At 64.1% G+C, this 83,792-nt stretch carries 81 protein-coding genes and 2 tRNA genes; 33 read left to right on the top strand and 50 right to left on the bottom strand.

Annotated elements, in window-relative coordinates:
* Positions 1-255 precede the first annotated feature (255 nt).
* Positions 256-1,632 carry a sigma-54-dependent transcriptional regulator gene (locus HV770_RS20910; protein ID WP_175162599.1) on the top strand — a complete coding sequence of 459 codons (1,377 nt, stop codon included), beginning with the start codon at positions 256-258 and terminating at the stop codon, positions 1,630-1,632.
* Between the two features lie 113 nt (positions 1,633-1,745).
* On the opposite strand, the gene nagZ is transcribed toward HV770_RS20910, so the two are convergent.
* The 22 genes from nagZ to HV770_RS21020 all read right to left on the bottom strand — a co-directional run bounded on the left by nagZ (position 1,746) and on the right by HV770_RS21020 (position 21,828).
* Positions 1,746-2,774 (bottom strand): beta-N-acetylhexosaminidase, encoded by a 1,029-nt coding sequence (nagZ, locus tag HV770_RS20915; RefSeq protein ID WP_175162601.1) that lies wholly within the window; start codon positions 2,772-2,774, stop codon positions 1,746-1,748.
* Positions 2,775-2,843: 69 nt separating this feature from the next.
* Positions 2,844-3,284, bottom strand: a complete 441-nt coding sequence (gene acpS, locus HV770_RS20920) for a holo-ACP synthase (RefSeq protein ID WP_175162603.1) — start codon at positions 3,282-3,284, stop codon at positions 2,844-2,846.
* Positions 3,285-3,307: 23 nt separating this feature from the next.
* Positions 3,308-4,072 carry a pyridoxine 5'-phosphate synthase gene (gene pdxJ, locus HV770_RS20925; RefSeq protein ID WP_175162605.1) on the bottom strand — a complete coding sequence of 255 codons (765 nt, stop codon included), beginning with the start codon at positions 4,070-4,072 and terminating at the stop codon, positions 3,308-3,310.
* Positions 4,069-4,974 carry a DNA repair protein RecO gene (gene recO / locus HV770_RS20930; protein ID WP_175162607.1) on the bottom strand — a complete coding sequence of 302 codons (906 nt, stop codon included), beginning with the start codon at positions 4,972-4,974 and terminating at the stop codon, positions 4,069-4,071. Before recO ends, pdxJ begins: the two co-directional genes overlap by 4 nt.
* Positions 4,961-5,860, bottom strand: a complete 900-nt coding sequence (gene era / locus HV770_RS20935; protein WP_175162608.1) for a GTPase Era — start codon at positions 5,858-5,860, stop codon at positions 4,961-4,963. The genes recO and era overlap by 14 nt, the downstream gene beginning before the upstream one ends.
* 54 nt (positions 5,861-5,914) lie before the next feature.
* Positions 5,915-7,117 carry a ribonuclease III gene (gene rnc, locus HV770_RS20940; RefSeq protein WP_175162610.1) on the bottom strand — a complete coding sequence of 401 codons (1,203 nt, stop codon included), beginning with the start codon at positions 7,115-7,117 and terminating at the stop codon, positions 5,915-5,917.
* Positions 7,118-7,292: 175 nt separating this feature from the next.
* Positions 7,293-8,186: a signal peptidase I gene (gene lepB / locus HV770_RS20945; protein ID WP_175162612.1), complete on the bottom strand. Its 894-nt coding sequence runs from the start codon at positions 8,184-8,186 to the stop codon at positions 7,293-7,295.
* An 18-nt stretch (positions 8,187-8,204) separates the two neighbouring features.
* Positions 8,205-9,998, bottom strand: a complete 1,794-nt coding sequence (lepA, locus tag HV770_RS20950) for a translation elongation factor 4 (RefSeq protein ID WP_175162614.1) — start codon at positions 9,996-9,998, stop codon at positions 8,205-8,207.
* Between the two features lie 204 nt (positions 9,999-10,202).
* Positions 10,203-10,466: a glutaredoxin family protein gene (locus HV770_RS20955; RefSeq protein ID WP_175162719.1), complete on the bottom strand. Its 264-nt coding sequence runs from the start codon at positions 10,464-10,466 to the stop codon at positions 10,203-10,205.
* Positions 10,466-11,977 carry a DegQ family serine endoprotease gene (locus HV770_RS20960; RefSeq protein WP_175162616.1) on the bottom strand — a complete coding sequence of 504 codons (1,512 nt, stop codon included), beginning with the start codon at positions 11,975-11,977 and terminating at the stop codon, positions 10,466-10,468. The genes HV770_RS20955 and HV770_RS20960 overlap by 1 nt, the downstream gene beginning before the upstream one ends.
* Before the next feature lie 35 nt (positions 11,978-12,012).
* Positions 12,013-13,056 (bottom strand): MucB/RseB C-terminal domain-containing protein, encoded by a 1,044-nt coding sequence (locus tag HV770_RS20965; protein WP_175162721.1) that lies wholly within the window; start codon positions 13,054-13,056, stop codon positions 12,013-12,015.
* A gap of 4 nt (positions 13,057-13,060) precedes the next feature.
* Positions 13,061-13,672, bottom strand: coding sequence for a sigma-E factor negative regulatory protein (locus tag HV770_RS20970; protein ID WP_175162618.1), 612 nt, complete (start codon positions 13,670-13,672; stop codon positions 13,061-13,063).
* A gap of 82 nt (positions 13,673-13,754) precedes the next feature.
* A complete protein-coding gene (gene rpoE / locus HV770_RS20975; RefSeq protein ID WP_175162620.1) occupies positions 13,755-14,354 on the bottom strand; it encodes an RNA polymerase sigma factor RpoE in 600 nt (199 codons plus the stop codon).
* A 101-nt stretch (positions 14,355-14,455) separates the two neighbouring features.
* Positions 14,456-14,815 carry a hypothetical protein gene (locus tag HV770_RS20980; protein ID WP_246291055.1) on the bottom strand — a complete coding sequence of 120 codons (360 nt, stop codon included), beginning with the start codon at positions 14,813-14,815 and terminating at the stop codon, positions 14,456-14,458.
* Between the two features lie 138 nt (positions 14,816-14,953).
* On the bottom strand, positions 14,954-16,192 hold the full coding sequence (fabF, locus tag HV770_RS20985; RefSeq protein ID WP_175162622.1) for a beta-ketoacyl-ACP synthase II: 1,239 nt from the start codon (positions 16,190-16,192) through the stop codon (positions 14,954-14,956).
* A 219-nt stretch (positions 16,193-16,411) separates the two neighbouring features.
* Positions 16,412-16,651 carry an acyl carrier protein gene (gene acpP / locus HV770_RS20990; RefSeq protein WP_121315318.1) on the bottom strand — a complete coding sequence of 80 codons (240 nt, stop codon included), beginning with the start codon at positions 16,649-16,651 and terminating at the stop codon, positions 16,412-16,414.
* 153 nt (positions 16,652-16,804) lie between these two features.
* A complete protein-coding gene (fabG, locus tag HV770_RS20995; RefSeq protein ID WP_175162624.1) occupies positions 16,805-17,551 on the bottom strand; it encodes a 3-oxoacyl-ACP reductase FabG in 747 nt (248 codons plus the stop codon).
* 97 nt (positions 17,552-17,648) lie between these two features.
* Positions 17,649-18,584: an ACP S-malonyltransferase gene (gene fabD, locus HV770_RS21000; RefSeq protein WP_175162626.1), complete on the bottom strand. Its 936-nt coding sequence runs from the start codon at positions 18,582-18,584 to the stop codon at positions 17,649-17,651.
* A 98-nt stretch (positions 18,585-18,682) separates the two neighbouring features.
* Complete coding sequence (locus HV770_RS21005; protein ID WP_175162628.1) at positions 18,683-19,672, bottom strand: beta-ketoacyl-ACP synthase III; 990 nt, start codon at positions 19,670-19,672, stop codon at positions 18,683-18,685.
* A complete protein-coding gene (gene plsX, locus HV770_RS21010; RefSeq protein WP_175162631.1) occupies positions 19,672-20,778 on the bottom strand; it encodes a phosphate acyltransferase PlsX in 1,107 nt (368 codons plus the stop codon). The genes HV770_RS21005 and plsX overlap by 1 nt, the downstream gene beginning before the upstream one ends.
* Positions 20,779-20,902: 124 nt before the next feature.
* Positions 20,903-21,082 (bottom strand): 50S ribosomal protein L32, encoded by a 180-nt coding sequence (gene rpmF, locus HV770_RS21015; RefSeq protein WP_006051932.1) that lies wholly within the window; start codon positions 21,080-21,082, stop codon positions 20,903-20,905.
* A gap of 101 nt (positions 21,083-21,183) precedes the next feature.
* The gene (locus tag HV770_RS21020; protein WP_175162632.1) at positions 21,184-21,828 is read right to left on the bottom strand and encodes a DUF177 domain-containing protein; all 645 of its coding nucleotides are present in this window, start codon (positions 21,826-21,828) and stop codon (positions 21,184-21,186) included.
* 256 nt (positions 21,829-22,084) lie between these two features.
* Between HV770_RS21020 and HV770_RS21025 the strand changes: the two genes are divergently transcribed.
* Together HV770_RS21025 and HV770_RS21030 are read left to right on the top strand one after the other, a co-directional pair.
* Positions 22,085-22,702 carry a Maf-like protein gene (locus tag HV770_RS21025; RefSeq protein ID WP_175162634.1) on the top strand — a complete coding sequence of 206 codons (618 nt, stop codon included), beginning with the start codon at positions 22,085-22,087 and terminating at the stop codon, positions 22,700-22,702.
* Positions 22,699-23,418, top strand: coding sequence for an SAM-dependent methyltransferase (locus HV770_RS21030; protein WP_175162636.1), 720 nt, complete (start codon positions 22,699-22,701; stop codon positions 23,416-23,418). The genes HV770_RS21025 and HV770_RS21030 overlap by 4 nt, the downstream gene beginning before the upstream one ends.
* Before the next feature lie 96 nt (positions 23,419-23,514).
* Here the strand turns inward: HV770_RS21030 and HV770_RS21035 are convergent, their stop codons facing one another.
* The 4 genes from HV770_RS21035 to HV770_RS21050 are packed head-to-tail and all read right to left on the bottom strand — an operon-like array spanning position 23,515 to position 26,628.
* On the bottom strand, positions 23,515-24,522 hold the full coding sequence (locus tag HV770_RS21035; RefSeq protein ID WP_175162638.1) for a S49 family peptidase: 1,008 nt from the start codon (positions 24,520-24,522) through the stop codon (positions 23,515-23,517).
* Between the two features lie 27 nt (positions 24,523-24,549).
* Positions 24,550-24,954, bottom strand: a complete 405-nt coding sequence (locus tag HV770_RS21040; protein WP_175162640.1) for a Rieske (2Fe-2S) protein — start codon at positions 24,952-24,954, stop codon at positions 24,550-24,552.
* Positions 24,951-25,610: an HAD-IIIA family hydrolase gene (locus HV770_RS21045; RefSeq protein WP_175162641.1), complete on the bottom strand. Its 660-nt coding sequence runs from the start codon at positions 25,608-25,610 to the stop codon at positions 24,951-24,953. Before HV770_RS21045 ends, HV770_RS21040 begins: the two co-directional genes overlap by 4 nt.
* Positions 25,603-26,628, bottom strand: a complete 1,026-nt coding sequence (locus HV770_RS21050; RefSeq protein ID WP_175162642.1) for an RluA family pseudouridine synthase — start codon at positions 26,626-26,628, stop codon at positions 25,603-25,605. The genes HV770_RS21045 and HV770_RS21050 overlap by 8 nt, the downstream gene beginning before the upstream one ends.
* Before the next feature lie 731 nt (positions 26,629-27,359).
* Between HV770_RS21050 and HV770_RS21055 the strand changes: the two genes are divergently transcribed.
* The 5 genes from HV770_RS21055 to HV770_RS21075 all read left to right on the top strand — a co-directional run bounded on the left by HV770_RS21055 (position 27,360) and on the right by HV770_RS21075 (position 34,304).
* Positions 27,360-30,626 (top strand): Rne/Rng family ribonuclease, encoded by a 3,267-nt coding sequence (locus HV770_RS21055; RefSeq protein ID WP_175162643.1) that lies wholly within the window; start codon positions 27,360-27,362, stop codon positions 30,624-30,626.
* A gap of 211 nt (positions 30,627-30,837) precedes the next feature.
* The gene (moaA, locus tag HV770_RS21060; protein ID WP_175162658.1) at positions 30,838-31,947 is read left to right on the top strand and encodes a GTP 3',8-cyclase MoaA; all 1,110 of its coding nucleotides are present in this window, start codon (positions 30,838-30,840) and stop codon (positions 31,945-31,947) included.
* An 11-nt stretch (positions 31,948-31,958) separates the two neighbouring features.
* On the top strand, positions 31,959-32,585 hold the full coding sequence (gene mobA, locus HV770_RS21065; protein ID WP_175162659.1) for a molybdenum cofactor guanylyltransferase MobA: 627 nt from the start codon (positions 31,959-31,961) through the stop codon (positions 32,583-32,585).
* 60 nt (positions 32,586-32,645) lie between these two features.
* Entirely contained in the window at positions 32,646-33,947 is a 1,302-nt protein-coding gene (gene moeA / locus HV770_RS21070; RefSeq protein ID WP_175162660.1) for a molybdopterin molybdotransferase MoeA, read from the top strand.
* An 81-nt stretch (positions 33,948-34,028) separates the two neighbouring features.
* Positions 34,029-34,304, top strand: a complete 276-nt coding sequence (locus HV770_RS21075; RefSeq protein WP_074764961.1) for a hypothetical protein — start codon at positions 34,029-34,031, stop codon at positions 34,302-34,304.
* 155 nt (positions 34,305-34,459) lie between these two features.
* Here HV770_RS21075 and HV770_RS21080 read toward each other — a convergent pair whose 3' ends face one another.
* The 5 genes from HV770_RS21080 to pncB form a co-directional block, all read right to left on the bottom strand.
* The gene (locus HV770_RS21080; RefSeq protein ID WP_175162661.1) at positions 34,460-35,908 is read right to left on the bottom strand and encodes a DNA recombination protein RmuC; all 1,449 of its coding nucleotides are present in this window, start codon (positions 35,906-35,908) and stop codon (positions 34,460-34,462) included.
* The gene (locus tag HV770_RS21085; protein ID WP_175162662.1) at positions 35,905-36,894 is read right to left on the bottom strand and encodes a 2-hydroxyacid dehydrogenase; all 990 of its coding nucleotides are present in this window, start codon (positions 36,892-36,894) and stop codon (positions 35,905-35,907) included. Before HV770_RS21085 ends, HV770_RS21080 begins: the two co-directional genes overlap by 4 nt.
* Before the next feature lie 54 nt (positions 36,895-36,948).
* The gene (locus tag HV770_RS21090) at positions 36,949-38,379 is read right to left on the bottom strand and encodes a sodium:proton antiporter (protein ID WP_175162663.1); all 1,431 of its coding nucleotides are present in this window, start codon (positions 38,377-38,379) and stop codon (positions 36,949-36,951) included.
* Positions 38,380-38,442: 63 nt separating this feature from the next.
* Complete coding sequence (locus HV770_RS21095) at positions 38,443-39,105, bottom strand: LutC/YkgG family protein (RefSeq protein WP_175162664.1); 663 nt, start codon at positions 39,103-39,105, stop codon at positions 38,443-38,445.
* Between the two features lie 163 nt (positions 39,106-39,268).
* Positions 39,269-40,465 carry a nicotinate phosphoribosyltransferase gene (gene pncB, locus HV770_RS21100; RefSeq protein ID WP_175162665.1) on the bottom strand — a complete coding sequence of 399 codons (1,197 nt, stop codon included), beginning with the start codon at positions 40,463-40,465 and terminating at the stop codon, positions 39,269-39,271.
* A 291-nt stretch (positions 40,466-40,756) separates the two neighbouring features.
* On the opposite strand from pncB, the gene fdxA reads away from it, so the two are divergent.
* From fdxA to HV770_RS21140, 8 genes are all read left to right on the top strand, one after another.
* The gene (fdxA, locus tag HV770_RS21105) at positions 40,757-41,080 is read left to right on the top strand and encodes a ferredoxin FdxA (protein WP_168794833.1); all 324 of its coding nucleotides are present in this window, start codon (positions 40,757-40,759) and stop codon (positions 41,078-41,080) included.
* 115 nt (positions 41,081-41,195) lie between these two features.
* A tRNA-Asn gene (locus HV770_RS21110) sits at positions 41,196-41,271 on the top strand.
* 62 nt (positions 41,272-41,333) lie between these two features.
* Positions 41,334-41,409 (top strand) — tRNA-Asn (locus tag HV770_RS21115).
* A gap of 272 nt (positions 41,410-41,681) precedes the next feature.
* On the top strand, positions 41,682-42,158 hold the full coding sequence (locus tag HV770_RS21120) for a CreA family protein (RefSeq protein WP_175162666.1): 477 nt from the start codon (positions 41,682-41,684) through the stop codon (positions 42,156-42,158).
* Between the two features lie 202 nt (positions 42,159-42,360).
* Positions 42,361-43,191 (top strand): helix-turn-helix transcriptional regulator, encoded by an 831-nt coding sequence (locus HV770_RS21125; protein ID WP_175162667.1) that lies wholly within the window; start codon positions 42,361-42,363, stop codon positions 43,189-43,191.
* A 191-nt stretch (positions 43,192-43,382) separates the two neighbouring features.
* Positions 43,383-44,189 carry an AzlC family ABC transporter permease gene (locus HV770_RS21130; protein WP_246291056.1) on the top strand — a complete coding sequence of 269 codons (807 nt, stop codon included), beginning with the start codon at positions 43,383-43,385 and terminating at the stop codon, positions 44,187-44,189.
* Entirely contained in the window at positions 44,186-44,509 is a 324-nt protein-coding gene (locus HV770_RS21135; RefSeq protein ID WP_175162668.1) for an AzlD domain-containing protein, read from the top strand. Before HV770_RS21130 ends, HV770_RS21135 begins: the two co-directional genes overlap by 4 nt.
* Positions 44,510-44,789: 280 nt before the next feature.
* Positions 44,790-45,557: a DUF4088 family protein gene (locus HV770_RS21140; RefSeq protein ID WP_121315341.1), complete on the top strand. Its 768-nt coding sequence runs from the start codon at positions 44,790-44,792 to the stop codon at positions 45,555-45,557.
* Positions 45,558-45,658: 101 nt separating this feature from the next.
* Here the strand turns inward: HV770_RS21140 and HV770_RS21145 are convergent, their stop codons facing one another.
* The 3 genes from HV770_RS21145 to HV770_RS21155 form a co-directional block, all read right to left on the bottom strand.
* The gene (locus tag HV770_RS21145; protein WP_175162727.1) at positions 45,659-47,788 is read right to left on the bottom strand and encodes an ATP-dependent helicase; all 2,130 of its coding nucleotides are present in this window, start codon (positions 47,786-47,788) and stop codon (positions 45,659-45,661) included.
* Between the two features lie 314 nt (positions 47,789-48,102).
* Positions 48,103-48,369, bottom strand: coding sequence for a hypothetical protein (locus HV770_RS21150; protein ID WP_175162669.1), 267 nt, complete (start codon positions 48,367-48,369; stop codon positions 48,103-48,105).
* A 96-nt stretch (positions 48,370-48,465) separates the two neighbouring features.
* A complete protein-coding gene (locus HV770_RS21155) occupies positions 48,466-48,921 on the bottom strand; it encodes a hypothetical protein (RefSeq protein WP_175162670.1) in 456 nt (151 codons plus the stop codon).
* A 276-nt stretch (positions 48,922-49,197) separates the two neighbouring features.
* Here HV770_RS21155 and HV770_RS21160 point away from each other — a divergent pair, with 276 nt between their 5' ends.
* The 5 genes from HV770_RS21160 (at position 49,198) to fumC (ending at position 55,717) form a co-directional block, all read left to right on the top strand.
* Positions 49,198-49,416, top strand: coding sequence for an RNA-binding S4 domain-containing protein (locus tag HV770_RS21160; protein ID WP_011489423.1), 219 nt, complete (start codon positions 49,198-49,200; stop codon positions 49,414-49,416).
* Positions 49,417-49,697: 281 nt separating this feature from the next.
* Entirely contained in the window at positions 49,698-51,110 is a 1,413-nt protein-coding gene (locus tag HV770_RS21165; RefSeq protein ID WP_175162671.1) for an MATE family efflux transporter, read from the top strand.
* A 274-nt stretch (positions 51,111-51,384) separates the two neighbouring features.
* On the top strand, positions 51,385-52,344 hold the full coding sequence (gene panS, locus HV770_RS21170; protein ID WP_175162672.1) for a ketopantoate/pantoate/pantothenate transporter PanS: 960 nt from the start codon (positions 51,385-51,387) through the stop codon (positions 52,342-52,344).
* A gap of 281 nt (positions 52,345-52,625) precedes the next feature.
* Entirely contained in the window at positions 52,626-54,302 is a 1,677-nt protein-coding gene (locus tag HV770_RS21175) for a phospholipase D family protein (RefSeq protein ID WP_175162673.1), read from the top strand.
* A gap of 14 nt (positions 54,303-54,316) precedes the next feature.
* The gene (gene fumC / locus HV770_RS21180; protein ID WP_121315347.1) at positions 54,317-55,717 is read left to right on the top strand and encodes a class II fumarate hydratase; all 1,401 of its coding nucleotides are present in this window, start codon (positions 54,317-54,319) and stop codon (positions 55,715-55,717) included.
* 227 nt (positions 55,718-55,944) lie between these two features.
* Here the strand turns inward: fumC and HV770_RS21185 are convergent, their stop codons facing one another.
* Complete coding sequence (locus HV770_RS21185) at positions 55,945-56,451, bottom strand: acyl-CoA thioesterase (RefSeq protein ID WP_121315348.1); 507 nt, start codon at positions 56,449-56,451, stop codon at positions 55,945-55,947.
* Between the two features lie 192 nt (positions 56,452-56,643).
* Positions 56,644-56,787, bottom strand: coding sequence for a hypothetical protein (locus tag HV770_RS21190; protein ID WP_175162674.1), 144 nt, complete (start codon positions 56,785-56,787; stop codon positions 56,644-56,646).
* Between the two features lie 209 nt (positions 56,788-56,996).
* Here HV770_RS21190 and HV770_RS21195 point away from each other — a divergent pair, with 209 nt between their 5' ends.
* Complete coding sequence (locus HV770_RS21195; protein ID WP_175162675.1) at positions 56,997-57,710, top strand: ArsR/SmtB family transcription factor; 714 nt, start codon at positions 56,997-56,999, stop codon at positions 57,708-57,710.
* A gap of 216 nt (positions 57,711-57,926) precedes the next feature.
* Entirely contained in the window at positions 57,927-60,581 is a 2,655-nt protein-coding gene (locus HV770_RS21200; RefSeq protein WP_175162677.1) for a DUF6600 domain-containing protein, read from the top strand.
* A gap of 127 nt (positions 60,582-60,708) precedes the next feature.
* Here HV770_RS21200 and HV770_RS21205 read toward each other — a convergent pair whose 3' ends face one another.
* Positions 60,709-61,680 carry a thymidylate synthase gene (locus HV770_RS21205; protein ID WP_175162679.1) on the bottom strand — a complete coding sequence of 324 codons (972 nt, stop codon included), beginning with the start codon at positions 61,678-61,680 and terminating at the stop codon, positions 60,709-60,711.
* A gap of 363 nt (positions 61,681-62,043) precedes the next feature.
* On the bottom strand, positions 62,044-63,438 hold the full coding sequence (locus HV770_RS21210; protein WP_175162681.1) for a sigma-54 dependent transcriptional regulator: 1,395 nt from the start codon (positions 63,436-63,438) through the stop codon (positions 62,044-62,046).
* Between the two features lie 533 nt (positions 63,439-63,971).
* Here HV770_RS21210 and HV770_RS21215 point away from each other — a divergent pair.
* Positions 63,972-64,430: a hypothetical protein gene (locus HV770_RS21215; RefSeq protein WP_175162683.1), complete on the top strand. Its 459-nt coding sequence runs from the start codon at positions 63,972-63,974 to the stop codon at positions 64,428-64,430.
* Positions 64,431-64,650: 220 nt separating this feature from the next.
* Positions 64,651-65,151 carry a dihydrofolate reductase gene (locus HV770_RS21220; RefSeq protein WP_175162685.1) on the top strand — a complete coding sequence of 167 codons (501 nt, stop codon included), beginning with the start codon at positions 64,651-64,653 and terminating at the stop codon, positions 65,149-65,151.
* 145 nt (positions 65,152-65,296) lie between these two features.
* Here the strand turns inward: HV770_RS21220 and pmbA are convergent, their stop codons facing one another.
* Positions 65,297-66,667 carry a metalloprotease PmbA gene (pmbA, locus tag HV770_RS21225; RefSeq protein WP_175162687.1) on the bottom strand — a complete coding sequence of 457 codons (1,371 nt, stop codon included), beginning with the start codon at positions 66,665-66,667 and terminating at the stop codon, positions 65,297-65,299.
* 352 nt (positions 66,668-67,019) lie between these two features.
* Between pmbA and yjgA the strand changes: the two genes are divergently transcribed.
* Both yjgA and mog read left to right on the top strand, forming a co-directional pair.
* Positions 67,020-67,631, top strand: a complete 612-nt coding sequence (yjgA, locus tag HV770_RS21230; RefSeq protein ID WP_175162689.1) for a ribosome biogenesis factor YjgA — start codon at positions 67,020-67,022, stop codon at positions 67,629-67,631.
* Positions 67,612-68,265, top strand: coding sequence for a molybdopterin adenylyltransferase (gene mog, locus HV770_RS21235; RefSeq protein ID WP_175162691.1), 654 nt, complete (start codon positions 67,612-67,614; stop codon positions 68,263-68,265). The genes yjgA and mog overlap by 20 nt, the downstream gene beginning before the upstream one ends.
* A gap of 24 nt (positions 68,266-68,289) precedes the next feature.
* Here the strand turns inward: mog and orn are convergent, their stop codons facing one another.
* Complete coding sequence (gene orn, locus HV770_RS21240) at positions 68,290-68,901, bottom strand: oligoribonuclease (RefSeq protein WP_175162693.1); 612 nt, start codon at positions 68,899-68,901, stop codon at positions 68,290-68,292.
* 189 nt (positions 68,902-69,090) lie between these two features.
* Here orn and HV770_RS21245 point away from each other — a divergent pair, with 189 nt between their 5' ends.
* Genes HV770_RS21245 through HV770_RS21255 form a run of 3 tightly spaced genes read left to right on the top strand, consistent with a single transcriptional unit; the run spans position 69,091 to position 71,619 of the window.
* On the top strand, positions 69,091-70,350 hold the full coding sequence (locus tag HV770_RS21245) for a M48 family metallopeptidase (protein ID WP_175162695.1): 1,260 nt from the start codon (positions 69,091-69,093) through the stop codon (positions 70,348-70,350).
* A complete protein-coding gene (gene rsgA / locus HV770_RS21250; RefSeq protein WP_175162697.1) occupies positions 70,347-71,297 on the top strand; it encodes a ribosome small subunit-dependent GTPase A in 951 nt (316 codons plus the stop codon). Before HV770_RS21245 ends, rsgA begins: the two co-directional genes overlap by 4 nt.
* Position 71,298: 1 nt before the next feature.
* Complete coding sequence (locus tag HV770_RS21255; protein WP_175162699.1) at positions 71,299-71,619, top strand: putative signal transducing protein; 321 nt, start codon at positions 71,299-71,301, stop codon at positions 71,617-71,619.
* A 132-nt stretch (positions 71,620-71,751) separates the two neighbouring features.
* On the opposite strand, the gene HV770_RS21260 is transcribed toward HV770_RS21255, so the two are convergent.
* The 6 genes from HV770_RS21260 to rpsP all read right to left on the bottom strand — a co-directional run bounded on the left by HV770_RS21260 (position 71,752) and on the right by rpsP (position 76,089).
* Positions 71,752-72,690, bottom strand: a complete 939-nt coding sequence (locus tag HV770_RS21260; protein ID WP_175162700.1) for a CobD/CbiB family protein — start codon at positions 72,688-72,690, stop codon at positions 71,752-71,754.
* A 151-nt stretch (positions 72,691-72,841) separates the two neighbouring features.
* Complete coding sequence (locus HV770_RS21265) at positions 72,842-73,561, bottom strand: CoA pyrophosphatase (protein WP_175162701.1); 720 nt, start codon at positions 73,559-73,561, stop codon at positions 72,842-72,844.
* Positions 73,562-73,653: 92 nt separating this feature from the next.
* Entirely contained in the window at positions 73,654-74,040 is a 387-nt protein-coding gene (rplS, locus tag HV770_RS21270; protein ID WP_020069334.1) for a 50S ribosomal protein L19, read from the bottom strand.
* 146 nt (positions 74,041-74,186) lie between these two features.
* The gene (trmD, locus tag HV770_RS21275) at positions 74,187-74,954 is read right to left on the bottom strand and encodes a tRNA (guanosine(37)-N1)-methyltransferase TrmD (protein ID WP_175162702.1); all 768 of its coding nucleotides are present in this window, start codon (positions 74,952-74,954) and stop codon (positions 74,187-74,189) included.
* 25 nt (positions 74,955-74,979) lie between these two features.
* Entirely contained in the window at positions 74,980-75,714 is a 735-nt protein-coding gene (gene rimM, locus HV770_RS21280; protein ID WP_175162703.1) for a ribosome maturation factor RimM, read from the bottom strand.
* A 120-nt stretch (positions 75,715-75,834) separates the two neighbouring features.
* Positions 75,835-76,089 (bottom strand): 30S ribosomal protein S16, encoded by a 255-nt coding sequence (gene rpsP / locus HV770_RS21285; RefSeq protein ID WP_013090118.1) that lies wholly within the window; start codon positions 76,087-76,089, stop codon positions 75,835-75,837.
* Between the two features lie 172 nt (positions 76,090-76,261).
* Between rpsP and HV770_RS21290 the strand changes: the two genes are divergently transcribed.
* Complete coding sequence (locus HV770_RS21290; RefSeq protein ID WP_175162704.1) at positions 76,262-77,446, top strand: PQQ-dependent sugar dehydrogenase; 1,185 nt, start codon at positions 76,262-76,264, stop codon at positions 77,444-77,446.
* Positions 77,447-77,698: 252 nt separating this feature from the next.
* Positions 77,699-78,166 (top strand): NINE protein, encoded by a 468-nt coding sequence (locus HV770_RS21295; protein ID WP_121315366.1) that lies wholly within the window; start codon positions 77,699-77,701, stop codon positions 78,164-78,166.
* Between the two features lie 16 nt (positions 78,167-78,182).
* On the opposite strand, the gene HV770_RS21300 is transcribed toward HV770_RS21295, so the two are convergent.
* Positions 78,183-79,337, bottom strand: a complete 1,155-nt coding sequence (locus HV770_RS21300) for a PA0069 family radical SAM protein (protein ID WP_175162705.1) — start codon at positions 79,335-79,337, stop codon at positions 78,183-78,185.
* Between the two features lie 100 nt (positions 79,338-79,437).
* The gene (locus HV770_RS21305) at positions 79,438-79,926 is read right to left on the bottom strand and encodes an Lrp/AsnC ligand binding domain-containing protein (protein ID WP_175162706.1); all 489 of its coding nucleotides are present in this window, start codon (positions 79,924-79,926) and stop codon (positions 79,438-79,440) included.
* Positions 79,927-80,095: 169 nt separating this feature from the next.
* Here HV770_RS21305 and HV770_RS21310 point away from each other — a divergent pair, with 169 nt between their 5' ends.
* Positions 80,096-81,382: a D-amino acid dehydrogenase gene (locus HV770_RS21310; protein ID WP_175162707.1), complete on the top strand. Its 1,287-nt coding sequence runs from the start codon at positions 80,096-80,098 to the stop codon at positions 81,380-81,382.
* A gap of 122 nt (positions 81,383-81,504) precedes the next feature.
* Here HV770_RS21310 and HV770_RS21315 read toward each other — a convergent pair whose 3' ends face one another.
* Entirely contained in the window at positions 81,505-83,295 is a 1,791-nt protein-coding gene (locus HV770_RS21315; RefSeq protein WP_175162708.1) for an acyl-CoA dehydrogenase, read from the bottom strand.
* A gap of 108 nt (positions 83,296-83,403) precedes the next feature.
* Positions 83,404-83,792, bottom strand: a 389-nt coding sequence (locus HV770_RS21320; RefSeq protein WP_217468630.1) for an electron transfer flavoprotein subunit alpha/FixB family protein, incomplete at its 5' end; no start/stop codon positions are given.

Below are 83,792 nucleotides of genomic sequence, written 5' to 3' on the forward strand. Positions count from 1 at the left end.
CAATGCCCCGCACGGCCGGAGCCGCGCTCACACCGCTTATGTACCCGGCAGCCGCCCGACGAGGTTGCTCGCCGGGCTTGGTGCGCGGGCGGCATGAGCGCGACCGACCGGTACTGGCAGCATTTGCCACCCTTGAACGACTTCGGCATCCGACCGCCCTGCGTCCCGGCCAGCCATCGCTCCCCTATCGCGCGCCAATCGAAGCAGCGGCGCAACGCAGCGGGTATTCCATCCATCCAAAAAATTGCGCTCGCTATGCCACACGCCCTGATTGTTGAAGACGATCCCAATAGCCTGTCCGGCCTGTCCGCTATCCTCGCCGCCGACGGCTTCTCCGTCGACACCGCGACAACCATCGCCGAGGCCCGGGCGGCGCTGACGCGCTTCATTCCCGACGTCGTGCTGGTCGACCTGAATCTGCCGGACGGCAGCGGTCTCGACGTGCTGCAGCATCTGCCCGCGCATCCGCCAGGCGGCGCATTGCCCGTGATCGTGATGACCGGCAATGCGACGGTCGAGAGCGCGATCGAGGGACTGCGCCACGGCATTTGGGACTACCTGCTTAAGCCGGTCAATATTCCGCGCTTGCGCAGCCTGCTCGCGCGCATTCCGCGTCCGTACGAACTGACCGAGGAAGTGCAGACCTTGCGTGCATCGTTGCGCCAGCTCGGCCGCTTCGGCTCGATGCTCGGCCGCAGCGGCGAGATTCAGCACGTGTACGACATGATCGAACATATCGCGCCCACCGAAGCGGCCGTGCTGATTTGCGGCGAAACCGGCACCGGCAAGCAGGTCGCGGCGCGCACGCTGCATGACATGAGCCGGCGCCGCAAAGGTCCGTTCGTCACGCTGGACGTGCGCGGTGCGGGCGGCGGCGTGCATCGCTCGCTCGACAGCCTGCTGTTCGGTCACGAACGCGGCACGTTCGGCGCGGCCGAGCAGCGCGAGCCGGGCCTGTTCGAGCAGGCGAGCGGAGGCACGCTGTTCATCGACGAAATCGCGGAACTGCCGCGCGCGCAACAGGAAGCGTTGCTGCGCGCGCTCGACTCGCAGACCTTCATGCGCGTCGGCGGCACCAATCAGGTCGCGACCGACTTTCGCCTCATCGCCTCGACGCGCAAGCCGCCGCGTGCGGCGGTGGCCGACGGTACGCTGCTTCAGGATCTGGCGTTGCGACTCGAAGCCGCCGCGGTGATCCTGCCGCCTCTGCGCGAACGCGGCGCAGATCCGTCGCTGATCGCTCAGGCGGTGGTGGACGAGTTGAATCTCGAAGCGGCCGCACGCGGCACGACCGAGGGTGCCAAGCAGATCGGGCCGAATTTCCTGCGCGAGTGTCTCGCGTACGAATGGCCGGGCAATGTGCGCGAATTGCAGGACCGGGTGCGGCGGGCGTATTACGCGTCAGGTGAAGTACTGGAGTCGTTGCGCGCCGACGAGGGCTTGGCGAACGGCCGCGATCTGAACGGCAGCCGCGTGCAGGTCACCGTCGGCACGCCGCTCGCGGACGTCGAGGAAATGCTGATTCGCGCGACGCTCGACGCGGTCGGCGGGACGCGTCACCGTGCGGCGTCGCTGCTGGGCATCAGTCCAAAGACGCTGTACAACAAGCTGCAGCGCATGCGCTTGAACTGAGTTCGACAACCGCTCGCGGCTGGCCGCAACCGATAAAAAACGGCGCCTTGATTGAAAATCAAAGGCGCCGTTTTTCGTCGATTCGCCGGCAGGATTCGCGCAGCCTCGACGCTTTAGGCGAACGCGCTGCGCAGCAACGCCTGCGCCTCCAGATATTGCGGCTCGGCAACCAGCTTGCTCCACGTCAGCGCCTTGCCGCGCGGCCGCATGCGCTTCAGACGTCGTCGCGATTCCTTCGACGGCGTGAAACGCAACGCATCCAGCACCTTCTCCGCCTCGTCCGGCTGATTGCAGATCAGCACCATGTCGCAACCGGCGTTGAGCGCCGCGCTCGCGCCTTCGGTCAGCGTGCCGCCTTGGCGCGCGGCCTCCATCGACAGGTCGTCGCTGAAAATCGCGCCTTCGAAGCGCAGCTTCTTGCGCAGAACGTCTTGCAGCCAGACGCGGGAAAAACCCGCCGGCTTCGAATCGACCTGCGGATAGACCACATGCGCGGGCAGCACCGATCCCAACGACAAGCCGAGCCAGTCATAGGGCGCCACGTCGTCGCGCAGGATTTCGTCGAGCGGACGATCGTCGACGGGCATCGCGACGTGCGAGTCCGCGTGCGCAAAACCATGCCCCGGAAAGTGCTTGCCGCAATTGCTCATGCCGGCCAGTGCGAGGCCGTGATTCAGACTTTTCGCGAGCAGGGCCACGACGCGCGGATCGCGATGGAACGAACGATCGCCGATCACTTGCGATTGCCCGTAGTTCAGATCGAGCACCGGCGTAAAGCTCATGTCGACGCCGCACGCACGCAATTCCGCCGCGAGGATGTAGCCGACCGCGGTCGTCACTTTGGTGGCGTGCAGCACGTCGCTGTCCCACAGCGCGCCGAGCTTGCCCATCGAGGGCAGCACGGTGAAGCCGTCGGTGCGAAAGCGCTGCACACGGCCGCCTTCGTGATCGACGGCGATCAGCAAGTCCTGGCGGACCGCGCGAATCTCCTCGGTCAGCGCGATCAGTTGCGCGCGGCTTTCATAGTGGCGTGCGAACAGGATCACGCCGCCGGTCATCGGATGGGCAAGGCGGCGCTTGTCGTCGTCGTTCAGCGTTTTGCCGACGACGTCGAGCATCACCGGTCCGGGAGTGGTTTTCATCGAATTCCGCGAGAAGGAAGCGTTGAGCAAGGATAGACGCGGCCGGCGCGGGCCGCGCTCAGCGTATGTTTATCCGGCGGCGAGCGGCGTGGCCGGAGCATCCGCCCGACCTGCCTGCGTCGTTTCCGCGATCACGAACGACACCGCGTAATCACGCTCGTCGCTAATCGTGACGCGCGCCGTGATGCCGCGTGCGTCGAGCCAGTCGGCCAGTTCGCCAGACGCCACCACCATCGGCTCGCCGCTTGGCTTGTTGAGCGTTTGCAAGGCGCGCCAGGTCATCGGCCAGTGCATGCCGAGGCCGATCGCTTTCGAGAACGCTTCTTTCGCCGAAAACCGCGTGGCGAGAAACGCGAGACCGCGCGCCGCCGAGCGAGCATGGCGCGCGTGATAGATGCGCAGCTCGTCCGGGCCGAGCACCTTCTCCGCGAAGCGGCCACCGGTGCGCGTCATCACCGCGGCTATGCGGCTGACCTGAACGATGTCGGTGCCGATGCCATAGATCGCCATGTGCGAGTCCGCCCCGGGCCGCATCAGCCGCGCGCGCCGAGACGCGCGGCAACCATGATCGCCTTCATCTCGCGCACCGCGTTGTCCCAGCCGGCGAAGAGCGCGTGCGCGACGATCGCATGGCCGATGTTCAGTTCGACGATTCCGTCGATCGCCGCGATCTGCTGCACGTTGGTGTAGTGCAAGCCATGGCCCGCGTTGACCTTGATGCCGAGCGTCATGCCGAATTCGACCGCACGCACCACGCGCTCGTATTCGCGCTGCTGTTCGGCGGGGTCGTGCGCTTCCGCGTAACGGCCCGTATGCAGTTCGATCACCGGCGCGCCCGCTTCATGCGCGGCGCGAATCTGCGTTTCGTCGGGATCGATGAAGAGCGATACGCGTGAGTTCGCGTCAGCGAGTTGTTTGCAGGCGGCACGCACCGCTTCGAACTGGCCGGCGACGTCGAGGCCGCCTTCGGTCGTCAGCTCCGCGCGCTTTTCCGGCACGAGACACACGTCATGCGGCTGCACTTCGCAGGCAATGTCGAGCATCTCCTGCGTGACCGCGCACTCGAGATTCATCCGTGTCTTCAGCAGCGGACGCAGCTTGCGCACGTCGGCGTCGACGATATGCCGGCGGTCTTCGCGCAGATGCAGCGTAATCACATCCGCGCCGGCCTCCTCGGCCATCAGCGCCGCGCGGATCGGATCGGGGTAGGACGTGCCGCGCGCATTGCGCAGCGTGGCGACGTGATCGATGTTCACGCCCAGGTCAATGACAGTCGGCGACGTAAGAAAGAAGCTCATAAGTTCTGCAAGTCGATCAGGATCTGGCGCGTCGCGAGCGGCGTGCCGCCAAGGTAAGTGTTGAGCAGGAAGCGCATCAGCGTTTTGCTTTGCGCCACGGTCTGCGCTCGATGGTAATCGTCCTGTTCCATATCGAGCAAGGTCTGTCCGGCGACGACCGGCCATTGCACGGGCCAGTCGTCGGACGCTTCGCGCACGCCGCGCTCCGGATCGAACACATAGCGCCCCTCGGGCAGCACGGCTTTACGCGCGACGGTACGATCGAGCGACATCGCGTAACCGGTCTCGCGCAGCAGCACGCGTTCGAACGAGCGCAGCACCTGCACGGGCGGCTCGTCGTGCGCGAGACGCGTCATCGTGACGACGTAGTGATGGAACAGTTGGGGATGCGGGTCCTCGCGCGCGCAGAATTTGACCAGCAGTTCGTTGACGTAGAAACCGCAGAGCAACGCGTCGCCGGTCAACGGCAGCATGCCGCCAACCCATTCGGCACCGGTCAGCGTGCGCACTTCGGATTTGCCCGACCACGACAGCGCGAGCGGCTGGAAGGTCTGCAACACGCCGCGCAGCGCGGAATGCGGACGCTTTGCGCCCTTCGCGACGAGCGCGAGCCGGCCGTGGTCGCGCGACAGCACGTCGATGATCAGACTGGTCTCGCGATACGGATAACTATGGAGAACGAAAGCGGGCTGCTCCGCGATCCGGTATTGGGAAGCGGAGGTGCGCGGCGCGCGGGTCGGCGCTTTGCCCGGCTCGCCTTCGGCGCCCTCGGCGCTTTTGCTGGAAGATTTTTTGGCGCTACCACGCGCCGGTTTCGACGGCTCGCGCGCCGGCGCGGCCGGTTGCGGCTCGTCCGGCGCTGCGGCCGAATTCAGCGTCATCCACGCGTCATTCGTACCCATACGCACGAAGTCCGGCTTCGTTGTCGGCCCAGCCGCTCTTCACCTTGATGAAGGTTTCCAGATAGACCGGTCCGTCGAACAGCTTTTCCATGTCGAGACGCGCTTCGGTGCTGATCTGCTTCAGCTTGGCGCCCTTCTGGCCGATGATCATCGCCTTGTGCATGTCACGGTCGACCATGATGGTCGCGAAAATACGGCGCAGGCGGCCTTCGGTTTCGAACTTGTCGATCAGCACGGTACTCGTGTACGGCAGTTCGTCGCCGGTCCAGCGGAACACTTTCTCGCGCAGGATTTCCGCGGCGAGGAAACGCTCGCTGCGATCGGTCAGGTCGTCTTCGCCGTAGATCGGCGCGCCTTCCGGCAGGAACGGCTTGACGGTTGCCATCAAGCGCTTGATGTCGTCGGGATGCTTGGCCGACAGCGGTACGATCTCGTTGAACTGGCGCAATGCGCTGACCTGCTGCATGAACGGGTACAGCGTGTCTTTATCCGAGACGCGGTCGAGCTTGTTCGCGATCAGCAGCGTCGGCACCGACGGCGGGATCAGATCGAGCACCTTCTGGTCATCCGCGCCGAAGCGGCCGGCTTCGATCACGAACAGAATTGCGTCGACGGAGGTCAGCGTGGAGGTGACCGCGCGATTGAGCGAGCGGTTCAGCGCGCCGCTGTGCTTGGTCTGAAAACCCGGCGTGTCGACGAAGATGTACTGCGCGTCTTCGAGCGTGTGAATGCCGGTGATGCGATGGCGCGTGGTCTGCGCCTTGCGCGACGTGATACTGACTTTCTGGCCGACCAGCGCGTTCATCAACGTGGACTTGCCGACGTTAGGGCGGCCGACGATCGCGACCATGCCGCAGCGAAAACCAGTGGGAGTGGGAGCGTTCATATTCAGGCTACGGCAAGTTCAGAGCGGCACGCGGAAATGGCGCGCCGAGGGCAATCAATGGCCCGCATCGGCGACGCGCGTTTGCACCGCGTCGGCTACGCCGGGTTCGTGTTCGGTGGGTGCCGGCTGCGCCGCTGGCGCGGATACGGCGGCAGTACCGGGTGTGGCTTCGCGACCGCGTTGCCGGTCTGCGTGGCGAGCGGAGACGGTGTCGGCTTTGCCGTCGGCCGGCTTATCGGCGGTTTTCTCGTTCGGATGCGTGCTCGCCTTGTCCGATTTCTCGGCCTTCTCGGCGCGCTCGACTTTGTCCTGCGCGCTGTATTCGACATGCGCGGCACGAATAACGGCGAGCGGCGCGCCAGTGGCAGTCAGTATGGATCGTTCGGCAGCGGGCTTTTCGACGGCGGACTCCGCAGCGGCAGCCGCGCGCGGCTCGCCCCGCGCTGCGCCGCGTTCGCCCTTACGCTCCGGGCTGCGCAAATCCAGCGCAGCCTGAACACCGGTCACGCCCGGCACAATCTCCGGCTCGGCGTTTTTTGCTGCACGCGCGCCCTTCGAACGCTTGGGCTTGGCGACGACGGCGGGCGCCGCCGCCATCACTTCGTCGAGCGCCTTCTTGGCGGCCGCCTGCTCTGCCGCACGGCGGCTCGCGCCTGAACCGGACACTTTTACGTCCAACTTCGGTACCGTGCATTCGACTTCGAATTGCTGATTGTGCGCCGCACCATGCGTAGCGACGACGGTGTAGGTCGGCAGCGCGATCTTGTGGCCCTGCAGATACTCCTGCAGCAACGTCTTCGCGTCTTTGCCGAGCGTGCGCGGGTCGATGTGATCGAGAATCGGCACGTAGAGGCGCTTGATGACCGTCTGTGCGGCGTCGAAGCCCCCGTCGAGAAACACCGCGCCCAGCACCGCTTCCAGCGTGTCGGCGAGAATCGACGGCCGCCGGAAGCCGCCGCTGCGCAGCTCGCCTTCGCCGAGCCGCAAGCCTTCTGAAATATTGAGCGCCTGGGCGATTTCGTAAAGCGACTGCTGCTTCACCAGATTGGCGCGAACGCGCGACAGATCGCCCTCGTCCAGTTTGCCGAAACGTTGGAACAAAAGCGCAGCCACCGCGCAATTCAGAACGGAGTCGCCGAGAAACTCGAGCCGTTCGTTATGCGTGGAACTATGACTACGGTGCGTTAAAGCCTGGCGCAGCAATTCCGCATTGCGAAATTCGTAGCGCAGTCGGCTTTCCAACGGAGATAGGGGCATGGGCAGAGTATAACGCGGGTGCCTGACCCGGCGAAAACGCGGGGTGGCCAGCGGAAAAAGCGTGGTGAAGTGACGTTACCGCGGGTTCTTAAAGTAGCGTGCTAACACGCCGCGAGTGATGTGACCGATATGCCGGTCATCAGCGCGGCGTGTCGTGCGATCGACGCAAAAGAACTCAGTGGAATGAGCCGATGCGTTTCAAATCGCTGAAGTTCATCCAGATAAAAAATGCGCGGCCAACGATATTGTGGTTCGGCACAAAACCCCAGTAACGGCTGTCCGCACTGTTATCGCGGTTGTCGCCCATCATGAAGTAATTGCCCGGCGGCACTTTGCAAATCACGCCGCGTGCGTTGTACGTGCAGTTGTCGCGATAAGGAAAATCTTCGGCACCCACAATGAACGGCGGCACGGCCGGATTGTTCAGCACCGCGTTCTTGCGGCCGTCGAGATCTTCTTCGAATTGTTTCGCGTAACCGAGGCGCTCTTCGTCGAGATAATCGGGCAGCGGCGTTTCGGGCACCGGCTTGCCGTTGACCGTGAGCTTCTTGTCCTGATACTCGACCACGTCGCCCGGCAGACCGATCACGCGCTTGATGTAGTCGACCGATTCGTCTTTCGGATAACGGAACACCACCACGTCGCCACGCGTGAGCGGACTGCCCTGGGTGACCTGCGTATTGATGATCGGCAGACGGATGCCGTATTCGAATTTATTGACGAGGATGAAGTCGCCCACCAGCAGCGTCGGCACCATCGAGCCAGACGGAATCTTGAATGGCTCGACTACGAACGAGCGCACGACGAACACCACCAGAATCACCGGAAAGAAGCTCGCCGAATACTCGAGCCACCACGGCTGACGCAGCTTGTCATCACGCAGACGCGCACGCGTTTGCGCTGCGTTTTCATCGGCGAAACGCTCGCCGATGCGTGCTTGCTGACTGTCGAACTCAGCGACCGCGGCTTGCGCCGCGCGGCGCCGTTGCGGCAGAAAAACCAGTTTGTCCGCGACCCATGCGACGCCCGTCAAAATGACGAGCACAAAAAGAATCAGCGCAAAATTCATAGCGTTCCGTTATTCAACTTATTTGTCTTCGACACGCAGGATCGCGAGGAAAGCCTCTTGCGGAATCTCGACCGAGCCCACCTGCTTCATTCGCTTCTTGCCTGCCTTCTGCTTTTCGAGCAGCTTCTTCTTACGCGAAATGTCACCGCCGTAGCATTTTGCCAGCACGTTCTTACGCAACGCTTTAATGTTTTCACGCGCGATGATGTTCGAGCCGATCGTCGCCTGGATCGCCACGTCATACATCTGGCGCGGAATCAGCTCGCGCATTTTTGCCGCCACTTCGCGGCCGCGATACTGGCTTTGCGAACGGTGCACGATGACCGACAACGCATCGACCTTGTCGCCGTTGATCAGCATGTCGACCTTCACGACGTCGGACGCGCGGTATTCCTTGAACTCGTAATCCATCGACGCATAGCCGCGCGAGATCGACTTCAGACGATCGAAGAAATCGAGCACGACTTCGCCCATCGGGATTTCGTACGTCAACTGCACCTGGCGGCCGTGATACTGCATGTTGATCTGCGAGCCGCGCTTTTGCGTGCACAGCGTGATCACCGAGCCGACATAGTCTTGCGGCATGTACAGATTCACGGTGACGATCGGCTCGCGCACTTCTTCGATTTTCGACGGCTCCGGCATCTTGGCTGGATTCTCGACCATGATGATCGTGCCGTCGCGTTGCAGCACTTCGTACACCACGGTCGGTGCCGTGGTGATCAGGTCCATGTCGAACTCGCGCTCGAGACGCTCCTGCACGATTTCCATATGCAGCAAGCCCAGGAAGCCGCAGCGGAAACCGAAACCGAGCGCCTGCGACACTTCCGGCTCGTACTGCAGCGACGCGTCGTTGAGCTTCAGCTTTTCGAGCGAGTCGCGCAGCGCGTCGTACTGGTTCGCTTCGACCGGATAGAGGCCGGCGAATACCTGCGGCTTCACTTCCTTGAAGCCGGGCAGTGGTTCGGAAGCCGGACGGTTCACCAGCGTGACCGTGTCGCCCACCTTCGCGGCGGCCAGTTCCTTGATGCCGGCGATGATGAAGCCCACCTGCCCCGCCGACAACGATTCGAGATTCTTCGACTTCGGCGTGAACACGCCGATGTGCTCGACCGGATATTGCGCGCCGGTCGCCATCATGCGGATCTTGTCTTTCGGACGCAGCGTGCCGTTGACGATACGCACCAGCATCACGACGCCGACGTAGTTGTCGAACCACGAGTCGATGATCAGCGCCTGCAGCGGCGCTTCCGGATCGCCCTTCGGCGCCGGGACTTTCGCGACCAGCGCTTCGAGCACGTCTTCGACGCCGAGGCCGGTCTTCGCGCTGCAACGCGTGGCGTCGGTCGCGTCGATGCCGATCACGTCTTCGATTTCAGCGATCGCGTTTTCGGGGTTGGAGGCCGGCAGGTCGATCTTGTTGAGCACCGGAATCACGTCGACGCCGAGTTCAATCGCCGTGTAGCAGTTGGCGACGGTTTGCGCCTCTACCCCCTGGCTCGCGTCGACGACCAGCAGCGCGCCTTCGCATGCGGACAGCGAGCGGCTGACTTCGTACGAGAAGTCGACGTGGCCCGGGGTGTCGATCATGTTCAGGTTGTAGACTTGCCCGTCGCGGGCGCGATACGTCAGCGCGGCGGTTTGTGCCTTGATGGTAATGCCGCGCTCGCGCTCGAGATCCATCGAGTCGAGCACCTGGGATTCCATCTCGCGGTCGGACAGGCCGCCGCAGATCTGGATGATGCGATCGGCGAGCGTCGACTTGCCATGGTCGATGTGCGCAATGATCGAGAAGTTACGAATATGATCCATTCAGTGCCGATCAAGCGAAAAAGGCGCGCTCGGACAATAGCGGAGCACGCCTTGTAAGTAGGTGAAAAACCTATCTATTTTAGCCGAAAAGGCTATCGCCCGGCGCATCTTGCGAAGCGCGGGGGAAAAGACGGCTCGGGAGAGGCGTGAAATGTGATGACAACGATGCGCGTTAGCGTATCGCTTGAGAACTCGGGAGCAACTTCAGCGGGACGTTACGACGCGCATGGCCAGTGCGGCGCGAACCCGCGCTGCATCGAGGTAATAGTGACACAACTCGACGCCGTCGCAGACCAGAACCGGCACCCGTTCGTTGTAACGGGCTTCCAGCACCGGATCGCTACCGACGTCCATCACCTCGACCTGCGCGCCGAATTCGGCCAGCAATGGCTCGAGCGCGGCGCGCATGTCGTCGCAGAGGTGGCACCATGCCCGCCCGTAGAGCGTGAGCGGCGCCGCCTGGCTCATCATTTCTGCGTGCTGCGCGGACGGATGGGCACGAACTGCGTGTTATCGCCACGACGAACCAGCAGCGCGACCATCTTCGTCGGATCGAGATGTGCACTCAGTTCGTCGAACTGCTTCGCGCTCGTAATGTCCGTATCGCCCACCCGCAGAACGATGTCGCCCTTCTGCAGGCCAACACGGGTCGCCGGGCCGTCCACTGCGTCGATCTGCACGCCATTCTGCAGCTTCAGCGCCTTCAGCTGATCAGCTGGGATATCGCTGACGGCCAGACCCAGCGCGTTCGTCGCGCGCTGCTTCGGCGGCTGCGGCCTCTTCTGATCCGCCTTCGCGGTCTTGTCCGGCTGCATCTCGGCAATCGTGACCGGCAAATCGCGCGTTTGACCCTTGCGCCAGACCGTGATCGTTGACCTGGTGCCCGGCTTGGTATCGCCGACCATACGCGGCAAGTCCGTTGCCGTGTCGACCGAATGGCCGTTGAACTTCAGGATGATGTCGCCCGGCTGCACGCCGGCCTTATCCGCCGGGCCGCCCGGCTCGACGCTGCTGACCAGCGCACCCTGCGCCTTGGGCAGACCGAGCGAATCGGCGACGTCTTTGGTGACTTCACCGATGGCCACCGCTATACGGCCGCGCACCACCTTGCCGGAACTCTTCAGCTGATCCGCCACGCGCATCGCCTCGTCGATCGGAATCGCGAACGAGATGCCCATGAACCCGCCGGTGCGGCTATAGATTTGCGAGTTGATGCCGATCACTTCGCCTTGCATGTTGATCAGCGGACCACCCGAGTTGCCGGGATTAACGGCCACGTCGGTCTGGATGAACGGCAGATAGTCGCCCGTGTCGCGCCCCTTCGCGCTGACAATGCCGGCCGTCACTGTATTCTCGAGACCGAACGGTGAGCCGATTGCGACCACCCACTCGCCCACACGCACCTTGTTCGAATCGCCGATCGTAATGGTCGGCAGATTGGCGGCGCTGATCTTCACGACGGCAACGTCGGTACGATCGTCGACACCGATCAGCTTCGCCTTGAATTCGCGTTTGTCCGTCAGCGTGACGTAGATCGTGTCCGCGTCGTCGATGACGTGCGCGTTGGTCATGACATAGCCGTCGGCCGACAGGATGAAGCCCGAGCCGACCCCGCTATTCTGTTCCGGATCATTGCTATCCGGCGTGTCCTGGCTTCCGCCACTGCCACCGCCGTTGTCGCCGCCACGCGGCGAACCGGGCGATTGCGGCGACTGCGGCATCGGAATGCCGAAGAAACGGCGGAAAAATTCCGACATATCACCGTCGTCCATGCCCGGGGGCAGGCCGCTGCGGGGACCGCTGCTCGACACGCGCGTGGTCGTGCGGATGTTGACGACCGCCGGGCCGACCTTGTCGACCAGATCAGTGAAGTCGGGCAGATTGGCGGCCGGAACCGCCGACGCCGTTTGCGGTACGAGCGGCAAACACGCCGCTACTACCGCGGCCGCGAGGAATTTGCGCACCGAGAAAGTCGTCATATCGTAGCAAGCCGAGGGATTCAGGATTCGGAGGGTTACTTCGGAGATTTGTATTCTATGGCAGCGGCGAATTGCTGCAATGTGGTCTGGGGTACTTCACCAAGCAGAGTAATCCAGAACTCACCCCGGCGCTTGACCAGCACGTGCGTGGCGCCGCTGTTGCCGGAGCCTTCCTTGCGCGTGTTGTTCTCGACCGGCTCGATGAACACCGAAATGGCCGCGAGGCCGTCGGAGAATACGGCCTGGTCCACCGGAATGGTTGGCTGACCCGCTTCGCGCGCAGCCATAGGACGGCGCAATTGACGGATCATCCGGAAGCCCGGCACGGTCGGCACGATCTGCCAGCCTTGCGCGGCCATGTCGACTGGTTGGACTGGCGGACGCACCACGGTCCACCCCGCCGTGTTACGAATGCCGTTGACGATGCCGGCCTTGTCGACCGGTACGCCGATGCGAATCTGCGAAAACGACAGTTGCTCGAGCACCTGGCCGTTCGGGTCGAGCGTCTGCGCGCGCAGCAGCAAGCCCGTCTTCTTGTCGGCCCACAGCTTGTAGGCAAAGCGATATGCGTCTTTCGGATCGAGCTCGATCACCTGGCTGTCGACGCCCGCGACGCGGTCGTCTCCGAGCAGCTTCGGCTCATAGACGGACAGAACCTGTTCGCCGCTCACCGCAAGCAATGCCGGGAACGAGTCCTTGTTCTGACGCTTCTCCACCACCAGCAGACGCCGCTCCGGAACAAACGTGTAGAGGTCGTCGTTGTGGCGCAGCATTTTGCGTGGCTTGCCGTCGAGACTTTCGAGTTGCTCGAATTCGCCGTCGGAATGGGTCGAGTAATGGGCGATACGCGACGTCTGCACGAAATTGCCGCGCTGATAGACGAACGCGCCTTCGTAGTTCTGCTGCTGTGCGGCCTGATGGATGCGATCGAGCAGATCGGCGGCCGTGCGACGGACGACGAGCGGATCGGCGGTTTGTGCAAAGACCCGCGGCGTGGCGGACAACAATACGGCTGCGCAGAACAGAAATGCCGGCAGCCGCCCCCAGATAGTCGTTTTATTCAACCGCAGAGTCTGCATCAAACTATTGGCCTTGCGTAGAGACTGAGGCAGCGCGAATCACCGGCATCGAGCCCGTCATGACCGGTTGTTGCGCGAACTGCTGGTGAGCTTCCAGATATTGATCGAGACTTGCGTCACGGATAATGTTCGCGTCCTGCGCGATCGGCTGAGCCGCCGCGGGCACTGGCACCATCGCCACGCGTTGCACCGCATCACCATGAACCGACGCCAGTTGCGAGCCCGGGCCGCCCTGCAGTTGCGGCACGACGATCCACGTCAGCGTAGCGGCTGCGGCCGCCACCGCAAAAGCCGGCACGACACGGCGGCGCAGCGCCAGCAGACGACGTGCGACCGGCATGGCAGCAGGCGCAAGCACGTGCGGCTCGTTGTCGAAGCGCGCGGCGAAGCCGTTCAGGAACGCGCTGCTGGTTGCTGGGCTGACCGCCAGATCGTCGGAACGCAGCGCGTCGCCGATCAGGTGATAGCTCGACCAGGCCGCGCGGTCTTCACCGCCCAGCCCGGAAACAAATTTGTCCAGATTCAGATGCTCTTCGCCGAACAGCTCACCGTCGACAAAAGCGGACAGACGCTCGCCGCGCGAGCTGGCTTGCGATTGCATCGAGACTGACCCCATGATGCTCCCCATCTTACAAATACCCCGTAGTGACACCACTAATCCAGATATTGCAGCCGTGCCCCGATCGGCCGGCTGGGAATTACCAGCGCTTGCCTTCAGGTGTGTCAAGCAACGGACGCAATTTTGCCGCAATGGCTTCGCGAGCGCGGAAAATTCGTGATCTGACGGTGCCGATCGGGCAACCCATCATCTCAGCGATTTCCTCGTAGCTCAAACCCTCAATTTCACGAAGAGTAATGGCGGTGCGCAACTCTTCCGGTAAAACCGCCATCGCAGCATTGACCGTCTCAGCGATCTGCTTGCTCATCAACATCGACTCAGGCGTGTTGATATCCCTTAGTTGGTCGGCGTCCGAGAAAGTTTCAGCTTCTTCAGCATCTGCTTCGGTCGAAGTGGGTGCCCGCCGTCCTTGGGTGGCAAGGTAGTTCTTTGCCGTGTTGACCGCAATCCGGTACAACCACGTATAGAAAGCCGATTCCCCGCGAAACTGCGGCAATGCGCGGTACGCCTTGATGAAGGCGTCCTGCGCGACATCTTCCACTTCGGCGGGGTCTCGCACGAGGCGTGAGATCAGCCTGAGAATCTTGCGGTGGTATTTGGAGACCAGAAGCTCGAACGCGGCCTTGTCGCCCTTCTGGACGCGCTCGACCAGCAGCTGATCAATTTCTTTTTCGCTCACCTGATAAATCCGTTAACTATAGGGCGCATGGCGGGGCACCATTGTAGCGTTCCCATCATGAGGGCACGTTACACCGGTAACAGCGGTTACAGTCGTTACAGTCAGGCGCCAGCGGCGCGTCGGCCCAACACCGACAATTCACGGAAAACGGGCGCCGGAAGCGAGTCGGCCGCAAGCAGCAGGGTGCTCGTACGCCCTTCTTGCGGCTTGAGCGTGAGGACCAGCAAACGGCCACTCCACTGCGAACAGCCAGCGATCCGTCCATGCGCCAGCAGCGTGCCTGAGCGGCCCCAGACCGATAACGCGTCCGGAGCGATCTGCAGCGCGACTGGCTGCGCACGCGCATGCCTGATCGCACAAAGCGTGAGCAACGCCCCGACCGCAAGCGTCAAGGGAACGGCCTGCAGCGCGGCCAGATGCGAGGCGACGCTGGTGTAGACGGCCGACGTTGCAACCAGCACGAAAATTCCCAATGCCAGGCAAATGGACAAGGAGCGACGCAGCGCAATCCGCTGCGTCGCTCCTTCGGGCGTTGCCGATGCAAGGGGGACCGCCGGCCAGGCCGGCGTCGTCGAGTGGCGCGTCACCCGCTCAGACAATCAGGCGCGCTTGAAGACCAGCGTGCCGTTCGTGCCGCCGAACCCGAACGAATTCTTCAGCGCGACGTCGATCTTCATCTCCCGCGCGGTGTTCGCGCAGTAATCGAGATCGCAGGCCGGATCCTGATTGAAGATGTTGATAGTCGGTGGCGACACCTGATGATGCACGGCCAGCACGGTAAACACCGACTCCAGACCGCCCGCGCCACCCAACAGGTGACCCGTCATCGACTTGGTCGAGTTCACGACCATGTCGTTGGCATGGTCGCCGAATGCGCGCTTGATGCCGGTGGTTTCCGCCAGATCGCCGAGCGGCGTAGACGTGCCGTGCGCGTTCAGGTAATTCACCTGATCGGCGTTGATGCCCGCGTTCTTCAACGCGGCCAGCATGCAGCGGCGTGCGCCGTCGCCGTCTTCCAGCGGCGCAGTCATGTGATAGGCGTCGCCGCTCATCCCATAGCCGCTGACTTCGGCATAAATCTTCGCACCACGCGCCTTCGCGTGTTCGTACTCTTCGAGCACCATCACGCCGGCACCCTCGCCCAGCACGAAACCATCGCGGTCTTTGTCCCACGGACGGCTCGCGGTGGCCGGATCGTCGTTGCGTTGAGACAGCGCACGCGCCGCCGCGAAGCCGCCGACACCGAGCGGCGACACGGTCGATTCCGCACCGCCTGCGATCATCACGTCGGCATCGCCGTATTCGATCAGGCGCGAAGCCTCGCCGATGCAATGCAGACCGGTGGTACATGCAGTGACGATAGCGAGATTCGGACCCTTGATGCCGAACTTGATCGACAGATGGCCGGAGATCATGTTGATGATCGACGCCGGCACGAAGAACGGCGAAATACGGCGCGGACCACGATTGAGCAGTTCGGTTTGCGTCACTTCGATCATCGGCAGACCTCCGATGCCCGAGCCGACCACCACACCGATACGCTCCGAATTCTCTTCGGTGACTTCGAGGCCGCTGTCCTGCATCGCCTGGATGCCCGCAGCCACGCCGTAATGGATGAACGTATCCATATGGCGCGCTTCCTTACCGGGAATGTAGTCCTCGATATTGAAGCCCTTCACCTCGCCGGCGAAACGAGTCGAAAAGTTCGACGCATCGAACTTCGTGATATTGGCAATACCCGACTTGCCGGCGACCAGATTGGCCCAGCCGTCGGCAACATTATTGCCAACAGGCGAAATCAGCCCCAGGCCTGTAACAACAACACGACGGCGGCTCACGGTAACCCCTTTTTCATAGATGACAAAAGCAAAAGCCACAGCGGCCACAGGAATGTGCCCTGTGTGCCCTGTGGCTGTTAAGTCGGCAATCGCGCGAAAAAATGCGCTGTCAGCATCGCTGGCTCCTGCACGGCAAATAGCGCCAGCCCCGCTGGCGTCGGCAACCGACACGGCAGGGCGTCATACGCCGCCAACGCAGAAACGCAGGCGCGAATGACTTTAGGCCTTGACGTTCGCGCGAGCGTAGTCGATCGCTTGCTGAACGGTGGTGATCTTCTCGGCTTCTTCATCCGGAATCTCCATGCCGAATTCGTCTTCGAGGGCCATCACGAGCTCAACGGTGTCGAGCGAGTCGGCGCCGAGGTCGTTCACGAACGAAGCGTCGTTCTTGATTTCAGCTTCCGCAACGCCCAGTTGTTCTGCGACGATTTTCTTGACGCGCTGTTCGATATTGTCCATTACCCCTCCAAGGGAAAAGAAGTTCAAAAATACAGGTGCGCGCATTTTATCAGGTTTGACCCGGCAAAAAGCAGCGCATCGGGTTCCTGTCAAGGCATGCGCCTTACGCTTTTGCAAACGCGTCAAGGCGCGGATAGTAACCGAATTTGGCCACTACATGTACAGTCCGCCGTTCACGTGCAGCGTCGTGCCGGTGATATAGCCCGCTTGCGGCGACGCGAGGAATGCGACGGCATGCGCGATATCTTCCGGGCTGCCGAGACGGCCCAGCGGAATCTGCGTTTTCAGCGCGGTCTGCTGCTCTTCCGGCAGACTCTTGGTCATGTCGGTATCGATGAAGCCCGGCGCGACGCAATTCACGGTGATGTTGCGGCTGCCGATCTCGCGTGCGAGCGAACGGGTCATGCCCGCGACGCCCGCTTTAGCGGCGGCGTAGTTGATCTGCCCAGGGTTGCCGGACGAGCCGACCACGGAAGTGATGTTGATGATGCGGCCGCCCTTCGCCTTCATCATCGGACGCAGCACCGCGCGCGACAGACGGAACACCGACTTCAGGTTGGTGTCGATCACCGCGTCCCAGTCGTCGTCTTTCATACGCATGGCGAGCTGATCCTGCGTGATACCGGCATTGTTCACCAGCACGTGCAGCGCGCCGAATTCCTGCACCGTGCCATCGATCAGCGCTTGCGCCGCGGCCGCGTCGTTCACGTCGAGCACAGCGCCGCGACCGTTCACGCCAGCCGCATTAAACGCTTCGGTGATCGCCGTGGCGCCGCTTTCGCTGGTCGCCGTGCCGATCACCGTCGCGCCCTGGCGCGCCAGTTCCATGGCGATCGCACGGCCGATGCCGCGCGAGGCGCCCGTCACGATTGCGATCTGCTTGTCGAGAGTCTTTTCCATCTGTCAGTCCGGATGCCCGTCTAAGGGCTGATTGATTCCTGATGCCGATGCATGTGTCGATACATGATGCGGCGGCGCTTACGACGCGACGTGGCCTTCAGCCTGCCGTCACGAGCTTCAGCGTTTCTTCGAGCGACGCCGGATCGCACACCGACGCGCCGACCAGATTGCCGTCGATACGCCTCGTCAAACCCGCAAGGACCTTGCCCGGACCGCACTCGATCACGTGCGTGACGCCCTGTGCGCCCATTGCCTGAACGCTCTCCACCCAGCGCACTGCGCCGGCTGCCTGACGCACCAGCGCATCCTTGATCGCGGCCGGTTCGTTGACCACCGCGACATCAACGTTGTTGATGACCGGAATGGCCGGCACCTGCACGTCGACGCTCGCCAGATACTCGCGCAACTGGTCCGACGCCGGCTTGAGCAGCGACGAGTGGAACGGCGCCGACACCGCCAGCGGCAATGCGCGCTTTGCGCCCTTCGCCTTAGCCACCTCACAGGCCTTGTCGACCGCAGCCTTATGGCCGGCGATCACCACTTGCGCAGGCGCATTGAAATTCACCGCTTCGACGACACCCGCCACCGACGCTTCCGCGCACACTGCGCGCACCGTGTCGTCGTCGAGGCCGAGAATCGCGGCCATGCCGCCTTCGCCGACCGGCACCGCGGTTTGCATCGCTTGCGCACGAAAACGCACGAGCGGCACGGCATCGCGAAACGCGATCGCGCCAGCAGCAACCAGTGCGGTGTATTCGCCGAGGCTATGGCCTGCGACGATCGCCGGCGTCGGACCGCCTGCCTGCTGCCATGCACGATAGATCGCGTAGGCCGCGGTCAGCATGACCGGCTGGGTGTTGGTGGTGAGATTCAGATCTTCGACGGGGCCTTCGGCGATCAGCTTGCCAAGGTCCTGATTGAGCGCGTCGGACGCTTCCTGAACCGTTTCGCGCACGATCGCGTGATCGGCGAATGCGTTGAGCATGCCGACCGACTGCGAACCCTGCCCAGGAAAAACGAACGCAAATTTCATAACGTCCCCAAAATCGATTGAGTCAGATGTGGGTGGCGCGCGGCGTCGATCTCACGCCGGCACGCGGGCGCCGCATGCAGTGCTCGTCGCGGTCGCTATCAGAAGCGGATAACCGACGCGCCCCAGGTGAAGCCGCCGCCGACGCCTTCGATCAGCACATTCTGGCCGCGCTTGATGCGGCCGTCGCGCACCGCGACGTCAAATGCGAGCGGAATGGACGCAGCCGACGTATTGCCGTGCTCGCCCACCGTGACGACCATGCGTTCCTGCGGCAAGCCGAGCTTGCGGCAAGTGCTTTGCATGATGCGGATATTGGCCTGATGCGGAATCAGCCAGTCGATCTGCCCGGCTGTCAGATTGGCTTTCTCGAGCGCCTCGACCGCGACTTTTTCGAGCACGTTGACGGCGAGCTTGAACACCGCTTGCCCGTCCATGTGCAGGAACGCGCTGCCGGCGATCACGCCACCGTTCACGTTACCCGGCGTGCAGAGAATGTTCGAATGGCTGCCGTCCGCGTGCAATGCGCTCGCGAGCACGCCCGGCTCTTCGGACGCCTGCAGGATCACTGCGCCAGCGCCATCGCCGAACAGCACGCAGGTGGTACGGTCGTTGAAGTCGAGAATCCGCGAGAAGGTTTCCGCACCGATCACGAGCGCCGTGCGATGCTGGCCGCTGCGAATGAAGCTGTCCGCCGTCGCCACCGCGTACGCGAAGCCGGAACAGACGGCCTGCACGTCAAACGCGGCGCCGTGGTTCTTGATGCCGAGCTTGTTCTGCAACAGGCACGCCGTGCTCGGAAACACGAAGTCCGGCGTGGAGGTGGCGACGATGATCAGATCGATGGATTGCGGATCGATGTCGGCCGCTTCGATCGCGCGCTGCGACGCGATCAATGCAAGATCACTGGTCGTGACATCAGGTTCGGCGAAGTGGCGCGCATGGATACCCGTGCGGGCGACGATCCATTCGTCGCTCGTCTCGACGCCCTGGCTGGCGAGACGTTCAGCCAGATCCTGATTGGTGACGCGGTTGGGCGGCAGATAACTGCCGGTACCCAGCACGCGGGAATAGATTGTGGATTGAGCCATTATGCCTTCGAGGATTGCGCAGCGTAGGGCTCGGCAGGCTGGCCGGCGATCGGGCTTGCGTGACCCGCACCGCTTGCGTCGCGCGCCGCCTGTTCGAGAGAACCCGCGTTCTCTTCCATCGCTCGCGCAAGGCGCTCCAGCACGCCGTTTTTGACGGCATCATACCCGCGTTTGATAGCCCACTCAAACCCGTAGGCATCGGCGGAACCGTGGCTTTTGATCACCAGTCCGCGCAGGCCGAGCAACGCCGCGCCGTTGTATTGCCGATGATCGACGCGTTTCTTGAAACGCATCAATACCGGCATCGCGAGCACCGCCATCACCTTGGTCAGCCACGAACGTCCGAACTCTTCCTTGATGATGTTGGTCAGCATCTGCGCGAGACCTTCCGACGTCTTCAGCGCGACGTTGCCGACAAAACCGTCGCAGACGATGACGTCGACCGTGCCTTTGAAGATATCGTTGCCTTCGACGTTACCGTGAAAATTAAGTGTACTCGCGCGCAGCAGTTCGCCGGCACGTTTGATGGTGTCGTTGCCCTTGATGACTTCTTCGCCGATGTTTAGCAGCCCGATGGTGGGCCGCTCCTTACTTTCGAGCGCCGACACCAGCGCGTGCCCCATCTCGGCGAACTGCAGCAGATGCTGCGGCTCGCAGTCGACGTTGGCGCCCAGATCGAGCATCATCGTGTAGCCATTGGGATTGGGCAGTGCGAACGCGATGGCCGGGCGTTCGATGCCCGCCAGCGTCTTCAGCACATAACGCGAGACCGCCATCAGCGCGCCGGTATTGCCGGCGGAAATACAGGCTTGCGCCTCGCCTTCCTTGACGCGGTTCAGCGCCACGCGCATGGACGAATCTTTTTTCTTGCGCAGCGCGACCTCGACCGGATCGTCCATCGCGACGATCTCGGAAGCAGGCACGACGGTCAGCGCCGGAAGGTCCTGAGCCTTCAACTTTTTCAGCTGCGCACGAATCGCACTTTCAATGCCGACGAGCAGCAGCTGCGCGTCGGGATGCGAACGAACGAAGTTGACGGCAGCGGGAACGGTCACGGACGGGCCGTGGTCGCCTCCCATGCAATCTATCGTGAGCTTTACTGTCATGGAGTGCGACGAATTTCAGGCACAAAAAAGCGGCAGTTGAATGCCGCCTTTTTGCCGAACCAGGAAAATGTCAAGCGAGCCGATCGCCACGCGAAACGCCAAAGGGCGCAACGCAGTGAAACGATTAGTCGTTCTTCGTCTTGACGACTTTCTTGCCGCGATAGTAGCCGTTCGGGCTAACGTGGTGACGCAGATGCACTTCGCCCGTGCTCGGTTCCACGGCCAGCGGCGCTGCCGTCAGGAAATCGTGCGAACGGTGCATACCGCGCTTCGACGGCGACTTCTTATTTTGTTGAACTGCCATGACTAACTCCTAAAAATTTTCCGAATTCTAACACAGCCCGATCCGGTGTCCGCCATTGGCCGAATGGCCAATGCGCCCGCATCGCGCTCCCATGCAACTGTTCAGTGCTTCTTGTCGCCCGGCTCACCGCGCTTGAGACTTTCGAGCGCCGCGAACGGATTGGGCCGCTTGGGCTCATCGCCCTCGCCAGCTTCGTCCTGCGCGGCTTCGCCGCCCTCGCCTTCGGCACCGGCCACACCAGAGACCAGGCTCTCGTGCACCTCGGGACAGACCTCGTGCTTTGGCACGAGCGGCAAGGAAAGCAGCAACTCTTCTTCGATCAAGTCGACGAGATCGAACTGGCGCGAGCCCACGATCACTTCGACTTCATCCTCGTCGAGCGGAAACTCTTCGGCTTCCGCCTCAGTGTTGACGATCCGGTAGGTTGCATCGACGTTGAACGACTGCGGATACGGCGTCATGCACCGCTGACATTCGAGCCACGCGGCGCCGTGAACCGCCATCCTCAAATAAGGCTGCGGACCCTCGGTGCCGTCATCCTGCAATTCCGGTTGCGTCGCCCCTTCGGCTTGCCAGGTGAACGCGGTATCGCGGTCTGGCGCTTCTGCCGGGACTTCGTTTAACATGCGCGGCAGTTGCGAGACGCGCAAGACACCCGCGGCCTGACGCCCACTTCGCGCAAATTCGAACAGATCGAGCTCATGCGGGTCGGGTAGACCAGCAGGGTTGCCAGGATGTTGAGTCATGTGCGCTCCTGCGTCGGCAAGGATTTCGCCGGGGTAATCCGGTTTGCGAGACAGCCTGTGAAGCCCGCGGCACCGTGTTCAACTGAATGCCCGCGTGGAGCTTTATCGAACACACCGGGACTCGCCTGACGCAAGCATACCGATGAAAAGCCCGAAATCATATCCGTTTTGTCTTTTCGAGTCAAACACTTAAGCCCGTACGTGCGCGAACTCCGCGCAACCCCGTACGCCCCGCCTCCCTAGCCGTTGGTTGACCATGCCAGATTCCCCCAATCGCCCGCCACGCCTGATTCTGGCGTCGAGTTCGCCGTATCGTCGCGAGTTGCTCGAACGCCTGCGCGTCCCGTTCGACGTCGTCGCGCCGGCGATCGATGAAACGCCGCTTGCTGGCGAAACACCCGAAGTCACCGCGTTGCGGCTCGCCGGGGCCAAGGCCCGTGCGGTTGCCGGCGCACTCGGCGCCGCCGACGCCGCACTCGTGATCGGCTCGGACCAGGTCGCCACCTATGACGGCCTGCAGATCGGCAAACCCGGCTCGCACGACAAAGCGCTCGCGCAATTGCAGGCAATGCGTGGTCGCGAAGTGCTGTTTCATAGTGCGCTGTGCCTGTTCGACAGCCGCGCGGGCACCGCGCAAACCGTCGACGTGATTACCCGCGTGCAGTTTCGCGATCTGCCGGACATCGCGCTCGAAGCCTATCTCCAGGCCGAAACGCCCTATGACGTTGCCGGTAGCGCCAAATCCGAAGGGCTCGGCATCGCGCTGCTCGAAGCCATCCATTCCGACGACCCCACCGCCCTCGTCGGCCTGCCGTTGATCGCACTGACGCGGATGTTGCTGGCAGCGGGCTACCCACTTCTGGAGGCGCAATGAGCGGCACGCTCTATCTGATTCCGAACACGCTCGGCGAAGGCGACACCGACGCGCTCGACGCCGTCCTGCCCGCGCCGGTACGCGCCCGCGCGGCGGCACTCCATTACTACATAGGCGAAAACGCGAAAACCACGCGCGCGTTCCTGAAGAAAGTCGGCACCGAAAAGCCGATCCAGGAAATCGAAATTCGCGAATTGAACGTCAACACACCGCCAGGCGAAATCGACAAACTGCTCGCCCCGCTTCTCGCCGGCACGGACGCGGGCCTCGTCTCCGAAGCGGGCTGTCCGGCCGTCGCGGACCCGGGTGCACTGCTGGTGCGCCGCGCGCATGAACGCGGCGTGAAAGTCGTGCCGTTTGTCGGACCGAGTTCGATCCTGCTGGCCCTGATGGCTTCCGGGCTCAACGGCCAGAGCTTCGCGTTCCACGGCTATCTACCGGTCGACGCCGCTGAGCGTGCCAAGCGCCTGCGCGACCTGGAACAGCAGTCGCGCAAGGGCAAGCAGACGCAGATTTTTATCGAGACGCCGTACCGGAACCGTCAGCTGCTCGACACCTTGCTGGCGACATGCGCACCGTCCACGCTCGTATGCGTGGCAGTCGATCTGACGCTGGACACGGAAACCATCGCGAGCCGCACGGTGGCCGACTGGAAGAAGAAACCGGCGCTCGACCTGCACAAACGGCCGGCCATTTTCCTGATTCTTGCGGTTTGACGCTGCGGCAAACATACGCCGCGGGGGCAAAAAAGCCCCGTGCGATTAGCAGTAATCGCGCGGGCTTTTGCATACGCATAGCTGATGTGTAGCTGATCAACGCAGGTTCAGTTTTTCCCCTAACGCCATTGCCTTGACCGCGCCGCTGCCGACCGCCGCGCCGAATTTTCGTGCAACGCGGTCGGTAATGCTCTCTTTCACCGTGTAATCGACGATATCGGGCGCTTTGAAAAAATCGCGCGCCACATGGTCCGAGTCGCCGAAACCGTCCGCGAGGCCCAATTCGACACTCTTTTGGCCCGTCCAGAACAGGCCGGAAAACATATCCGGCGTTTCATGCAGACGCTTGCCGCGCCCTTGACGCACCGCGTCGATGAACTGCGCGTGGATCTGATCGAGCATCTCCTGCGCATGTGCGTCCATCTTCGGCGTTTCTGGTGAGAACGGATCGAAAAAGCCCTTGTTCTCGCCCGAAGTATGCAGACGGCGTTGAATCCCCAACTTGTCCATCAAGCCGGTGAAGCCGAAGCTGTCCATCAGCACGCCGATCGAACCGACGATGCTCGCCTTGTCCACGTAGATCTTGTCAGCCGCCGCAGCCGCATAATAGCCGCCCGACGCGCACATGTCGCCGACCACGGCGTAGAGCGGAATCGACGGATATTTGGCACGCAGCCGGCGAATCTCGTTATAAATAATCCCTGCCTGCACCGGACTGCCGCCCGGACTGTTACACCGCAAGATGACCCCTGCGGTGCCCGAGTCGTCGAACGCGCTCTGCAACGCAGCGTTGACATCTTCGGCGTTCGCATTGGTATCTGCGGAGATTTCGCCATCAAGTGTGATCATGGCCGTATGACGACCTGTCACGGCGACCCTGTCGCCGGAAAAGCTGAACGCGCCCCAGACCAGCAGCAGCAGCAGGACGACCAGAAAGAGAAACCGGAAAAAAATCTTCCAGCGGCGCGCGGCGCGCTGTTCTGTGATCGCCGCGAGCGCGATACGCTCAAGCGCCGCCCGCTCCCAGCCGGGCTCATCGGCGGGCAAGCGGGAGCGGCCAGTCCGGGACGGGTCCTGCGGCTCGGGAGTCAAATTGTCGGACATGCGGGTCTTGAAAGATCGAAGAGAAAATCAGGGAGTCGCGGGAGTCAGCTCGCCGTCGGGCAGCCAGAACACGCCGCGGCCTTGCGGCGTATCCCGCTCCTCGACCTGAAGCGGACGCAATCTGCCGCCGCGGCACGGACCACCGACGCATTTGCCCGTATCCGGCGCGTAAATCGCGCCATGTGTCGCGCACATCAAGTATAAACCGGACGATTCGAAGAACTGCCCTTCGGCCCAGTCGAGCTCCATCGGCACGTGCGCGCAGCGGTTCAAGTAACCATACGGCCGCCCATTGTAGCGAACGAAAAACACCACGACGTCGCCTCCGCCGAGCCGCGCGGCGAATCTGATGCCCGCGCCGCCGTCGACCAGTTCTTCCGCCGCGCAAACGCGGACCGCTTTCGCTGCCGCTTCGGCCATGTCGGTGTTCATGCGTTCTCTTGCAACCAGCCAGCCAACGCGCTCACGCTCGGCGCGATGAATTTCGGCGACAGCGCGCTCAACGAGCCGGCCGGATGCGCACCATAGGTCACGGCGATACCCGCGACACCCGCGTTGATTGCCATTTGCAGATCATGCGTCGTATCGCCGACCATCACGGTGCGCGCCGGATCCTGTCCCAGTTCGCGCGTCAATTCATGCAGCATGGCGGGATGCGGCTTGGAGAAGGTCTCGTCGGCGCAGCGGGTGCCGTCGAACAGGCTGATCAGGCGCGACTGGTCCAGTGCGCGATTCAGCCCGACACGGCTCTTGCCGGTCGCCACGGCCAGCAAGTAGCCCTGGTCGCGCAATTCCTGCAGCATTTCGCGCACGCCGGCGAACAGTTCGGTGGTCTGATCCTTCACCAGATAATGGAAGCGATAACGCTCGGCCAGACGCGGATATTCAGACGGATCGAGTGTCGGAGCGGCAATTTGCAGCGCTTCGCGCAAGCCGAGGCCGATCACATAACTCGCGGCTTCGTCGGCGGGGACCGGCAGGCCGAGATCGCGGCAAGCCGCCTGGATGCTGCGCGTGATGTGCGCGGTCGAATCCATCAACGTGCCGTCCCAGTCGAAGACGATCAGATCAAATTGCTCTCTAGCCATGCGGTGTCGTCTCCGGGTTTGACCCATTTCGTAATTCGTTGAGCTGTGCGATGAAGCCGCGGCACTCGGCCGGCAACGGCGCCTCGAACTGCAGCGGCGCGCCGGTGGCGGGATGCGCCAGTTTCAGCCGGTAAGCGTGCAGGAACATGCGCTTCAGACCGGGTTTGGCCTTGGCGCGCGCCAACGCCTTGTTCAGCGCGAAGTCGCCGTATTTGGCGTCGCCGACGATTGGCAGTTCCAGGTGCTGCAAATGAACGCGGATCTGATGCGTGCGGCCGGTCTTGAGTTCCGCCTCGAGCAGCGCGTAGTCCGGCCAGCGGTCGATCAGATTGAAAACCGTGTGCGACGCGAGACCGTCCGCCTGGACGCGCACGCGGCGCTCGCCGTCCGCGGTCAGATACTTGTGCAGCGGCTCCTTGACCGCGCGGCGGCGCCCCCAGTCGCTTGCCCACTCTCCGTGGACGCAGGCATAGTAGCGCTTGTCCATCTTGTTCTCGCGAATCTGCTCGTGCAGATTGACGAGCGCGCTGCGCTTTTTGGCGAGCATCAGGATGCCGGAGGTTTCGCGATCCAGCCGATGCACCAGTTCGAGGAATTTCGCCTGCGGCCGCGCTTCGCGCATCTGCTCGATCACGCCGAACGCGACGCCGCTGCCGCCGTGAACCGCGACGCCAGCCGGTTTGTCGATGACGAGCATGTGGTCGTCTTCGAAAATGACCTGGAAGTTGGCATGTGGCACGGGCGCGTGCGCGACGGCTTCGTTCGGCTGCGCGACGCGAATCGGCGGCACGCGCACCAGGTCGCCGAGTTCGAGCCGGTACTGCGCATCTATCCGGCCCTTATTGACCCGCACCTCGCCGCTGCGCAGGATGCGATAAATATGGCTCTTGGGCACGCCTTTACAGACGCGCAAGAGGAAGTTGTCGATGCGCTGTCCGGCCGCGCTGTCGTCGATCTCGATCATCGAGACCTGGTCGCTTGCGACCGATTTCTGGGATATTTTGCCTAACTCTTTCATTCTGAATATAATTTGCCCAGCAGTCTGCGGCGGCCGGCGCAGTGACCGGAATTCGGGCGGATTGCGCAGGTGCAAGCGATAAACCGTTATTTTACTTGCGCCGGGGTCTGGTTGCTCACCCTCAAATGAGATGCAACAAGTTGCACGCACGAAGTCAGTACCCGGCAGGGACGGTGCCCACAGGCGCGTTCGGTCAAGGTCGGCTTCGACGGTAACGGAATTTTGGTAAAAAAGAATTTAACTTTCAGCTTCGGTATCGGGCGGTTGGACGCCCAGCTGTACGAAGCTGCAGGTTGCGAAAATACGGCGTGCGCCCGAGGCGTCTTGTAGAAAGTACAAGACATGGCGACGTCAAAATGAGGCGAGACACCCCCAGCTGGAAAAGACGCGCCGCCTGCGCGAACTTCCCGCTGCGGCACGACCGCAGCCTCCGACCCTCCGGTCACGCGCCCAGTTGGCGCACCGGCGAGAGTGGACGAAAGGCTTATGAAGGTCTGCCGGCAGAACCCGCGGCGTGTCGGGTCGTTATTTGAAGCCGTGTTCGCATGTGCCCTACGGCACCGCGCCCATTTTTTAATGGGGCGGGCCCTCTCAGGCAATTCTCCCGCCATTTTTCCCGCTCCAGCGTGCTTGTGAAAACACAATAAGGCGCGGCATGCCGCTGCCCTCAGGGCTCTCGCGACTGACAACCGCGCAGCCAAGGGCAAGCTAAGCCGCTCTGGAGCCGTTCAATGAAACGAATGTTGTTCAACGCGACGCAGCAGGAAGAACTGCGCGTCGCCATCGTCGATGGGCAAAAACTCATCGATATCGACATCGAAACCGCCGGCCGCGAACAGCGCAAAGGCAATATTTACAAGGGCATCATTACCCGCATCGAGCCGTCGCTCGAAGCGTGTTTTGTCAACTACGGCGAAGACCGCCATGGCTTCCTGCCGTTCAAGGAAGTCGCCCGTCAGTACTTCCGCGACGGCGTCGACATGCGCTCCGCGCGCATTCAGGACGCGCTGAAGGAAGGCCAGGAACTGATCGTCCAGGTCGAAAAGGAAGAGCGCGGCAACAAGGGCGCTGCTCTCACCACCTTCATTTCGCTCGCCGGCCGGTATCTAGTTCTGATGCCGAATAACCCGCGCGGCGGCGGCGTGTCGCGCCGGATCGAAGGCGACGACCGTCAGGAGCTGCGCGAAACCATGGCGCAGCTGCAATTGCCGGAAGGCATGAGCATCATCGCGCGCACGGCCGGCATCGGCCGCAGCGCCGAAGAACTGCAGTGGGATCTGAACTACCTGATGCAGTTGTGGCGCGCGATCGAAGCCGCGTCGCAAAGCGGTTCGAGCGGCCAGCCGATGCTGATCTATCTCGAATCGAGCCTCGTGATCCGCGCGATCCGCGACTATTTCCAACCGGACATAGGCGAAATCCTGATCGACACCACCGAAATCCATGACCAGGCCCGCGCCTTCATGGACATCGTGATGCCGGACAACGTCAGCAAGGTCAAGCGCTACCACGACGACGTGCCGCTCTTCTCGCGCTTTCAGATCGAACACCAGATCGAAACGGCGTACTCCCGCACGGTGCCGCTGCCCTCGGGCGGCGCGATCGTGATCGACCACACCGAAGCGCTGGTCGCAATCGACGTGAACTCGGCGCGCGCCACCAAGGGCGCCGACATCGAGGAAACCGCCGCGCGCACCAACCTCGAAGCCGCCGACGAAGTCGCCCGCCAGTTGCGCCTGCGCGACCTGGGCGGTCTGATCGTCATCGACTTCATCGACATGGAATCGGCCAAGAGCCAGCGTGAAGTCGAGCAGCGCCTGAAAGACGCGCTCAAGCATGACCGCGCGCGCGTCCAGATGGGCAAGATCTCGCGCTTCGGCCTGATGGAGCTGTCGCGTCAGCGTCTGCGCCCGGCCCTGTCGGAAGGCAGCCACGTGACCTGCCCGCGCTGTAACGGCACAGGCCATATTCGCGATACCGAATCGTCCGCACTGCAAGTGCTGCGGATCATTCAGGAAGAAGCGATGAAGGAAAACACCGCGGCGATCCATTGCCAGGTGCCGGTCGAAGTGACCGCCTTCCTGTTGAACGAAAAGCGTGCCGAAATCAACAAGATCGAATCGCGTTTCAAGGTCAATGTCGTCCTGATCCCGAACAAGCACCTCGACACGCCGCATTACAAGCTCGAGCGCCTGCGTCACGACGACGCGCGCCTCGATGATCCGCGCGCTTCGTGGAAGATGGCCGAAGAAGCGGCTCGCGAGCTGGAATCGGAAACCGGTTATAGCAAGCGCGCCGAGGAAGTGAAGCCGAAGCAGGAAGCGGCGGTCAAGGGCATCACGCCTGAAAAGCCGGCGCCGAGCGCGCCGGTGCGCCCGGCGGCGACCCCGGCTCCGGTCGCGGTCACCCCGGCGAGCGGCGGTTTCATCGGCTGGCTCAAAAATCTGTTCGGCATGCAGCCGGCCGCACCGGCGCCTGTCGTGCCGTCTACGACCGAGAAGCAGGCGCGTCCGCAACGCGGCGAACGCACGGAGCGCGGTGAGCGCACCGGCGAACGCGGCGGCGATCGCAACCGCAATCGCCGTGGCGGCGCGGCTGGCCGTGATGCGGCGGGTCGCGGCGAAGGCACGACTGCTGGCCGTCAGGCTCAAGGCCAGCAGCCGTCGCAGCGTCGCGAGGAACGCGAACCGCGTGAAGGCCGTGACGTGCGTGAACCACGCGAAGGTCGCGAGCCGCGCGAAGCGCGTGAACCGCGTGGCAATCGTGAAGCACGTGAGCCGCGTGAGGCCCGGGAAGGCCGCGAGCCGCGTGAAGTGCGCGAGGGCCGCGACAACCGCGATCGCGACAATCGCGGGGCGGATCGTGCGGAAGCTGTCGAAGGCGCACCGCGCGCCGAGCGTGGCGAGCGTCAGGAACGCGGCGAGCGCCGTGAGCGTGCCGAGCGCGGCGAACGCCGCAAGCAGCAAACGGAAACCACGGATGCGCTGACCACCGCGCAACCCGACGCACAAACGGCAGACGAACTGGCGCGCAGCCAGGTTGCCCTGAGCGAAAGCGGTGCGCCGGTCGATCAGGAAGCGGTGACCGGTGAAGGTGAAGAGCGTCGTCGTCGCCGTCGCGGCCGTCGCGGTGGCCGTCGTGAGCGCGAAGAGGACGTGAACGGCAACCTCGCAGCGGACGTCGCGGAAGCTGAAGGCGATAACGCCAGCGTCAGCGACGACGCGCAGGTGCACGCGGCTCATCAGCCGGTCGAGCACAAGGCCGAGGTCAGCGAAGCAAAAGACGTGACGCCGGTCGAAGTGGTGGTCGCCGCTGTCGCGACCGAAACCGCCGTCGTGACCGAACTGCACGCGGCAACCGAAACGCCGGCACTGGCCGTCGAGAAGGCTGCGAAGACGGAAACCGTCGTGCCGGTCGAGCAGGCGCCGGTCGCGCCGGCTGCGGTGGAGCCGGTCGTGGATGCGCCGGTGCCACAAGCCGCCATCGCACCGGTCGAAACGGCGCAAGCCGCACCGGCCGCCAGCGAAACGGTTTCGCTAGTCGAACCGGTGGCACGCGCCGAAGCTCCGGCTCAAGTGCAGGTCGAAACGACAGCAGCAGCGCCAGTGGTTGAAACCCCGGCCACACCGGCTCCGCTCGACAGCCCGGCTCCGGCCGTGACAGTCGAGGCACCGGCGGTTGCGCCGGCGCCGCAGGACGAAATCGTCGAATCGCAGCCGGCGGTGGTGCCGACGGAACAGCCGGCCGAGATCGAGCCGGCGCCCATTGCCACGTCGCAGGCGCCGCGTAGCGGCGCCGTGTCGGCGGAAGCCCTGAAGCCGGTGCTGGAACAAGCCGGTCTCGTCTGGGTGAACACTGACGCCGACAAATTGCGTGCCGCGCAGGAAGCCGCTGCGCAGACCGTCAAGCCGGCTCGCCGGGTGCGTGAGCGCAAGCCGCTGCCGCCGCTCGACAACGCGCCGATGCAACAGGTGGAAACGGGCAAGCATACGCAGTAAGCCGCCCCGCTTCACTCAAAAAGCCCGCCCTCACCGGCGGGCTTTTTGTTTTCATGGATATTGAACATGGGTACAAGCGCCGCGCCCCAAGCAGCTCGATCCGCGGCTCCCCGTATACCCCGATACGCCGCGGGGTCCGGATGCCGTTAGGCGCATTTCCGATAGAATTCAATATTCAGAGGTCCTCTCAAGCACCCAGACGAAGCACGCCATGTCCCGACGCATCATCCCAGTAGCCGATCTCAGCGCGGCGCCGGTCATCGCCGGGCCGGTGCAGACGCCCCGAGGCGTACTGCACGACACGCTGTCACGCCCGCTGCGCGATCTGCGCATTTCGGTGACGGATCGCTGCAACTTTCGCTGCGTCTACTGCATGCCGCGCGCGGTATTCGACAAAGACTATGCGTTCCTGCCGCATAGCGCGTTGCTGAGCTTCGAGGAAATCGAACGGCTCGCGCGGCTGTTCGTCGCGCATGGTGTCGAGAAGATCCGCCTGACGGGCGGCGAGCCGCTCTTGCGCAAGAATCTGGAATTCCTGATCGAACGGCTCGCGCAATTGACCACGCCGGCGGGGCGCCCTATCGATCTGACGCTGACCACCAACGGCTCGCTGCTGGAGCGCAAGGCGCGCAGTCTGAAGGACGCCGGGCTGACCCGTGTGACCGTCAGTCTGGACGCGCTCGACGACACGCTGTTTCGCCGCATGAACGACGCCGACTTCGCGGTAGCCGACGTGCTGGACGGGATCGCTGCGGCGCATGCGGTCGGGCTCGCGCCGATCAAGGTCAACATGGTCGTCAAGCGCGGCACCAACGACGGCGAAATCGTGCCGATGGCGCGTCATTTCAAAAGCTCGGGCGCGGTGCTCCGTTTCATCGAATACATGGACGTCGGCACCTCGAACGGCTGGAACATGGCCGAAGTGCTGCCGTCCGCCGATGTCGTGACGCGCATCGCCGAACAGTTTCCGCTCGTCCCGCTCGAAGCTCACAGCGCCGCGGAGACCGCCCAGCGCTGGGGCTACGCGGACGGCAGCGGCGAGATCGGCGTGATTTCGAGCGTCACGCGGGCGTTTTGCGGCAGTTGCACGCGCGCCCGGCTGTCGACCGAGGGCAAGCTGTACCTGTGCCTGTTCGCGTCGTCCGGCCACGACCTGCGCGCGTTGCTGCGCGGCGGCGCGAGCGACGCCGACATCGCGACCGCCGTCGCCGAAATCTGGCAAGGCCGCAGCGACCGCTACTCGCAACTGCGCGGCAGTCAGCCGGCCGACTCGGGCGAGCAGACGAGCCGCCGCGTCGAAATGTCGTACATCGGCGGCTGAGCGGCCGCCGCATGCAACCCACGCGCGAACAGATCACTGGCCTGCTGCTCGCGGGCGGCCGCGGCATGCGCATGGGTGGCGTCGACAAGGGACTGCAAACGCTGCACGGCGAGCCGCTCGCCGTGCATGTACTGAAGCGCCTCGCACCGCAAACCGGCGCGCTGCTGATCAGCGCCAATCGTCATCCCGACACGTACGCCGCACTGGGTACTCCGTTTGGCGCGCCGGTCGTCGCCGATACGCTGGCCGGCTTTCCCGGCCCGCTGGCGGGTTTGCTCGCCGGTATGCGCGCTGCCGGCACCGCCTATCTGCTGAGCGCGCCCTGCGACTCTCCGTGGCTGCCCACCGACCTCGCCGCGCGCCTCGCGCAAGCGCTGGACGCCCGGCAAGCGGACATCGCCACCGTCACGACCGTCGACGCCAACGGCGATGCGTCCCTTCACCCCGTGTTCGCGCTGCTGCGCACGAGTCTCGCGGACGACCTCGCGGTGTTCCTCGACGCCGGCGAGCGCAAAGTTCGCGCGTGGTACGCACGCCACACGACGGTGGAAGTCGTCTTTACCGACGAGCGCGCGTTTTACAATGCCAACTCGTTACGAGAACTCGCCGACCTCGAACGCGATCGAGGCCCCGGTTGAGATCCGCCCGGCCGCACGGCAACTGCCGCGCCCGTCTCCGGTCGCGACGTCCAGCTCCTCATGACCACGCTTAACGAATTTTCCCGCTGCGTCGCGCAGTACGATCCTCACGCACTCCCCGTTTCGGCCGCTCAGGCAATTGTTCGTGAGTGGGCCGCGCCGGTTGCGGCCGTCGAACGCGTGGCGTTGCGCGACGCGCTCGACCGCGTGCTCGCGGCCGACATCGTGTCGCCGATCGACGTGCCCTCGCACGACAATTCTGCGATGGACGGCTACGCGTTCCAGCGAGCGGCGTTCGCAACCAACGTATCCAGCATCGAATTGACGATTGCCGGTAAGGCCCTGGCCGGGCATCCGTTCGCGAGCCGCATCGACGCGAACCAGTGCGTGCGCGTGATGACGGGCGCCTGCATGCCCCAGGACTGCGACACCGTCGTGCCGCAGGAGCTGGTCGAGCGCAGCGCGGATGGCGGATCGATCCGCTTCGCCGCCGACGCCGTGGCCCCCGGCGCCAACCGGCGCCTCGCCGGCGAAGATCTCGCGCGCGGCCATGCCGCGCTGCGCGCCGGCCGCATCCTGCGCGCGTCGGACCTCGGTTTGCTGGCGTCGCTCGGCATCGGCGAAGTGAATGTGCGGCGGCGCTTGCGCGTCGCGTTCTTCTCGACCGGCGACGAATTGCGCTCGCTCGGTGAACCGCTCGACCCGGGCGCCGTGTACGACAGCAATCGCTACACGCTGTTTGCGATGCTGCGGCGCCTGAACGTCGATACGCTCGACCTCGGCGTGGTGCGTGACGAACCCGCCGCGCTCGCAGCCGCATTGCGCAGCGCCGCGGCGAGCGCCGACGTGGTGTTGACCTCGGGCGGCGTATCGGTCGGCGAGGCCGATTTCACCCAACAGCTGCTACGAACTTTCGGCGACGTCGCTTTCTGGAGCCTGGCGATGCGCCCGGGCCGTCCGCTCGCGTTTGGCCGCATCTGGTCCGGCGAGCGGCCGGGCGTGGGGCTGCCTGCGCTATTCTTCGGTTTGCCCGGCAATCCGGTCGCCGTGATGGTGGCGTTCTATCAGATCGTGCGCGAAGTGCTGCTGCTGATGTCCGGCGCGACGCCGCACCCGCTGCCGACGATCCACGCCGCGAGCCGCCAGGCGATTCGCAAACGCGCTGGCCGCACCGAATTCCAGCGCGGTGTCGCCGAACAGGACGCGCACGGACAGTGGCACGTCACGCCGACCGGCTCGCAAAGCTCGGGCGTGCTGAGTTCGATGAGCGAGGCCAATTGCTTTATCGTGCTCGGTCACGACGAAGGCGCGATTGCCGCGGGAGAACGCGTCGCCATCATGCTGTTCGACGGTCTCATCTGACGCCTGCGGACCCGGCGCGGCCCCGGCAACGTTGCAGCTTAGCCTTACCCATTACCACCAAAACACACGGGTTTCACTTACATGAAAAAACAGATCTCGTTCATTGCACCTGGACAGACGGCCAAAGCACTCATCCTCGTGTATCTGACGTTCTCGGTGCCGATCGTGCTGCTTGGCGTGCTGGTTGCGTTCATCCGCTACGGTTCTGTGGAATTGAGCACGGTGTTCAGCGCCTTGCTGCTGAATGCGATTCTGGGTTTCGTGCTGTTGTGGATTGCGTGCCACGCGTACAACTGGGTTGCATCGCGTTTCGGCGGTATTGAAATTCATCTGACCGACGCGCCCGAAGAGGCGTAATGTCTGTCGCGATCCGCACCGCCACGCCCACGGACACGCGCGCCATCTTCGCGCTGACGCATGGGCTGGCGGAATCCGGCGCGTACGCTTGAGGCGCGCCTGTGAACCGGCTTGACGGGCGCGCGCTGCATACGACGCGCCGAACCCGCGCCGCCCTACTGCTCGTCGGCCTCGACGCCCGACAACGCATCGCCGAGCAAACCCCTCGCCTCGTCGCCCGGTAGTGCCTCGACGTCGCGCAGCTTGCGGTTCATCATGCGGGTGCGCGTTTCGGCCGCCTCGATAGAACGCGTGACGGTCTCCAGCTGCGCTTTGGTCTTGGCCAGCACGTCCCCGAATTTGCCGAACTCCGTTTTCACCGCGCCGAGCACCTGCCAGACCTCGCTCGAACGCCTTTCGATGGCGAGTGTGCGGAAGCCCATCTGCAAACTGTTGAGCAGCGCCGTCAGCGTGGTCGGCCCTGCGATCGTCACGCGATAGTCGCGTTGCAGCAAGTCCGTGAGTCCGGGCCGGCGCAGCACTTCTGCGTACAGGCCTTCGGTCGGCAGGAACAGCAGCGCGAAATCCGTGGTGTGCGGCGGCGACACATACTTCTCCGCGATCGTGCGCGCCTCCGCGCGGATGCGCGCTTCGAGCGCGCGTGACGCCTCTTCAACGGCGGCCGGATCGGCACGCTCCTGCGCTTCGATCAGACGCTCGTAGTCTTCGCGCGGAAACTTGGCGTCGATCGGCAGCCAGACGGGCGTGGCCGCACCGCCCTGCTCCGTGCGTCCCGGCAACCGGATCGCAAACTCGACGCGGTCCGCGCTCTTCGGCACCGTCGCGACGTTCTTTGCGTATTGGTCAGCGGTGAGCAGTTGTTCGAGCAGCGCCTCCAGTTGCACTTCGCCCCACGTGCCACGCGTCTTGACGTTGGTGAGCACCTTCTTCAGATCGCCGACGCCGGCCGCCAGCGTCTGCATCTCGCCCAAACCGCGATGCACCTGTTCGAGCCGATCGGAGACCAGCTTGAACGATTCGCCCAGCCGCTGTTCAAGCGTGGCATGCAGTTTTTCGTCGACGGTGCGGCGCATTTCTTCGAGCTTGGCCGAGTTGTTCGCCTCGATATCCTTGAGCCGCTGCTCGATGGTCGCGCGGACTTCGGCGAAGCGCCGGTCGTTCGCTTCGGTCAGTTGTCCCAGTTGCAAACTCAGCGTGTCGCCAAACTGCTTGAGCGAGCGGCCCTGTTCGTCGCGCGCCTGTTGGGCCTGGGCCTGCAAACTGTGGCGTACGGCGTCGAGCTGCTGCGCGAAGGCGTCAATCTTGCCGCCTTGCACCGTGGTCATGCTGCTGAACTGCGCGGCGAGCGTCTGTTGAAAATGTGCGAACCCACTGCTCTGCTCGGTGCGTGACACCCGTGCGGTCTCGGTGATGTCGTTGCGCAATTGCCTTTCGAGGCGCTCGTAGGCATGCGCCTGCGTGTCGGTCGCGGCGTCGATGCGTTCGTTGAGCAACTCGAACTGCTCACTGTCGTCCGCGCGGCCATGAGCGCGCATCAACAACGCCAGCGCAATGACCAGGACGACCGCCAGCACCGCGACGGCCGCCACCAGAATCATCATCATGAGCGCGCCTTACCGATCACGTCCGGATTGATCGGATTCGGCGGCTGGCCGGCACGCGGCCCAACGCCCAGCCCCGCGATCAGATTGTCGGCGGCGAGATTCGCCATCGCACGCCGCGTGGCTTCGGTGGCGCTGGCGATGTGCGGCGTCAGCACGACATTCGGCACACTCAACAGATCCGGATTCAGATGCGGCTCACCTTCGAACACGTCCAGACCGGCCGCGGCGATCTGCTTCGAGCGCAGCGCCTCGACCAGCGCCGCGTCGTCGACGATGCCGCCGCGCGCGATGTTGGTGAGCGTCGCGGTAGGCTTCATCAGCGCGAATTCGGCCGCGCCGATCGTGTGATGGCTTTCCTTCGAGTACGGCACGACCAGCACGACATGATCGGCACGCCGCAGCAGGTCCTGCTTCGATGCATATTCGGCATTCAGTTCAGCCTCGATCTCCGGCGCCACGCGCGAACGGTTGTGATAGATCACCTGCATGTTGAAGCCCTTCGCGCGCCGTGCGAGCGCCTGGCCGATCCGGCCCATGCCGATCACGCCGAGCGTCGAACCGTACAGGTCACTGCCGAGAAAACCGTCGTAGCTCCACTTCTGCCACTTGCCTGCGCGCAGCCAGTGCTCCGATTCGGCAATGCGGCGTGCGGCGGCCATCATCAGGGCCCAGCCGAAGTCGGCGGTCGACTCGTTCAGCACGTCCGGCGTGTTGGTGCCGAGCACGTTTGCCGCGTTGAACGCGGCCATGTCGAAGTTGTTGTAGCCCACCGCCATGTTCGACACCACGCGCAAGCGCGGCGCCGCCGCCAGAACGCCGGCGTCGATCGGCTCGCCCGCGGTCAGGGCACCGTCCTTATCCGCGAGACGGCGTTTCAGTTCGTCGGCGGCCAACACATCACCCTGGTTCCAGTCGACGTCGAAATACTGCTTGAGTCGTTCGATCACATCGGGAAAGATCGGACGGGCGACGAGGATCTTCGGCATTGCAATTCTCCGTATGGCGCGTCGAGCGGGAATGCCTCGGCGGCGAAATCAGCATCAGAAAAACAACCAGCCGGTGACGGCGAACAGCGGCAACAGCACTGCACCCGACCAGCCCAGATAAGCGAAAAAACTCGGCATGCGAACGCCGCGCGATTGCGCGATCGCTTTCACCATAAAGTTCGGTGCATTGCCGATATACGTGATCGCGCCCATGAACACCGCGCCGGCCGAGATCGCGGCGAGCGTGGTCGCGCCGCTCGTCATCAGCGTCTGCGCGTCGCCGCCCGCCAGGTTGAAGAACACAAGATAGGTGGGTGCGTTGTCGAGAAACGAAGACAACAGGCCGGTCGCCCAGAAGTACATAATGTCGCGCGGCTGGCCTGCGGAATCGTTGACCAGATGCACGAGGCCCGCGAACGCGCCAGCCTCGCCCGCGCGCAGCATCGTGATGACCGGCGCGATCGTCACGAAGATGCCGGCGAACAGCTTGGCCACCTCTTCGATCGGCGCCCAATTGAAATCGTTGCCCGCGCGCGCCGCGCGAGGCGTCAACGCGAGCGACAGCAACGTCACGCCGATCAGCGCAACGTCGCGCACCGCGTTCTGCAACGCGACCTGCGTACCGAACACGTCGAATGTGACCTGCGGCCGCCACAACCCGCTCATCAGAACCAGCGCGATCACCGCGGCGAGCAGCACGAAATTGATCTTGCCGTCGATGCCGCGCGGCGCGCCCTCGGGCGTCGGATCGAGAAAGGGTGAGCGCGCCTCTTCACGCCGATGAAAGTAGTACGAGTCGAGCGCATAGAAACCGGTCAGCAGCACGACGCTGACGAACAGCATCGGCAGCGCGAGATGCTGGGTGGTCCAGAAGAAGCGGATGCCTTCGAGGAAGCCGAGAAAGAGCGGCGGGTCGCCCAACGGCGACAGCGAGCCGCCCACGTTCGCCACGAGAAAAATGAAGAACACCACCACGTGGACCACATGCTGGCGATTGTCGTTGGCGCGCAGCAATGGACGGATCAGCAACATGGCCGCGCCGGTCGTACCCATCACGCTCGCCAGCAAGGTGCCGAGCGCGAGAATTGCCGTGTTCAGGCGCGGCGTGCCGTGCAGATTGCCGCGCACGCAGATACCGCCCGCGACGGTATAAAGCGCGGTTAGCAGAACGATGAACGGAATGTACTCATCGAGCAGCGCGTGTATCAGCTTGCCGAAGGCCACGTTCACGCCAAAGGTGAGCGCGAACGGCACGAGGAACACGAGCGACCATGCTGCCGCGATCTTGCCGAAATGGTGATGCCAGAACGCCGGCGCGATCAGCGGAAATATAGCGATCGACAGCAGCACGCCCGCGAACGGCAGGCTCCACAGCGCCGACAGGGTCGCGCCATCGAGCGTCGCAGCGGACGCCGATTGAGACCATCCGCCCAGCGTCTGCGCAACGGCAATCCACGCGCTCGCGCTCACGGTATACCCTTTCATATCGTTGAAATCCTTGCAATGGAGGTGGCCGTGTGCGCTGCGAGACGTCGCCGCGCGGCCCGTTCACGCATCCTGCACGAGGATCACATGCACCCGGTAAGGGCCATGCGCGCCCAGCACGATGGTCTGCTCGATGTCGCCGGTGCGCGATGGCCCGGAGACGAAATTGACCGCACGGGGCAGTTCGCCGCGCTCCTTGCGGATCAGGCCGAACGCGTCTTCGTGACCCGCGACGATGCGCGATGCCGGCACGATGGCGATGTGCGTTTCGGGCAGCAAGCCGGCCGACGCGTAGGTTTGCGGGCCGGACAGCAGCACCAGCGTGCCGGTCTCGGCGGTCGCGCAGAAGCAGCCGGTGAGACCGACGACGTCGCCGTCGCGGGGCTTGCGGAATTCGACACTGAGGCCGGCTTCGGCCCAATTGAGATCTTGCAGGGTTTGCCAGGCGATCGCCTGCAACGGCAACGCATGCCCGGTGAGGTAGCGATGCGCCGCGGCCGGCACGTCGGCGAGCGTATGAACGCTGTCGACCGTGGTCGACAGCTTCTGCGCTTCTTCGATGAAACGCACAGTCAGTTCGGCAGGCATCTCCGGACGCGGGCCGGCCGGATGGCGCGTCACATAATCTGCCGCTGCCTCGCGCTCGGCAGCGGACGGCTCGGGCTCGCGCCCTTGCGCGGCGCGGATGCGCGCCAGGATGTTGCGGCGGGCAATCGAAGTGTCCATGGGCGAAGTCCTCGTGTCGACAGCCGTGCAAAGTGACGAGGATTATACCGGCCACCCTCCACGTGAACACCCTGGCCGAACGGCATATTGCCAGCCAGCTCGCGCGCATTCAAAGTAGTCACCAATGAACGGGCGCATGAACTCGCACGAGGTGTGAAGTGTGTTACTTCGCTGCCTCTTCTTCGGGTTGCGCGATGCCGAATACCTGGCGCAGATACGCGAGATAAGCCTTGTCCTCGCACATGTTCTTGCCCGGCGAGTCCGACAGCTTCGCCACCGGCTGACCATTGCAGCGAACCATCTTGATGACGATCTGCAACGGGTTGTAGCCGAGGTCGTTGGTCAGATTGGTGCCGACGCCGAACGCCAGTTTGCAGCGGTCGCGAAAGCGCTCGTACAGTTGCAGCACCTTCGGGATGTCGAGCGCGTCGGAGAACACGAGAATCTTGGTGCGCGGGTCGCAGCGGTTCGCCTCGTAGTGCTTGAGCAGGCGCTCGCCCCAGTCGAACGGATCGCCGGAATCGTGGCGCGCGCCGTCGAACAGTTTGCAGAAGTACATGTCGAAGTCGCGCAGGAAGGCCTGCATGCCGTACACGTCGGACAGCGCAATGCCGAGGTCGCCGCGATATTCCTTCGCCCACATCTCGAAGCCGAAGGTCTGCGAGTCGCGCAACCGGGGGCCGAGCGCCTGGCACGCCTGCAGATATTCATGCGCCATCGTGCCGAGCGGTGTGAGGCCGTGCTTCATCGCATAGAAGACGTTGCTGGTGCCGGCGAACTGCTCGCCGAGACCGTCTTTCAGCGTGAGGATCACCTCCTCGTGCCATTGCTTCGAGAAGCGGCGGCGCGTGCCGTAGTCGGCGATCTTGCAGTCGGCGAATTCGGGGCGCGCGCCCAGCAACTGGATCTTCTCGACCAGACGGCCGCGCCCCTCGCTGTAATCGGGCTTTTGCTGGGTGTTGCGGAAATAGACCTCGTTGACGATCGCAAGCATCGGAATCTCGAACAGGATCGTATGCAGCCACGGCCCTTTGATCTCGATGTCGATCTCGCCATTCCCCTTCGGCGACGGCTCGATCGAAATGTATTTCTCGTTCAGATGAAACAGAGCGAGAAACTCGATGAAGTCGCCCTTGATGAAGCGCATGCGCCGCAGGTAGTCGAGTTCGTCGTCGGTGAAACGCAGGTCGCAGAGCTTGCGCACTTCGTCGCGAATCTCGCCGATATACGGCACGAGATCGATATTCGGCGTACGGCAGCGGAAACGGTACTCCACATTCGCGGCGGGAAAATGATGCAACACCACTTGCATCATCGTGAACTTGTACAGATCGGTATCGAGCAGCGAAGTAATAATCATGATGGTGCGAACTGGACCGCGGGAAAAACGAAAGGCCGGACTCAAGCCATGCGCGTTGGACACGCCCGTGCGCGTCGACTTGACGCATGTTACCCGAATGCGCCCAAATTCAGCGCGCCGACGAACGCTTGCATCACGGGCCCGAAGCAATCCCCCCGCGGGCGCCATAAACTAATCACGAAAACATATAAAAAGGCATTGCCCGATGCTGTATGTGCCTCTTGACGTTACGTTACAATAGCGCTTTTGGCGCTTGCGCCTCCCCTGATTCCGCATGCAGGAGCTGCCTGAATGACTCACGTTGTGACCGAAAGCTGCATCAAGTGCCGCTATACCGACTGCGTCGATGTGTGCCCGGTGGACTGCTTTCGCGAAGGTCCCAACTTCCTCGCGATCGATCCCGATGAGTGCATCGACTGTGCTGTGTGCGTCGCCGAATGCCCGGTGAACGCCATTTATGCCGAAGAAGATGTGCCGGGCGACCAGCAGAATTTCATCGAGCTGAATGCCGATCTCGCGAAGAACTGGCCGAGCATCACCAAGACCAAGGCCCCGCTGCCGGAAGCCGACGAGTTCAAGGATGTGAAGGAAAAGCTCGAGCTGCTCGCACGCTGAGCGCCGCAGCCTGTCACGCCCCGCCAGATTCGCAATTAGACCAAGATGAACGCAGGGTATTGACAGGCGCTAAAGCTGCCTCTAAAATTTCGCTTCTCTGCTGTTGTTGTTCTGTTCCTCGATAGCTCAGTCGGTAGAGCGCCGGACTGTTAATCCGTAGGTCCCTGGTTCGAGCCCAGGTCGAGGAGCCAAGAATTGCAAAAGCCCGTTAACCAAGACGGGTTTTTTTATGTAGATCGAGTTGTACTGCTGTTCCTCGATAGCTCAGTCGGTAGAGCGCCGGACTGTTAATCCGTAGGTCCCTGGTTCGAGCCCAGGTCGAGGAGCCAAAAAATTTTGAAAGGCCCGCATCCGTGCGGGCCTTTTTCTTTTTGTGCACCGCGCGTCGCTGGCCCCGATCGCTGGATCGCCATCATGGCCTGCTCGAGGCTAGCGTTTGCGTTGCCTGCTTCGTATTGCCTGCTCGTGAACATCGGCGGCGGCTGACGCAGCTGATCTGGCTCATCGGCCTCGGCCCTCTTCCGTGCATGCCGTTATACGATGGCGCTTTCCCGGCGCGCGCCGCGCCCAACCGCTCGCTCATATTCATATCGCCACGCCCATGAAACCCACCTCGTTGCGCATCGCGCTCGCCGTCGCCGCAGCACTGATGCTGCCTTCGGCGCATAGCGAAGAAGTCGCCAGCGTCAATACCAACTTTCGCATCACGGGTTCCGACCGCGTGGTCGTCGAGGCCTATGACGATCCGATCGTTCAAGGCGTGACCTGCTACGTGTCGCGCGCGCGGACGGGCGGCGTCAAGGGCACGCTCGGCATCGCCGAAGATCCGACCGAAGCGTCGATCGCCTGCCGCCAGGTCGGCGCGCTTCATTTCACGGGACCGGTGAAGCAGCAGGCCGATGTGTTCACCGTCAGCATGTCGCTCATCTTCAAATCGTTGCACGTGGTGCGCGTGGTCGACGCGAAGCGCAACACGCTGGTGTATCTCACGTACAGCGACCGGGTCGTCAGCGGCAGCGCGAAAAACAGCGTGAGCGCCGTGCCGATGCCGCCCGGGACGACGATCCCCGTCAGGTAAGCACCACGTTATGCCAGACACGCGGGACACACTGCGAAACGCCTCGATGCGGCAATGCCGCGGTCCGACACTCCCGCCACCGCCTGCTCGTCAGACGTTGCAGCTCAAGCCAACCCGTCGAACCCGCGCGGCGGCCAAATGCCAGGCCGGTGCCGCGAGCGCTCGCGACGCGCTACACTGACCGTCCTGCCGGACCTTCATCATGCCCGCCGCCCATCGCTTCCAGGACTCTGCCCGCTACTGGCGCACGCCGCTTCTGCCCGGCGCGGACCTGCTCACCGCCGAATACCACGATCACGAGTTCACGCCGCATTGGCACGATGCGTACACGATTCCGGTGATCGTCGCGGGCGCGGAAGGGTATCGGTATCGCGGCGCCGATTACGTCGCCGAAGCGGGCGGCGTGCCGATCATCAATCCCGGGGAGCTCCATACGGGTTCGAAGGCGGTGGAGGCGGGCTGGCGGTATCGCGTGATGTATGCGCCGGTGGATTTCATCCACGATCTCGCGAGCGAGCTCAGCGGCAAGCCGCAGGCGCTGCCGTTTTTTGCGCCCGGCGTGATCCGCGATCCCGATCTGGCCATGCGGCTCGCGCGCGCGCACCGTCTGCTGGAAGCGGGTGACGATGCGCTCGCCGCCGAAGCCGCGATGCTCGACGCGCTGTCCACGCTGCTGGTCCGTTACTCGCAGACGCAACCAGCGCCGTCCCTGCTCGCCACCGACGATGCGCGCGTCGCGATCATGCAGGAGCGTCTGACCGGCGATCTCATCGAACCCGTTACGCTCGCCGACGTTGCGCGGGCGGCGGGGTTGTCGCCGTTTCACGCGGCGCGCCTTTTCGCGCAGGCGACGGGCTTGCCGCCCCATGCCTGGCGCAACCAGGTGCGTTTGCAGCGCTCGCTCGCGCCGTTGCGCGCCGGCGTGTCCGTGACGGATGTGGCTGCGGCGAGCGGCTTCACCGATCAGAGTCATTTCACGCGGCATTTCCGACGCATGTTCGGGGTGCCACCGGGGCGCTGGCAGGGAGTGTGAGCGGCGTTTGGGTGGGATGCGGCCGGGCGCGTTGCGCACGAGGTATGGAGGTTTGCGTGCCTTTTTCCACCTTTCCCCTCACCTCACCGAGCTAAGCCGATCTGAACCGGGCCACTCCCCACCCCGCCGCAAGAACGTACAAGACTGCCCCGCACGACTCCCACTATGCTTCCCCAATCAAGGAGGCAAGATTGACCCATTCCATCCTCGGCCAGCCCACTCGCACAGGCCATTTCAAAGAATTCGCCGCCGGCGCGCGCGACATCATTCCGATGATGGTCGGCGCGGCGCCGTTCGGCGTCATTTTCGGCACCCTCGTCGCATCCGGCCCGCTGCATCTGTGGCATGGCCAGTTGATGTCGCTCGTCGTATTCGCGGGCTCCGCGCAGTTCATCGCACTCGGCCTGATCGCCGGCCACGCGAGCTTCGCCGTGATCTGGGCGACCACGCTCGTCGTCAATCTGCGTCACGTGCTGTATAGCGCGACGCTCGCGCCGCACGTCGCGCATCTGTCGGCGCGCTGGCGCTGCGTGCTCGGCGCGCTGCTCACCGACGAAGTCTTCGCGGTCGCCTGGGAGCACTACCGGCATCGCGAAGCCGGCACGGTCGGCCCGCACTATTTCTTCGGTGCAGGACTCGCGATGTATCTGAACTGGCAGCTCTGGACGGTCGCCGGCCTGCTGTTCGGCGCGGCCTTTCCGGGCCTGCAATCGCTCGGACTCGACTTCGCGATGGTCGCGACCTTCATCGCGATCGTCGTGCCGCAGCTTGTCGCGTTGCGCTACATCGCGGCGGCGGCTACCGCGGGCACGCTGGCGTTCTTCTGGCAGGCGTGGCCATACAAGCTCGGCCTGCTCGGCGCGGTGTTCGCGGGCGTGGCGGTCGGCGTCCTGCTGTCGATGTCACGGTCCAATCCACGCAAAACACGCAACACCCGTGGCACGCACGGCACTCGTCACACACGCGGCGCCCGCGACACCGCGGAGGCCTCGCGATGAACTACGTCGTCCTGATCCTCGGCATGGCGGTCATCACGTGGGTGATCCGGGCCGCTGTTTTCGTCCTCGGCGAGCGGCTGGTGTTCGCGCCGCTCGTGCGCACCGCGCTCGGTTTCGTGCCGGTGACGGTGCTAACCGCGATCATCGTGCCGATGGCGATTTCGCCGCACGGCGCCGATGCCGAACTGACCTGGCGCAATCCGCAACTGGTCGGCGCGCTGGCCGCCGTCGTCGTCAGCGCGCTCACGCGGCGGCCGCTGCTGACCATCGCGGTCGGCCTGACAGTGTTCTTCGTCTGGCAATGCGTGGTGCTGAAATAGCACCGGGCACCCGTCATCGCGACATCGGCGTCGCCCGGGCTTGCACCACGCGCAGGCCTGCCGGGCGACGCTTTCCTCCAGAGCGCCCGACTCGCGCGCCCTCAAGTTCCCCTCAAATCGGCCGATATCAAGTCGAGGTCCGCGTATCGGGATGCGTCCCGTTGATTGCGCGGCAACACGCTGGAATCAACCGCGTCGGCAGCCGGCGTCGCGTCATCCGGGTCCGCCGGCGGCCGGGAGTCGTGACGATGCCATGCGGCAGGATCAAACGGGAAAACACATGGGTCAAATCACCCTCAAGCTCAAAGACGAGACCATTGCGTCGCTGCGCAAGGATTTCGACGCTTTTCTGCGGGTCTCGCTGAAGCTCGACCCGCAGTTCGCGACACCGTCGTTTGAGGACTTTTTGCGCGCCAAGCTGCTCGACAACATGGTGCCCCTGACTGAACACGCGGTCCAACGGATGCTACAGGGCGGCCAGTACGCCTGGGCCAAACGCACCCTGGACAAGGAGTTTCCCGACGTCGTCGCGATCCTGATGCGGCAGGCGGGCGAGTTCGGTTTCGGCTTCGCGGCCCGTTCGGAATGGACCCCGGAGGAGCTCGCCAAGCAATGTCGCGACTGGGCGGCGGCGATCGTCAAGGAAGCGGAAGGCGACGCGGCGCAGGTCGATCCGCTCGCCGCGCAGATCAAGAGCGCGGCGCAGGACATTCAGGCACTCGAGGAAGTCATGCAGACGCCCGCGTGGCGGCTCGTCGAATCGTTGCGCCAGCGGGTCTACGAGGCGAAGGTGGCGTGCGAAACGAGCGTGGGCAGCACCGCGCGCGAGAAGCTCGGCGAGTTGCGCGGATTGTTGCGCCTGGGGATTTCGCACGGCTCGTTCCAGAAGCAGGAAGCGCAGCAGATCATGGAATACCTGCGTCTGCTCAAGCCGGAGATTTTCGTCGAAGAGCCGTATGACGTGTTTTCACGTCTCGCGGCTTGGCTGCGCAATTTCTTCGTGCCGCCGCGTCCGGCACCGCAACAGCAGCAACGACAGTCGCGCTGAATTTGCACGCGGTGCCCTAGCACCGCGCACCAGCCGGGCTGCGCTTCTGCGGCCCGCAGCACTCACCGCGTTCCGCCGAGCCAAAGCGCCCGCTACGGCGCTCAATCCCACATCTTCCTGAGCTTCGCCCCGATCTCGATCTTCGCGCGCGCGGCCGCGGCGAGGCCGGCCGCCGTCGGTGCGCTGGGCACGGGCACGCGCGGCCACGCATACGCATCGAACAACGGCATCAGGTGCGCGGGAATGAAGCGCGTACGCGACGCCCACACGTGGCGATCGCCCATATGCGTCTGGTTGTGCACGTAAAAACGCTGCGGCACGACGATATGCAGGTCCTCTTTCGCACGCGTCATCGCCACATAGAGCAGGCGCCGCTCCTCGTCGATTTCGTCCTCGCTGCCGGTGCCGAGATCGGAAGGAATGCAGCCGTCGACGCCATTCAGCACGAACACGTTGCGCCACTCCTGCCCCTTCGCCGAATGGATCGTCGACAGGATCAGGTAGTCCTCGTCGATCAGCGGCACGCCGGATTCGTCGCTGGTGGCGTCGGGCGGATCGAGCGTCAGCTCGGTCAGAAAGCGCTCGCGCGACGGATACGTGCCCGCGATGCTTTCCATCTGCAATACGTCCGCGTGACGGATCGCGGCGTCCTCGTGATTGCGTTCGAGATGCGGCTCGTACCAGCGCCGCACCATTTCGAATTCGCCGGGCCACGGCGTCTGCCGCCCATACACGCTCGACATCAGCTTGACGAACGGGTGCCAATCCTCCTGCGCGCGGGCTGGCGCCGTGAACGCTGCCAGCGCGCTCGCAGCCGTGTCGACGGGATTGCCGCCACCCGCGCGCGCGACGATCTCGTCGAGCACCTTTGCCGCCGTGGCCGGCCCGACGCCCGGCAACAACTGCACGACGCGAAACCCGGCGACGCGGTCGCGCGGATTCTCCGCCCAGCGCAGCACCGCGAGCACGTCCTTCACATGCACCGACTCGAGAAATTTCAGCCCGCCGAATTTGACGAACGGGATATTGCGCCGGGTGAGCTCGATCTCCAGCGCGGCGCTGTGATGCGCGGCGCGAAACAGCACCGCCTGCGACTTCAGCTTCATGCCCTGCTCGCGCGCCTCCAGCACCTGTTCGACGATGTAGCGCGCCTGATCGGCTTCATCGGCGACCGTGACGAGACGCGGGCGTTGCGCCGACGCCTTGTCGGTCCACAGGTTCTTCGTGTAGCGCTCGCTGGCGAGTTCGATCACCGCATTCGACGCGGCGAGGATCGGCGCGGTCGACCGGTAGTTGCGTTCGAGCGTGACCTGGCGCGCGGGCGGATCGAACTGCGCGGGGAAGTCGAGAATGTTGCGCACGGTCGCGCCGCGAAACGAGTAGATCGACTGCGCGTCGTCGCCGACCACGGTCAGCCCGCGTCCGTCCGGCTTCAGTGCGAGCAGGATCGACGCCTGCAGGCGGTTGGTGTCCTGATACTCGTCGACCAGCACGTGGTCGAAACGCGCCGACAGGTCCGCCGCGATGGCCGGCTCCCCGGCCATGTGCGACCAGTAGAGCAGCAGATCGTCGTAATCCAGCACGCTCTGCTTCTGCTTCGCCTCGACATACGCCGCGAACAGCATGCGCAGATCGGCTTCCCACTCGCGGCACCACGGAAACGCGTTCTCCAGCACATGGCCGAGCGATGCGCCCGTGTTCACCACGCGCGAATAGATGGCGAAGCAGGTGCCCTTCGCGGGAAAGCGCCGCTCCTTCGCGGACAGCCCGAGTTCGTGCCGCACCAGGTTCATCAGGTCGGCGGAGTCTTCGCGGTCGTTGATCGTGAAGGACGGCGCGAGCCCGATCAGATCGGCGTATTCGCGCAGCAGCCGTGCGCCGACGCTATGGAACGTGCCCGACCACGTGAGCCCTTGCGCGAGCGCGGCCCGGGCGCCAAGCGCCGCACCGGCGATGCGCGTGACGCGGCGGGTCATCTCGAGCGCCGCACGGCGCGAAAAGGTCAGTAGCAGGATGCGGCGCGGATCGGCGCCCTTCACCACCAGATTGGCGACGCGGTGCGCGAGCGTGTTGGTCTTGCCGGAACCGGCGCCCGCTATCACCAGCAGCGCGCCGGGCGGCGCACTGGGCGTATCGGCGCCGTACTCGACGGCTTCGCGTTGCGCGTCGTTGAGCTTCGCCAGCCAGGCGGCGGTGTTGAAAGGCGGCGGAGATTCAGCGACGGAGGGCACGGTGGATTTGGCGTTGAGCGGATTCAGGATGGCGACGCACACTGTATATCCATACAACCATCGACGACAAGCGACCCTTTTTTTGGCGTTGTTTGCTGGGTGTGGCTACAGGGGCGAGCGCCTGCAGCAGCTGGGAAAACGAACGCGCTGCCGCGAACCGCGCTCGCGGTGCACGGCGACAACAGAGTTCCTGGAACACGCAAAAAATGGCCCGTGCGTCTTCACGCAATGGGCCATTTTCTTGTCAAGGGCGGCGACGCAACGCGCCGCTCGCGAAGTTTCTCGCGCCTCGCCTCGCGTGCCGAGGCTAAGCCTTACTGCTGCTTCTTCGCATCCTTCACATTGGCTTCGGCGTTGGCCTTGTCGGCGTCGGCCTGCGCGTCGGTTTTCTTCTTGTCGGCCTTGGCTTGGGCGACAGCCGCCTTCTTGTCGGCCTTAGACTGCTCCTTGGCGGCCTTCTTGTCCGCGTGGGTGACGGGTGCGGCGGCCGGATCGCTAGCCTGCGCAAACGCCACCGACGACAGACAACCCGCGATCAGCGCGGCATACATTCGATTCTTCGTGGACTGCGTGATCTTCATCCGATACCTCCGTGAAACGTGAAACGAAAGTGCGGCGTGACAGCCAACGCCGAGCCAACCTGGAGCCAACCCCGACCGTCCGCCCGCGTTCGACGCTCAATGCTTGACGTCGGCGCCGTGCGCCTGGGTGGCGGTCTGGCCTTCCATGTTCATCTTCATTTCATTGTTGGCGGCTTGCTTGTCCGCCTTCTGGTTGATCTTCGCGTCGCGCACCTGCTCCTTGTACTGCGCCTTGGCGGCCTTCTGCTGATCCTTCAGCTCGGTCTTCGACGCCTTCTTCGACGCGCGGTACTCGGCGTTCGCCTTCGCGTTGGCGTCACGCTTTTGCACCAGCGGATCGGTCGAGCCCGACGCCGTCAGACGGGTCGGCGCCGGCGTCACCGGCTGCACGCCCTGCGCGGCGGGCGCGGCGGGTGCGAGGTCGGCACCCTGGGTCTGGATCTGTGCCTGGCCACCGATGCCCGCAGCCGGCTGCGCGGTCTGCGCTACCGCGGCGGTAGCGGCAAAAGCAGTGAGGGCGGTACCGATCAGGAGTGAATGAATCTTGGTCATGGCAAATCCTCTCTAAGTTGTTGTGGCGCGGGCGCGGTGTCCGGCGTCGCGCAAGGTGCGTGGACATGTTCAGGCATCCAGCAAGCTTTGCTACATGGCCGCACTTTACGAGTGAAATTCACGACACGCGACCCCTGTTACGGAGGGTTTCACTTTCCGCCAGTTGCATAACGACTGCTTGCAATTGCTTGCGCGGAGCCCGTCTTCATCATGAGTTTCATCGGGAGCAAGCTTCTGCCTTATGATGCGAACCCTTTGCCTGAAGGTGCAAACCCCATGCCCAACCTCGATTTCACGCTCACCGGCGACTACGTCGAACTGCACAATCTGCTGAAGATAACGGGCCTCGCGGACAGCGGCGGGTCGGCAAAAATGATGGTTGCCGACGGCGCCGTGACCGTCGATGGCCGGGTCGAGACGCGTAAAACCTGCAAAATCCGGGCGGGCCAAGTCGTGCTGCTGGGCGACACGCGCATCGCGGTCCACGAGGCCTGAAGGCCCGCCTGCCCGCGCTCCAACGCCCGTCCGAAGATTCGCAGTATCACGCGCACCAAAAGCGTGCTTCTTTGATCGACATCGCCGCTGCAAGGCAATAAGCTGTCGGTTTCGACAGAAAACCCTCGGCCGACACGACCGGCTCACGCCCGCGCCGCGCTTTCCTTCGCCGACGCTTGCCGGACTGCCGCTGACACGCGCCGCCACCGGCGCGCGCGGCAAGCACCGCGCGCAGTGCGCGTGCGCCGTCAGGCTGTCGCCACTTCCGCCGCAAGCGCTTCATGACTCAATCCGGCTTCACCCGAGTGGCCACGCGGCCGCCGACCTTCTCCCGCCACGCGGCCGACACCGCCCGGCTCGCCGCGCCGCTCGCCATCGCGCAGCTGTCGCAGATGGCGATGAGCGTCACCGATACGATCCTGCTCGGCTCGCTCGGCCCCGATGCACTCGCCGCCGGCGGGCTCGGCGCGAACCTGTTCTTCGTCGTCGTGACGCTGCTGCAAGGGGTGCTGACCTCGGTCAGCGTGAGCGTGTCGCATGCGCGCGGCGCGCAGGACGACAGCCGCGTGCCGCATATCTACTGGACCGGCTTCGTGCTGTCCGTGCTGCTGTCGGTGCCGGCGTTCTTCCTGTTGTCGTTCTCGTCGCACATCCTGCTCGCGTTCGGCGAGCCGGGGCTGCTCGCGCACAACGTCGGCGAATATGCGGCGGTGCTGCGCTGGGGCGCGCCCGCGAGCCTGATCGGCGTCGGCCTGATGCGCTCGTTCCTGCCGGCGATCGGCGCGGCACGGCGGCTCTTGTGGGTGTCGATCGCGAGCGTAGTCGTGAACGCGTTTCTGAATTACGGCCTGATCCACGGCGCGTGGGGATTGCCGCGCCTTGGCTTTCTCGGCTCGGCGGCCGCGACTTCGATCACGGTCTGGCTGACCGCGCTCGTGTTGATGGCGCTGCTGCATCTGCGGCCGCGCTTTCGCCATTTCGTCGTCGCGACGCGGCCCAATGTGCCGCTGATGGGCGAGCTGTTCGGCATCGGCTGGCCGGTGGCGATCACCTATGGCGTCGAGTCGACGCTCTTTCTCGCCACCGGACTGATGGTCGGCCTGCTCGGCGAGTCACAACTGGCGGCGCATCAGATCGCGCTGAACGTCGCGTCGGTGGCCTTCATGGTGCCGCTCGCGATCGGCCAGGCGGCCAACGTCCGAGTGGGCTTCTGGGACGGCGCCGGGCAGCCGCTCGCCGCGCGCCACGCGGGCTTCGTGGCGCTGGCGCTCGGCGTCGGCTTCATGATGTTGTCGGGAATCGTGCTGATCGCGGCGCCGCACTGGATCGTCGGTCTCTATCTGCATCTGGACGACCCGGCCAATGCGGCGACGGTCGCGCTGGCAAGTTCGCTACTCGGCGTGGCCGCGATCTTCCAGATCGTCGACGGCATGCAGACGGTCGGTTCCGGCTGCCTGCGCGGTCTGAAGGACACCCGCGTGCCGATGATCGCCGCGGCGTTCGGTTACTGGGTCATCGGCTTTCCGACCGGCTATACGCTGGCGTTCCACTTCGGCCTCGGCGCCCGCGGTTTGTGGTGGGGGCTCGCGGCCGGCCTCGCGAGCGTCGCGGTGCTGATGACGCTGCGCTTTCACAAGCTGAGCTTGCGGCGTGTGCCGGGCGGACAGCTTACGCCGCCGGTCCGGTCGCCCTGACCACCCCCCGAACCGCCCCGCAAACCACCCGCTGACGGCCGCCGCGCGGCAAAAGGTAGAATAGCCGGCTCGATGCGTCGGCGCGCACCCGCGCCACGCGCCAGGATTGCGCCAGCACGCCCCACAAAGGCCGGCGCCGCCCCAAGGCTCACCCTCGCCGCCCGGCATGCCGCTTTCTCGCGGCAGACTTCCCGAGCGCCCGCCGCCGCTGCCCGACGGCCCGCTCGACCGACCCTCGTTTCTCGCGATAAAACATAACCAAGGACCACCCGTCATGCTTGCCCGCGTCACCCGCTTATTTCCGCTTTGGGCCGTGCTCGTCTCGATCGCCGCGTACTTCTCGCCCACGTCGTTCGCCGGCATCTCGCCGCACGTCACCACGCTGCTCACGATCATCATGCTGGCGATGGGCGTGACACTGTCGGTCGCCGATTTCCAGCGTGTCTTCACGCGCCCCGCGCCGGTGATCGCGGGCATCGTCCTGCACTACCTCGTGATGCCGCTCGCCGCGTGGGTGATCGCCAAGGCGCTGCGCATGCCGCCGGATCTGACCGCCGGCATGGTGCTGGTGGGCAGCGTGGCGAGCGGCACGGCGTCGAACGTGATGATCTATCTGGCGCGCGGCGACGTGGCGCTGTCGGTGACGATCAGCGCGCTGTCGACGCTCGTCGGCGTGTTCGCGACGCCGCTGCTTACGCGTCTGTATGTGGACGCGTCGATCGCCGTCGACGTGCACGGCATGCTGATGAGCATCCTGCAAATCGTCGCGCTGCCGATCGTGGTCGGCCTGATCGTGAATCGTCTGTTCAACAAGACCGTGCGCAAGATCGAACCGGTTCTGCCGCTGATCTCGATGGTCGCGATCCTGCTGATCATCGGCGCGGTGGTGGGGGGCACGCAGAAGAGCATCGCATCGGTCGGTCTCCTGGTGATGCTGGGTGTGGTGCTGCACAACGGCATCGGCCTGCTCGGCGGCTACTGGGGCGGGCGTCTGCTCGGCTTCGACGAAGCCGTCTGCCGCACGCTCGCGATCGAAGTGGGCATGCAGAACTCGGGCCTCGCCGCGACGCTCGGCAAGCTGTATTTCACGCCGATCGCGGCCTTGCCGGGCGCGCTGTTCTCGGTGTGGCACAACCTGTCCGGCTCGCTGCTCGCGGGCTACTGGGCGGGACGTCCGGCGAAAGGCTCGACGCATCCCGACGGCGAGCGTGCGTTGAACGCCGGGCGCAGCTAAAGCAACCCGGCCCATACGCCGCGATCGCAGGTTTGCAAAGCGATGGCGGCAACGCTCCACATGAGCGCATCGATTCGACTGCGGCCATTGCCGGCATGCTCTGCGCGTGCCGGCAATGGCCGCAGTGCAATCCACCTCGCCGTCAAAGTCCGTCAGGACGCTCACACGGCAGCCCCAGAGCCGCGCCCGCCGCGATTCCCCTTAGAATGCCGTTCTCGACAGCGTGAGCAAGCCATCCGCGCTGCCGTCACGAGAAGCTTGCAAACAAGGGGGAAAACAGCGTGCCGGGGTATCGCGAACAGAATCACAGCGCAGTGCAACACAAGCGCGTATTTGCCGCATCATTGAGAGAGTCCCCTTGGGGGGCAACGAGACGTTTCTTCCTGCTGTGCTGTGCCAGCGCATTCCTGAGCGCCTGCGCGACCAGACCGCCCGCCACCGCGTTCGACCGTCCGGTCACGCACGCCCTACCCGCCACCGAAATCACGCCGCTGCGCACCGCGCTCGCGCCGCTCGAATCGGCGCATCCGGAGCAGTCGGGTTTCCGTCTGCTGTCGAACGGCACCGACGCCTTGCAGATGCGCATCGCGCTCGCCCGCGCGGCGACCAGAACCCTCGACATGCAGTACTACATTGCCAACGAGGACACCACCGGCAAGCTGCTGCTCGGCGCCGCACTCTACGCGGCCGATCACGGCGTGCGGGTGCGCATGCTGGTCGACGATCTGAACTTCAAGGACATCGACCGCATCATGGCGGGCCTGAATTCGCACGAGAACATCGAGATCCGCGTCTTCAATCCGTTCGGCAGTGCGCAGGAAGGCATGGTCGAACGCGCGACGAACCTGTTCACACAGATCGGCCATTTCACGCGCCGCATGCATAACAAGGCGATGATCGCGGACAACCAGCTGGCGATCGTCGGCGGCCGCAATCTGGCCGACGAATATTTCAGCGCGAGCGAAACGCTGCAGTTCCGCGACCTCGACGTGCTCGCCGCCGGCCCCATTACCGCCGACATCTCCGCCAGTTTCGACGACTACTGGAACAGCAGCATCGCGTACCCGCTGCGCGCGCTGAACGAGCAGAAGTTCGACGCGAAGGAGCTCGACCAGACCCGCGACGACTTGCGCCAGCACTGGCGCACCAATGCCGATCCGTACAACGCGAAACCGCTCAACGCGACGCCGCTCGCGGCGCAGATCGCGAGCGAGCAGCTCGGCCTGACGTGGGCGCGCGCCGAGTTCAAGGCGGACCGGCCGGAGAAGATCGAACATCCGTCGCCGGACTACGTCAGTCCGCCGATGCAGCGGCTCGGCGAACTGATGCGCGACGCGCGCCAGGACTTCCTGATCATTTCGCCGTACTTCGTTCCGCACGATGCCGGCGTCAAGGCGGCCGGCGAGCTGACGCAGCGCGGCGTGCGCATCGCCGTGCTGACCAACTCGCTCGCCGCGACCGACGCCGTCGCGGTGCAGGCGGGCTACAGCCCGTATCGCGTGCCGCTGCTGCAACAAGGCGTCGAGTTGTATGAATTCAAGCCGCGCCAGGAGACGCCGCTCGCGGGCATTGCGGGTTCGCGTTCGCGCGCGAGCCTGCATGCGAAGACCTATGTGATCGACCGCAAGATTCTGGTGATCGGCTCGATGAATCTCGATCCGCGCTCGGCCAACCTGAACACCGAACTGGCGCTGGTGATCCACAGTCCACCGCTCGCGGCCCACGTCGCGCAGATCTTCGAGCACGCCACTTCGCCCGAGCAGAGCTATCGCGTCACGCTCGCCGACGACGCCCAGCTCGCCTATCTGCGCTCGATCGGCGCGCCGCTCTCGCCGCTCGTGTGGACCGACGTCGACCACGGCATGCGCCGCACCTACATTTTTGACCCACAGGCAGGGTTATACCGGAACGCGCTAACAGGTCTATTCTCCCTATTGCCCGTCAACGCAGAACTTTGAAAGCGGAGTGAAACATGACTGAAGACGTACGAATGGAGCGCGACACGTTCGGCGAGATCGCCGTGCCGAACGCCCGTCTGTGGGGCGCGCAAACCCAGCGCTCGCTGCAGAACTTCCGTATTTCGACCGAGAAGCAGTCGCCCGAGCTGATCACCGCGCTGGCCGTCATCAAGCGCGCCGCCGCCGAGGTGAACCACGGCCTCGGCGTGCTCGACGAGAGCAAGGCCAAGGCGATCATGCAGGCGGCCGACGAGATCATCGATGGCAAGCATCCCGAAGAATTTCCGCTCGCGGTCTGGCAGACCGGCTCCGGCACGCAGACCAACATGAACCTCAACGAGGTGATCGCGAACCGTGCGAGCGAGCTGCTCGGCGGCGAGCGCGGCGAAGCGCGCAAAGTACATCCGAACGACGACGTGAATCGCGGCCAGTCGTCCAACGACGTCTTCCCGACGGCGATGCACGTGGCTGCCGCGTATGCGATCGTCAAGCATCTGCTGCCGGCGCTGAAGACGCTGCGCGACACGCTCGACGGCAAGGCGAAGGCCTTCGCCGACATCGTCAAGATCGGCCGCACGCACTTGCAGGATGCCACCCCGCTCACGCTCGGCCAGGAGTTTTCGGGCTACGTCGCGCAACTCGATCATGGCATCCGTCACGTGGAAGCGACGCTGCCGCATCTGTACGAACTCGCGCAAGGCGGCACGGCGGTCGGCACGGGCCTGAACGCGCATCCGCAGTTCGCGGACAAGGTCGCGGCGGCGATCGGCAAGCTGACCGGCCTGCCGTTCGTATCGGCGCCGAACAAGTTCGAAGTGATGGCCGCGGCCGATGCGCTGGTATTCGCGCACGGCGCGTTGAAAACCGTCGCGGCGAGCCTGAACAAGATCGCCAACGACATCCGCTGGCTCGCGAGCGGCCCGCGCTGCGGCCTCGGCGAGCTGTCAATTCCGGAAAACGAACCGGGTAGCTCGATCATGCCGGGAAAGGTCAACCCGACCCAGTCCGAAGCGCTGACGATGCTCTGCTCGCAGGTGTTCGGCAACGACGTCGCGGTGAATATCGGCGGTGCGAGCGGCAACTTCGAACTGAACGTGTTCCGGCCGATGATCGCGCATAACGTGCTGCAATCGGTGCGTCTGCTCGCCGACGGCGCGCAGAGTTTCAACGACAACTGCGCGGTGGGCATCGAGCCGAATCGCGAGCGCGTCGATACTTTGCTGAACGAATCGTTGATGCTGGTGACGGCGCTCAATCCGCACATCGGCTACGACAAGGCCGCGCAGATCGCGAAAAAGGCGCACAAGGAAGGCACCACGCTGAAGGCCTCGGCACTCGCGCTCGGCTTCGTCACCGAGCAGCAGTTCGACGAATGGGTGCGGCCGAAGGATATGGTCGGGCATTCGGCGGGGTGAAACGCGCGGGGGTTGCGCCTGCGGCGTGATGCGCCGCACGAACGCTTATGTTCGGGCGGCCCGTTGAGGTTGACGGCGGACCCTCGCGGCCTATGTCGATCCCCGCAGCCGTTGAATCACGTGCCGCGCAACACCCTTCTGTTTCGAGCGGCCCATGAAGGTCCGTGGCGGCCGCTTACGGCCTATGCAGGCCTGCGGCCCGCGAACAGCACGCTCGCGGGCGTCGCTCAAATCTTCCCCTGCGCCACTTCGTCCGGCTTCAATTCTACGATCGCATCGAGCGCTTCCTTCACGTCCATCGCGTATTTGGCAAGCCGCTTCTGTTCGTCGGTTTGCGGCACGAAAGCCGGCACCGGCACCGGATGGCCATTCTCGTTGACGGCGACCATCACGACGAGGCAATCGGTGGTTTGCAGCAGTTCGCCACCCTTCGGGTCGCCCGCCTGCACCGAGACGTGAATGTGCATGCTGGTGCGCCCCGTCGCCACGACTCGCGCGCGCAGTTCGACCAGATTGCCGACCAGGATCGGCCGGCGAAAGCGGATGTTGCCCACGCTGACCGTCACGCAATAGCGTCCCGACCACACCGCCGAGCACGCGTACGCGGTCTCGTCGATCCACTTCATCAGCGCGCCGCCGTGCACCTTGCCGCCGAAATTGACCGAGCTCGGCTCGGCGAGAAAGCGGAAAGTGGTTTCCGAACGGTCCAGCGGCGCTACGGGTGGGGTACTCATCTTGACTCCGGTCAATCGGATGCATTGAAAGGAGGCGATTATACGAGCGCAATATTGACCGCGTGACGGGTTCGGCCGGTTACGAGGCGGAATTTTCGTCCGCAAGACCTGCGGACGTTCGGCGAGCTTGTGGATGACGGGCCCGGCGCCGCTCGCGGCCGCAGCGTGTTGATGAGACGTCCAGCAGGCGCCTCATTTGCGAAAGGTGATTCCTTCGTCGATCGTGCCGTACATGTTGATGCTGCCGGTGCCCGCCCCCGACCCCGCTCCGGCGCCGCCCTGCGCGCAGGCAGTGAACAGCAGCATCGCCGCCGCGACGGCAAGAAGAGTTTTCATCACAACGTATTCCTGCAAAGACAGGCTTCGATTCTAGCCTGGCGGGCCGGGGCGGCGCCGAAACGCTGGCCGGGACAACAGCGAGTGCGAGCGCACAGCGGGTTTTCGTAGCTGCCGCATTCGATCGTTCACGTTAAGCTGAAACATCGAATGCCGCACTTCGCTACAGTGGACTGCATGGCGCCTCGCGCCGCCCCTGGAGACACCCGATGCCCGCCCCGCTCACCGACGACCACAACCACTTTCCAGGCTTGAGCCGCATTGGCGCGCTGCTCGCCGATCCGGGCCGCGCCGCGATGCTGTGGGCGCTGATGGACGGCAGCGCCCGCCCCGCCGGCGAGCTGACGATGATTGCCGGGCTGTCGCCGTCGGCGGCCAGCGCCCATCTCGCGCGGCTCGTCGACGGCGGTCTGCTCGCGCTCGAAGTGCGCGGCCGGCATCGCTATTTCCGGATCGCGTCACCCGACATTGCCGCGTCGATCGAAGCGCTCGCCAATGTCGCACAGGTCAGCGCGCCGCAGCGGGCCGTACCGCGCGCGGCGCGCACCGTGCCGCTCGACATGCGTTACGCCCGCACCTGCTACGACCACATGGCGGGCGAGTTGTCGGTGCAGGTGTTCGAGCGGCTCGTCGGGCGCGGTCTGCTGACGCTGCACGGCACCACGCTCGAAGCGACCGCCGAGGGCGCCGCCCGCTTCGCCGAATGGGGCGTCGACATGTCGGTGCAGAAAAGCCGCCGACGCCGCTTTGCCTGCACCTGCCCCGACTGGAGCGAGCGGCGTCCACATCTGGGCGGCGCGCTCGGCGCGGCGCTGCTCGACTCGTGGTCGGCGCACGGCTGGGTCGAACGGACCGAGCGGCCGAGAATCCTGCGGATCACGCCAGCGGGGCATCGTCATTTCGATGCGTTTCTCGCAGCGTGAGCGGATCGCAAGCGCCAGATGTTTGCGCCGATAATGCGCCAATGAGCCGACGAATCGCGACGCCCAACCCGCGTCGGAACAGGCGGCGAGACCTTTTGTTACACGCCCGCGAGGTGGCCTTACAAAAGTGCGATTCTTGAAACAGATGCCACGGGTAGAGTGACTTACGGACACTTACGCACCGATGCCGTTTGCCGTGTCCGCAGGAGATAAGTCATGAGAACCGCCACCGCCTACGGCGCTTTGCGGCACCGTATTCCGGGTTACACGCTGATCGCGGCCGCCGTTTTCCTGTTTGCCTCGCAAGCGTCGTGGGCGCAGGACATCGAGCCAGCGCCGCAGGACACCGCCGCCGCCCAAGACAGCGATCCGCCGGGACGCATTGCCCGACTGAACTACACTGCGGGCGCCGTGACCACGGAGCCCGCTGGCGCCACCGACTGGTCGTACGCGCAGATCAACCGTCCGCTCACCACCGGCGACCAGCTCTGGAACGATCAGAACGCGCGCTCCGAGCTGCACATCGGCTCGACCGCAGTGCGCCTCGGGCAGTCCACCAGCCTCGACGTGCTCAATCTCGACGACAACAGCGCGCAACTGAAAGTCGCCCAGGGCACGTTGTCGACCCGCGTGCGCGAACTGCCCCCGGGTTCGTCGTACGAGATCGATACGCCGAACCTCGCGCTCGGCGTGAACGGCCCGGGCGACTACCGCGTCGACGTCGCACCTGACGGCAGCAGCACCACTGTCACGGTGCGCAGCGGCAGCGCGACCGTCTACGGCGACGGCGGCCAGGTGCCCGTCACAGCCGGCCGGCAGGTCCGCTTCACCGGCACCCGGCTGCAACAACTCGCCGACGACCAGGTACCCGGCCTCGACAACCTCGACCAGTGGGCAGTGAGCCGCGATGCCGCCGAAGACCGTTCGGTGTCGGCGCGCTACGTATCGCGCGATATCCCCGGCTATCAGGATCTCGACGCCAACGGCACGTGGCGCGACAGCCCGCAATACGGCGAAGTGTGGGTGCCGCGCGCCACGCCCGCCGGCTGGGCGCCCTACCACGACGGCCACTGGATCTGGCAGGCCCCGTGGGGCTGGACGTGGGTCGACGACCAGCCGTGGGGCTTCGCGCCGTATCACTACGGCCGCTGGGCCCAGGTCGACGATACGTGGGCATGGGCGCCGGGTCCGGTCGAGCCCGACGCGCAGCCTGCCTACGCGCCGGCGTTGGTGGCGTTCGTCGGCGACGACGAGGGCGCGGGCGGCGTGGCCGACTGGGGCGTGAATCTGGCGATCGGCGGGGTCGTGGCGGCCGGCGTCGCTTGGTTTCCACTCGGCCCTGGCGAGCCGTGGCATCCGCATTGGCGCGGGCGCGATCACTGGAGCCCCGGATACTACAACCGCGTCAACCGCACGACGATCGTCAACAACGACAAGCGCGACGTGGACGTCCACAACACGTACGTCAACTATCGCGCGCGCGGCGGCCTGACTGCGATTCCGGCGACGGCGTTCGTGCACGGCCAGCCGGTCGGACGAATCGCGCAAAAGGTCGACCCGCGCGACTGGCGCCATCCGCGGATCAACGCCGGCGGGCCGGGGATCGCGCCGGTACGGGAGAGTTTTGGGCCGGGTCAGCGCAATGCGAATTACCGGCCGCCGGCGGGCGTCGCGGCGCGGCCGGTGGTCGCGACGCGCAGTCCCGCGCTGCCCGCCGCTTATCACGACCGCCTCGCGCAGCGTTTCGCGCAAGGTGGTGGACGCGTGCCCGGCGGCGGCCAGCCTGTCGTCAGGACTTCTGTGCCGGCGCAGATGACCGCTGGCGCGAGCGCACTGCCGGTGCGCAACGTGCGGGTCGTGCAATCGCATATCGCGGGGAGGACGCCCGGTGCTGCGGCGGGTGCGCCGGTGCCTCGCGCGCCCGAGGGCGTGCCGCAGGTTGGACAGCGGCCGGGCGGTGCCGCTGCCGCGCTCCCGCGCGGGGCTGAGCCGCAAGCGCGTCCGGGGATGCCCCCGCAGATCGCCGACAATCAGCGTGTGCGGCAGGCGGGCGAGACGGGACATGCGTCGGCTGGCGTGCCGCGGCCACCGCAAGCGGGCGGCGGTAATCCGGAACGTTATCCGCAGCAGCGTGGTGGCATGCCGGATCAGGCTGTACGACAACCGGGCCTGAACACGGGGCGCGAGCCGGTGTGGACGCACCCGCATACGCCGATGGCACTGCAGGCGCAGCAGCGTAGCGGTCCGCAAGGGCAGCCCGGACAGTTGAGCGTCGGGCAGCAACAGCCCGGCACGCAGGGCAATGCGAGGATGCAACCGCATGGCATGCCGCGTTCCGGGGAGAACCCGGCGATGCAGCAGCAAGGGCGTCAGCAGGGATTTCAGCCTTCGCCGCAGACGCAGGCGCCGGGCCAGGCTCAGCCGCAGGTGCCTCGGCCCACGCAGATTCAGGCGCAGCAGGCGCGTCAGGACTATCGTCCCGCGCAGGTGCCGCAGGCGGGAGCGCAAGCTCGGCCGCCGCAGATGCAGGCGCCGCGTGCCGAATCACCACCGCAGCAGATGCAGCAGTTCCGGGCCGAACCGCCGCGTCCTCAGCAAGTGCAGCAGCCGATTCCTGAGCCACGGTCGCAGCAGGTGCAGCAGCCGCGGCTCGAACCGCGGCCGCAGCAGATCCAGCAGCCACGTCCTGAACCGCGGCCACAACAGGTGCAGCAGCCGCGTCCCGAACCACGTCCGCAACAGGTGCAGCAGCCGCGTCCTGAACCACGTCCGCAGCAAATGCAGCAGCCGCGTCCCGAACCACGGCCGCAGCAGCAACACGCCGACCAGCATCCGGGCGGCGGCAATCGCGACGAGCATCACAAAGGCTGAGCGCGGCCGCGCCCTGCTATTCCGTCGACGCTCAAACCGCGGCCGCCGGCATAAGCGCAAAAAATAACCCCCGCGATTCACATCGCGGGGGTTTGACTACCGCCTGCCGAAACGACCGCCGACGCGCTCAAACTGCCATCGGCGCGGTCAACGGTTCATGATGCCGATAATCCACCAGCGAGAAATCCGCTGGCTCGACCTTCTCCAGCCATTCCGGCTCGTACACGCCGGTTTTCGCGTACTCCGGCACTCGGTCCGAGATCGCGAATGCCGGGCTCCCGTAAGGCTCGCGCGTGAGCTGCTGCTGCAGCATATCAAGCTGGTTCTCGTAGATATGCGCGTCGCCGATGAAATACGTAAACCAGCGCGGTGTATAACCCGTCAGGCGTCCGACCAGATGCAGCAATGCCGCGCCCTCGGTCAGGTTGAACGGCGTACCGAGTCCAACGTCATTGCTGCGGATATAGAGGCACAGCGAGATTTCGCGGCGCGCGACGTTCGGCAGGAACTGATACAGCAAATGACAAGCCGGTAGCGCAATCTGATCCAGCACCGCCGGGTTCCACGCGTGAAACAGAATGCGCCGATCGGCGGGGTTCTGCATGATCGTGTCCAGGCACTGGCGCAACTGGTCGATCGCCTTGTAAAGCAGCACCTTCGGCGCGCCGTTTTCCTCAAATTCGGTCACCACCTGGAAGCCGCGCGCGCTCGCATCGGCAAGCTGCGCGCTCGCGCCGGCATCGAGCACCTTGTACGCCGGCCACTGCCGCCACTGCACACCGTACACGTCGCCGAGATCGTCCGGGCCTTCGCGATACGGATTGGCGAGCCATTGGGGATTCTGGTTGGCGTTCGCATCCCACACCTTGCAGCCGAGCTCACGAAAATCCGCGGCGCTGCGCGATGCGCGCAGAAACCCGATCAGTTCGCCCACCGCCGACTTGAACGCCAGCTTTTTCGTCGTGACGGCGGGAAAGCCCTGCTGGAGATCGAAGCGCAGCATCGCGCCCGGCATGCTGATGGTGCGGATGCCGGTGCGGTTCTCCTGCCACGTGCCTGTGTCGAGAATCGTGCGGACGAGGTCCAGGTATTGTTTCATGCGGGTTCCTTCGACGAGGCGCAGTCACGGTCGACGCGCGCGCCTCGGGATTGAGCGGAAAACCGGATTTTAACAAGCACAGCTCGCCGACGCCTGTTCGCGATGTCGTCGCAGCGTGGAAATTGGGGAATGGCAAGCGGCGCGGGCCAAAAAGTCCGAGAGGGCGTTCCGCACGCGTGGGGCTCGCCGCCGAGGATGGCTGCGCGAGGGACAAGCTTTCACAAAGCACGTGGTTCCAGCACGGCGTGAGCACCGCCGAAACCCGGCCGAGCCCGGGCAAAGCCCGTCAGGGCCCGTTCCCAGCAGGCAAAGGCAACGCGGCAAAAGGCAAAGGGCGCCCGGAAAGCGGGCGCCCCGAAACCGCTAAAGATGCGGCACCGACGCCGGCAAATCCCCATGGGGCGAGGACATCGGCTCGCCCTCCATATGACGCATGCCATGCGAGCACAGCAGCCGGTACAACGTCACGCGCGAAATGCCGAGTTCCTGCGCGGCGTCGCCGAGCCGCCCGCGATGGCGCAGCAGCGCCAACTCGATCGCCTGACGCTCCGCCGCCTCGCGCGCCTGGGCGAGCGACACCGGCACGATTTCGACGTACTCGGCCAGTTCGAGATCGCGCGCCGTGATCGCCCGGCCCTCCGACATCACGATGGCCCGCCGCACCCGGTTGATCAGTTCGCGCACATTGCCGGGCCAGCCATAGTTATGCAGCGCCGCGATCGCGTCCGGCGCGAAGCCGCGCAGACGGCGGCTCGCATCCTTCTTGAACCGCTCCAGCATATGACGCGCCAGCAGTTCGATATCCTTGCCGCGCGCGCGCAGCGGGGGCTCGTCGATCTGCAGCACACATAGCCGATGATAGAGGTCGGAACGGAAACGCCCTTCGATCATCGCGGCGGTCATGTCGACGTGGGTCGCCGAAATGATGCGCACGTCTACGTCGATCGCGCCATGGCCGCCGAGGCGCTCGACCTTGCGCTCCTGCAGGAAGCGCAACAGGCTCGCCTGGCTTTCGAGCGGCAGATCGCCAATTTCGTCGAGAAAGAGCGTGCCGCCGTTGGCCGCTTCCACCCTCCCGATCTTGCGCTGATTGGCGCCGGTGAACGCCCCGCGTTCATAGCCGAATAGCTCCGATTGCAGCAGATGCGGCGGGATCGCGCCGCAGTTGATCGGCACGAAAGGCGCATTGCGCCGCGCCGAGCGTTCGTGAATCGCGACCGCCGTCAGCTCCTTGCCGGTGCCGGATTCGCCCGAGATGAACACCGGCGCGTCGGTCATCGCCACTTTGCGGATCGAACGGAACAGCGCGAGCATCGCGTCGCACGAGCCGACCATTTCGCCTTCGGCGCCTTGCGAGCCGTCGTTCGACGCCGGTTCGCCCAGCGTGATCATGCCGTAAGCGTGCCCGACCGAATCGACGATCCGGTCGCCCGCATAGGGCACGGTCACATAGTCGAAACAATAATCGCGCACGAGCCGGCGCAATGCGGCGTCCTGCAATTGGCCGGGCGTGGTGGCTGCCACCCAGCCGACGTTCGGCATGGTCAGGCAGGATTCGAAAGCGGTGATTTCGTGCGGCTGGAAATCGCTGGAGAGGTCGAGCAGCCCGCCCGCCGCCATCCCGCTGCGAACCGCCCGGCGCACATCGCGCGCCGATCCTACGACTTCGACATGCCAGCCGCGCTGATGAAACCTCGTATGCAGTTCCGCGCTCGGATCGCGTGAAACATAAATCAGTTGCCGCGTTGCGGATTCCATTATTCAGATCCTCTCGTCAACGAACGTTAAGGATGACGCACGCACCTGAACCGCAATTCAGACACGCTGACTCGTTCGGGATTCGCGAATAGCAAAACCCGAACGGCCATTCCATTCCGTGCGGACAGCTGATCCCCAAGAAAGCGGCGTGTGTGTGTTTGAGACGGCCCGTTATCGGCTTTTTTAAATCTGAAGCTGTTTTCGAGAGCTTACTATACGCGCGCCGCTTGGAAAACAATTATGCGAATTTAATCCGGAACCTTTTACCAGCAAGGCCTGACAGCCCGCCACAGTTATTCAGCCGACGAATAAAACGAAGTGGAAGCGCTTTCCGCGGCGTTCTCGCTGAGAGGTTTCGTATCGTCCGGATTAACGAATTATAGGTATATTGTGCCGACCGTTTCAGCGTTGAAACGTTTTTGTCCGGTTTTCATGAAAGTTATTCCGAGGGTCGCAGTCACGTCCAGTCGTATCGGGCGATTGCGAGCGATGGCATAGGTTTCGCTAAATGCTGTGCACCAAGGAGATACATCATGCGAACCGCTTTGCGCACCGATCCAATCAGATTTGCACGGTGCGCCGCGAGCGCTCTGATCGCCTCGCCCGTCAACGTCCACGCTGGGACTGCTCAGCCGCAATTCGCCGCTGCCACTCACGTCCCGCGGGCCGGCACGGAACTCGACGCGACGTCATCGACTGACTGGACGACCGGTACAACCGCCGAATCCAGCCCGCTCGCCGCCAACACGTCCGACGCCCCGGCCGACGCCGAATCCGTGAACGCTGTTTCACTCGACGACCGGATGCTCTCGCGACAACGCGGCGGCGCGGTCGGCATGGTGATGGTGGCCGCGACGCCACAGTTGCTACGCGTCAACAGCGGCGGCCGGGTGACGCTGTGGGACGAGATCGCGCCGCCATCGCCGCTGCCGATTCCGGTCGGCGCCGCGCGCTCGGCCCGAGGCGACGTCGCCACCTTCCGGAGAAAGTAGCGGACAAGTTAACGACTGATGGGTCAGCACGGCTTGCGCGAACCGAGCGACGTCGACGACAAGGCGGCCTTCGCCGCCGACGAGAGGGCGCGGCAATGACGCATCCGGTCGACGCGGCTGCGGGTGGCGAGCCGCGTACGCGCAGGTACGGGGAACCGCTGGCCGGAGCGCGCCGGCGCGTCAGGTAGAATCGATCCGGTTACGTTCCCCTTTCCACTCGATGACGACGCTCACCCTGATCGTCGCTCGCGCCAACAACGGCGTGATCGGCCGCGACAACCAGTTGCCCTGGCGACTGCCCGAAGACCTCGCGTTCTTCAAACGCACCACGATGGGCGCGCCCATCATCATGGGCCGCAAGACGCATGAATCGATCGGCCGGCCGCTTCCGGGACGCCGCAACATCGTCGTGACGCGCGATGCGACGCGCCGCTTTCAGGGCTGCGACACCGCCACGACGCTCGAGGACGCGTTGCGCCTAGCCGCTCAGGATCAGGCGCCGGAAGCGTTTCTGATCGGCGGCGCGCAGTTGTACACGGAAGGTTTGCGGCAGGCGGACAAGTTGATCATCACCGAGATTTCGGCGGACTTCGAAGGCGACGTCACGTTTGCCAAGCTCGACGATAACGAGTGGGAAGAAGTCGCGCACGAGACGCATCGCGCAGATGCGCCGAACGACTTCGACTATGCGTTCGTCACGTATAAGCGCAAGCACGCCTGAGATCGCACGGCCGCGAGTCCGAAGCGTCCGGCGCCTTTGCACTACACGTGCGGGGGCGGCTCCATAAAAGACGCCACGCAAAACCTTGCGTGGCGTCTTTTTATCGCGGTGGCCCCGGCGCAACGCGGCCAAACCCGGTGACCACTTACTGCCCCGCGATCGTCATCCGTTCGATCAGCACCGAGCCGGTCTGCTTGGTGCCGCGCGTGATCGTATCCGCGCCGATCGCGACGATATGGCGGAACATCTCCTGCAGCGTACTCGCCACGGTGATCTCCTCGACCGGATACTGGATCTTGCCGTTCTCGACCCAGAAGCCCGATGCGCCGCGCGAGTAATCGCCCGTCACGTAGTTCACGCCCTGCCCCATCAGTTCGGTCAGCAACAGGCCCGTGCCGAGTTTCTTCAGCATCGCTTCGAAGTCGTCCTCGGGACGCGTGTTCGAGCTGCGCAACGACAGGTTGTGCGAGCCCCCCGCGTTGCCGGTGGTCTTCATGCCGAGCTTGCGCGCCGAATAGGTGGACAGGAAATAGCCTTCCACTACGCCATCCTTCACGACCGAACGCTGCTGGGTACGCACGCCTTCTTCGTCGAACGGCGCGCTGCCCATGGCGCGCACCACGTGCGGATCTTCGACGACCTGCACGTGCGGCGCGAACACCGGCTTGCCGAGGCTGTCGACGAGGAACGAAGTCTTGCGATACAGCGCGCCGCCGCTCGTGGCCTGCACGAAAGCGCCGAGCAGGCCTGCCGCGAGCGGCGCCTCGAACAGCACCGGCACCTTGCGGGTGTCGAGGCCGCGTGCGCCGATGCGCGAGAGCGCGCGTTGCGCCGCATAGCGGCCCACCGCCTCCGGGTCGGCCAGGTCGTCGGCGCTGCGGGTCGACGTGTACCAGTCGTCGCGCTGCATGTTGCGGCCGCTGCCGGCGATCGGCGCGCATGCGATGTAGTGGCGCGAGTACGGATAGCCTGCGAGGAAACCGCGCGAAGTGGCCAGCACGAACTGCGAGTGCTGCGCCGACACGCTCGCGCCTTCCGAATTCTTGATCTGCGGGTCGGTCGCGAATGCGGCGTCTTCCGAGCGGCGGGCGATTTCCACCGCTTCGTCGGCGGACAGATTCCACGGGTGATAGAGATCGAGATCGCGCGGCGCGGTCTCGAGCAGCTCCGCTTCGGCGAGCCCGGCGCAGTCGTCTTCTGCCGTGAAGCGAGCGATGTTGTACGCCGCTGCGACCGTGTCCTTCAGCGCTTGCGACGAAAAGTCCGAGGTGCTCGCATTGCCGCGCTTGTTGCCGATGAACACCGTCACGCCGACCATCTTGTCGCGGTTGTGCTCGATCGTCTCGACTTCGCCGCGCCGCACGGACACGGACAGGCCGTCGCCTTCGGAAATCTCGGTTGCCGCGTCGGTGCCGCCGAGCGACTTCGCGTGACGAAGGATGTCCGAGGCGATTTCCTTCAGTTCATCCTGGGTATGCGGAAAAAAGCGCTGCTTGACGTCCATGTCTGCTGCCATTGTCGTTGCCGTCCTGTTCGGGGCCGGGCGGCCCAAGGTATTCGCACATGCCACGCCCATGCTCGTGCAGATGCGCGGTGGCGTGCGTGATGGTTTACGCATCCCGCGATCATAGCAAGGTACGCGCCGCCGTACCTGGCATTCGCGGCGGCTTGCATCCACCTGCTTGGGCGGCGGCTGGTTGCCGGTTGGAACCCGCGCTGACTTGCTGGCTAATGAGGGAGGCCAGGGATTTGCGCAGGTCGATCGTGACTTGCCTGCCGCCTGCGTCAGACTGCGGCTTTGCATGGCGCGAGGGCGCATCCACAGCTCCGGCGCGGGTTCGGCGGGCGGGGCACGCTACAATATCGGTATGACACGCAAAACCCGCATTCAACCCATCGAATCCGCCGCGCCGGAAGTCGACGAGAACGGTTACGATCGTCCCAGCAAGTCCCAGCTCAAGCGCGAGATGCACGAGTTGCAGGAACTGGGCTCGGCGCTGATCGCGCTGCCCAAGGACGCACTCAAACGCATGCCGATGCCCGAGAAGCTCGACGACGCCGTGCGCGAAGCGCGCCGCATCACCGACCACGAAGGCAAGCGCCGCCAGGTGCAATACGTCGGCCGCGTGATGCGCTCGCTGCTCGACGAGGAAACCGCCGCGCTGCGCACCGCGCTCGACACCTACAACGGCGTCAACAAGGCGGAAACGGCCAAGCTCCACTGGATCGAGCGCACTCGCGACAAACTGCTCGCTGACGACGCCGCGCTGACCGAGTTCATCCGTCAGCACCCGAGCGCCGATCCGCAGCAGGGCCGCACGCTGATCCGCAACGCGCGCAAGGAAGCGCAGCAAAGCAAGCCGCCGCGCTATTTCCGCGAGCTGTTCCAGTGGATCAAGAACGCGGACGGTCCGTCCGCGCAAAGCGATTCCGATGCCGACGACGCCCCGGAAGACGACGATGACGACCGCGACGAATAAGTCCCCGCGCCGGCACCCCGACGAACTCGTGATAGGCCTCGTGTCGATCAGCGACCGCGCGTCGACCGGTGTCTACGAGGACAAAGGCATTCCGGCCTTGCAGGAATGGCTCGCCACGGCCCTGAGCTCACCGTGGCAGGTCGTCACCCGTCTGATCCAGGATGACGCGCCCACCATCTCCGCCACGCTCATCGAACTGGTCGACGAAGTGGGCTGCGACCTGGTGCTGACCACCGGCGGCACCGGCCCGTCGCGGCGCGACGTGACGCCCGAGGCGACGCTCGCGGTCGCGACGAAGGACATGCCGGGTTTCGGCGAGCAGATGCGGCAGATCAGCCTGCATTTCGTGCCGACCGCGATCCTGTCGCGCCAGGTGGCGGTGATCCGCGAAACGGCAGTGCATGCGGCGCTGATCATCAACCTGCCGGGTCAGCCGAAGTCGATCAAGGAAACGCTGGAAGGTTTGCGCGATGCGGACGCGGGCGAAACCCGCGGTGCGGTGAAGGTGCCGGGCATTTTCGCGGCGGTGCCGTATTGCATCGACCTGATCGGCGGGCCGTACGTGGAAACCAACGCCGATGTGGTGAAGGCGTTCCGGCCGAAGAACGCGGTGCGCGCGCCCCGGCAGGCTTAGCGCTAAGCCTGGGGCTTCGAGGGCTTATTCCGCGGCAGTAGCCGCGTCAGGCGCCGACGGAATCAGGAAGTGCTCGCGGTAGTACTTCAGTTCGTCGATCGACTCGTGGATGTCGGCCAGCGCCGTGTGCATCGCGCGCTTCTGGAAGCCCTTGTAAATGGTGGGCTGCCAGCGGCGGCACAGTTCCTTCAGCGTGCTGACGTCGAGATTGCGGTAATGGAAGAAGCGCTCCAGATCCGGCATCCAGCGCGCCATGAAGCGGCGGTCCTGGCAGATCGAGTTGCCACACATCGGCGATTTGCCGGGCGGCACGTACTGCGCAAGAAATTCGCGAATCTGTTCGGTGGCGTCGGCTTCGCTGACCGTGGAAGCCTTCACGCGGTCGATCAGGCCCGAACGGCCATGCGTGTTCTGATTCCACTGATCCATTTTGGCGAGCGTTTCGTCGCTCTGGTGAATCGCCAGCACTGGACCTTCGACCATCCTGTCGAGCGTCGAATTCGTCACGACCACCGCGATTTCGATGATGCGGTCGGAGTCGGGCTCGAGCCCGGTCATTTCCATGTCCAGCCAGACGAGATTCATGTCACTGCGTACAAGCGGCGGCTGTTCGGTGGATGCGAGGATGTCAGTCATTGAGGGCAACCCTGATGGCCTGGCCGGCGGCTTCGTGCAAAGCCTGCCTGCCCCGGCGCTGGTTCGTTTGAGATGGTTTGAGCGGTGGCTCGAGCCGATTTGAAGCGGCTCGAGCCCGTTTAAGCGTATCTCCCGCCACGAGGCGGGAACAAACATATAATTCTCGCATAGATACCACGGAATCCCTGGATGCCTACCCTGTACTTCACCGTTCTGTTCGTCATCGCCGTCGTGGCGATGGTCGGCACCAAGCTATGGCTCGCGTCGCGGCAAATCCGCTTCGTCGCCGGCCATCGCGAGCAGGTGCCCAGCCAGTTCGTCGGCACCATCCAGCTGAGCGCGCACCAGCGCGCCGCCGACTACACCGTCGAGCGCACCCGCCTCACCATGGTCGAAGTCGTGGTCAGCGCGGCCGTGCTGATCGGCCTCACGCTGCTGGGCGGCGTGCAGGCGCTCGATCTGGCGATCTCCGACTGGCTCGGGCGTGGCTACCTCGGCCAGATCGCCCTGGTCGCCGTCGTGATCGCGATCACGAGCGCGGTCGACCTGCCGTTCGATTACTACCGGCAGTTCGTGATCGAACAGCGCTTCGGCTTCAACCGGATGAGCAAGCGCATTTTCTTCCTCGACCGCATCAAGGGCACGCTGCTCGGCGCCGCGTTCGGCCTGCCGCTGCTGTTCGTCGTGCTGTGGCTGATGAACCAGGCCGGCAGTTTGTGGTGGCTGTGGACTTGGATCGTGTGGGTGGCGTTCCAGATGCTCGTGCTCGTGCTGTATCCGTCGTTCATTGCGCCGCTCTTCAACAAGTTCGAGCCGCTCAAGGACGAAGCGCTGAAAAGCCGTATCGAAGCGCTGATGAAGCGCTGCGGCTTCGCCGCCAAAGGCCTCTTCGTGATGGACGGCAGCCGCCGTTCGGCGCACGGCAACGCGTACTTCACCGGCTTCGGCGCGGCCAAGCGGATCGTGTTTTTCGACACGCTGCTCGCGCGTCTGTCCGGCAGCGAGATCGAGGCCGTGCTCGCGCACGAACTCGGCCACTTCAAGCGCCGTCACGTGATCAAGCGGATGCTCGTCACCTTCGCGGTCAGCCTCGTGATGCTCGCATTGCTCGGCTGGCTCTCGCAATGCGTGTGGTTCTACGAAGGGCTGGGCGTGCGGCCGTCGCTGATCGGCGGCAATAGCGGTCTCGCGCTGGTGCTGTTCTTCCTCGCGCTGCCGGTGTTCCTGTTCTTCGTCACGCCGCTCGGCAGCCTCAGCTCGCGCAAGCACGAGTTCGAAGCCGACGCGTTCGCCGCGACGCAGACCGACGCGCAAGACCTCGTGAACGCGCTCGTCAAGCTGTACGAGGACAACGCGTCGACCCTGACGCCCGATCCGCTCTACACCGCGTTCTACTACTCGCATCCGCCGGCGTCACAGCGGATCGACCGACTGTTGCGGCACGCATGAGCCGCTCCCCGAAAGCACCGCGCGCGTCGGCCAGCACGCGCGTAGGCGGCCTCGTGGTGGCCGCGCATGGCCGCCACTATCTGGTCGCGCCGGAAGATGGCGCGCCGATGCTCCAATGCTTTCCGCGTGGCAAGCGCAGCGAGGTAGCGGTCGGCGATCGCGTGATTTACGAACCGACGTCCGCGGACCAAGGCGTGATCGTCGAGATCGGCGAACGGCGCAACCTGCTGTATCGCTCGGATCAGTACAAGTCGAAGCTGTTCGCGGCCAATCTGGATCAATTGCTGATCGTGCTCGCCACCGAGCCGCATTTCAGCGAGGACCTGCTCGGCCGCGCGTTGGTCGCCGCCGAAGCGAATGAGCTGAAACCGTTGATCGTGCTCAACAAGATCGACGTGACCGGCGAACTCGAAGGTGCGCGCAAGCGGCTCGAGTCGTATCGCGAGCTGGGCTATACGGTCGTCGAGGTGTCGATCAAGATGCAGCCCGAGGCCGCGCGCGCCGCATTGGTCGAACATCTGCACGGCCATTCGACGCTGCTGCTCGGCCAATCCGGTATGGGCAAGTCGACGCTCGTGAACCTGCTGATTCCCGATGCAGAAGTCGCTACGCGCGAGATTTCGACCGCGTTGAATAGCGGGCGCCACACCACGACCTTTACGCGGCTTTATCCGTTGCCGAAGCTGGACGGCAGCAAGACGGGCGGTGCGTTGATCGACTCGCCGGGCTTCCAGGAATTCGGCCTGCATCATCTGACCGAAGGCCGGCTGGAGCGCGCGTTTCTGGAGTTCCGGCCGCTGTTGCCGAACTGCCGCTTTTACAACTGCCATCACTTGCACGAGCCGGGCTGCGCGATTCTCGAAGCGGTCGCCCATGGCCGCATCCGCCGCGAGCGTCATGCGCTCTATGCGCAACTCGTGCACGAAGCCAGCCAGATCGTGCGCTGACATGAAGCTGATGCGCGCACCGAATCTGATCACCGGACAGCATTGGGTCAACGTGCTGGAGACCGCGGGCATCGCGTGCGAGTTGCACAACCGCTATCTGAACGGCGCGCTCGGCGATATCCCAGCGGATCAGTGCGCGCCTGAGTTGTGGCTCGTCGATGAACGCGACGAGGCCATGGCCCGGCGTTTGATCGACGCGGCCTCGCATGGACCGGCGGCGGGCTCGCCCGGCTGGCGATGCCGTCAGTGCGGCGAACTCCTCGAAGCGCAATTCACGGTGTGCTGGCAATGCGGGACTGCGCGCGATCCGTTGGATGGATGAGGGATGGGGGTCTTGCGCGCGAGCGCCGGCGAGGTTGGTCAAGACGTTTGAGCGTAAGTCGAAGGCAAATAAGAAACCGGGCGATTGCCCGGTTTTTTATTGCGCTACGTTCGCCCTGCCAACATGCTCGCCTCAAGCCAGCCACACGGCGATAGTCAGCATCAAGAGCAGAATCATCCACAGCACGACCGCGCGCCACACCAGACCCACCGCCGATTGCAGCGTGCGCGGCGTGCAGTCGTCGCCGACCTGCATCGGGCCGCCGTCGCCGGTGGCAAGCGCGTCGAGGCTCGACGGTTCGGCGAGCGGCCCGCTCAGACGTGCACCCAACGCCCCACTTCCGGCGGCCAGCAGCACACCGTCGTTCGCATCGGGCCACTGACGCGCATGGTTGCGCCACGCATAAATCGCGTCCTCGAAATTGCCGACGATCGCAAAGCCCAGCGATGTCAAGCGCGCCGGCACCCAGTCGATCACGAAGAAGGCGCGCTGCGCGAAGCTCGAAAACGCGGCGGTGCGTTCATCGCCCGGGCGCGCCCATGCACGCGCCAGATATTCGGCAATCCGGTACAGCACCGCGCCCGCCGGCCCGACTGGAATCAGGAACCAGAAGAACACACCGAACACATGGCGGTGCGAAGCAACCACCGCATGAATCAGCGTATGACGGACGATCTCGCTGACCGGCATGTCGATCGTTTCGAGCCCGGTCCATTCATTCAGAATTTCACGCGCGCGCGGCACGTCGTCGTTGTTCAACGCGAGGTGAATGTCGGTGAAGTAATGGCTGAACTGGCGGAAGCCGAGCGTGAAGTACAGCACCGCGACGTTCCACAGGAACGCCAGTGCGAAATGGATGTGATACAGCACGTAGTAGACGAGCGCGACCGCCAGCGTCCAGGGCACCACGACCATGAGCCATGCGAGCAAGCCATGCCTGGGCTTGCCGGCGTCAAATCCGTGCGCTGCCGACTCCGCATGGTATTGGAGCAGCGCAGACACCGGGTTGCTCGGTGACAGCGCGCGTACCTGTTCAATGATCAGAGCCAGCAATACGGAGAAAAAAGTCATGCGATGCGCCGTGCTTTTTGAGTTTTTACGATTGTTTTATAACGATAGCACAGGGTCGGATTCGACTGAGCGCCGACACCGACAAACACCGGGCAGGTGCACAGTCACGCGCAATATGTGTGGTAACTCGCGCAACGACGCATGCAGTGACTCATGCAGCGAGGAAACGATACAGGTTGCGCAGCATCGCCGCCGTCGCGCCCCAGATGAAATGGTGGCCACCGACTTCGCCGCCGCCCTGCCCGTGCGACTGCGTTGATCCGCTGCGCGGATACGGCATCGTGAAAAAGCGTCGCTCGCCATCCTCGTAACGGAAGACGCGCACTTCGTGATTTGCCGGGTCCATCAGAAACGCGAGCGGCACTTCGAAGACCTCGGCCACTTCGAGCGTATCCATTTGCAATGCGAACGGCGGATGCACGAGACCGATCACCGGGGTCACACAAAAGCCGGTGCCGGTCAAATAGTCGGGTAATGCGCCGAGAATTTCTACTCGCGACGGTTCAAGGCCAACCTCTTCGTGCGCTTCGCGCAGTGCCGTCGCAGTGGCATCGGCATCGAACGGTTCCTGACGGCCGCCAGGAAAACTCACCTGTCCGGCGTGATCGTTCAGATGATCGGCACGCTGCGTGAGCAGCACGGTGAGCCCATGATTGCGGACCACGAGCGGCACCAGCACCGCGGCCACGCGCGGATCGCCCTCGGTATTGCGCCACGGCGTTTCGATTCTAGGCTCAGGCGTCCAGTCGAGATGCTGCTCGAAGCGGGCGCGTAGACCATCAGGGGTAAGGCGCTCGGCAGCCACCGGCGGCAGATGGGCACCGGTGGCTTCGACGGGCAGCGATTCAGGCTCAAAGACGGGGCGGATCAACGGGTCTCTCGAATGAGCGGATAGGGGACGTGCCGCTATTTTGACCTGGCAAACAAAAAAGCACCCGCGAGGGGTGCTTTTTCTTACAGCATTTACGCTTGGGAAGCAGCGCGGTCTTTCGAGACCAGCTTTTCCTTGATTCGAGCCGACTTGCCCGAACGGTCGCGCAGGTAGTACAGCTTCGCACGACGCACATCGCCACGACGCTTCACGACGATGCTTGCCAGCAGCGGCGAGTACGTCTGGAACGTACGCTCGACGCCTTCGCCCGACGAAATCTTACGGACGATGAACGACGAATTCAGACCACGGTTACGCTTGGCGATCACAACGCCTTCGTAAGCCTGAACACGCTTACGCGTACCTTCAACCACGTTCACGCTGACGATCACCGTATCGCCGGGGGCGAATTCGGGGATGGTCTTCTCGCCGAGGGCGCGCGCGATTTCTTCCTGCTCGAGTTTTGCAATCAGATTCATCACTGACTCCTAGATCCATCTTGTCGGCGTTCGTACCTGCCTCGCGGAAAATGCTCGGCTACGGCCCCGATAGAGGATGGGTTCACATCTGGCGCCGTACACGCATGTGCGGCGCCGCCTGGTGTCCGCTCGAAAGGCCGCCGGCTTTACGCCTTCGACTCTTCCTTCGCGAGACTTGCAAGCCATGCCTCGTCGGCACGGCTCAACATCTTGTTTTTTCTGGCCTTCACGATCAGATCGGGCCGCTTGTTCAACGTATTGCGCAACGCTTCACGCCGACGCCACGCTTCGATTTCCGCATGATGGCCGCCGAGCAGCACATCGGGCACACGCACACCGTTGTATTCCTCGGGACGCGTGTAGTGCGGACAATCCAGCAGCACGTCGACGAAGCTGTCCTGCACCGCCGATTGCGAGTCGTTCAGCACGCCGGGCAACTGTCGCACGACCGCGTCCATCAACGCCATCGCGGGCAATTCGCCACCCGACAGCACGAAGTCGCCAAGACTGACTTCCTCGTCGACGACACGGTCGAGCAAACGTTGATCGATCGCTTCGTAACGCCCGCACAACAGGATCAGACCGGGCTCGGCGGCGAACCGCATGACACGGTCGTGATTCAAGGTGGCGCCTTGCGGCGACATCATCACGACACGCGATGCGCCGATGCCTTGCTCCGCCTGCGCCGCTTTCGCGGCGCCGATCGCGTCTTCCAGCGGCTTCGCCAGCATCACCATGCCGGGACCGCCGCCGTAGGGGCGATCGTCGATTGTGCGGTAGTTGTCAGTCGTGAAATCACGCGGATTCCACGTACGCAACCCATAGCGCTCCTGCTTCGCGGCACGACTGGTGATACCCCAGTCGGTCAGCGCGCGGAACATTTCTGGAAAGAGCGTCACGACATCGAACTGCATCGCTCTCTCCATTCAGCGAATGATTTTAGTAATCGGCTTCCCAGTCGACGATGATCTGCTTCGCCGTCTGGTCCACCGTTTTGACAAAGACGCCGACGAACGGGATCAAACGCTGGCCTGCGACCGGCTTGCCGTTTTTGTCAGTAGCCGGGTATTCGATGCGCATTACCGAGTGCGCACCGTTGTCGATCATGTCTGCAACCTTGCCGAGATTGACCCCGGCAACGTTCACCACCTCCAAGCCGAGCAGGTCGACCCAGTAGAATTCGTCGGCGCCGAGGGCCGGAAATTCGCTGCGACTGACATAGACGCGCGAGCCGCGCAGTGCCAGCGCCACATCGCGATCGGTGACGCCACCCAGATGGGCAACCACACTGTCGCTATGCGTTTTCGCCTGCAATGACGGCGCCGACCGGCGCTCGTGGCCTTTCAACAGCCACCAGCGCTTCGCGCTTAGCAACGCGTCGCCGCCATGCCCGGCATCCGCATGCGCGGCTACCTTGACCCAGCCTTGGAGGCCGTAAGCGTCGACGATTGCGCCGACCTCGACCGCATCGGCCGGCCAGCTTTCCACCGTTTCCGCGCGCATTTCTGCTGCAGCGGAGCCAGCTTTTGCAACATTGGCTTGCGCCTTGCCTTCGGCTCGTTCGACCGGCTTGCGGACGAATGCACCGAACGGCGCCTGATCAGACGTCTTCGCGCGCGGAGCTGCCGCTTTTGCCTTCACGCGCGCCGAACTGCCGGAATCACGTTCAGACATAAGAACACCTCGCTGCCGGCTTCGACGTCTGCTTCAGTAAAACAACTCGCGCATCGGACTGCTCACGCAAGCTGCGCGAGCCGCCGGCCGAACCGACGACGATACGCATGCGGGCTACCATTAAGCAGCCGGCTGCGCCTTTTGCGCTTCTTTCACGAGACGCTCGACGGTCGGCGACAGTTGCGCGCCAACACCTTGCCAGTACGTCAGGCGATCCTGAGCGATACGCAGGGATTCACCCTTCGTAGCGACCGGGTTGTAGAAACCAACGCGCTCGATGAAGCGGCCGTCACGACGGCTACGCGAATCGGTTGCGACGATGTTGTAGAACGGGCGCTTCTTGGAGCCGCCACGAGCCAAGCGGATGATGACCATACTAGAATCCTTGAAAACCGGGGTTCGGAACGACTGAAACACGCGATTATAGCGGGAAACCGACGCCATAACAAACACTTACCGGGATAAACTGAGCGACGGGGTTGCATCGGCCATCCGGACGGAACCCTCGAATCACGCCCAAACGCCCGAATTACCTGACGGAGAGCCCGTGAAACTCCTGCCGCCGACAGCGTTTTTGCCCGTTCGTTTTCTCGTTTTCGTGTGGTTTGCCGGTCTCACACGCGCGTTGCGAAGTCGGGTTCTGCGCCATGCAGCGGCTGGATTGCTCGCCGGCCAGGCGCTGTCGGCAGCTGCGGCGCCGCCGGTCGAGCGTATCAAATTACCGCCCGGCTTCCACATCGAGGTGCTGTCGGACGACGTGCCGAGCGCGCGCGCGATGGCGCTCTCGCCGGAGGGCATTCTCTATATAGGCAGCCTCGACGGGCACGTCTATGCGCTCGAGTTGCAAAACGGCCGAGTGACAGGCCGCCAGGTTATCGCTTCCGGCCTCGAATCGCCGGCGGGCGTGGCGTGGCACGACGGCGCGCTGTACGTGTCGGCGGTGTCGAAGATCTTGCGTTTCGATGCGATCGACGCGCATCTGAACAATCCGCCGAAGCCCGCCGTCGTGATCGACACGCTGCCCACCGAAACACATCATGGCTGGAAATTCATCGCCTTCGGCCCGGACGGCAAGCTGTACGTGCCGCAAGGCGCGCCCTGCAACGTCTGCCAGAAAGACCGCGACCGCTTCGCGATGATCGGCCGTATGAACCCGGACGGCAGCCACTATGAAGTCATGGCGCGCGGCGTGCGCAATTCGGTCGGGTTCGCGTGGCATCCGGTGACGCACGAACTGTGGTTCACCGACAACGGTCGGGACCTGCTAGGCGACGACGTGCCGGACGACGAGCTCAACCGCGCGCCGCGCGCCGGCATGGATTTCGGCTTCCCGTATTGCCATGGCGGCGACACGCTCGACCCGGAATTCGGCAAGGGCCATCCATGCAACGCATTTACACCGCCGGTGGCCAAACTGGGTGCGCACGTCGCCGCGCTCGGCATGCGCTTTTACACCGGCTCGATGTTTCCGCCCGCCTACCGGAACAATGTCTTCATTGCCGAGCATGGCTCATGGAATCGCAGCAAAAAGGCCGGTTACCGCGTCGTGCGGGTGATGGCCGATCCGGACGGCAGCCACGCGCGGCAGCGAGTCTTTGCCGAAGGCTGGCTGCAGCCCGGTGAAGCCGTTTGGGGCCGTCCCGCCGACGTTTTGCCCTTGCCCGACGGTTCCCTGCTGATCAGCGACGATTACGCAGGCGCAATCTATCGCGTGACGTATGCAGCGCCGTAGCGCGGCGGCGCTCGCCGCGAAGCTGCTTTCCCTAGCCGAGGCACCGCCCGCTCCCTTCTCCGGTAAAAAGCAGCCGCGCGCCGCCAAAGCGTCCGGCTGCCCGACAACTCGCGCCAATTCACACCGCGATCCTTATAGCCATCCACCTGCCGCCACATGACCCCCGGTCCGCGGCGGGCGTAGAATGCGCGTCGGTCCGCGCCCAACGGCGCGCCGCTCCTCTCGAGCGCCTGTCACTCTGTCCACGCCTACATGTCCACCCTTGTCTCGACTTCCCCGCGCTTCAGATCCAAGACGATTACCGCCGCGCTGGCGTTCCTGCTGGGCAGCCTCGGCGCCCACCGCTTCTATCTGTACGGCAAACGTGACATTTTCGGCTGGGCCCATCTACTCGGTACGCTGATCGGCATTCCCGGCGTCATGCTGCTCGTGGCGAGCGAGCGGGCTTCGATCCTCGGCTGGGTCCTGGCCTTTCTCGGCGCCGTTTCGCTGCTGGCTGCGTTTCTCGCCGCAATCGTCTACGGGCTGCGTCCGGACGAAAAATGGGACGCGCAGTTCAACGCGCAGACGCAACGCAAGAGCCGCTCCGGCTGGACCGTGGTGTTCATCGTAATCTTTTCACTGCTGATCGGCGCGTTCCTGCTGATGACCGGCCTTGCCATTTCGTTCCAGACTTACTTCGAAAGTCAGGTGGAAGCGGCCAAAGCGATCTCGCAATGACCGGGCGCGCGCCGCGCTAAAAGAGCCTCAGCTGCGGATTGTCGCGCACCGGCTCTTCGGCCCGCGCCAGCGCCGGCTCGATGCGGCGGAAGTGCGACATGTCGAGAATGCCGCGGTCGCGCCGGTTCAAGCCCAAACGGCGCACGGCGTTGTGAAATCGCTGCTTGAGCAGATCCGCCCATAAGCCCTCCCCCTTCATTCGCGCGGCAAAGGACGAGTCATAGTCCTTGCCGCCGCGCATATCGCGCACGCGGCTCATCACGCGGTCTGCGCGGTCGGGAAAATGCGCGGCCAGCCAGTCCTTGAACAGCGGCGCCACTTCCCACGGCAGACGCAATACGATGTAGCTCGCGTTGCTCGCACCGGCCTCGGCGCAAGCCTCTAGCACGCGCTCCATATCCGGCTCGGTGACGAACGGGATCACCGGCGCGATGCTCACGCCGACAGGGATGCCCGCTTCGCTCAGCGTGCGGATAGTGCGCAACCGGCGCGAGGGCGTCGCCGCGCGCGGCTCGAGCGTGCGCGCGATATCCGCGTCCAGCGTGGTGATCGTAATGGCCGCCATGAATTGCCCGCGCGCGGCCATGGGCGCGAGCAGATCGATATCGCGCTCGATCAGCGACGATTTGGTGATGGCCGCAAACGGGTGGTGGCGTTCGCTGAGCACCTCGATCACTCTGCGCGTGACGCGCAAGTCGCGCTCGGCGGGCTGCCACGCGTCCGTGTTGACGCCCAATGCAATTGGTTCGGGTACATAGGACCTCTTCGACAGTTCCCGTTCGAGCAACTCAGGCGCATTGATCTTCGCGTAGATCCGGCTTTCGAAGTCGAGCCCCGGCGAGAACCCCAGATAACTATGCGTAGGCCGCGCGAAGCAATAAATACAGCCGTGTTCGCAACCACGATAGGGATTGAGCGACACACCGAACGGAATATCCGGCGACGCGTTGCGCGTGAGAATGGACTTGGCGTGCTCCTCGAAGACCTGCGTGCGCAAGACTTTGGGCTCGTCGCCTTCTTCGCCCTCGGCCGGCTGCCAGCCGTCGTCCACCGCTTCGCGCTGGTCGACTTCGTAACGGCCTTGCAGGTTCGTCACCGCCCCACGCCCCTTGCGAGGCGCGGGCGGTGCGATCGGAAATTCGCGAGCGGAAGGGGTATCGGAGTTAGCCACGGCCAAGGGTCACGCAAAACAGAAAACGGCGCACAACACCTGTATAAATATACAGTGTTTACGCCTTTTGTCGAGCGAGTATTCGTGACAAGGCGGCTGGCTAATCTCCTACCGCGATCGTCAGCGTTTCCTTGATCTCTTCCATCACCACATAGCTCTTTGACTGCACCGCGCCCGGCAGTTGCAGCAGGATGTCCCCGAGCAGCTTGCGGTAGTCGGCCATTTCGCCGATGCGCGCCTTGATCAGATAGTCGAAGTCGCCCGACACGAGATGGCACTCGAGCACCTCGGGTATCTTCTGCACTTCGCGTCGGAACTGGTCGAACATGTTGCCGCTTTTGTGATCGAGCGTGATCTCGACGAACACCAGCAGCGCCGCGCCCAGTTCGGCGGGATTCACGCGCGCGTGGTAGCCGGTGATCACGCCGTCGCGCTCCATCCGTTTGACCCGCTCGATGCACGGCGTCACCGACAGCCCAACCTGCTCGGACAGGTCCTTCATAGCCATCCGGCCATCCTGCTGAAGCAGCCGCAGGATCTTGTGATCGAGTTTGTCGAGGGACCGGACGGGCTGGCGCTGTGTACGCATGATGTTTTTGCTGGAAATCCTGAAAATACAATAACAAAACCTGCCTGACTGTTAATAGTATAGCGGTTAACACTGGGCGCTCCGCGTTATACCTCGTGAATCGAATGAAACCGAACCAATCGACGAGCGCACGCCCTCCAACCTTTTTGCAAGTATCCCAGGAGCAGCTATGCGAGTCGTCGTTTTGGGCAGTGGCGTCGTCGGGGTGACGACCGCGTATTACCTGGCGCGTGCCGGTCATGAAGTGACCGTGATCGACCGCGAGGCCGGCCCGGCGCTCGAAACCAGTTTTGCCAATGCCGGGCAGATCTCGCCCGGCTACGCGTCGCCGTGGGCGGCGCCCGGCGTGCCGCTGAAGGCCGTCAAGTGGATGTTCCAGAAGCACGCGCCGCTCGCGATCCGTCTCGACGGCACGCAATTCCAGTTGCAATGGTTGTGGCAAATGCTGCAGAACTGCACGTCGGCGCGCTATGCGGTGAACAAGGGCCGCATGGTCCGCCTCGCCGAATACAGCCGCGACTGCCTGCAGGCACTGCGCGCCGATACCGGCATCCAGTACGAAGGCCGCACTGGCGGCACGCTGCAGGTGTTCCGCACGCAGCAGCAATTCGACGGCGCCGCGAAAGACATCGCCGTGCTGCAGGAAGCCAACGTGCCGTATGAACTGCTGTCGGCGGCAGAGCTCGCGCAAGCCGAGCCGGCGCTCGCCGCGGTTTCGCACAAACTGACCGGCGGCCTGCGCCTGCCGGGCGACGAAACCGGCGACTGCCAGATGTTCACCACGCGCCTCGCCGCGCTGGCCGGGCAACTGGGCGTCCAATTCCGCTACAACACGCCGATCGACGCGCTGGCGATGGCGGGCGACCGGGTCGCAGGCGTGCAATGCGGCGGCGAACTGGTGCGCGCGGATTCGTTCGTGGTCGCGCTGGGTTCGTATTCGACCCGGTTCCTCGCGGGCCTCGTAAAGATTCCGGTGTACCCGCTCAAAGGCTATTCGATCACCGCGCCGATCGTCGACGAAGCGGCCGCGCCGGTGTCCACCGTGCTCGATGAGACCTACAAGATCGCGATCACGCGTTTCGACAACCGGATTCGCGTCGGCGGGATGGCGGAGATCGTCGGCTTCGACAAGTCTTTGCGCGAGGCGCGCCGTGCCACGCTGGAACTGTGCGTGAACGACCTGTTCCCGGGCGGCGGCGACACGTCGAAGGCCACGTTCTGGACCGGATTGCGTCCGATGACGCCGGACGGCACGCCGATCGTCGGTCGCACGCCGGTGGCGAACCTGTTCCTGAACACCGGTCACGGCACGCTGGGCTGGACCATGTCGTGCGGTTCGGGCCAGTTGCTGGCCGACGTGATGTCGGGCAAACAGCCCGCCATCAAGGCGGACGATCTGTCGGTACACCGCTATCTCGGCGAGACCGGCGGCGCGCATCGGCCGGCTTATGCCTGACGCCCGGCAAGCGGTCGCGCCGATCGAACATCGCGCGCGCACCGCTGCAATAAAAACAAACGGCGCCTCACGAGGCGCCGTTTGTTTTTTTCAGGCCGACGCATCCGGCCACAAGTGTGGCGTCAGAACTGATCGTCCGACAAAGCCAGCACGCTCTCCCCACCCTTCGCACTGACAATCGACGCTTCGAGCGCCGCTGCCTGCGGCAGCACGTGCTCCGCATAGAACTGCGCGGTCGCGATCTTAGCGCCGTAGAACGCCGGATCTTCGTCGCGTCTGTCGGCCGCCACGAGCAGCGCGCGCGCCATCTGCCAGCCGCCCAGCACGATACCCGCGAGCTTCAGATACGGCACGCTGCCGGCGAACACCGCGTTCGGATCGCTCTGCGTATTCGCCAGCACGAAATCGACTGCCGCACTCAGCGAACGATGGCCCTGCGCCAGATACCGCTTCATCGAGTCGAACGCCGGGCCCTGCTTCGCGCCGAGCGCGTCAATCGTTGCGGCGATGTCCGCGAGCAGCGACTTGGCCACCTTGCCGCCATCACGTACGGTCTTGCGGCCGATCAGATCATTGGCCTGGATCGCGGTCGTGCCTTCGTAGATCGGCAGAATGCGCGCGTCACGATAGTACTGCGCGGCGCCGGTTTCTTCGATGAAGCCCATGCCGCCATGCACCTGCACGCCGAGGCTCGTCACGTCGATCGACAGTTCGGTGCTCCAGCCCTTCACGATCGGCACGAGGAATTCGTAGAGCGCCTGATGCGCGGCACGCGTTGCGTCGTCCGGATGACGATGCGCGATGTCGCAATGCGACGCGGCGACATAAGCCAGCGCGCGCGACGCTTCGGTGAGGCCGCGCATCGTCGCGAGCATACGGCGCACGTCCGGGTGCTGGATGATCGCGACCGACTGTTTCGCGGAGCCGTCCACCGGGCGGCTTTGCACGCGGTCCTTCGCGTACGCGACGGCCTTCTGATACGCGCGGTCCGATATGCCGACACCCTGCATACCCACCGCGAAACGCGCCGCATTCATCATGATGAACATGTATTCGAGCCCGCGATTTTCCTCGCCGATCAGGTGACCGATCGCACCGCCGTGATCACCGAACTGCAGCACCGCGGTCGGGCTCGCCTTGATGCCGAGCTTGTGCTCGATCGACACGCAATGCACGTCGTTGCGCTCGCCGAGCGAGCCGTCTTCATTGACGAGAAACTTCGGCACGATGAACAGCGAAATGCCCTTCACGCCTTCGGGCGCATCCGGCGTGCGCGCCAGCACGAGATGGGCGATGTTCTTCGCCATGTCGTGCTCCCCCCACGTGATGAAAATCTTCGTGCCGAACAGCTTGAACGAACCGTCGCCCTGCGGCTCGGCGCGCGTGCGCACCAGCGCAAGATCGGAGCCGGCCTGCGGCTCGGTCAGGTTCATCGTGCCGGTCCATTCACCGGAAATCAGCTTCGGCACATAGGTCTGTTTTTGCGCTTCGGTGCCGGCGGTGAGCAACGCTTCGATCGCGCCATCGGTCAGCAGCGGACACAACGCGAAAGACAGGTTCGACGCGTTGAGCATCTCGACGCAGGGCGTGGCGATCAGCTTCGGCAATCCCTGACCTTCATAGTCGAGCGGATGCTGCACGCCTTGCCAGCCGCCTTCGGCGAACTGGCGGAAGGCTTCCCTAAACCCCGGCGTCGCGGTGACGACGCCATCCTTCCAGCTGCTCGGGTTACGATCGCCCTCGACGTTCAGCGGCGCCAGCACTTCACCGCACAGTTTCGCCGACTCGTCGAGCACGGCCTGAGCCGTGTCGAGGTTCGCGTCCTCGAAGCCCGGTAGTGTCGCAATGCTTTCGAGACCGGCCAGTTCTTTCATCACGAACAGCATGTCCTTGATGGGCGCGGTGTAGGCCATTCTGGTTCTCCTCCTGTCTAGATAAAAAAAGGGCGCCGGACTTGATCGGTCCCGCGCCCTTCGTGTGCGGCCAGACGCCTTGTTCCCGGCGCTGTGGCGCTGCGGCGATTAGCCGAGCTCGCTAACCAGTTCCGGCACGAGCGTGAACAGATCCCCCACCAGACCATAATCGGCGACGCTGAAAATCGGCGCTTCCGGATCCTTGTTGATCGCGACGATGACCTTCGAGTCCTTCATGCCGGCCAGATGCTGGATCGCGCCCGAGATGCCCACGGCCACGTACAGTTGCGGCGCGACGATCTTGCCGGTCTGGCCGACCTGGTAGTCGTTCGGCACGAAGCCCGCATCCACGGCGGCGCGCGAGGCACCCAGCGCCGCGTTCAGCTTGTCGGCCAGCGGTTCGAGCACCTTCGTGTAGTTCTCGCCGTTGCCCAGACCGCGGCCGCCCGAGACGATGATCTTCGCCGACGTCAGTTCCGGACGGTCCAGCTTCGTCA

This window comes from Paraburkholderia fynbosensis, assembly GCF_902859935.1.
GTDB lineage: Bacteria > Pseudomonadota > Gammaproteobacteria > Burkholderiales > Burkholderiaceae > Paraburkholderia > Paraburkholderia fynbosensis.

Bases quoted from the DNA above. Each gene is read 5' to 3' on its own strand.
- HV770_RS20910 (WP_175162599.1), top strand. From the start codon at position 256: ATGCCACACGCCCTGATTGTTGAAGACGATCCCAATAGCCTGTCCGGC.
- nagZ (WP_175162601.1), bottom strand. From the start codon at position 2,774: ATGAAAACCACTCCCGGACCGGTGATGCTCGACGTCGTCGGCAAAACG.
- acpS (WP_175162603.1), bottom strand. From the start codon at position 3,284: ATGGCGATCTATGGCATCGGCACCGACATCGTTCAGGTCAGCCGCATA.
- pdxJ (WP_175162605.1), bottom strand. From the start codon at position 4,072: ATGAGCTTCTTTCTTACGTCGCCGACTGTCATTGACCTGGGCGTGAAC.
- recO (WP_175162607.1), bottom strand. From the start codon at position 4,974: ATGGGTACGAATGACGCGTGGATGACGCTGAATTCGGCCGCAGCGCCG.
- era (WP_175162608.1), bottom strand. From the start codon at position 5,860: ATGAACGCTCCCACTCCCACTGGTTTTCGCTGCGGCATGGTCGCGATC.
- rnc (WP_175162610.1), bottom strand. From the start codon at position 7,117: ATGCCCCTATCTCCGTTGGAAAGCCGACTGCGCTACGAATTTCGCAAT.
- lepB (WP_175162612.1), bottom strand. From the start codon at position 8,186: ATGAATTTTGCGCTGATTCTTTTTGTGCTCGTCATTTTGACGGGCGTC.
- lepA (WP_175162614.1), bottom strand. From the start codon at position 9,998: ATGGATCATATTCGTAACTTCTCGATCATTGCGCACATCGACCATGGC.
- HV770_RS20955 (WP_175162719.1), bottom strand. From the start codon at position 10,466: ATGAGCCAGGCGGCGCCGCTCACGCTCTACGGGCGGGCATGGTGCCAC.
- HV770_RS20960 (WP_175162616.1), bottom strand. From the start codon at position 11,977: ATGACGACTTTCTCGGTGCGCAAATTCCTCGCGGCCGCGGTAGTAGCG.
- HV770_RS20965 (WP_175162721.1), bottom strand. From the start codon at position 13,056: ATGCAGACTCTGCGGTTGAATAAAACGACTATCTGGGGGCGGCTGCCG.
- HV770_RS20970 (WP_175162618.1), bottom strand. From the start codon at position 13,672: ATGGGGTCAGTCTCGATGCAATCGCAAGCCAGCTCGCGCGGCGAGCGT.
- acpP (WP_121315318.1), bottom strand. From the start codon at position 16,651: ATGGACAATATCGAACAGCGCGTCAAGAAAATCGTCGCAGAACAACTG.
- fabG (WP_175162624.1), bottom strand. From the start codon at position 17,551: ATGGAAAAGACTCTCGACAAGCAGATCGCAATCGTGACGGGCGCCTCG.
- fabD (WP_175162626.1), bottom strand. From the start codon at position 18,584: ATGAAATTTGCGTTCGTTTTTCCTGGGCAGGGTTCGCAGTCGGTCGGC.
- HV770_RS21005 (WP_175162628.1), bottom strand. From the start codon at position 19,672: ATGGCTCAATCCACAATCTATTCCCGCGTGCTGGGTACCGGCAGTTAT.
- plsX (WP_175162631.1), bottom strand. From the start codon at position 20,778: ATGACAGTAAAGCTCACGATAGATTGCATGGGAGGCGACCACGGCCCG.
- rpmF (WP_006051932.1), bottom strand. From the start codon at position 21,082: ATGGCAGTTCAACAAAATAAGAAGTCGCCGTCGAAGCGCGGTATGCAC.
- HV770_RS21020 (WP_175162632.1), bottom strand. From the start codon at position 21,828: ATGACTCAACATCCTGGCAACCCTGCTGGTCTACCCGACCCGCATGAG.
- HV770_RS21025 (WP_175162634.1), top strand. From the start codon at position 22,085: ATGCCAGATTCCCCCAATCGCCCGCCACGCCTGATTCTGGCGTCGAGT.
- HV770_RS21030 (WP_175162636.1), top strand. From the start codon at position 22,699: ATGAGCGGCACGCTCTATCTGATTCCGAACACGCTCGGCGAAGGCGAC.
- HV770_RS21035 (WP_175162638.1), bottom strand. From the start codon at position 24,522: ATGTCCGACAATTTGACTCCCGAGCCGCAGGACCCGTCCCGGACTGGC.
- HV770_RS21040 (WP_175162640.1), bottom strand. From the start codon at position 24,954: ATGAACACCGACATGGCCGAAGCGGCAGCGAAAGCGGTCCGCGTTTGC.
- HV770_RS21045 (WP_175162641.1), bottom strand. From the start codon at position 25,610: ATGGCTAGAGAGCAATTTGATCTGATCGTCTTCGACTGGGACGGCACG.
- HV770_RS21050 (WP_175162642.1), bottom strand. From the start codon at position 26,628: ATGAAAGAGTTAGGCAAAATATCCCAGAAATCGGTCGCAAGCGACCAG.
- HV770_RS21055 (WP_175162643.1), top strand. From the start codon at position 27,360: ATGAAACGAATGTTGTTCAACGCGACGCAGCAGGAAGAACTGCGCGTC.
- moaA (WP_175162658.1), top strand. From the start codon at position 30,838: ATGTCCCGACGCATCATCCCAGTAGCCGATCTCAGCGCGGCGCCGGTC.
- mobA (WP_175162659.1), top strand. From the start codon at position 31,959: ATGCAACCCACGCGCGAACAGATCACTGGCCTGCTGCTCGCGGGCGGC.
- moeA (WP_175162660.1), top strand. From the start codon at position 32,646: ATGACCACGCTTAACGAATTTTCCCGCTGCGTCGCGCAGTACGATCCT.
- HV770_RS21075 (WP_074764961.1), top strand. From the start codon at position 34,029: ATGAAAAAACAGATCTCGTTCATTGCACCTGGACAGACGGCCAAAGCA.
- HV770_RS21080 (WP_175162661.1), bottom strand. From the start codon at position 35,908: ATGATGATGATTCTGGTGGCGGCCGTCGCGGTGCTGGCGGTCGTCCTG.
- HV770_RS21085 (WP_175162662.1), bottom strand. From the start codon at position 36,894: ATGCCGAAGATCCTCGTCGCCCGTCCGATCTTTCCCGATGTGATCGAA.
- HV770_RS21090 (WP_175162663.1), bottom strand. From the start codon at position 38,379: ATGAAAGGGTATACCGTGAGCGCGAGCGCGTGGATTGCCGTTGCGCAG.
- HV770_RS21095 (WP_175162664.1), bottom strand. From the start codon at position 39,105: ATGGACACTTCGATTGCCCGCCGCAACATCCTGGCGCGCATCCGCGCC.
- pncB (WP_175162665.1), bottom strand. From the start codon at position 40,465: ATGATTATTACTTCGCTGCTCGATACCGATCTGTACAAGTTCACGATG.
- fdxA (WP_168794833.1), top strand. From the start codon at position 40,757: ATGACTCACGTTGTGACCGAAAGCTGCATCAAGTGCCGCTATACCGAC.
- HV770_RS21120 (WP_175162666.1), top strand. From the start codon at position 41,682: ATGAAACCCACCTCGTTGCGCATCGCGCTCGCCGTCGCCGCAGCACTG.
- HV770_RS21125 (WP_175162667.1), top strand. From the start codon at position 42,361: ATGCCCGCCGCCCATCGCTTCCAGGACTCTGCCCGCTACTGGCGCACG.
- HV770_RS21135 (WP_175162668.1), top strand. From the start codon at position 44,186: ATGAACTACGTCGTCCTGATCCTCGGCATGGCGGTCATCACGTGGGTG.
- HV770_RS21140 (WP_121315341.1), top strand. From the start codon at position 44,790: ATGGGTCAAATCACCCTCAAGCTCAAAGACGAGACCATTGCGTCGCTG.
- HV770_RS21150 (WP_175162669.1), bottom strand. From the start codon at position 48,369: ATGAAGATCACGCAGTCCACGAAGAATCGAATGTATGCCGCGCTGATC.
- HV770_RS21155 (WP_175162670.1), bottom strand. From the start codon at position 48,921: ATGACCAAGATTCATTCACTCCTGATCGGTACCGCCCTCACTGCTTTT.
- HV770_RS21160 (WP_011489423.1), top strand. From the start codon at position 49,198: ATGCCCAACCTCGATTTCACGCTCACCGGCGACTACGTCGAACTGCAC.
- HV770_RS21165 (WP_175162671.1), top strand. From the start codon at position 49,698: ATGACTCAATCCGGCTTCACCCGAGTGGCCACGCGGCCGCCGACCTTC.
- panS (WP_175162672.1), top strand. From the start codon at position 51,385: ATGCTTGCCCGCGTCACCCGCTTATTTCCGCTTTGGGCCGTGCTCGTC.
- fumC (WP_121315347.1), top strand. From the start codon at position 54,317: ATGACTGAAGACGTACGAATGGAGCGCGACACGTTCGGCGAGATCGCC.
- HV770_RS21185 (WP_121315348.1), bottom strand. From the start codon at position 56,451: ATGAGTACCCCACCCGTAGCGCCGCTGGACCGTTCGGAAACCACTTTC.
- HV770_RS21190 (WP_175162674.1), bottom strand. From the start codon at position 56,787: ATGAAAACTCTTCTTGCCGTCGCGGCGGCGATGCTGCTGTTCACTGCC.
- HV770_RS21195 (WP_175162675.1), top strand. From the start codon at position 56,997: ATGCCCGCCCCGCTCACCGACGACCACAACCACTTTCCAGGCTTGAGC.
- HV770_RS21200 (WP_175162677.1), top strand. From the start codon at position 57,927: ATGAGAACCGCCACCGCCTACGGCGCTTTGCGGCACCGTATTCCGGGT.
- HV770_RS21205 (WP_175162679.1), bottom strand. From the start codon at position 61,680: ATGAAACAATACCTGGACCTCGTCCGCACGATTCTCGACACAGGCACG.
- HV770_RS21210 (WP_175162681.1), bottom strand. From the start codon at position 63,438: ATGGAATCCGCAACGCGGCAACTGATTTATGTTTCACGCGATCCGAGC.
- HV770_RS21215 (WP_175162683.1), top strand. From the start codon at position 63,972: ATGCGAACCGCTTTGCGCACCGATCCAATCAGATTTGCACGGTGCGCC.
- HV770_RS21220 (WP_175162685.1), top strand. From the start codon at position 64,651: ATGACGACGCTCACCCTGATCGTCGCTCGCGCCAACAACGGCGTGATC.
- pmbA (WP_175162687.1), bottom strand. From the start codon at position 66,667: ATGGCAGCAGACATGGACGTCAAGCAGCGCTTTTTTCCGCATACCCAG.
- yjgA (WP_175162689.1), top strand. From the start codon at position 67,020: ATGACACGCAAAACCCGCATTCAACCCATCGAATCCGCCGCGCCGGAA.
- mog (WP_175162691.1), top strand. From the start codon at position 67,612: ATGACGACCGCGACGAATAAGTCCCCGCGCCGGCACCCCGACGAACTC.
- orn (WP_175162693.1), bottom strand. From the start codon at position 68,901: ATGACTGACATCCTCGCATCCACCGAACAGCCGCCGCTTGTACGCAGT.
- HV770_RS21245 (WP_175162695.1), top strand. From the start codon at position 69,091: ATGCCTACCCTGTACTTCACCGTTCTGTTCGTCATCGCCGTCGTGGCG.
- rsgA (WP_175162697.1), top strand. From the start codon at position 70,347: ATGAGCCGCTCCCCGAAAGCACCGCGCGCGTCGGCCAGCACGCGCGTA.
- HV770_RS21255 (WP_175162699.1), top strand. From the start codon at position 71,299: ATGAAGCTGATGCGCGCACCGAATCTGATCACCGGACAGCATTGGGTC.
- HV770_RS21260 (WP_175162700.1), bottom strand. From the start codon at position 72,690: ATGACTTTTTTCTCCGTATTGCTGGCTCTGATCATTGAACAGGTACGC.
- rplS (WP_020069334.1), bottom strand. From the start codon at position 74,040: ATGAATCTGATTGCAAAACTCGAGCAGGAAGAAATCGCGCGCGCCCTC.
- trmD (WP_175162702.1), bottom strand. From the start codon at position 74,954: ATGCAGTTCGATGTCGTGACGCTCTTTCCAGAAATGTTCCGCGCGCTG.
- rimM (WP_175162703.1), bottom strand. From the start codon at position 75,714: ATGTCTGAACGTGATTCCGGCAGTTCGGCGCGCGTGAAGGCAAAAGCG.
- rpsP (WP_013090118.1), bottom strand. From the start codon at position 76,089: ATGGTCATCATCCGCTTGGCTCGTGGCGGCTCCAAGAAGCGCCCGTTC.
- HV770_RS21295 (WP_121315366.1), top strand. From the start codon at position 77,699: ATGTCCACCCTTGTCTCGACTTCCCCGCGCTTCAGATCCAAGACGATT.
- HV770_RS21305 (WP_175162706.1), bottom strand. From the start codon at position 79,926: ATGCGTACACAGCGCCAGCCCGTCCGGTCCCTCGACAAACTCGATCAC.
- HV770_RS21310 (WP_175162707.1), top strand. From the start codon at position 80,096: ATGCGAGTCGTCGTTTTGGGCAGTGGCGTCGTCGGGGTGACGACCGCG.
- HV770_RS21315 (WP_175162708.1), bottom strand. From the start codon at position 83,295: ATGGCCTACACCGCGCCCATCAAGGACATGCTGTTCGTGATGAAAGAA.